The following is a 112,980-nucleotide window of genomic DNA, read 5'->3' on the forward strand; positions in this document are numbered from 1 at the left end:
CCGACCTCCCTTCGCCCGATCGGCGAGGCGATGTCCGCACCCGAATGACCGAGGTCGCCGACGACCTCTTCTTCGTGCGCGGAATGTCGTCCAACTGGGTGATCATCGGCGGCTCCGACACGGCGACGTTGATCGACACCGGCTACCCGGGCGACGCCGAACTGCTCGACGCATCGGTCGAGGCGGCCGGCTTCAAGACCTGCGACGTGAGCTCGATCCTGGTCACTCACGCGCACGCCGACCACATCGGCAGTGCGGAGAGGTACCGGCGGGAGTTCGGCACGCGCATCCTCGCCCTCGACACCGAGGTGGGTCACCTCAAGCGCGAATTCCTCGAGCAGGTCAGCCCCAAGACGGCGCTGCCGCACCTGATCAAGCCCCGCTTCGCCCGGTGGATGCACATGGCCGTCCGCAAGGGACACGGACTCGACGACGTCACGGTCGCGCAGGCCGCCGCGGTTCCCGCCGAGCAGCCGCTGCCCTTCCCGGGAGCGCCGATCGCGATCCCGACGCCGGGGCACACCCGGGGACACGCGGCCTACTGGTTCGCCGAGGCGCGCATCCTCGTCAGCGGTGACGCTCTGATCACCGGGCACGAGACGTCCAAGCGCACGGGGCCGCAGATGCTGCACACGGTTTTCCACCACGACGAGCCCGGAGCCCTCCGGTCGCTCGCGCGGTTCGCCGGGCTCGACGCCCGCCTCGTCCTCCCCGGACACGGCGACGTCTGGTCGGGCGATCTGACGGTCGCGGTGAACAGGATGTCGGAAGGGGTGGCGGCGTGAACACGACGAAGTGGACACGTCTCACGGCCGAAGAGGCGGCTCAACGAAGGGGAACCGCTTCCGACCGGGCGATCCTCGCCCCGGGGAGGTCGACCGCGGGGGGCGGTCGGCCGGTCACCCGGGGCGAGGAGGAGTCTGTTCTCTAGGCACGCGGCGCCCGGCCCGTGGGATGCACGGGGCTAGTTGATCCCGCCGGCCACCGGCACGGTCGCGCCCGTCATGAACGTCGACTGCGACACCCAGTAGACGACCTCGGCGATCTCGTGCGGCTCGCCGGCCCGGCCCATGGGCACGCCGGCGACCATCGTGGCCTTGGCCTCGTCGGGCGTCTCGTCGAACATGTCCGTGGCGACGGGACCGGGAGCGACGATGTTCATGCGGATGCCGCGCGACGCCCACTCGCGGGCGAACGACCGGGCGAACCCGCCGAGGCCCGCCTTGGAGGCGACGTAGTTGGTCTGGCCGGGGACGCCGATGCCGGCGCTGACCGACGAGATCAGCACGATCGAGCCGGACTTCTGCTTCAGCATCGGCTTGAGGGCGGCCTTCGAAGCGAGCATCGGGCCGATCAGATTCGTGTCGACGACGGCGCGGATGTCGTCCTCGCTCATACGGAGGAACAGGTTGTCGCGCGTGATGCCGGACGACACGACGAGGACGTCGAGGCGTCCGTTCGCCTCGACGGCCTGCTTCACGACGGCCTCGAGCTGCTCGAGGCTGGTGACGTCGGCGACGGCGCCGGTCACGCCCTCGGGCACGCCGGAACCGCGGTGGGTCCCGATCACGTGGTGGCCCTTCTGGGCGTATTCGGTGGCGACGGCGGCGCCGATGCCCCGGGAGGCACCGACGACGACGACGGACAGGGGATCGGTGGAGGGTACGGAACTCATCCGATCACCGTACCGGGGCGCACCTAAGATCGGCCTCATGGCCCCTGCACCCGCGAAGCGCACCCCTGTCTGGCTCTGGTTCCTGTTCGGCGGCGGACTGGTCCTCGCTCTGATCGGCGGACTGCTCCGGTCGTCCGACACCGCGCTGGCCGGGCCGGTCGGGCTCCCGCTGTTCGTCGTCGGCATCCTCGCGGTCGTCGCGTTCTCCGTGCTGCGCGGGCGGGGCGGGCGCTAGCGCTCGCCCCTTTACCCCACAGCCGGGGGATGCACGGCCGCCGTCAGGCCAACGAGCCGTTCCACAGATGCGCCTGCACGCCCTGCGCCAGGCTGCGGAGCACGGCGGCGTCCTCGAGTGTGAACTGGCGCGGCTCCGGATCCATGATGCAGAGGGCCCCGACCCGCTGCCCGTCGGGGGACTCGATCGGATAGCCGGCGTAGAAGCGGACGGCCGGCTCGTCGCGCACCATCGAGTAGTCGGCGAACCGGGAGTCGAGCCGTGCATCCTCGATCACGAAGTGCGAAGCCTTCCGGATCGTCATGTCGCAGAACGCCTCGCTGCGGGGCAGGACGATCGGCTCGATGCCACTGGTCGACTTCATGATCTGCACGTCGCTGCGGACGAGCGTCACGGCGGCGATCATGGTGCCGAACGCCTGCCGAGCGGTCTCGGTGAGGCGGTCGAGGACGTGGTCGCGGTCCTGCTGCAGGTCGAGACGGTCGAGCGAGGACTGCCGGCCGAGCTCGTCGCGCGTGTCCGTCCCTCCGGCCGACGGTCGCCCGGGATCGAGGGTGCTGCTGATCCGATCGGCGATCGCCTCGGCCCAGACCTGGTAGATGTGCGGCCCTCGGGGTTCGTAGACCTCCTCGAGTGCCATCGGGATCAGATCGGCCCGGGGCCGGAGTGCGAGGACACCGCGCGTGACGGCGTTCATCTCGTCCACCTCCCGGTCGATCACCCGCGCGAGGAACCGCGGGAAATGCGGGTTGATCCCGAACCGTGGGATGGGCAGCAGGAAGATCTCGGTCGCGCGCGGAGCCTTTGCCTCGAGGTCGGCGAGGACTTCGTCGAGCGCGAGACGCCATTCGCGGAGGCCTGCCAGGGCCAGCGCCTCGTTCGCGCCGAGGGCGAGGAGCACGATGTCGAAGCGTCCGAGGTCCAGCCGCCCGAGCCCGTCGAGGCAGGAGACGGCCGTCATGTCGGGCGCGACCATGATGTCGACGTCGGTCGCACGGCCGGTGCGCGCCGACAGGCTCCGCGCGAGGTGACCGGAGAGCCCCAGGTCGTGGGTCACGACTCCGCGCCCGGTCGCGGCGCCGTCGCCTGCGATCAGCACCCGGTCCGGATTGGTGCCGGCGGCGTGGACGTGCGGGGAGTCCTTCGCCCGGACGCGTCTCCGCCACGAGTGCCGGCTCGTCTCCAGCCACAGCTCCACCAGGAGTCGGACGACGGAACGCTTGACTGCCTCGAGCATCTTCGGCCTCGCTCTTCGCGCGGTGCTCGGCTGCTCGGCGACCAGGCCGGTCGAACAGCTCGCCGCGACATCGTGACGAAAGCCCGGCGTGGTCGGCGTCGGGCGTTTTCGTCAGCGAGGTCTGGGCGGACGACCGGAGCGTCGAGGCCTGCTCGACGTGTTCCGGCCCGTTCACTGTAGCCCGGCATCCCCCGATCCGACCGCCTTTCAGCGCCGCCCTGCTGCGGTAGCCGAAAGGCGGCGCGCCAGGAACTCCTCGAGCACCTCGGCGAACTCCGAGGGCCGCTCGATCTGGGGCATGTGCCCGGTCTTCGTGAACACATGCGTCTCGGCCTCCGGCAGCGCCGCTCGAGCCGCCTCCAGGTGCGAGAACGGCAGCACGTGGTCGTCGTCGCCCCACACGACCAGCATCGGGATCCGGAGCTTCGTCACCCGAGCGAGGAGTGCCTGCCGCCAGGCCTCGCTCACCCCGCGGATCGTACCCAGGTCGCGCGCCAGGTCGAGGGTGGTCTGCTGGTGGGTCGGCCGCTGCGACAACGCGAACGAGTGATCGACTCGCGCCCCGGTCGCGAGACGCCGATCGTGGAAGACCGACAGGACCGTGCGAACGGAGTTGGCGCGGGCGGGCCGCATCAGGAGGCTTCCGAGAGGCTTGATGGCGAGCATCCGCAGCACCACGGCCACCTCGGATCCGAAGCCGGCGCTGTCGGCCAGGACGAGGGCCGAGACCCGCTCCGGGTGGGCGGCGGCGAAGGTCATCGCGACCGCCCCGCCGAGGGAGTTGCCGACGACGGGCAGGGGGTCGCTCACGCCGACGGCGTCGAGGAAGGACGGCAGGATGCTCGCCAGCTTCTCGAGGGTCGCGGCGCCCTGGAGCCGCTCCGAGTACGCGAACCCCGGAAGGTCCAGGCTGTAGACCGTGTGGCGTTCCGCCAGGAGCTCGTGCTGCTCGGTCCAGTCGTCGAGGCTCTGGCCGATGCCGTGCAGCAGGAGGATCGGCGCGCCCGAGCCGGTGACCCGGTAGCGGAGTCGGACGCCGTCGACGACCACGTTCGCGGTGCCGGGAAGGGCGAGCGGGTCTTCGGCCTCCCCGTTCGGCACCGGGATGCCGGCCTTCGCGAACACGACGTCGTCGGTGATCCGCCCGGTTCGCAGCAGCCCGAAGTCGCGGAGGTAGTTCTGGTGCAGCCGCCACGGCGAGCTCTCGCCCTGCTTCGGCAGCTTGCCGACGTCGCGCAGTACGTACCCGGCTTCGAGGTCGATCAACGGGCCGAGCTCGCCGCCGCGCGCCTCGTTCGTCGCGAGCGGAGTCACCGACGCCAGCCCGTGCCGATCGAGGTGCTTGAGCAGCCGCGTGACGTACGTCGCCACCAGGTCGGCCTTGAGTGTCCACGAGGCGTTGGTGTACCCGATGGTCAACGAGAAGTTGGGGACGCCGGCGAGCATCATGCCCTTGTAGGTCAGCGTCTGCGAGACGTCGATCGGCCGCCCGTCGACCGTGAGGGTCATCCCGCCCATGACCAGCAGGTTGAGGCCGGTGGCCGTCACGACGATGTCGGCGTCGAGGTGGCGACCGGAGACGAGGTCGACGCCAGTCGGGGTGATGCGATCGATCACGTCGGTGACGATGTCGGCATTGCCCTTGCCGATCGCGCGGTACAGGTCGCCGTTCGGGATTGCGCACAGCCGCTGATCCCAGGGCTCGTATCGCGGCGTGAGGTGCTTCTCGACGTCGAATCCGGCCGGCAGCTTCTCGGTTGCCGAATTCTTCAGCATGGCCTTCATCGTCTCGGGACGCCGACGACTGAGCTGGTACGTGAACATCGAGAAGCCGATGTTCTTGACCCGCACCACGTCGTAGGCGAGCTTCGCCGGGAGCTTGCCGCGCAGTCGGTCGGCCAGGTGGTCTCGGGCCGGGACCGGAGCGATGTAGGTCGGCGAGCGCTGCAGCATCGTCACCTGCGCGGCCGTCTTCGCCATCGACGGCACGAGCGTGACCGCCGTCGCCCCGCTGCCGATGATCACGACGCGCTTGTCTTGCCAGTCGAGGTCGGAGGGCCAGGCCTGAGGATGCACGAGGCGGCCTTCGAAACTCTCGGCCCCCGCGATCGTCGGCGTGAACCCCTCGTCGTACCGGTAGTAGCCGGAGCACACGGAGAGGAAGCGGCAGGTGAAGGTGAGGGTCTCGGCATCCCCGCTCGCGGTGTCGGTGTCGGTGTCGCTGTCGTTGTCGGTCTCGGGCTGCGGTTGGGCCTGCGAGTACTCGTGGTCGGTCGTGCGGACGGCGGTGACCGTCCACAGGGCGGTCTCGCTCGACCACTCGGCCGAGAGCACGCGCGTGTTCAGACGGATGTGCGACTCGAGGCCCTCGTCGCGGATGGTGCTGCGGATGTAGTCGCGGATCGAGTCGCCGTCGGCGATGGCCTTGGCGTCGGTCCAGGGGCGGAACGAGTACCCGAGCGTGTACATGTCGCTGTCGGAGCGGACGCCGGGGTAGCGGAAGAGGTCCCAGGTGCCACCGGTCGCGCTGCGGGATTCGAGGATCGCGAAGGTCTTCGTCGGCAGCTCGCGCTTGAGGCGGCTGGCGGCGCCGACCCCGCTGAGTCCGGCGCCGACGATCAACACGTCGATGTGTTCAGTCATGGCGGCAGGCTACTCCTCCAGTCGACACCGTGTCGATCCACTCGACACGGTGTCGACGAATGTGATTGGGTGGGACGCATGGCCCAGCGCGGACGCAGGACGACCCGGATCTCGGGCGACGAACGCCAAGAGGCGATCCTCGTCACCGCCGAGACTCTGCTCGGCGAGAAATCCTTCGACGACATCTCCATCGACGACCTAGCCCGCGGCGCCGGCATCTCGCGCCCCACGTTCTACTTCTACTTCGGCTCGAAAGACGACGTGCTGCTCGCCCTCCTCGACCGGGTCATCGGCGAGGTCGAGCGCCGGGTCGGTGCGCTCCCCCGCGACTTCGAGGCAGCCCCCGCCTCGACCTGGCGACAATCGATCGGTGCCTTCGTCGAGGTCTTCGCGGCCCACCGGGCCGTGTCGGCCGCCGCGATCGCCGGCCGCGCCCGCAACCCCGAGGTGCACGCCCTCTGGTCGAGGTCGATGGAGTCGTGGGTCGCCTACACGACCGAGGTCGTCGTCGCGGAGCGCGCCCGCGGGGCCGCACCGGGCGGCCTCGACGCCCGCGAACTGGCCGTGGCCCTCAACCTCATGAACGAACGGGTGCTCACCGCCGTCTTCAGCGGCGAGAGCCCCTCACTGCCCGAGACGGACACACTCGACGTCCTGGCCGGCATCTGGATCCGCAGCATCTACGGGCGCGACCTCGCGCCCTGACCCTCGGGGGTGCCTCGGCGCCCCGACCGCGGCGCACCGTCGCGCCGCCTTACGAAAGGAACACCGCCATGTCTCCCATCAGCACCATCGCCGTCCTCGGAGCCGGGGTCCTCGGATCCCAGATCGCCTACCAGGCGGCGTGGAACGGCTTCACCGTCGTCTCGTACGACGTCGACGACGCGGCCCTGGCGGCTGCGCGCACGCGGTTCGACCGCCTCGGGCACACCTACGAGGGGGCTCACGTCGCGAGCCGCGCCTCGGACTCGCCCGACGCGGCGGCCGCGTCCTCCCGCCTGACCCTGACCTCCGATCTGGCTGCCGCCGTCGCGGACGCCGACCTCGTCATCGAGGCCGTGCCGGAGAACCTCGAGGTGAAGCGGGAGTTGTACGGGCGTCTCGCGGCAGTGGCGGGTGCATCCACCATTTTCGCGACGAATTCGTCGACGCTGCTGCCGAGCGACTTGAAAGACGCGACCGGCCGGCCCGACCGTTTTCTCGCCCTGCACTACGCCAACAACGTCTGGGCGCAGAACACCGCCGAGGTCATGGGCACGGTCGACACCTCGCCCGAGTCCTTCGAGGCCGTCGTCGACTTCGCGACACGCAGCGGACTGGTGCCGATCGAACTCAAGAAGGAGAAGGCCGGCTACGTGCTGAACTCGCTGCTCGTGCCGTTCTTGAACGCGGCCTCGGAGCTTTTGATGCTCGGCATCGCCGACCCGGAGACCGTCGACAAGACCTGGCGTCTCGCGACCGGTGCGCCCGCCGGCCCGTTCCAGATCTACGACGTCATCGGCCTGATCACGCCCTACAACATCGCGTCGTCTCGCCCGGATGCGGGCTCGCAGGCCTTCGCGGCGTACCTCAAGGAGAACTTCATCGACAAGGGCAAGCTCGGCGTCGCGACCGGCGAGGGGTTCTACACGTACTGAGTCGCGCAGACCGAGCGGGGCTGCCGGGACCGAGCCCGGCGACGTCACCGCTCCTTGAAATACCGGAAGAAGTGACGCTCGCGAACGGTTGCCACTCCCGCGGCCGTTCCGAGCTGCGCCCCGATCATGGCGATGAGGAGCACGACGAGGGCATTCCACACGGTGGGATCACGATTCTGCTCAGACACCCTTGTCACGCAGATGACCGCGACAAACGAGAGAGCACTCCCCGAGAGGGACCAGATGCCTGCTTGGACGCCGAGCGAGAGGATTTGAGCGCGGCGGCCCATGCCGGCATGCCTGTCCGCCGACACGACGAGCCGACGAAACCAGACGAAGCCGAATCCACTGAGGGTGGCCGCCGCCCAAGCCAAGCCTCCGACGAGCGGACGTGATGTCGTCCGGTGATCGACGAATCGATCACCCTTCGTGGAATTGAGCTGTCGGAGGGTCGGCCGCTCAGCCGATGCCTCGTCGGCGGAAATCACTGTCCTACTGAGGGCCGCGACGGCGGTCTCGTCCTCTGGCCAGACAGTCATCCAGCAGGCGTCATAGCGCTCCTCGATCGATGACGCGGCCTCGACGGCTGCGTACGCGAGCCCGGCCTCCCGCCCGTCGTCGGGATAGTCATAGACACCGGCGACCGTCGTCGGGCCGTTCATCGTCGCGACCGTCGCCCCCGGTGTGGCCCCGAGAATGGAGGCGACTTCAGTCGATACGACGACACCGAGACTGAGTGGTGCGGAGAATCCGATCACGTCGGAGAAACCCTGCGTCGCGGTGAAGAGGGGGATGCGCGTTCGAGGGAGCGCTTCCGCGACGAGCCCGTCGGGGGACTCGCGCACCGCACCGGCCGCCCTCACCGATGCCAGGTCGACGAGGGAGTCGCAGGCCCGGCCGTCGATTCGTCCTGGACTCGTTTCGACGAACGTGGCTGCGCCTGCCTCGACGTAAGCATCGGCGGCCAGGACTGCCGAGGTCGTGTCGACCGCACCCCACGTGGCCGCCCCGCCCGCAGTCACAGCGAAGAGGATTGCGAACAGGAGGGGACGCGATGCACCGCTCGCTATGTCGCGGAGTCCCTCGCCGATGGCGGCCCGCCACGACATGCGCTTGCGACTCATTGCGGCTGCCCGAGGTCGAGAATTCGGGAACAACACCTCCGCGTGGTTTCGTCATGCGTGGCGACGATGACGGCGGTGCCTCTCCCGGCCAATCTGCCCAGAACACCATTGACTTCGCTTGAGGTCGCTCGATCGAGTTGAGCCGTGGGCTCGTCGATCAGAAGGACCGTGGGATGCGAGGCGATCCCCCTGGCCAACATGAGACGCTGAGCCTCTCCGCCCGAGAGCTCTCCGAATTCGGCGCGGCGGCGCCCGGCCAGTCCGAACGCCTCCAGCAGCTCGTCGGCCTCCCGCTCGGCCTCGCGACGTGTCCAGCCTCGAGCGAGCAACGGTAGAGCTACATGGTCGATGGCAGAGCGACGGGCGACTCCGATGGGGTTCTGGAAAACCCATGCGATCGTCGACGCGGACGGGCGGACGACTCGACCGCTAGTGGGAGCGAGCATCCCCGCAACGATCGCCAGAAGAGTGGATTTGCCGCAGCCCGAGGGACCGACGACGCCGTGAATACGGCCTTCTTCGAAGACCCAGGAGACATCTCGAAAGAGTTGTCGACCTCCGCGAAAGGTGTGACTCACCGACTCCAGCCTCAGGGGCATGTACGGACTCTCGGGCTGGCGACCACCTTCTCGAGCCGGACATCATCGAGCACGTCGACGAACGTCTGACCGAGATCGGAACCGACTACGCGGACGGCGACGGCCGTTGACAGAGTCGAATCGGAAAAGACACAAGCAAGCCCGTCCTCCACCCCGACGAGTGCCGTCGGCGGTATGACGGAGACCTCCACCGGTTCAGCAAGCCGCCACCGCGCGGATGCTCGTGGATCGGATCCAGCGTCCGACAATGCCGTCGAGAATTCGGTCGTGGCCGCGATGGACACGAGGTCTTCTCCATTCTGAACGACTCCATCCGGGCTGATGGGGACAGTCGCCGTGCCGATGTCCAGGACACGCTGACCGGCTGCCGCTGCAGTCGGCAATTCACTCAACCGAGCCCCCTTCAACTCCACGGGAAGAGTCAGCAACGGGGTACCCGAATCGACCTCGGCTCCGATACTCGCCTCGCACGATCGGATGACGATCTCCCGGGCCGGTATCCAGGCGAATGAATCGCGCGACACGACCATCGGTCGATCGGGCTGGAATCCGGCTGCTCGGAGTATTCGAGCAGCAGCATCGAGCGTGCTTCGGCCGGCGATTCCGTCCGCCCGCACCATCTGGCCCAGGTTCGCCAACTCGGATTGGAGCGCACGGACATCTTTGCCCCGGTCGCCGAATGCGATGTCCCGCCAGAGCGGCTGCGCTGTGGCGAGGGCAGTGATCGGCACCCCGTCGATGGATGCCAGCGCTCGACCGCTCCGAAGCACCCCGCCTGTGGAACAGGCAAGCTCCGTCAGAACCCCGGCTCTTGTTGCGGCCACCGGACGAGGCCCGCCTGTTTCGAAGTCGATCTGGACCTCCCGTTCGTCGTCATCCGTCCTCTGACTCACGGGGACGAGCGATGACTCAACGGCTTTCCGCAAGGCCTCTGGTTCGTTCTCCGGCGTGCGCAGGAGCGATAGGGCGGCTGCAGAACCGGCGAGGAGGAGGCAAGCCAGACAGAGCGCTTGGAGAGGGAGACGCCTCCTAGTCACTGCAATCCCTGGAGCCCGAGAGGGTCGAGCTGACACGACTCTGCTTCTCTGGACCGCTCGTCGTAGGGCAGCCTGCCGGCTTCGTTGTCTCGAGCCCACGACTTGGAGTCGTATGTCTTGGTCACGAGCCCCGCCTTTTGCAGACATGCCACCACGATGGAGGCTTCGTCTTGACGATCTGGATTGCGTCTCACCTGTTCGTAAAGAAAGCGGATTGATCCTTCCCACCGCTTCTCACATCGACGCAGTACGGCGTCGGACTTCTCGAAGAAATCGTCGGGGTACCGATCCGACTTGGAACCGAGCTCGAAGCCCCCCGCGTCGTCCCAGGTGATGACGTATCCGGAGTCTCCAACACACTGCTGCAATCGCTCCTTGGTCTGTTCGTATTCAGCCAGGGTCACTTCACCATCTCGAAGAACCTGACGTTCGTAATCGCTGTCGGCCTCGGCATAGGCCCCCTCGAATTGCTGAGCCCAAGGCCCGGCGAGCCCGAGAAGAGGTGTTGCGATCCTCTCCTCGGCAGGGGATTGACAGGCCGTAAGCATCAGGGCCATCCCCGTTGTCAGGATGACCCTGATGCCCTGCTGCAGAAGCGGCATTTTCAGCTCTGGAGCGTGTACCCGTAGGACACGACATTCGCCCAGCAGACGCCCTGTTTCGACCATTGGCCAGCGCTGGCCCAGTTTCCGTACTTGGAGGCCGAGTTCCGAATCGCGTCCCAGTGGTGGGCTGGACGGGCCGCGCACTTGTTGAACGCCTGCCACGTCGAAACGTTCTGAACGCAAGGCAATGCAGAAGCCTCAGGCGCCGTGGCGGTGTCGACGGCGATGCCGCCAACGGCCGCGACCGATGCCAAGGTGACGCCGAGGACGGCATGACGAATGGACATTGTTTCTCCGATCTGTGAAGTCGTTCTCCTCTTCGACCGAAGTTATACAATATGAATGCGATATGCGAGTTGACTATTGCGCGTTTTTCTTCGGCCTGGGAGATCGAACGAGAGAATGTGCTCTCTCTTTCGGCGTGACGGGAAGACCGATGTTGTTGACACTTACAGCGTTTAACTGTCATTGTCTGGGGAGGTAATGACGTAGAGGAGGTCCCGTGTCGGCCTGGCCATCGCACACTTCCCGAACCGTGCCGTGGGTGAGCGTCGGGCGGCGCGGCACCAAGGACGATCGGATGCTCACAGAAATCACGGTGTCCTTGCCGCCGAAGATCGCCGCACTGACCCCATCGAGCGAGTCAGGACGCGACCTCTCTCGGGCGCGCCGCGAGGCGGGCGACCTGGAGAAGGTGGCGGCAGGCGTGCTGAGCCCGCTGGCCGGTTTCCTCATTCGGATGGAATCGGTGGCATCCAGCCGAATCGAGCACGTCGAGGCGACCCCACTCGCGTTCGCGCGTGCGATCGGCGGCTTGAAGGAGAACAGCTCGGCGATGTCGATGGTGGCGGCTGGGGCGGCGATCACGGGGCTCATCGACGCCTCCCACGACACGATCCGCATCGATGAGATCCTGACCGCGCACCAGTCGCTGATGCGGAACGACCCCGATCCAGAAGAACGGCGCTACGCCGGCCGGATGCGCGACGTGCAGAATTGGATCGGCGGCTCCAAGCATTCTCCGCGGAACGCGCTGTACGTGCCGCCACCGCCGGAAACCGTGACCGACTCCCTGAAAGACCTGATCGCATTCGCGAACCGGGACGACGTCGAGCCCATCACGCAGGCGGCGATCGCACACGCGCAGTTCGAGAGCATCCACCCGTTCACCGACGGCAACGGCCGCATCGGTCGAGCACTCATCGGCGCGATCCTCCGTCGCCGTGGCGTCACTCCGCACACGGTGCTCCCCGTGGCCAGCGCCCTCGCCGCAGACACTCCCCACTACTTCTCCCTGCTCACGGCGTACCGCTCAGGTGATGTGCTGCCGATCGTGACCGACCTCGCGCTCAGCATCGAGGCCGCCGCCCGTGAGTCACAAGGCACCGCTCGGTCCTTCCGGGCGTTCGAGGGCGCATGGCGCGAACAGCTCCAACCCCGCGCGAGGAGTGCAGCCGATCGGATCCTTCCGGCGCTGCTCGCAGTGCCCGTCTTCACTGTCGAGCAGCTCGCTACGACGACGGGCCTTCCGGAGCGGAGCGTCTACCGTGGCATCGAGACGCTCGAGGAGCACCACATCCTCGAGGCCGTTACCGAGCGGGTCCGAGGCCGCACCTACGCGGCGATGGACGTCCTGGACGAATTCGAGGACCTCGATGCCCGGATCCGCGAACGCATCTCGTTGCTCCGCGCCGGCTGAGCCACGCCGGCCCGGTCCACTCCGCACTCCGCTCGGGCTCGGGCCGGGCATCCCCCGGCAACCCCTACCTGCACGGCATCATCGGGCCGAAGCAGCCGGCTACGACGGTGCGGATCCTGCGGCGCTGAGAAGCCCCCGGGGCTGCGGCGCGGAGGGAACCCGAGCCGGATACGAACTGATCCGCACGCCCGTCATGCTCTCGAGGACACGGACGACCTGCCGACTGTAGCCGTACTCGTTGTCGTACCAGACGTAGACGACGACCGACGGGGTGCCGTCGGCGATCGTCGCTCGACCGTCGACCACCCCGGCCTTCCGCGCCCCGAGCTGATCGCTCGACACGATCTCGGGCGAATCGACGTAGTCGACCTGCCGGTGCAGCCCCGACCGCAGCGAGACGCCACGGAGGAACGAGTTGAGCTCGTCGCGGGTCACCGGGCGCTCGAGGCGGAGGGTCAGGACCGCGATCGACACGTCGGGGGTCGGAACCCGGATCGCATTGCCCGTCAGCTTGCCGGCGAGCGCGGGGTACGCCTTCGCCACGGCCTTCGCCGCGCCCGTCTCGGCGAGAACGAGGTTGAGCACCGCCGAGCGCCCTCGTCTCCCCTCCGGATGGAAGTTGTCGGTGAGGTTCTGGTCGTTCGTGAACGAGTGGACCGTCTCGATGTGGCCGTGCTCGACGCCGAACTCCTCGTCGATGGCAGCCAGCACGGGCGTGACGGCGTTCGTCGTGCAGGAGGCAGCCGCGACGATGGCCTCGTCGCCGATGTCGTTCGTGTTGACCCCGTGGACCACGTTGGGGATGTCGCCTTTGCCGGGCGCGGTCAACAGCACCCGCCGGATCCCCCGGTTCAGCAAATGGCGTTCGAGACCCACCCGATCGCGCCACTTGCCGGTGTTGTCGACGAGGATCGCGTCGGAGATGCCCAAGGAGGCGTAGTCGACCTGGCCGGGATCGTCGGCGTGGACGAGCGCGATGACGGTTCCGTTGGCCGTGATCGTCTGGGCCGCCTCGTCGACGACGATGGTGCCGTCGAACGGCCCGTGGACGCTGTCCCTGCGCAGCAGACTGGCCCGCTTCACGATGTCGTCGGAGCCCGAGCCCCGCACGACGATCGCGCGGAGCCGGAGCCCACTCGCGCCGCCGGCCCGCGACACGAGGATGCGCGCGAGCAGGCGCCCGATCCGGCCGAAGCCGAAGAGGACGACGTCGGTGGGCGGTACGGCGAACGCGCCGACGCCCACGACCTCGGCGAGCTCGCGCCGCAGGAAGTCGTCCAGACCCTGCTCCTCCTGAGCACGAAACCTCTCGTTGAGGTCCGCCAGGTCGATGACCGCAGGACCGAGATCCAGCCGCGTGAGCCCCTCGAGGACGGGCGCGATCTCGCTCGGATCGAGTTCGACGCCGTCGAGATGGCGAGCGAACCGATGCAGCTTCAGCAGGTCGTTCGCGCTCCGCCCCGGCAAGCGCCGTCCGTGGATCGTCGTGACCACGTTGCGTCGCCGGTAGAGCGCCCCGACGAGCGGGATCATCTGCTCGGCGAGCGACTCGCGATCGGTCCACGCCGTGAAAGGGCCCACGATGTCGACGGGTTCGCTCACGCGGTCCGCGGGTTCGCTCACGCGGCATCCACCTCTTCGACTCGAGCGTCCCGTGGCGGTGCGGTCACGACGCGCCTCCTCGCCGATACCGTCAACCGCTCGGTCAGCTCCGACAGCTCGTCCCAGAGCGCTTGCGGTGTCGCAGCCCCGAACCGACCGAAGAACTCCTCGGTCTGGGCGCACTCGTCGAGCCACGGCTCCTCGTGCACGGTCAGCAGTTCCTCGAGCGCCCCGTCGGCGAGGCCGAGCGCTCGAGCTCCCAGGGCCGCCGGCTCGGGTACGAAGCCGATCGGAGTGCGGACGGTCGTCTCGTTGCCGGCGGTGCGACGGGCGATCCAGGCGAGAACGCGGCTGTTCTCCCCGAAGCCGGGCCACAGGAACGACCCGTCGGCCCCCTTGCGGAACCAGTTCACCTGGAAGATCTTCGGCGCCTTGTCGCCGAGGGTCTCGCCGATGTCCAGCCAGTGCTGCCAGTAGTCGCCCATGTTGTAGCCGACGAACGGGAGCATGCCGAACGGGTCGCGGCGGAGCTCGCCGACGGTTCCCTCCTGGGCCGCCGTCTTCTCGCTGGAGATCGTGGACCCGACGAACACCCCGTGCTGCCAGCTGAACGCCTCCGACACGAGAGGCACGTTGGTGGCACGGCGTCCGCCGAAGACGATCGCGTCGAGGGGCACCCCGTCCGAGGCGAACCAGTCGTCCGACAGGGTCGGGCACTGTTCCACGGGCACGGTGAAACGGGCGTTGGGATGCGCGGCGGGGGTCGTGCTCGACGGCGTCCAGTCGTTCCCGCGCCAGTCGACGAGGTGCGCCGGGGCGACGCTCGTCTTCCCCTCCCACCAGACGTCTCCGTCGTCGGTCAGAGCGACGTTCGTGAAGATCGTGTGCTCGCGGATCGTCGCCATCGCCACCGGGTTGGTCGCCTCGGACGTTCCCGGGGCGACGCCGAAGAATCCCGCCTCGGGGTTGATCGCATAGAGCCGGCCGTCCGGGCCGGGACGCAGCCACGCGATGTCGTCGCCGATCGTCTCCACCCGCCATCTGGGCAGTGTGGGCTCGAGCATCGCCAGGTTGGTCTTGCCGCACGCGCTCGGGAACGCGGCGGCGACGTGGCGTGCTTCGCCGGAGGGGCCGGTGAGCTTGATCAGCAGCATGTGCTCGGCCAGCCAGCCCTGGTCGCGGGCCATGGTCGAGGCGATGCGCAGCGCGAAGCACTTCTTCGACAGCAGGGCGTTCCCGCCGTAGCCCGAGCCGAACGACCAGATGGAGTTCTCGTCGGGGAAGTGGGTCACGAACTTGACCGGGTTGCACGGCCAGGCGACGTCGTCGCGGCGCGTGCCGTCCGCGTTCCGCAGGGGGAAGCCGACGCTGTGGACGCCGGCGACCCAGGGCGTGTCCGGCCCGATCAACGCCAGGGCCTCGTCTCCGGCGCGGGTCATGATCGACAGGGAGACGACCGCGTAGGGAGAGTCGGTGATCTGGACTCCCAGCTGTGAAATCGGGCCGCCGATCGGGCCCATCGAATACGGAACGACGTAGAGGGTCCGGCCACGCATGCATCCTGCGAACAATCCGTCGAGTTCCGCATGCATCTCGAGGGGGTCGCGCCAGTTGTTGGTCGGGCCGGCGTCTTCTTCGCGAGAGGAGCAGACGAAGGTGCGATCCTCGACGCGGGCGACGTCGTCGGGGTCGGATCGGGCCAGGAAGCTCGACGGGCGGAGGGTGGGATCGAGACGGACGAGCGTTCCGTCGTCGACCATGCGGGCCGTCATCCTCGCCCACTCCTCCTCCGACCCATCACACCAGACGACCTCATCGGGCCTGGTCAGCAGCGCGATTCGGGCCACCCACCCCGCGAGGTCGCGATTGGCGACGTCGTGGCGCCAGGCTCCGGACGGCACCTCCGGCAGCGGCGGGACGGGCAGCGGGGCAAAGGTGTGGTTGTGAGTCGTGGTCGAGCTCGGCACGGGATCTCCTCGTCGAGATGGGGGATGCGGAGTTCCAGGTTGCGGTGTCGGATCAACCGGCGGGATACTCATGCCGTGCAAACTCTGCGAGAACTTCACACATGGTGAAAGATCCCGATTCGGCGACGACACCCGTCGCGCGAGCCCCGTTCGACGCGGCTCTCCTCGGCCGACGGATCCGGCATCACCGCCTGGAGAAGGGGCTGACCCTCCGACGACTGGGTGAGATCGTCGGCGTACCGACGAGTCAGCTCTCGATGATGGAGAACGCGAAACGCCCGATCCGGGTCACGACGCTCGCCCGGATCGCCGAGGCCCTGGCCGTCGAGGTCGAGACCCTGACCCGGCCCGAGCCGCCGTCGGAACGCGCACGACTGGAACTCGAGCTCGGCCGCCTGCAGGCGGCTCCCCTGGCGCGCTCGCTGAGCATCCCACCGGTCGAAGTCCGTCGGGGTCTCTCGGACGAGACCCTGCGCACCCTCATCGCCCTGCACGCCAGCCTCGCGCAGCGCGACGCCGAGTCGAAGGTGACCCCCGAAGCCGCCCGGAGGGCCATGATCGCGCTGCGCCAGGAGGGGCAGAAGGTCGACAACTACTACGAACGGATCGAAGACCAGGCGGCCGACCTCATGGAGACGGTGCCGCACGGCGCCGGCCCGATCACGCACCACACCGTGGCCCGGCTGGCCGAACACCTGGGCTTCCGTCTCGTCCACGCCGACGACCTGCCGTCGTCCACACGCAGCATCACCGACGTCGAGCACGGGGTGATCTTCCTGCCGCCCGCGACGACACCGGGTGGCCACGGACTGCGGAGCCTGGCCCTGCAAGCACTCGCACACCAGGTGCTGGAGCACGACGAACCGCGCGACTACGCCGACTTTCTGCGCCAGCGCATCGAGATCACGGCGTTCGCCGCGGCCTGCCTCGTGCCGCGGGATGCCGCCGTCCCCTTCCTCCGGGCCGCCAAAGCCGACCGCGACATCGCCCTGGAGGACTTCCGCGACACGTTCGGCGTCACGCACGAGACGGCTGCGCACCGCTTCACCGCTCTCGCCACACGGTTCCTCGACCTGCCCGTCCACTTCCTCCGCGTGCGGCGCTCGGGTGCGATCGTCAAGGGCTACGAGAACGATGGGATCCACTTCCCGACCGACGCCGACGGGGGCATCATCGGTCAGGTGGTCTGCGCCAACTGGGCGGCCCGAACGGCCTTCAACAACTCCGCCCGGGCCCGCGAGCACTTCCAGTACACCGACACGCCGACCGGCACGTACTGGTGCAGCGTGCAGACCGGCACGGCCGACGCCGAGTTCTCGATCACGCTCGGGGTGCCCTTCGCGCATTCGCAGTGGTTCCGCGGCCGCGAGACGACCGAGCGGCAGTCGTCGTCCTGCCCGGATCCCTCGTGCTGCCGTAGACCCACCCCCGATGTCGAGCAGCGGTGGCGGGACTCGGCCCGTCCCAGCGCGAAGCTCGGCGAGCACGTCCTCGCTCCGCTGCCGACCGGCCGCTACCCGGGCGTCGACGACGGGCAGGTGTACGCGTTCCTGGAGAGGCATCTCGAGCGGACGTGATGGCGTGGATGGGTGGCCGGGGGCCGGGGGCTCGGTCGGGTCCTCGGGGGATGCGCGCCCCGACGACAAGAGCCCTGCCGTTCCGTAGGGAATCAGGCAGGGCTCGAGCGATGGTGCTGGCGGTACCGGTGGGATTTGAACCCACGGTGGAGTTAACCCCCACACATGTTTTCGAGACATGATCCTTCGGCCGCTCGGACACGGTACCGGGAAAGAGTTTAGTACATCTCGGAGGCTCTCAGGGCACTCTCCCCCATCGGGGTCTCGATTTCCCGGCGTATCGTCGATCGGATGAGCACCACGACGACCAGCGACCGGACGACGACATGAGCGGCAAGACGACCATCGGCATCCTCGCCGGCCTCGGGGGCGCCGCAGCAGCGGCCGCAGGCGGCCTCAACTTCTACAAGCGCTTCATGGCCCGCCGCGACGCAGCCGCCGACGTCCTCACCAGCCTTCTCCCGGTGCACTCCAAGTGGTGGCGCGACCGCTTCAGCGAAGACGGCACCCTCACCTATGTGGCGCTGGGCGATTCCGCCGCTCAGGGGATCGGCGCGTCGAGCCCGTCCCGCGGCTACGTCGGGCGCATCGCCTCCGAGATCCGTAAGGCGACCCACGGCTCGCTCGGCGTCGTCAACCTGAGCATCAGCGGCGCGACGACGCACCTCTGCCGCATCGACCAGGTGCCCCGCCTGGCCGACTACCCGGGCGACATCGTGACCTGCGCGATCGGCGCGAACGACATCGGCGGCTTCACGCCGAAGAAGTTCGAGAAGAACCTCCGCGTCATCTACGGCGCCCTCCCGAAGCACGCGATCGTCGCCGATCTGCCGTTCATGGTCCTGCCCGAGAACGAGCGCAAGGTCGCGGTCGCCAACGAGATCGTCCGCCGGGTCGCCGGCGAGCTCGGCCTGACCGTGGCACCCCTGTACGCGGCCACGCGCCGCCGCGGCTACCTCGGCACCTACCGCAACACCGCCAAAGACCTCTTCCACCCGAACGACTCGGGCTACGAGGTCTGGGCCTCCGCCTTCCGCGCCCCGATCGAGGCCCGTCTCGCACGGATCGCCGCCGACCGCGCTGCCGCCGACGTGCGCGCCACTCAGCGGGTCACCTCGGTCGCGCAGTCCGTGGCGGATCGAGCGCAGGATGCAGCCGTCCGCGCCTCGAACCAAGACACCGAGTCGATCCCGCTCCCGTCCTAGCGGCTCCTCTCCTCCCCAGGTCGGTCGCCGCGAACCGTTCTCCCGTTCCGGGGCCGACCTGCGGAGCGTTGTCGGTGGCCCGGCCTAGTCTCTTCCCATGGCTCGCGTCTCCACCCCTTTCCGCTGCACCGAGTGCGGCTGGACCTCCCTCAAGTGGGTCGGTCGCTGCGCCGAGTGCCAGCAGTGGGGCACGGTCGTCGATGCATCGGCAGCCGTCGCCAGTTCTCGCGGGGTCGCTCCCATCGCCGTGAGCGCCGACCGGGCGGCCCGTCCGATCACCGAGGTCGAGACCGACAGCGTCTCGCACTGGCCGAGCGGCATCGCCGAGTTCGACCGGGTTCTCGGCGGCGGCATCGTGCCCGGGGCAGCGATCCTCCTCTCGGGCGAACCGGGCGTCGGCAAGTCCACCCTGCTGCTCGAGGTGGCCTCCCGTGCCGCCGCGCAAGGGGCTCGCGTGCTCTACGTCACCGCCGAAGAGTCCGCCTCCCAGGTCCGCCTTCGCGCGCAACGGACGGGCGCCATGCATCCCAACCTCTATCTCGCGGCCGAGGTCGATCTCGCCGTCATCCTCGGGCAGATCGAGCAGACGAACCCGCAGCTCGTCATCGTCGACTCGGTGCAGACCGTCTCCTCCTCCCTCAGCGATGGCATGGCCGGCGGCCCGTCGCAGGTGCGCGAGGTGGCCTCGACCCTGGTGCGCGTCTCCAAAGACCGCAACCTGCCGATCCTGCTGGTCGGGCACGTCACGAAAGACGGCAGCATCGCGGGCCCGCGCCTGCTCGAGCACCTCGTCGACGTCGTCTGCCAGTTCGAGGGCGACCGCCAGACCGCCCTTCGCTTCGTCCGGGCGCAGAAGAACCGCTTCGGCCCGACCGACGAGGTCGGCTGCTTCGAGATGACCGGGGACGGCATCGCCGAGGTCGCCGACCCGTCCGGCCTGTTCATGTCGCGCACCGGAGCTCCCGTCAGCGGCACCTGCATCACCGTCGCCATGGAGGGCCGGCGGGCCCTGCCGGTCGAGATCCAGGCGCTCATCGTGGCGAGCACGGCGCCGCAGCCCCGACGCGTGGTCAACGGCGTCGACGCCTCACGGGTCGCGATGCTGCTCGCCGTCCTCGAGCGGCGGGCGGGCATCCGCCTCGGCGACGCCGACGTGTACGTCTCCACGGTGGGCGGCATCAAGATCACCGAGCCCGGCGCCGACCTCGCCATCGCTCTGGCCCTGGCGTCCGCGTCGCGCGAGAAGTCGTTCCCGCACACCCTGGCGGCCGTCGGCGAGATCAGCCTCGCGGGCGAGATCCGTCCCGTGGCCTCCGCCAAGCAGCGCGTCTCCGAGGCACGACGCCTCGGCTTCACCCAGTTGGTCGACGCCGAGGCCGGGCACCTGCGCGAGGCCCTGCGCCTGGCGTTCGCCGCCTCGTCGAGCGACCGCGACCGCGAGCTCGACCGCGCGTTCTAGGCGGGGCGCCGAGGGGCGGGGCGCCGAAGGGCGGGGCGCCGAGGGGCGTCGCTCGCCGCCGTGCCCCCGCCGTCGTGCCCGCCGCCGCCGCACCCCCGCCGCCACCGCCGCTGGCACCGCCGCCGCTACGGCATCGCGTTTGACGTAAGGCATCGCGGCACGGCGCGCTACCTCGCGTAAAACGCGATGCCTTCCGGTTGACCGCGCGGACCGGTGGTCGGCGGGCGGGGGCCGGCGGGCGCGGGCGACCTCTGACAGCGGTCCGTGCATCCCCCGGCCTCGTGTCGGATGCGGCGAGGCCCCTTCGTTTCGGCGCAGGCCCCGGTTATCGGCCAGTTCCGCCCGTCGTTCCGGCACGAACCCGCCTGCGTGTCGGCGGGGGCTCGCCGAATCGAAGGGGGACGGCGCTCGTCCCAGGTGTGGGCAGCGCCAGCCGCACCCGCACCCGCACGCGCACCCCCGAGCGCAACAGCACCCGCACCTCCACGTGCAGCACCCGCACGCGCGCCCGAAACAGCACACGCTCACGCACCCGCAAGCGCAGCAGCACCCGCACCGGCAACCGCACCCCCACGTGCAGCACCAGCACCCGCACGCACACCCGAAGCAGCACCCGAAGCCGCAGCCGCTACCGCAGCACCTGAAGCAGCACCCGCCACCGAAGCAGCACCGTCTACCGCACCAGCACCGCCTACCGCAGCGCCTTGAGCAGGTCCTCGGGGTTGGCCGCCATCGTGTGCGGGCCGGCGATGTCGAAGAAGACCTGCTCGAGCACGTCGAGGTGCGCCTCGATGAACTCGCGCAGCTTCGGGGCGTCGTACAGCATCACGAGCCGGGTCTTCTCGTCCGGCACCATCGCGGCGTAGGCGTCGGCCGAGGAGAACAGCAGCAGGATCCGCTTGTCGGTGTTCTCGCGACCGAAGACGCGCACCTGCTCTTGCTCTTTGCGGCCGGTGGCGAGGCGCGGCACCACGACGACGTCGTGTCGGAGCGCGAACGCGACGGCGGCCACGTCCTGGGCGGCGAGGGCGTCCTCGAGCTGAGGGGACCGGAAGACCGGCGGAGTGCCGGCCATCAGTTGAGCACCAACGTGGCCGAGGTCGTCGATTGGATCGAGCCGACGGCGACGGAGAGGTGGTACGTCGCACCGTCGGCGGGCACCGAGCTGCGAGTGGAGGAGCAGGTCGACTTGGAGGAACGGGTGCGGTCCCAGGCGATGGCGGGGGTGGTCAGGGTCTGACCGGCGGCGAGTTTCACGATCTGGTTGGATCCGTTCACCTGGCAGTCCTTCGACGACCAGTAGGTGTCCGACCCGCTCGTGATCGTCAGCACCTGCTGACTCGAGCCGAGGTCGATGCTGCAGGCCGACGTCGACGAGTTGGTGATCGTCATGTTGATCTGCGGCTGTTGGAGGGAGGTGTACGAGGACTTGTCGGTGAGCGGCTTCAACGTGATGTCGGAAGCGGTGCAGGTACCCGCGGCGGCGGAACCGGACGCGGAGGCACCCGCCGTCGCCGATGCGGTGGGCGAAGCCGAGGCCGTCGCAGCAGCCGTGGGTGCGGCCGAGGCCGCCGACGAGGGGGCGGCCACGGTGGGCACGGCGGCCGGAGCTGCTGCGGCCGTCGAGGTGCTCGGACTGGGCGTCGCGGTCGCGCCGGCACCTGCTCCGGGCCGGGTGGCGATGAGCGTGATGACGACGATGACGAGCAGGAGCACGGCCACGACCCCGGCGCGTCGACGCCAGTACACCTTGGGCGACTGCGGCCCGATGGGGTTGCGGAACGACGACATGCGCGTAGGTTAACCGCCGCCGGAAGCGAACCGGCTGACGCGCCCCGGCGAGTCAGCGGACGCGCAGCCGATTGACGGCCGACGCCCGAGAACGGTCGGTCAGACGACGGGGAGCACCTTGAGCATCCTCGTGTTGCCCAGGGTGTTGGGTTTGACCCGGGCGAGTTCGAGAAACTCCGCCACGCCCTCGTCGCTGGATCGCACCAGCTCGGCGTAGACGTCGGGAGAGACGACGGATTCGCCGATCTCGAGGTAGCCGTGCTTGGTGAAGAACCCGACCTCGAAGGTGAGGCAGAAGATGCGCCCGATGCCGAGGTCGCGGGCCGCCCCCTCGAGCCCGTCGAGCAGGGCGTGGCCGACACCGTGGTGGATCCAGTCGGCGTCGAGGGCGAGCGTGCGGACCTCGGCGATGTCGTCCCAGAAGACGTTGAGCGCGCCGCAGCCGATCGGCACCCCGTCGGGGCCGACGGCGATCTGGAACTGCTGGATGCTGCCGTAGAGCGTGACGTTGTCTTTGCCCAGCAGGATCCGCTGCGCCACGTACGGCGAGATCAGGCGTTGGATGTGCGGCACATCGCTTGCGAGCGCCCGGCGAACCGAGATGGGCCCGCGCGCGGTCGTGCCCTTCGATTCGGATGCCATGCGTTCAGCCTATCGAGCCACGGCCCGCCCGCCGTCCGGCAACGCCGACCAGGCCGCTGCCCGGCAACGCCGAAGGGCGGCCCTCCCGAGTGGGAGAACCGCCCTTGCGGGGGATGCTCGGGCCTACGCCTCGACTTCACCCTTGTCGAGCACCAGGACCTCTTCGCGGCCCGGCTGGCGACCGGTCTCGAAGGTGAACTTGCCGTCGACGAAGTCGACCTTCACGTGGTCGCCCGCGTTGAGCTCACCCTGGAGGATGTGCTCGGACAGGCTGTCCTCCACCTCGTGCTGGATCGCACGACGGAGCGGACGAGCACCCAGTGTCGGGTCGAACCCGATCTGGATGAGGCGCTCCTTGGCCGCGAGCGAGAGCTCGGCGGTCATGTCGCGGTCGAGCAGACGGTCGCTCAGGCGCTTGATGAACAGGTCGACGATCTGCAGCAGCTCTTCCTGCGTGAGCTGCGGGAACACGATCGTCTCGTCGACGCGGTTCAGGAACTCGGGCTTGAAGTGCTTCTTCAGCTCCTCGCTGACCTTGGCGCGCATCCGCTCGTACGAGGTGGCCGTGTCGCCCTCGATCTGGAAGCCGACGGGGCCGCCGGTGATGTCCTTCGTGCCGAGGTTGGTCGTCATGATGATGACCGTGTTCTTGAAGTCGACGACGCGACCCTGACCGTCGGTCAACCGACCCTCTTCGAGCACCTGGAGGAGCGAGTTGAAGATGTCGGGGTGGGCCTTCTCGATCTCGTCGAACAGCACCACGGAGAACGGCTTGCGACGGACCTTCTCGGTCAGCTGGCCGCCCTCTTCGAAGCCGACGAACCCGGGAGGGGCACCGAACAGACGCGAGACGGTGTGCTTCTCGCCGTACTCCGACATGTCGAGGCTGATCAGAGCATCTTCGTCGTCGAACAGGAACTCGGCGAGCGCCTTGGCGAGCTCCGTCTTGCCGACACCCGTGGGGCCGGCGAAGATGAACGAGCCCGAAGGGCGCTTGGGGTCCTTCAGACCGGCGCGGGTGCGGCGGATCGTCTTGGAGAGGGCCGCGATGGCCTGCTCCTGTCCGATGACGCGCTCGTGCAGGGCCTTCTCCATGAAGACGAGACGCGAGGTCTCCTCTTCGGTGAGCTTGAAGACGGGGATGCCCGTGGCCTGAGCCAGGACCTCGGCGATGACGCCCTCGTCGACGGTGCCGGAGGCTCCGACGTCGCCCGAGCGCCACTGCTTCTCGAGGCGGAGACGCTCGCCGAGGAGCTTCTTCTCCTCGTCGCGGAGCGAAGCGGCCTTCTCGAAGTCCTGATCTTCGATCGCGGCCTCCTTCTGGCCGCGGACCACGGCGATCTGCTCGTCGAACTCGCGCAGCTCCGGCGGGGCCGACAGGATCGAGAGGCGCAGGCGGGCGCCGGCCTCGTCGATCAGGTCGATGGCCTTGTCGGGGAGGAAGCGGTCGGCCACGTAACGGTCGGCCAGGTTCGCCGCCGCCACGATGGCGCCGTCGGTGATGGACACCTTGTGGAAGGCCTCGTACTTGTCGCGGAGACCCTTGAGGATGTTGATCGCGTGAGGCAGCGAGGGCTCGTGCACCTGGACGGGCTGGAAGCGACGCTCGAGAGCGGCATCCTTCTCGAAGTGCTTGCGGTACTCGTCGAGCGTGGTCGCGCCGATGGTCTGGAGCTCGCCACGGGCGAGGAGGGGCTTGAGGATGCTCGCGGCATCGATCGCGCCCTCGGCCGCACCGGCACCGACGAGGGTGTGGATCTCGTCGATGAAGACGATGATGTCGCCGCGGGTGCGGATCTCCTTGGTGACCTTCTTCAGGCGCTCTTCGAAGTCACCGCGGTAGCGGCTTCCGGCGATGAGCGAGCCGAGGTCGAGCGAGTAGAGCTGCTTGTCTTTCAAGGTCTCGGGCACGTCGCCCTTGACGATCGCCTGGGCGAGGCCCTCGACGACGGCGGTCTTGCCGACGCCCGGCTCACCGATCAGGACGGGGTTGTTCTTGGAGCGACGGGAGAGGATCTGCATGACGCGCTCCATCTCCTTCTCGCGCCCGATGACCGGGTCGAGCTTGTTGTCGCGCGCAGCCTGGGTGAGGTTGCGACCGAACTGGTCGAGCACCTGCGACCCACCCTGCGGGCCGGCCTGCGTTTCTCCGCCCACTGCCACCGCCTCCTTGCCCTGGTAACCGGACAGCAGCTGGATGACCTGCTGACGAACCCGGTTGAGGTCTGCGCCGAGCTTGACGAGGACCTGGGCGGCCACACCTTCGCCTTCGCGAATGAGGCCGAGCAGGATGTGCTCGGTACCGATGTAGTTGTGCCCGAGCTGGAGCGCTTCGCGCAGGGACAGCTCGAGGACCTTCTTCGCCCGCGGAGTGAAGGGGATGTGACCGGTGGGCTGCTGCTGGCCCTGACCGATGATGTCCTGGACCTGCTCGCGGACGGCGTCGAGCGAGATACCCAACGATTCGAGCGCCTTGGCGGCGACGCCTTCGCCCTCGTGGATGAGACCGAGCAGGATGTGCTCGGTACCGATGTAGTTGTGGTTGAGCATCTTCGCCTCTTCTTGGGCGAGGACGACAACGCGACGGGCACGGTCGGTGAATCTCTCGAACATCTCTAACTCCCTAGGCGGCGGGCTGGGGACGCCACCGGTATGACAACGGCGCCCGAGGGGGGAGCGCCGGATACAGAGAGACTAACCACGGGTGACTGCGATATCAGCCCCTGTTCGCCGTGGGCGTGACAGCGGGCGCGCACGTGCTTCGGGTGCCTCCGGCGACCGTTCCTCCGAGGCGCCTTCGGTAGCCTCGCCCCATGGCGAACTTCACGGTCGGTCTTGTCCCGCATCCCACCAAATCGGTGCAGCCGTCGATCGACGTGCTCAGGGCGTGGCAGAAGACGCCGGCGCACGACTCGCAGACCGTGCTGGTAGCGCTCGTCGACGACGGCCCCCGGGTGGGCGAGGGCATCGAGCTCGTCGAGGAGGAGGAGTTCGTCTCCCGGGTCGACGCCGTGATCTCCCTGGGCGGCGACGGCACGATGCTTGGCGCGATGCGGCTCATGGCGCCGCGACCGGTGCCGGTGCTGGGCGTCAACTACGGCAACGTCGGCTTCCTGGTCGAGATCGAGCCGTCGGAATTGAAGGATGCCCTGCTCGGCCTGGCGACGGGCGACTACTCGCTCGAGCCCCACCACGCCATCGAGGTCTCGGTGTCGTCGACCGGTTTCGAGAGCTCGTTCCTGGCCTTCAACGACCTCTCGATCACGCGGCGCCCGGGCTCGGGCGTCGTGACGGCCGACCTGGCCGTCGACGGCACGCCCTACGGCTTCTTCAAGGCCGACGCGGTGGTTGCCTCGACCCCCGCCGGGTCGACGGCCTACAACTACGCCGCGGGCGGGCCCATCCTCAGCCCCGCCGTGGCCGCCGTCGTGGTGACGCCGGTCGCCCCGATGAACGGCATCGACCGCTCGGTCGTGCTCGGCCCCGACGAGCGCCTGAAGTTCACGATCGGCGCGGGCACCCGCTCGGCCGCTCTCGAGCTCGACGGCCGGGTCGTGTTCGACGTGAGCGAGGGCACGGTCGTGAAGGTCAAGCTGCGGCGCGACGCCGGCGTGGTCGTGCGACTCGACGCCGGCCGCCACGGTCGCAAGGGGCGCCTCAAACTGAGCCTCATGGACCTGCCCCTGCGCGAGGACCAACTGCTCGAGCTGGTGCCGCCGGAGGTCCGCGCCCGTTTCGTGCGCGGGCACTGACGGGGTTCGCCCCGGCATCGTGCCGGCGGGGGGCGCGCCGGCGGGGCACTGACGAGGTTCGCCCGCGTCGTTGTGCCGGCGTAGGCGCGGCGGTCAGTCGAGCCCGAGCTCTTTCCGCTCGGCGGGTGTGAGCTCGTCGATACTCTTCGCCTTGGTACTGTCCCGCCCCTCGAACTGCTTCTCGAACTCCTCCTGGGTGGCCTGGTCGTTGCGGATCGGTGCTCCGCCGGACTCGGATGCGGAGCCCGAGCCCGAGCCGGAGCCGGAGCCGGAGCCCGAGTCCGAGCGCGAGCCGGAACCGGGCGTCTCCTCGGCGAGCCGTGAGTCGCCGAGCCGGCTCGAGCCGCCCGCGCCGCTGCCACCCGCTGCGCCCTCGCTCGGGCTGCCTTCGCTCAGGCCGTCGCCGCTCGGGCTGCTCCCGCTCGGGCTGCCCTGAGCCACGCCGATGATCGCACCCGCCCCGAAGCCGATGCCTCCGACCGCCGCCACCCCCAGCGCGGCGACGGCGAGGTTCTTGCGGAGGAGGGTCGTGAGCGACAGCATGTCGGTTCCTTTCGTCGGGTGGCTCATGCCACCTGACAAGGGGACCATTCCGGCTGTTGCGACGCCGTAAGCCCGCCTCCTTACGTCGACCTGCCCCCGGGCGCCCGCGACCTCAGCAGAGCCTCGAGGCGAGACAGGAGGATGCACGGCTCGGCCAGGTCGTCGTCCGTCACCCTGATCACACGCCAGCCCGCGTCCGCGAACCGCTCGTACTTCGCCAGGTCGCGTCTCCACTGCCGCCGGTCGGTGCGGTGCCCGTCGCCTTCGTACTCGATCGCGACGAGAGCCTCGGGGTAGGCGAGGTCGGGTGTGCCCAAGAGGGTGCCCCGGGCATCCCCCGCCTGTCGATTCAGCCAGGGCGGTTCGGGCAGGCCGCCCCGCACGATGACGAGCCGGAGCTCGGTCTCTTTCGGCGACCACACGTTCGCGCGCACGAGGCCGAGTGCTTCGCGCAGTCGCCCCGCCCCGCGTCGACTGCCCCAGCCCTGCACGACGTGAGCCAGCTCGTCGACCGGCTGCTCGCGGGCGGCGGGCCAGGGCGACCAGCGCCCGGCGAGGGCGTCGCCCACGGCCACGAGCTCGTCGAGCCCGAGGAGCGCACCGCACTGCACCCATGCCGCGAGCGGCCCGACGACCGGCAGCCCGTGCACGAACGCAACGTCCGCGACAGCAGCACGGTGGCCGATCACGCCCGGCCGCCGTGGGCGACCGCTGCCCGAACCGTTCACGTGAAGGGGCGAAGTGGCGTGCCCTGGAGGCAGGGGCAGGCCCCACAGTGCGGCGGCCGTCGTGTGGCTGAACACCTGCTGGTCGCGGAGCAGGGGAGCGTACGCTTCGCACCGCTCGATGAGTGACGACGGAGGTGCAGGCGCCCGAAGCCCATGGTGGACGGGATCGAGATCGCGAGCTCGGATACGCCGCTGGGTAACACCCATGGTCAGTGCGTCGCAAACGAGGAAAGGGCCGAGGCAGAGGGGTTCAGGAAGAGGACGAGGACTCATGCCACGAGCCTCGCCGAGATGCGGTGCGTGCGCATGCGATCAATGGCATCCGTGGACGATTCCCCTGGTCTCGCGTCCTGTGGAGAACTCATCGCGCGCGGCACTGCGCAGCCGAAAGGGCGAATTCGGCCGGCTGAACTGCCACGCGCGGCCGATTCCGCCCACTCGGTGCTCAGACACCGGCCGGAGGAGCCGGGCTCGCGGAGAAGAGGCCGGGGCATGAGAAAGACACGCGAGGCGCCCGAGCAAAGGGGAAGGCCCCGCCGCATGAAGTGCGACGGGGCCCGAGGGAGAGGACGTGCACGTCCGCGCAGAGCGCGACGTGCGGCAAGCAGAGAAGGACCTACTGCAGGTACAGCTGCAGGTCCTGCGAGACGGCCTTGGCGAACATGCGCAGACGCGCACGCGACTCGACGCGCGAGACGGCCTGGCGCGAGGAGTGGACGCGCTTGGAGATCTCGTCGAGGGTCATCGGCTGGTCGTCGTCGAGGCCGAAGCGCATGCGGATCACGCGGGCCTCGTCTTCGGGCAGCGCCTCGACGAGCGAGTGGATGTCGCGGTTGAGCATCGAGCTCTCGGTGGCCTCGGTCGGCGACGGGGTCTCCTCGTCTTCGATGAAGTCGCCCAGCTCGCTGTCCTCCGCGTCGCCGACGACGGTGTGGATCGACACCGGCTCGTGGGAGCGCGACTTGAGGTCGACCAGGTCGGCGACCTCCATCGCGACCTCGGCGGCCACCTCGTCGACGGTCGGGGCGCGGCCCAGGTCGACCGTGAGGTCGCGCTCGGCGCGGGAGATGCGGTTGATGCGCTCGACGGTGTGCACCGGGATGCGGATGGCGCGCGCCTTGTCGGCGAGGCCGCGGGCGATGGCCTGGCGGATCCACCAGGTGGCGTAGGTCGAGAACTTGTAGCCCTGCGTGTAGTCGAACTTCTCGACCGCGCGGACGAGGCCCAGGTTGCCCTCCTGGATGACGTCCATGAAGGGGAGCCCGCGCTGGGTGTAGCGCTTGGCGATCGACACGACGAGGCGGAGGTTCGCGGTGATCATGCGGTCCTTCGCGCGCTCGCCGTCGTGGATGAGCCACTTGTAGTCGCGGGTGTCGGCGGCCGAGACCTTGCCGGCCTGCTGCATGAGGCGCAGCTTCTCGTCGGCGAACAGTCCGACCTCGATGCGGCGGGCGATCTCGGTCTCCTCGGCGGCGTCGAGGAGGGGCATGCGGCCGATGTGACGCAGGTAGTCGCCGACCTGGTCGGTGGAGGCCCCGCGGACCTGTCCGAGAACCTCGACCTCGACCTCGTCGTCGGCGGTGTTCGTGGTGACGGGGGCGCTCGTGGCGCTCGTGCTCGTCTTGCTGACCTTCGCGGCTTCGGCCTTGGCGGTCGGGGCCTTCTTGTCCAGTGCGATCGACATGCTCTTCTTCTCCCTATCCCGTTACGAGACGTTGTGGCGACGTCTGCTGCCGGTTGTGACCGGTCGGGCTTTCGTCGCATTACGAGTCAAGCGGTGTCCGACCCCCTCCCCAAAACCATTCAGGGTCTTCTCAAGGTATCTCAGGGTCCGTTCTCAGATCCGACCAGTGAATGGGGTACGCGGGGTACGGAACTTTGACACCGAGTCTCGATCGGGTGTATGCGCTCGTATGGGCTCTTCGGGGTACGCACTCCCAGCCCGTTGCCTGTGTTCTAAGCGAAGTCGGCGGGGTACGGCACACACAGGGGGACGCCCAGGGTTACGGGCGCGTGAACGGAAGCCATCCGCCAGCCGTGCTCGGGGCACAAAACGGGGTACACGAGGCTGACATCACGAGGGCACGAAAAACAGAACACCCCGTGGGATGCACGGGGCGTTCTCTTCACAGGGCGCGGGTCGAACCCGCCGCCGTCACGACGCGCGAAGTCGCTCTTCCGCTTCGGCTTTGGCGCGCTCTTCGATCTCGATCTCGTTGTAGACCTTGCGCTCGGTGCGGTCGGATCGGATGATCGCCCGCATGGCGTACCAGAAGAGCAGGCCGACGAGGATGGTCGGGGTGACGGCGAAGACGATGCCGCCGAGGACGGAATGAGGCACGAGCCCAATCGTAAGTCAGAAAGCTGGGTGGAGCGAAGTCACTTCACCAGCGGGAAGAGGATCGTCTCGCGGATGCCGAGCCCCGTGATGACCATGAGCAGGCGATCGACGCCCATTCCCATGCCGCCGGTCGGCGGCATGCCGAACTCGAGGGCCCGGAGGAAGTCCTCGTCGAGACGCATGGCCTCGACGTCGCCGCGCGCGCCGAGGAGCGCCTGCTCGACGAACCGTTCGCGCTGCACGACCGGGTCGACGAGCTCGGAGTAGCCGGTGGCCGTCTCGAAGCCGCGGATGTAGAGGTCCCACTTCTCGACGAGGCCGGGCTTCGACCGGTGGGCGCGGACCAGCGGACTCGTGTCGACCGGGAAGTCCATGACGAACGTCGGCTGGACGAGCGTGTGCTGTACGTAGTGCTCCCAGAGCTCTTCGACCAGTTTGCCGTGTGTGTCTTGAGGCACGACGAGGTCGACGGCCTCGGCCATCGCCCGCAGGTCGTCGATCGACGTCTCGGGCGTGACGACGGTGCCGGAGGCCTCGGAGAGCGACTCGTACATCGTGATGCGGTTCCAGTCGCCACCGAGGTCGAACTCGGTGCCGTCGGCCCAGGTGACCGTGTGCGATCCGGCGACGGCCAGGGCGGCGTTCTGGATCATCTCCTGCGTCAGAGCGGCGATCTGGTTGTAGTCGCCGTACGCCTGGTACGCCTCGACCATGGCGAACTCCGGCGAGTGCGTCGAGTCGGCGCCCTCGTTGCGGAAGTTGCGGTTGATCTCGAAGACGCGCTCGATGCCGCCGACCGCTGCGCGCTTGAGGTACAGCTCGGGGGCGATGCGGAGGAACAGCTCGGTGTCGAACGCGTTCGAGTGCGTGACGAATGGACGGGCGGAAGCGCCGCCGTGGATCGTCTGCAGCATCGGCGTCTCGACCTCGAGGAAGTCGTGCGAGTCGAAGGTCGAGCGGAGCGACTTCATGACGGTCGCGCGGGCCTTGACCGTCTGACGGGCCTGCTCGCGCACGATCAGGTCGAGGTAGCGGTTGCGGACCCGGGTCTCTTCGCTGAGCTCGGTGTGGAGGTTCGGCAGCGGGAGGATCGCCTTGGACGCGATGGTCCACTCCTTGACCAGCACGGAGAGCTCGCCACGGCGCGACGAGATGACCTCGCCGGAGACGAAGACGTGGTCGCCGAGGTCGACCAGCTCCTTCCAGAGGGCGAGGGACTCGTCGCCGACCTCGGCCAGCGACACCATGGCCTGAATCCGCTCGCCGTCGCCGGCCTGGAGGGAGGCGAAGCAGAGCTTGCCCGTGTTGCGAGCGTGCACCACGCGACCGGCGAGACCGACCACGTCGCCGGAGGCGGTGTCGATCTCGAGACCCTCGTACTTCGCGCGGACGGCCGGGATCGTCGTGGTGATCGGAACCGCGACCGGGTAGGCGCCGGCGCCCGACTCGATCAGCCGCTCGCGCTTGGCCAGCCGGACCGCCTTCTGCTCGCTGACCTCGTCGGCGGTCGGTTCGCCGCCGGCGGGCTCGTGCTGAGGGGCGGTGGTGTCGGTCACGGGGTCTCCAGACGGGAGGGTGGATCGGAAGGGGGCGCGGGTCGTCGACAGGAGACGATCAGAGCGGGGGGACGTCGTCGTCGAACGAGGCCACCTCGATGGTACCGGGGCCGACGGACGTGTCGGCGACGCCCAACGCCCGGTCCATCGCGCTCCGCACGAGCGGGGCGATGACGCGTCCTGGGTCGGGGACGCCCAGTTCACGCAGGATCCCGACCGACTGGCTCACGATGGCGGACGAGAAGGTGGTGGCCGTCTCGACGGCCTCGGCGTAGCGCACCCGGTCGGCGTCGTCGACGACGATCGGCTCGGCCCCCATCTCGACGACGAGCGCCTGGCCGATCGGCAGCACCGGGCCGGGCGCGGTGACTGCGCAGTACGAGTCGCGGAGTCGCACGAGGTCGATGGTCGTCCCGGTGAACGTGAGCGCCGGGTGGATGGCCAGGGGGATGCCGCCCGCGGCCCGCGCCGGGTCGAGTACCCCGAGGCCGTGCACGGGCGAGGTGTGCACCACGAGCTGCCCGGGCTGCCACGCCTTCGTCGCCGCCAGACCCGCGACGAGGTCTTCGAGCTGGTCGTCGGGCACGGCCAGGAGCACGAGCTCGCTGCGTTCGACGATCTCCTGGACGGTCAGGATCGGCGCACCCGGCAGGATCGCGTCGGCGCGGTCGCGGGAGCGGTCGGAGACGGCGGAGATGCCGACGATGGCGTGGCCGGCGGCAGCGAGGGCCGCACCGAGGATCGGACCGACGTGGCCGGCGCCGACGATGCCGACGCCGAGACGGCCGCTGGGTCGGGAGCCGGTGGGCCGAGAACCGGTGGTCATGGGTGCTCCTCTCGGGAGGGGTCGGGGAGGCGCTGATCGGACGTCGGGGGCGCCCACGGAAGGCCGGCCGCCTGCTGGTCGAACCACCGGTGCGTGCGATCCGCTCGAGCCGCCACGACGGCGTCGTGGGAGGCGGACTCGAAGAAGACCCGGGCATCCCCCGCGTCGAGGGCCCCGATCTGGGCCGTGATCGGCCCCTGCACCGTGTGGAGGTCGATCGCGGCGAGGCGCAGACGACGAAGCAGAGGGCCCTGGCGGATGCTCACGCTCTGAACCCGCGGCAGGGGCACGACGACCAGCTGCCGCCAGATGGCGCCCTTGCGCAGGAGGATCGAGCCGGGGGCGGTGCGAAAGCCGTTGCGCCGCCACGAGAACCAGCGGATCCACTGCGCACGCCGGGGTGACGTGGTGAAGCCGCCGTCGCCTCCACTCGAGGTCATCCCCGCCTCGATCAGCGAGAGCGCGGTGCGGGACTCGGCAACGGCCCGTTCGGGTTTCTCGGCGGCGAGGGCCCGGGCATCCCCCGTCTCGCCCTTCTCGAGAGAGACCGGAACGGGGGATGCACGCCGCGGCGAGGTCGCGAGTGCGGCGTCGACCGCCGGCAGCCCCACGAGTTCGGGCAGGATCAGCCCGAGGACCCGGCTCACGTCGAGGGCGCTGCCGACCGGGAGGATCGTCGTGTTCGCCTGGCCGTCGGCGCCCTTGGTGGAGGAGTGCGAGGCGCGGTTGATCTTGACCTCCCACCAGCCGAATGGACGCCAGAGCAGCGGCTGGCTGAGGCGGATCGAGTGGATGCGGCCCGGGGGCAGCGTCTCGTTGCTGGTGGCGAGGAGGCCCCAGCCGACGCGGATGCCGTCGGGAGTGGCGGCGATGCTGTAGCGGAGCGATTTGACGACGCGGCGCGAGTAGAAGCTGAACGAGCCGAGCAGCGTGGGGAAGAAGACGATGAGCAGGAAGTACTGCCCGGTCGTCGCGATGCTGATGACGACGGCGGCCACGACCGCGGCGAGGAAGAGGGTGAAGCCGGAGAGCAGCGCCGACCCGATCAGACGCCCGAGCCGCATGGTCACGACCGAGTGCGGCGCGACCTGCCCCTCCCCCAACGGCGCGGCGAGGAACTCGTGCAGGCGCTGCTCGACGAGGCCGACGCCGCCCGCTCCTCCGGGCCGCTCGGGGGCCGACTCGCGCGCCCCGCTCGCCCGGCGCAGGATCTCGCGGCGCACGTCTTCGGCGGCGGCGGAGCCCAGGTAGGCCAGCGGCACGTTGGCATCGTGACCGGCCTGGTTGATCTCGAGCTTGGCGGCGCCGAAGACCCGGGCGAAGAGGGAGCGCTGGATGTTGATGCCCTGGATCCGGTCGAGCCGAGCCCGGCGGTTGCTGCGGAACACGATGCCGCTGCGCACCTCGACCGTCTCGTCGGTGACGCGGAAGGTGTTCATGCGCCAGGACGCGTAGAAGATCGCGAGCAGGATCAGGATCAGGAGCGCGATGCCGGCCAGGGCGAGACCGATGAAGCCGTGGCCGACGACGTAGGCGACGGGATCCCCCGCGTCGGAGTCGCCTCGTCCGCCGCCGTCGCCTCGCCCGCCGCCGGGTGCCGGCAGGAAGAGCTGCAGCAGGTTGTCCTTCTCCGTGTTGAGCACGAAGAAGAGGATCGCGACGAGCACGATGCCGCCGCGGAGCAGGGGGGTGGCGGGGTGGAGGCGGTGCCACTCGCCGTCGGTCAGGACGACCGCCGGACCCCGGGCGAGCGAGGGGTGGCTCACAGCCCCGCCCGCCTCGACTCGGCCAGCTCGACCAGGCGGTCGCGGAGGCGCTCGGCGTCGTCGACGGGGACCCCGGGGATCGTGACCGCCGAGCTCGCGGCCGCCGTGACGAACTTGAGGTCGCTCAAGCCGAGCGCCCGGACGATCGGCCCCCGGTTGACGTCGATGAGCTGCATGCGGCCGTACGGCACGGCCACGAAGCGGAGGAAGAGGATGCCGCGCCGGACGAGCAGGTCGTCCTCGCGCAGTTGGTAGCCGATCGCGCGGACGCGGCGCGGCGTGAAGCCGACCACGAATCCGGTGATCACGAGGATCGCCGCGGTGATCGCGAAGCCCCACCACTGGCCGCTGAACCAGGTGAAGGCCGAGAGTGCGGCGACGACGAGGCCGCTCAGCAGGTACGAGCCCATCTCGGGCCACTTGTACTTCGGCGACACGCGGGTCCACGAGGCGTCCGGCAGGTCGAGTCGGTCGGTCACGGGGAACTCCAGTCGGATGCGCAGTGGTCGTGGGCGCGGTGGTCGGCTGCGGCCCGGTGGTTCAGATGCGCTGCGTGTCACCGTTGCGACGGTCGTCGTCGCTCGGAGGAACTGTACACATGTACTCCGCGACGAGACCCGCCGCGAGCAGCACCGCCCCGCCGATCGTCCCGACGAGGGTCGGCACGAGCGAGGTGACGGGGACGCCCACCCCTCGGCTCGCCATGTAGGCGATGAGGCCGCCGAAGACTCCGCCGAAGAGCACCCCGGCGATGCTGCAGGCCTTGGCCATCAGGACCACTCGGGTGGCGTAGTAGGCGTCGATCGGCTCGTGGGTGCGCCCGTGTGCGACGCGGTAGACCGGCACCGCCAGCGAGAGCACGATGGCCGCGATGGCGAAGAGCACGAGGCCCAGGGCGAGCGGGGGGATGGCCGTGGGGCGTTGGTGCGACGCCAGCACCGCGTCGAAGGCGAAGCCGGCCACGAGCGCGACGACGGCGATGCTGACGATGGTCGACGGGCGGGTCCGCTTCATCGCCGCGCCTCGGAGGACCGGAGCGCCGCCAGCAGATCGGCCACGCGGGCGCCGGCGAGGGTCGCCTCCGGGTCGACTTCGAGCCAGGGCTCCAGCACGAACGTGCGCTCGGCAGCCCGGGGGTGCGGCAGGATCAGGCGCTCGGTGTCGCTCACGGTGTCGCCGTGCACGATCAGGTCGAGGTCGAGGGTGCGGTCGCCCCAGCGCTCCTCGCGGACGCGGCCGTGGGCGTCCTCGATGCGGTTCAACTCGTCGAGCAGCGCTTCGGCGCCCAGGGTCGTCTCGAGCAGCGCCACGCCGTTCAGGTATTCGGGCTTGGACTCGTCGAGGCCGTCGAGGGTGACGGCGACCGACGCGATCGGAACCGAGGCGGCGAGGATGCTGACCCCGGCGACCCCGGCGAGGTCGCCGATCGCCGCGCGCAGGGTCGCCTCGCGGTCGCCGAGGTTGGCGCCGAGGGCGACGACGGCGCGCACGGGTGCGCCGTCCTCGTCGCGCACTGGTCCGCTCACGAACGGTCTCGCTCGATGGTGATCGACACGTCGCCGAACGGCACGGCGATCGGCGCCTCGGGCTTGTGCACGGTGACACTGGTGCGGATGGCGGCGGGATGCGAGAGGACGGAGGCCGCGATGCGCTCGGCCAGGGTCTCGATCAGGTCGACCGGATCGTGCTCGATGTCGTGCACGATCTCCTCGGCCAGCACCCCGTAGTGGACGGTCGCGTCGAGATCGCTCGAGGCCGCCGAGGCCCGGGCGTCGATCTCGACCACGACGTCGACGACGAAGAGCTGCCCCTGGGCGCGCTCGTAGTCGAAGACGCCGTGGTAGCCCTTCGCCCTCACACCGGTGAGACGGAGACGATCGACCACTAGCGGGATCCCTTCTGCCAGGCCTGTTGCACGTCGAGCGCGGCACGTGTGCCGGCGACGTCGTGGACTCGGACGCCCCAGGCGCCGGCCTGGGCGCTCAGAGCACTGATGACGGCGGTGGCCGGGTCGCGTTCGAGGACTCCGGCGTCGTCGGGGAGCAGCGCGCCGAGGAAGCGTTTGCGCGAGGCGGCCACGAGGATCGGCAGGCCCAGCTCGGCGAAGGCGTCGAGATGCCCGAGCAGCTCCCAGTTGTGCTCGGCCCTCTTCGCGAAGCCGAGACCCGGGTCGATCACCAGACGGTCGGGGTTGACGCCGTGCACGACGAGTTCGGCGACGCGCTGGAACAGCTCGGACCGCACTTCGCCCACGACGTCGGCGTAGTTCGCATTGCGCTCCATCACCGTCGAGTGCCCGCGCCAGTGCATGGCGATGAACGTCTTGTCGGTGTCGCGGGCGACGATCTTCATGTTCTCGTCGGCCAGACCGCCGGAGACGTCGTTGATGATGTCCGCCCCGGCCTCGACGGCGGCGTAGGCGGTGGCGGCGTTCATCGTGTCGATGCTGACGCGGATGCCCATCGAGACCAGCTCGCGGATCACCGGGACCACCCGACGCTGCTCCTCGTGCACCTCGACTCGAGGGGCGCCGGGGCGCGTGGACTCGCCGCCGATGTCGATGATGTCGGCGCCGTCGGCCACCATCGAGCGGGCGTGGGCCAGCGCGTCGTCGAAGCGCGAGTAGCGACCGCCGTCGCTGAACGAGTCGAGCGTGACGTTGAGGATGCCCATGACGAGCGTGCGCTCGGGGCGGTACGGGTGCGCCTGGGGGTTCTCGATCTCGGCCGCGGTCGGACCGGGGCCCGCTTCGCGCACCACCTGGATCGCGCGCGTCGCGAGTTCGTCGGGTGCCTGGCCCGGAGGGTCCGTGGGATGCCCGGGCTCGGCGCCCGACGGCCCCGCCTCGGTCAGCGGCCGCTCGTAAACCCCGCCCGCGATGAGCCGACGCCGCGAGGGGAGCCCGTCGGTCGGGGCTCCTTCCGGCGCCGCAGGCGGCGTGACGTGCTGCGTGGGCCCCGACAGTGCGGCCCGCGGACGGACCGCCTCGGACTCGCGGCGGTGCTCTGCGGCGCGGCGAATCGCCTCGCCCTGCGCGGCGACGGCCGCTCGGTCGGCGGCCAGGCGCTCGGCGGCCAGGCGCTCGGCAGCCAGGCGCTCGGCAGCCCGCCGCTCGGCCGCCTCCGCCTCGGGATCGACGACCGGGCTGGCCCGGCGCCCGGTGAGGCGCGGTGCTCCCGAATCGCCGGCGTGCGAGACCGCGGTCGAGGCGGCGCGGGGCGCTGTCATCGCCTCGCCCCACACGGCGGTGTCCGTCGAGTCGGCGTCGTCGTGTTCGACGGAGGACGCGTCGTCGGACTCCGCCACGGTAGCCGCCGGCGACGGCTCACGGCGCGGCACGGGCGCGTATTCGACCGGCGTCACGTCGGGCTGCCGACGGCGCCCCGCGCGCGGGCGAACCCACGTCTGCTCGACCTCGGGTTCGAGGTCGTGCGACGTGGGTTCGGCGGCGGCGCGGTGCGCGCTCCGGGAAGGGGCTCCCAGGGACTCGTCGGTCACGGCCTAGGCGGGAGCGATGCCGGGGGTGGTGCGCGGCGGGCGCTTCCGGATCGGCAGCTTGGCGCTGGGCTCGGAGTCGACGCCTCCGTCGACGGACCCGGCGTCGACCGGGATGCGGCTCGGGATCTTCACGGCCGGGAGGTCGGACGACGGACGCTTCGAGCTCGAGAGCCACTCGGGGCGCTCGGGGAGCTTCTTGACGTCCTTGAAGATCTCGGCGAGCTCGTCGTGGTCGAGCGTCTCCTTCTCGAGGAGGAGCGTCGCGAGGTGGTCGAGGATGTCGCGGTTGTCGTTGATGACCTGCCACGCCTCGTCGTGAGCCTGCTCGAGCAGCAGACGCGTCTCGGCGTCGACGGTCTCGGCGATCGTCTCCGAGTAGTCGCGCTGGCCGGAGTCGCGGCCCATGAAGGCCTCGCCCGACTGGCCGAGCTTGACCGAGCCGACCTTGGTGCTCATGCCGTACTCGGTGACCATCTTGCGGGCCGTGGAGGTGGCCTTCTCGATGTCGTTCGAGGCACCGGTGGTCGGATCGTGGAAGACGATCTCCTCCGCGACGCGGCCGCCCATGGCATAGGTCAGCTGGTCGAGCAGCTCGTTGCGGGTGACGGAGTACTTGTCTTCGAGCGGGAGCACCATCGTGTAACCGAGGGCGCGACCGCGGGGAAGGATCGTGATCTTCGTGACCGGGTCGGTGTGACGCATCGCCGCCGCGGCCAGAGCGTGACCGCCCTCGTGGTACGCGGTGATGAGCTTCTCGCTGTCCTTCATCACGCGGCTGCGGCGCTGCGGGCCGGCCATGACGCGGTCGACCGCCTCGTCGAGGGCGCGGTTGTCGATCAGCTGCGCGTTGGAGCGAGCGGTCAGCAGCGCGGCCTCGTTGAGGACGTTGGCCAGGTCGGCACCGGTGAAGCCGGGCGTCTTGCGGGCCAGGACCTCGAGGTTGACGCTGGCGGAGAGCGGTTTGCCCTTGCCGTGGACCTCGAGGATCTGCTTGCGACCCTGGAGGCCGGGAGCGTCGACGCCGATCTGGCGGTCGAAGCGACCCGGGCGGAGAAGAGCGGGGTCGAGGACGTCGGGACGGTTCGTCGCGGCGATGAGGATGACGTTGGTCTTGACGTCGAAGCCGTCCATCTCGACCAGGAGCTGGTTGAGGGTCTGCTCGCGCTCGTCGTTACCGCCGCCGATGCCGGCACCGCGGTGGCGGCCGACGGCGTCGATCTCGTCGATGAAGATGATGGCCGGGGAGTTCTGCTTGGCCTGCTCGAACAGGTCGCGGACGCGGCTCGCACCGACGCCGACGAACATCTCGACGAAATCCGAACCGGAGATCGAGAAGAACGGGACTCCGGCCTCGCCGGCGACAGCGCGGGCGAGAAGGGTCTTACCGGTGCCGGGAGGGCCGTAGAGCAGGACGCCCTTCGGGATCCGGGCGCCGACGGCCTGGAACTTCGCGGGCTCTTTCAGGAAGTCCTTGATCTCTTCGAGCTCTTCGATCGCCTCGTCGGCGCCGGCCACGTCGGTGAACGAGACCTGCGGGGTCTCCTTGTTGTTCAGCTTCGCGCGGGACTTGCCGAACTGCATGACCTTGCTGCCGCCGCCCTGCATGCTCGACAGCAGGAACCAGAACAGGGCGCCGATGATGATGAAGGGCACGAGGACGCCGAGGAGCGACAAGAACCAGTTCGACTGGGTGACCTTGTCGTCGTAGCCCTTGGTGAGGTTCGCGTCGCTGACGGCCTTGACGATGTCGGGGCCGCGGTCGGTCGCGTAGGAGAACTGCTCGGTCGTGCCCGACTTGAGCACGAGGTCGACCCGCTGCTCGTTCGAGTAGATGGTGGCCGAGGCGACCTTGTCGCTGGAGAGCGCCTTGAGGCCGTTCTCGGTGGTGACGGTCTGGGTGCCACCGGACGAGATGAGGCTCCAGCCCACGGCGATGGCGATGAGCGCGATGATCACGTAGAGGATCGGGCCGCGGAGGATGCGCTTGAAGTCCATAGAGATCCGGGAGTAGCCCGATACCTTTCTGCAGGAAGAACGTGATGGGTAGGTTACCTCGCCCTGCCTAGCAGTCCGGTGGGTGTTCGCCGTGGGCCGAACCGACGCGACCTATGAGCCGCCCCGGCCCGTCTCCGCCGCCCCTCCGGGCCTCGGCCTACGCGTAGACGTGCGGAGCGAGGATGCCGATCGCGCGGAGGTTCCGGTACCGCTCGTCGAAGTCGAGACCGTAGCCGACGACGAACTCGTTGGGGATCTCGAAACCGGCGTACTTGACGTCGACGTGGACCGTCGCGGCCTCGGGTTTACGCAGCAGGGCGAAGATCTCGACGGAGGAGGCCCCGCGGCCCTTCAAGTTGTCGAGCAGCCAGGAGAGCGTGAGACCGGAGTCGATGATGTCCTCGACGATGATGACGTCGCGACCGTGGAGGTCGGCGTCCAGGTCTTTGAGGATGCGCACCACGCCCGAGGTCTTCGTGCCCGACCCGTACGACGAGACCGCCATCCAGTCCATCGTCGCGGGGATCCGCAGCTCGCGGGCGAAGTCGGCCATCACCATGACGGCGCCCTTCAGCACTCCGACCAGCAGGGGATCCTTCCCGGCGTAGTCGATCTCGACCTGGCGGGCCACGGACGCGATCTTCGCGAGGATCTCGTCTTCCGTGTAGAGAACGGAACTGAGGTCGCCCTCGATGTCGCTGGTTTCCATGACTGGTGGCTCCTCGGGGGTGGCGGGATCAGTGAGTGGGGGTGGCTTCGAAGTGGATGACCCCGGCGCGCCTGACCACTGTAATGCCCGGCAGCGACACGGCCCCCTGCCCGTGCCAGTCGGTCACGAGCCGCGCGACCTCGAGCGTCTGCGAGCGCGTGAGGGTGACGGCGAACTCGCTCTCGACCGCCAAGCGGATGAGGCGCTGACGCAGTGCCGCAGGGTTCGCCGCGAGCCCTCCGACGTCGAGCGAGATGCCGGCTTCGGCGTGGTCGGCGAGCTCCTCGGCCTGCTCGTCGGCAAAAAGATCGAGCGCCGCGTCGTCCTCCCGGAGTTGGTCGGCGGTCCGGACCAGGGCCTCGACGATCCCGGGCCCGAGCTCCCGCTCGAGCATCGGCAGCACGGTCTCGCGGACCCGCACCCGGGCGAACGCGGGGTCGGAGTTCTGCGGGTCGGCCCACGGGGTCAGCCCGGCGTCGGCGCAGAAGGCGTGGGTCGTGGAGCGGCGGATGCCCAGCAGGGGCCTTCGGTAGACCCCGCTCCGGGCATCCATCCCCTTGAGGCTCGTCGGTCCGCTCCCTCGGGCGAGCCCCAGCAGCACGGTCTCCGCCTGGTCGTCGGCGGTGTGGCCGAGAAGCACCGCTCGCGCTCCCGTCTCGTCGGCCGCCGCACCCAGGGCCGCGTACCGGGCCTCGCGGGCCGCCGCCTCCGGGCCGCCGTCCGTGCCGACCTCCACGCGTCGCACCAGCACGGGCGCCAGCCCGAGCTCGGTCGCGACCGCGGCGGTGCGGGCCGCGACCTCGTCCGAGCCGGGCTGGAGGGCGTGGTCGACGATCACGGCGCCCGCGCGGAGACCGCCGCCGGCGCGGGGAGCCTCGAACGCCAGCGCCGCGGCGAGGGCGAGCGAGTCGGGGCCGCCGCTGAGAGCGACCAGGACGTCCGCGGTCGAGCCGGGACGGGCATCCCCCGCTTCGAGGTCGTCGAGGGCGGTGCGGACCGCGCGCCGGATGTCGGCGATGGACGGAGGGAGTCGGGGGCGGTGCGGCATCTTGCTAACGTTAATCGAGCTGTGCGCCAGACGAGCGCACCCATCCGCGCCACACACCAAGGAGCACACCTATGACTGCGTACGACGTCGTCGTCGAGATCCCCAAGGGGAGCCGCAACAAGTACGAGGTCGACCACGAGACGGGGCGCGTCTACCTCGACCGCGTGCTCTTCACCTCGTTCGTCTACCCCACCGACTACGGCTACTTCGAGAACACGCTCGGCCTCGACGGCGACCCCGTCGATGCGCTCGTGCTGCTCGAGTACCCGGTGTTCCCGGGCGTCGGCGTCTCGGTCCGCCCCGTCGGCGTCTTCAAGATGGAAGACGAGGCCGGCTCCGACGCCAAGGTGCTCGTCGTCCCCGCGAAAGACCCTCGTTGGGCCCACATCCAAGACATCGGCGACGTCTCGGAGCAGACCAAGTCCGAGATCGCGCACTTCTTCGAGCGCTACAAAGACCTCGAGCCCAACAAGTGGGTCAAGGCCGAGGGCTGGGGTGACGCGGCCGAGGCCGAGGCCATCGTCCAGGCCGGCTTCACCAAGCTGGAGGAGGAGGGCCACTAGGCCTCTCCGTCACCTCGTCACGCAGGCGGGCACCTTCGGGTGCCCGCCTTCGTGCGTCCGGGGCCGTGCGTCGGGCCTCGCGGGTCCGGAGCCGCGAGAGCGCGGGATGCACGACCTCGCGTTCAGCCGATCAGCCGACCGGTCGCCCCGCCGCGTAGAGCTGCGTGTAGCGGATCGCCGTGATTCGGACGTTCACGCCCGGCTTCGGCGCCTCGACCATCAGGCCGCCGCCGAGGTACATGGCGTCGTGGTACATGCTGTTGGCCGCGGAATCGTAGTAGAAGAGGATGTCGCCGGCCTTGATCGAGGACAGCGAGACGATCTTGCCGCGAGCGTTCAGGTAGTTGTACTGAGCCCGGACGTCGTGCGAGCCGATGGCCACGCCGGCCGCCGAGTACGACGCCATCATCAGCCCGGAGCAGTCGTAGGCGGACGGCCCCGCCGCCCCGAGCGAGTAGGGCTTGCCGACCTGGGCCTTGGCGTACGCGATCGCGGTGTTCACCGCAGCCGACGACGCGGGCGGCGTGACGACCGGCGGGGTCGTGACGGGCGGCGTCGTGACCGGAGGCTTCGTGACGGGCGGGGCGACCACCGGCGGGGCGACCGGGGTGGTCGTCTTCGTGGGTGCCGGGGCCGGGGCGGACGACGTGGTGGGCGTCGCGGCGCCGCCGCTGCTCGCCGTGCCGCCCGTCGATCCCGCCCCCGCGACGGGAGTGGTGCGCCCGCCCGCCGTGCTGACGGTCGGAGCCTTCGCGGCGTCTTTCGCTGCAGCCACACCGGCGTAGTACTGGGCCTCGACGTCGGCCGAGGTGCCCTTCAGATAGGCGATCTGGGAGTAGAGCTGCGTGGCGTTCGCCTGCTGGGCGGCGACGGCGTTCTCGGAAGCGGAAGCGAGGGTGTTCGCCTGCTTGAGCGCTGCGGACGCCGCCTGCGTCTTCTGGGTGAGCGCGCCCTGCGCCGCGGCCGCCTGATCGTGCAGCGACGAGACCGCGTTCGCGTCCTGGCGCGCCTGGCGGAGGAGACTCGTGGTCCGGCCGGTGAGGTGGCTCATCGCGCCGAGCTGGTAGAGCAGGTCGTCGGCCTTCTTCGAGCCGGAGAGCATCGAGACGGTGAGGTCGCCGCCGCCCGTCCGCGACAGTTGGGCGACGAGCTGGCCGACCTCCTGCTGCGACTGCCTGGCCTTCAGGTTCGCGGCGGTCGTGGCGTCGGCCAGCTCGTCGACGGAGGCCTTCGCCGCCTGCTCGGCCGTGACCGCCTCGGAGTACTTCTCACCGGCGATCAGCGCGGCCGTGCCGGTCTTCGTCGCCTGGTCTTGAAGCCCGGTGATCGACGCGTTGAGCTGGTCGACCGTCTTCTGGGTCGCAGCCTCGGACGACTTGGCCGCCTGCACGTCGGCCCACGAGGGGAAGGAGGCCGCCTGCGCGGGAGCGGCGGTGGCCACCGTGCCGGTGGTCACGCCGGCGGCGACGGCGAGGACGAGGAGCACACCCAGGGTGCGACGCCGGGGCGTCACAGGAGGATCGTTTCGGGTGTGCGGTTCGTCACTACAGAGTCACTCCTCGGGCGGCCATGAAGGGGACGGCGTTCTGCGCGACGCCGCCGACGCGCGTCTCGAAGTGGAGGTGGCACCCGGTCGACCATCCGGTCGAGCCGACCTGAGCGATGACCTGGCCGGCCGAGACGGTCTGGCCGACGGAGACGTGGATTCCGCCGTTGACGATGTGGCCGTACCCGGTGTTGATGTTGTCGCCGTTGTCGAGCAGCACGAAGTTGCCGTAGCCGCCGTAGGGGCCCGCGTAGATGACGGTGCCGGAGTGCGCCGCGTAGATGTTCGAGCCGCAGGAGGCGCCGAGGTCGGTACCGGCGTGCAGCGCCGCGATGTGCGTGTACGGGTCGATGCGCTGACCGAACCCGCTGGTGATGGAGCCGCCCGCCGGACGGGTCCATCCCTGCGCGTTGGCCACGCCCGTGGCGCCGGTGGCGCGAGCCTGCGCGGCGGCGGCGGCCTGGGCGGCGGCGGCCGCTGCGGCAGCCGCGGCGGCTCGGGCCACGACGCCGTCGTTCCACTGCTGCTCGGTGAGCACCGTCTGCGTCTGCAGGGAGACCAGCTGCGCGTTGAGGCGATCGGCGTTGGCGCTCTGCGCGTCGACGGCGGCCTGGGCTGCCGTCGTGGCCTGCTCGGCTGCGACGAGGGCCGCCTGCGCCTTGGCGGCGAGATCGGCCAGAGCCCTGGCCGCGACCTTGGCCTGGTCGGTGAGCGACTGGGCGACCCCGCGCTTCTGAACGGCCTCGGCGTAGATGCCGTTCGCCTGCTGGGTCAGCTTCTGCGCCGCTCCGAGCTTGTAAAGGAGGTTGCTGGCCTTGCCCGGGTCGGCGAGGAGGTCGGTGCTGATCGTGGACGTGCCCGACCGGCTCAACTGCGCGGCGAGGAGGCCCGCCCGGTTCTCGCTGGCGTTCGCCACCTTGTCGGCGTCGTCGGCCTGAGCCTGGAGCTTCGCCATGACGGCCTGCTGCGTGTCGTAGGCGGTCTGCGCCTTCTGGAGGTCGTCGCCGCGGGCGTCCGCCTCCTGCTGCTTTGCAGTGACGTCGGCCTGCAGCTGCGTGATCAGGGTCTGGATGTTCGAGACCTCGGCAGCCTTCGCGTTCTCGTTCGCGACGGCGTTCTGCACGTCGGACCAGCTCGGGTACGTGGGATCGGCCTGGGCAGCGGGAGCCCCGACCAGGACGCTGCTTGCCGCGACGGCGCCTGCGACGAGGAGGGAGAGCCCGACCCGGCGACGTGCCGAGACCCGCGCCGGGCGCGGCGAACGCTCCGAGCGTCGCGAGACACCGGAGGCGATCGCCGTGGCGGGCGCAGTCCGGTCGGTGCGGAGGAAGAAGGTCATCGAATCCCGAATCGTCGTCACGGCATGACCGGATGGCTGGTCACACTGTTAACACGAGCAACAGTAGCAACGCACCTCGACCAGCCCAAGGGTCGTGGACACTGGGCTGAGGCGATGGTTCCGGTCGGAGACCCTCGGTTGAAAGTCTCAAGAACAGGTTGAAACTAACTTCTACCGGGGATTCCTCCGGTGCATGAGCTCGGAGTGGCGACCTTGTGAAGAACTCTCGTGTCACCCCAACTGGGGAGAACAGGACGCCCGGCCAGAGGCGCGAACGGCCCGATTTTGATTTTCACGTCCTGGGTCCGTATGCTTATCCCTCGGTTGCTGTGACGCCCTCAAAGCTCTCACGGCCCCATCGTTTAGTGGCCTAGGACACCGCCCTTTCACGGCGGCAGCACGGGTTCGAATCCCGTTGGGGTCACAAGCGTTTGTGGTGCAGATTCTGGGTCACGAAGGTTTTACAGCAACAAAGTTTGGCCCTGTAGCGCAGTTGGTTAGCGCGCCGCCCTGTCACGGCGGAGGTCGCCGGTTCAAGTCCGGTCAGGGTCGCCATGGCTGGGTAGCTCAGTTGGTAGAGCGTTCGACTGAAAATCGAAAGGTCCGCGGATCGATGCCGCGTCCAGCCACCCTTACACGCTTCCCCCGAAGGGCCCGCCGAGTCGGCGGGCCCTTCGTCGTTCGGGCGAGCGACACCCGGGCGCCCTGAGGAGCCGGCGGGATGCATCCCCCGCTCTCGCTCGTGCCCCCTGGTCGGACCGCTCTCGAATTCGACAAGCACGGCGGGATGCACGGGCCGCAGCGCGAACGCAGAAGCGGGTGGCCGACCGTACTCGACCACCCGCCGCCCGGCGAACCCTCACGCCAGGAGTGCACCCTGCGTGCACCTCCAATGCTACAGGCATGAGGCATATAACACCTAATACGCGAGGAGCTCAGACCTCGAGCGCCCCCGACGACAGCTCGACGAGAGACGCCCGCAATTGCTCGACCAGGGCGTCGAGTTCGGCCTCGGTGATCACGATCGGCGGTGCGAGCCGGATGGTGGAGCCGTGGGTGTCCTTCGCGAGCACCCCTCGGCGCATCAGCGCCTCGCAGACCTCGCGGCCGGTGCCGATGGCGGGGTCGATGTCGATCCCCATCCAGAGGCCGGCGCCTCGGACGGCCACGATGCCGGCGCCCGAAGCCTGCAGGTCGTCGAGAGCCAGGCGGAGGCGAGCCCCGAGCAGCGAGGCGCGTTTCTGGAAGTCGCCGGTCGCGAGCATCCTCACGACCTCGAGCCCGACTGCGGCGGCGAGCGGATTCCCCCCGAACGTGGAGCCGTGTTCACCCGGGCGCAGGACGCCCAGCACCGCACGGTCGCCGACGACCGCGCTGACCGGCACGATGCCGCCGCCGAGCGCCTTGCCGAGCAGGTAGAGGTCGGGCACGACGCCGACGAGGTCGCAACTGACCGTGGCGCCGGTGCGGCCGAGACCGGACTGGATCTCGTCCGCGATCATCAGGACGTTCCGGTCGAGGGTCAGCCGCCGCACGAACGGGAGGTAGGACGCGGGCGGCACGACGACGCCGGCCTCGCCCTGGATGGGCTCGAGCAGCACGGCGACGGTGTCGTCGTCGATGGCCGCAGCGAGTGCCTCCTCGTCGCCGTAGGGCACCGAGACGAAGCCGGGCGTGTACGGACCGAAGTCGGCTCGAGCCTCGGGGTCGTTCGAGAAGCTGATGATCGTCGTCGTACGACCGTGGAAGTTGCCGTCCATCACGACGATCTTGGCTCGGTCGCTCGGCACGCCCTTCACCCGGTAGCCCCAGGCGCGGGCGACCTTGATCGCCGACTCGACCGCCTCGGCCCCGGTGTTCATCGGCAGCACCATCTCTTTGCCGAGCAGGCCGGCGAGCTCGCGCGCGAACGGCCCCAGGACGTCGTTGTGGAACGCCCGGCTGGTGAGGGTGACGCGGTCGAGCTGGTCGCGAGCCGCCTGGACGAGACGGGGATGCCCGTGCCCGAAGTTGACGGCCGAGTACGCCGCCAGGCAGTCCAGGTAGCGGGTGCCCTCGACGTCGGTCACCCAGGCGCCGTCCGCGGTCGCCACGACGACGGGCAGCGGGTGGTAGTTGTGCGCGAGCGCCTCGTCTTCGACCGCGATGGCCGCGTCGGTGGCGTCGTGGGTCGAGAGCGCCATCGTCAGCGCCGCAGCTCGAGGGTGCAGCACTTGACGCCGCCGCCGCCGAGCAGCAGCTCGGAGAGGTCGACGCCGATGGGGTTGTAGCCGCGCTCGCGCAGCTGCGCCTCGAAGCCCTTCGCCTTGGCGGCTATGACGACGTTGTAGCCGTCCGAATAGGAGTTGAGGCCGAGGATGGCTGCGTCCTCTTCGCTGACGAGGATGGCATCCGGGTAGCGCTGACGCAGGATCGCCAGCGACGGCTCGTCGAAGGCGCTCTCGAGGTAGGCGATGTTGTTGCTGCCGTCGGTGGTCTCCGGGTCGAGCACGGCGATCGCGGTGTCGAGGTGGTAGAAGCTCGGGTTGATCAGGTTCAGCGTGATCACCTCGCGGCCGAAGATCGACGAAAGCTCGGCGTGCGACGTGGTGTCGGTGCGGAAGCCCGTGCCGGCGAGGATCACGTCGCCGACGAGGAGGAAGTCCCCCTCGCCCTCGTTGACCTCGACGGGCACGGACACGTCGTAGCCGTTGGCGGCGAACCAGTCCATGTACGCCGGGCCCTCGGGCTGGCGCTCGGGGTAGGTGAAGTTGGCGCCGTAGGCCTTGCCGTCGAGGACGAAGCCGCCGTTGGCGGAGTACACCATGTCGGGCAGTCCGGCGATGGGGTCGATCAGGTGCACGTCGAAGCCGAGACCCACATAGGTGTCGTAGAGGGTCTGCCACTGCTGGACGGCGACGGAGGTGTCGGTGGGATTCTCCGGATTCATCCACGGGTTGATGCGGTAGCTCACCGTGAAGAAGTCGGGCTTGCACATCAGGATCGTGCGGTGGGAGGCCTGACGAGTCGGCGCGGGCGTGGTCGAGGGGTCGGTTGCGATGCTCACACGACCAAGCCTGACACGGAATCCGCGCATCTCGACGGCTTGATGCGCACTTTTCCTGCACAGGAATTGCTTCAGCGCAAAGATATGTCAAAACGGTCTCGATGCCATAAAGTCGGCGAGTGGACAATCTGGACTTCAGCATCATCGACCTCCTCCGCCAGAACGCTCGGGCGGGCTACGGCGACATCGGCGCCGTGGTGGGGCTCAGCGCCTCGGCCGTCAAGCGGCGCGTCGACCGGATGGTCGGCGACGGAGTGATCCGCGGGTTCACGGTGCAGGTGGATCCCGCCGTCGACGGCCTGGCCACGGAGGCGTACGTCGAGCTGTTCTGCCGCGGCACCGTCTCGCCGGCCGAACTGCAGCGCATCCTGTCGACCGTGCCCGAGGTCGTCGACGCCGGCACCGTGACGGGCAGCGCCGACGCGATCGTGCACATGCGGTCGCGCGACATCCCGTCGCTCGAGGGTGCCCTGGAGCGGGTGCGCAACGCTCCGAACGTGGACCACACCCGCAGTGCGATCGTCCTGTCGAAGCTGATCAACCGGCAGCCGGCGTAGGGGTCGGGGCCGCGCATCCCCCGTCTCTCGGGTTTCTCGGGGGCGGGGTTTCGGGGGCGGGTTCTCGGGGCGGCGGCGGCGGCGTCGCGGCGACTCCAGAACACGCCGCTCATGTTCGGCGGAACGGGTCGCTTCTGGAGTCGACCGCGGGCCTCGGGGTGGGCGACTCCAGAACACGCCGCTCACGTTCAGAGCTGAGCGGCGTGTTCTGGAGTCGAGCGGAGCACCCGACCGCCAGCCGGCAGCCGGCGTAGGGGTCGGGGTCGCGCATCCCCCGTCTCTCGGGGTCGGAGCATGGCGGGCCATACGTCGCGCGGACTACGAGACGCGCCGCGGCGGGTTGCGGCGTCCGTCCTACGTTGCGCGGCGGCGCGCACAACCTCGACACCCGCACCCGCACCCGCACCCGCACCCGCAGCCACGGGAGCAGCAGCAGCTACACCCGCAGCGCGCTCAACTCCGCCACGCGGTTGCCGAAGCGGTGCGCCGTCATCGACACCGACTGCTCGTGGAGGAACGGCAGCAGTTCGAGGTACCCCGACTCGGTGACCTGGCCAGCGTGGATCGCGACGTCCGGGCTGCCCCCGACGGCCTCGGCCAGCGCGACGGCGGCCCGTGAACCGGTGCCGGCATCGCTGAGCAGGCGGATGCGCAGGCCCCGGTAGACGGACGGCCCGGGCCCGTCGAGCCGGGTCAGCGGGTCGGCGGCGAGCAGCGCCTGCCTGTCGAGAGCGACGGTGTTGTCGAGGCCGAGCTGGATCAGGCCGCTGTCGAGCGTGGCCCGTTCGATGAGCGCGAGGTCGTCGACCGGCGTCGGCGTGATCTCGCCCTGCAGCACTCCGGCTGCGGCACGGGCCAGCCAGAGCCCCTCGTTCTCGACGGTGATGTCGTCGACCCGCACGGGGCTGCCCGATGCCCGGACCAGTTCGAGGAGAGCGGCCGGCAGGGGAACGGCGGTGCTGATGGCGATCGGCGCTCCGGCTCGAGAGGCCGCGCAGACGACGCGCACGAGGTCGGCCATGCTGCCGCTCGTCGCCAGCCGGATGAACACGGGATGCGGCAGATAGCGGAACACGTTGCGCTCGACGCCGAGGTCGGAGACGTCGGTCGAGGAGGAGAAGAGCTGTTCCCAGGCGCGCTGGTCGCTCACGCCGGAGGCCCGGACGAAGTCGAACTCGGCGAAGGAGAGGACGGACCGCGTGGCCTCGATGATGCGGACGGTCGACTCGGCCACGCCGTCGAGCTTGAGCGACGCCACGGGCTCGCGCACCGGGCGCTTCCACTCGCCGAGCGACGCGACGTAGTTCGGGCCGCCGGCCTTGGTGCCGGTGCCGACCGTGGACCGCTTCCAGCCGCCGAAGGGCTGCCGACGGACGACGGCCCCTGTCGTGGTCCGGTTGACGTAGAGGTTGCCCGCCTGGACGGAGCCCAGCCACTGCGAGACCTCGCGGACGTCGAGCGCATGCAGCCCGGCGGTCAGACCGTAGTCGACTGCGTTCTGCCACTCGATCGCCTGCTCGAGCGTCTCGGCGTGCATGACGCCGAGCACCGGCCCGAAGTACTCGGTCAGGTGGAACTCGCTGCCCGGCCTCACGCCGTCGCGGATGCCCGGCGACCACAGCACATCGGTCTCGTCGAGCGGGGCCGGCTTGAGCCACCAGCTCTCGCCGTCACCCAGCGAGCGGAGGCCGCGCTCCAGTTTGCCGGTCGGTGGGTCGATCAGCGGGCCCATGCGGGTGGTCGCCACGTCGGGATACCCGACCCGGATGCTCGAGGTCGCGTCGATCAGTTGGCGCCGGAACCGCTCGCTGCGCCCGACCGAGCCGACGACGATCACGAGGCTCGCGGCCGAGCACTTCTGACCGGCGTGCCCGAACGCGCTGGCGACGATGTCGGCGACCGCGAGGTCGAGGTCGGCGGAGGGCGTGACGACGATCGCGTTCTTGCCGCTGGTCTCGGCGTTGAGCGGGAGATCGGTGCGCCAGGAGCGGAACAGGGCGGCGGTGTCGTAGGAGCCGGTGAGGACGACCCGGTCGACGGCGGGATGCGCGATGAGGTCGCGCCCGAGCGCCTCTTCGTCGAGGTCGACGAGGGCCAGCAGGGAGCGGGGAACCCCGGCCTTCCACAGGATCTCGGCGACGACGGCCGCGGATCGGTGGGCCTGCGGCGCCGGTTTGAGGATCACGCCGCTGCCCACGGCCAGCGCGCCGAGGATTCCGCCGACGGGGATCGAGACCGGGAAGTTCCACGGCGGGGCGACGACCGTCAGCCGGGGCGACTCGAGCACGGCCCCCTCGACGTGGTCGAGGGCCCGCGCCTGCTCGGCGTAGTAGTGGGCGAAGTCGATGGCCTCGCTGACCTCCGGGTCGCCTTCGGCCAGGGTCTTGCCGGTCTCGCTGGCCATGACCTCGATCAGGTCGGCGCGGTTCGCGGCGAGCGCCTGCCCGACGAGGTCGAGGAGCTCGGCCCGGGTGGCGCCGTCCTCGCGCCCCCACGTGACGCCGGCCGCGGTGACGCCTGCCACGATCTCCTCCAGGCGGCCGCGGTCGTCGACCCAGGCCTCGTCGATCGTGTCGACTCCGAGCCGCGAGGTGGCGGTGCGTCGGAGGACCTGCCGCGCCCAGGCCCGGTTCGCCTCGAGCGACGGGTCGGTGTCGGGGGCGTTCCGGAACTCGAACGAGGTGTCGAGGTCGAACCCTCGCGAGCGGTCCTGCGTGCGACGGGGCCGCGGGGTGTCCAGCCCGGACGCGTCGGCGGACTCGAGCGCTTCGAGACTGGCCAGGAAGCGGTCGCGCTCGCGCTCGAAGACGACCGGGTCGGTGCCGAGGTCGAAGGCGCCCGACAGGAAGTTCTCCGGGCTCGCATTCTCTTCGAGGCGCCGCACCAGATAGCTGATGGCCGAATCGAACTCCCGGGGATGCACGACCGGCGTGTAGAGGAGCAGCCCGCCGACCTCCTTGCTCACCGCTCGGGCCTGTGCCGTCGCCATTCCGAGCAGCATCTCGAAGTCGACCCGCGTCGTGATCTTGTACTTCTTGGCCAGGTTCCAGGCGTAGGCGATGTCGAAGAGGTTGTGCCCCGCGACGCCGATCTTGACGACGGCGATGTTGTCGGGCGTGAGCGCGAAGCGGACCATGCGCTTGTAGTTGGTGTCGGTCTCGACCTTCGACGACCAGGTCGCCAGCGGCCAGCCGTGGACCGTGGCATCCACCCGTTCCATCGCGAGGTTGGCGCCCTTGACGATGCGGATCTTGATCGGCGCGCCACCGCGGTTGACTCGCGCGCGCGACCACTCGCTGAGCAGCTGCAGTGCGCCGAAGGCGTCGGGCAGGTAGGCCTGCAGCACGATCCCGGCCTCGAGGGTCAGGAACTCGGGGCGATCGAGGATGCGCGTGAAGACGTCGATCGTCAGGTCGAGATCGTGGTACTCCTCCATGTCGAGGTTGATGAACTTCGTCGACGTGGCGGACTTCGCCAGGCGGTACAGCGGCAGCAGTCGCTCGACGAGGCGGTCGCTCGTCTCCTCGAACGCCCAGAGCGCGATCTGGCTGGCGACGGCGCTGGCCTTGACCGACACGTAGTCGACGTCGTCGCGAGCGAGCAGCTCGCGCGTCAGTTCGAGACGACGGTCGGACTCGGCCTCGCCCAGCACGGCCTCGCCGAGCAGGTTGATGTTGAGCCGGGCGCCGCCCTCGCGCAGCTTGGCCAGGCTCGCGCCGAGCTTCTTCGGGGTGGCGTCGACGATGAGGTGCTCGACCATGTGCCGGAGGGCGCGTCGGGCCAGCGGGACGATCGCGGCCGGGGCCCCCGAGGCGAGTCCGCCACCGGTCGTGACGGCGGCGCGGAGGTACCAGGGCAGGAACTTGGGAACGTCGTGGCTCAGCTCTTCGAGGCTGCGTGCGGCGACGTGCAGGTCTTCGGGGCGGACCACCCGGTCGACGAAGCCGAGGGTGAAGTCGAGCCCCTCGGGATCGCGCAGAACACCGGCCAGACGCTGGGCGGCGGGGTCGACGCGGGTGTCGGCGGAAGCCGCCAACCACCGCTTCACGGTCTCGACGGTCTCCTGGGCGAGATCAGCGGGGCGCACGTCGGACATGCATCGAGGATAAGCCGCGCGACCCTCCGTACACTGGGCGAATGGCCGAGCAGCTCACGGAAGACGACTGGGTCGTCTGGGATGCCTTCTACGCGATGCGCCGGCGCCTCGACCGGGCTCTCGAGGTCCGTCTGCAGAGCGACAGCGGCGTCTCCGCGCCCGAATACGAGATCCTCGCCGGCCTCGGGCGATCGAGCGACCGCCGTCTCCGGGTCCGCGACATCGCCGAGCAGATCGGCTGGGAGAAGAGCCGCGTCAGCCACCAGGTCACCCGCATGGAGAAGCGCGGTCTCGTCCGCCGCAGCGACTGCGACTCCGACGGCCGCGGCACCTGGGTCGAGCTGAGCGTCGAGGGTCGCCGAGCGATGCTCGAGGCGAGCCGAGGCCACAACGCCGCGATCAAGAGGTACTTCGTCGACGTGCTCGGCGAGGACGCCCCCGAGCTGCACGAGTTCGCCCTCCGCGTGGTGGCCGCGATCCGCGAGGACGCGTCGGCCGACTGAACGTCCGCTTCGCAGCGAGACGGTGGGATGCGCCTCCCGCCCTCTAATGGAAGCGGTGGTCTTGGATCGTCATCCGCGGCCCGAACCGGGGCTTCGAGAAGCCGCTGCCCGTGATGAGGCGCATGACCCTCTCGCGATTGCCGCGCCAGGGCTCGAGGAGTTCGAGCATGCCGTCGTCGTCGACCGGCTTGCCGATCAGAGCCCAGCCGACCAGCGCCGGGAGGTGGTAGTCGCCGACGCTCGGGGAGTCGGCGTCGCCGTGGGCTCGCTGGCTGGTCTCGGCGGCCGTCCAGACCCCGACGCCGACGATCGAGCGCAGGCGCCTCTGGATCTCGTCTCCGCCCCGGCCGAGTTCGAGCGTGCGCTCGAGGCCGGCTGCCACGGCGCACACCCGCATGATGGTCGCCGACCGCTGCGGGCCGACGCCCGCGCGGTGCCACTCCCAGCTCGGGATCCGCTTCCAGGTGGCGGCGTCGGGCGGCACGACGAGCCCCTCGGGCGCCGGCCCGGGAGCCGGCTCGCCGTGAGCACGCACGAGCTGACGCCAGGCCCGCCAGGCCTCCGTGCTCGTGACCTTCTGCTCGAGGATCGCGGGGACGAGCATCTGCACGACCTGGTTGGTGCGGGTCAGCCGCAGGCCGGGCAGACGCCGCAGGGCGTTGGCGAGGAACGCGTTGCGGGAGACGTCGAGGGTGGACCAGTCGTCGCCATGCCCGAGGAGCTCGGGGACGCCCGCGACGATCCACTCGGCGCCGGGGCCCCAGGCCGTGGCCTCGACGCGCGACCCGCCGGGGACGAGGCGGAGGGTCGCGGCACCGTGCGGGGTGCGGACCGCGCGCCAGACGGTCTCGCCGACGATGCGGTAGGTCGGGTCGCCGCTGCCCCGGCTCAGCACGCGGAGGGTCTGCCGAACGTTCACCGGCACGGCCGGGGCGTAGATGGTCGTGACGACCGGGACCGGCACCGAGGCGGCAGCAGCAGCGAGGCGATCGGTCACGGACATGCCACCAGGCTAAGCGGGACCCCCGACGACGACGATTCGACGCGTGAGGAACTCGGTGATCTCGCGGGCCGCCGATTCTCCGTCGCGGTCGCTCGCCGCGTCGAGCAGAGCCGTGGCGAAGGAGGCGACGGCCCCCGCCTCGACCGGGACCGGCAGCGCTCGGAGGAAGAAGACGAGACGCATCTCGACCTCGCGGAGCACGGAGACCAGGATCGGGTTGCCCGAGCGCTCCGCGAAGAATCCGACGACCGAGTCGATCGCCCGCAGGTCGTCGTCGCCCCACCAGCCGCCGGCGTTCGGCCCGCTGCTGTCGGCGTTCGGCCCGCTGCCGTGGGCCTGTGGGGAGGCGGTCGTCGACGCGGGACGGGTCAGACGGGCGACGCGACGGGAGAGTTCGAGGAGGTCGCTCTCGGTCCGCTCGGGAGCGCGCGTCCGAGCCGCCGTCGCCGTGAGTGTCGCGTAGACGGCCAGGGCGTCGGCGAGGCACGCGTGGGTCGGTAGGGCCACTCGGGTGAAGCGGTTCGGCTCCATCTCGACGAGGCCGACTTCGGACAGACGCTCGAGGGCCGTGCGGATCGGCGTTCGCGAGACCCCGAGCCAGACGATCAGCTCCTCGTCGTGGAGACGCTCGCCGGCCGCGAGAGTGCCGTCGAGGATCGCCGTCAGGATCCGTCGCCGGACACCGTCGCTCAGCAGTTCGCGCCCCGCCTTGGCGCGCCCGCTCTCCGGCACGGGGTTCACCGTGCACCCCGGCCTGCAGGGAGGAAGAAGGCGCCGTTCTCCATCCGCGAGAACACGGCTGCCGCCCGAGCCTCGTCGCGATCGGCGACGGCCGCCGCGAGGTCGTCGAAGACGCACGCCAGGAGGCCACCGTCGAGCAGGAGCCCCTGCTTGGAGGCCTGGAATCGGAGCGACACCCCGAGCTTGACCACCATCTCGGCGAGAAGTCGGTTGCCGGAGTGCTCGCTGAAGAAGAACAGGGCGTGCCGGATCTCTTCGACGAGCCCCGTCGCGTCGGCACCCTCGTGTGATCGACAGATGGCGGACGCCTTCGCCAGACGAGCCCTGCTGTCGGCGACCTGGTCGTCGGTGAGCCGGGTCACCGAGAGCTGGACGGCCAGGCGCCAGAGAGCGCACATGACGTCGGTGGCCTGGGGGATGCGCCTCGGAGTCACCTCCGCCACCCGGGTGTAGCGGTTGGGACGGCTCTCGACGAGGCGCAGCTCTTCGAGGCGGTCGATGGCGAGGCGGATCGGAGTGCGGGAGACCCCGAACCACTCTTGCAGGTCGACGTCGCGGATGCGTTCGCCGGGGAGGAGGGTGCCGTCGAGAATGGCGTCGAGGAGGCGGTCGAAGACCTCGTCTTTGCGCAGCCGACGACGGATGCCGCTCGGGGTGCTGATCGGTACGGGCATCGGTCCTCCGTGATCGGTGTATCCGATTTACAACGTTACATATGAAACACTAGACCACTCTGTCGACCTGTGGGGGATCCCGACACTCCGTCGTCGACCGAGGCGCCGACGACCTAGAATTCCGAAAATGGCCACCCCGAAGATCCTTCTGTTCTATGTCTTCACGCCCCTGGCCGATCCCGAGGCGATCCGGCTGTGGCAGCGCGACCTGTGCGAGTCCCTCGGGCTGCGGGGGCGCATCCTCCTGTCCCGTGACGGTCTCAACGGAACGGTCGGCGGCGACCTGCCGGACGTGAAGCGCTACCTGCGCAAGACGCGCGAGTACTCGCCGTTCCGGGGGATGGACGTGAAGTGGAGCGAGGGGCACGGCGACGACTTCCCCCGCCTCAGCGTCAAGGTGCGCGACGAGATCGTGAGCTTCGGCGCCCCCGGCGAGCTGCGCGTCGACGAGAGCGGCGTCGTGGGCGGCGGCACCCGCCTGACGCCCGACGAGCTGCACGCCCTGGTCGCGGAGAAGGAGGTCACGTTCTTCGACGGCCGCAACGAGTTCGAGTCGCGGATCGGACGCTTCGACGGGGCGGTCGTGCCCGCCGTGTCGAACACGCGCGAGTTCGTGGCCGAGCTCGACTCCGGCCGCTACGACCATCTGAAAGATCAGCCCGTCGTCACCTACTGCACCGGCGGGGTCCGCTGCGAGGTCCTGTCGTCCCTGATGGTCGATCGGGGGTTCCGCGAGGTGTACCAGCTCGACGGCGGGATCGTGCGCTACGGCGAGCGCTTCGGCGACGACGGACTCTGGAGCGGGTCGCTGGCGGTCTTCGACGGGCGCGAGCACGTCGAGTTCAGCGACCACGCGGCGGTGATCGGCACCTGCGTCGTCTGCCAGGGCCCGACCTCCGACCTGCAGAACTGCGCCGACGCCTCCTGCCGCGAGCGCCTGGTCGTCTGCCAGGACTGCGCCTCCGCGTCTCCCCTGTGCGACGCGCACGGGGCGGGCGTAGCGTCCCGGGCATGACTGCAACCACGGAAGAGATCAAGACCGTCGCCGACGTGCTCGACAAGGCGCGCATCGGCCTGCTGACCACCCTCGACGAGCAGGGCCACCTCGTGAGCCGCCCGCTCGCGCTGGTCGACCGAGACTTCGACGGGTCCGTGTGGTTCTTCGTCCGGAAGGACAGCCACAAGGTGCACGACATCGAGAACGAGCCGCAGGTGAACGTCGGCGTCGAGACCTCGAAGGGCTGGCTGTCGATCTCCGGCACGGCCTCGCTGACCACCGACTCGGCGAAGATCGACGAACTCTGGAACACCGGAGCCGAGGCCTGGTTCGACCAGGGTCGTGACGACCCGGCCGTCGCCCTCCTCGAGGTGGACGCCCACTCGGTGGAGTCGTGGACCAGCACGGAGCCGAAGGCGGTCACCCTGCTCAAGTACGCGAAGGCCGCTGCCACCGGCGGTCACCCGACCAACGTCGGCGACAACGCCACGATCTCCCTCTGACCACGGAGCGCACGCTCGCGAGTCGCCGCGCCTTGCGCCGCGCGAGCGTGCGGCTCAGCGGCAGGTGACCTGCGTGCCCGACTGGGTGAGATAGCTGCCGGGCCCGACGACCGAGCACTGGTTCGCCAGCGAGATCTCGTAGCGAGCGTAGGAGACGGAGACTCCGGCGACGACGGCCATGCTCGCGAGGGACACGACGATGGCCGCGATGCCCCAGCCGCCGACTCGGCCGTCCCGGCGCGACGAACGGACCGACAGGATGCCCACGACGAGCCCCACGACGCCGATGAAGATGCCGATCACGAAGCCCACGATCCCGCTCGTGCGACCGGGGTCGGGCTCGTCGGGGGCCCAGTCGTAGTCGGGTTCGTCGTACAGCGGTACACCCGAGGGCTGCCCCGCGCCCGAGCCGAGCACGTCGGCGAAGAGCGGCTGGATGCTCGGCGGAGCGGGCAGGACGACGGGCGGTGCAGGCGGGACGACGGGCGATGCCAGCGGGACGACGGGCGGTGGCGCAGACCGGTCGCCCTGCAGGGGAGGCGGCGGCCCGACCGGCCCGGCCGGGGTCGAGGCGCCCCGACGGAACCGCGCGAGGGCGGGATCGTTCTCGGAGGGCGTCGACATGTCCCTCGATCCTAAAGCGCCGGTGGGCCATGATGGACCCGTGCGGTGAGGCTCGGAGAAGCCGACCTCGACGACCGCGGACGTGCAACGGAGTACCTGCCATGCGAATCGGCCTTCTCACGAGTGGCGGGGACTGCCCCGGTCTGAACGCGGTCATCCGCGGAGCCGTCCTGAAGGGCTCCACCATCCACGGCCAGGACTTCGTCGGCTTCCGCGACGGGTGGCGCGGAGTGGTCGAGGACGACGTGGTCCCGCTCACGCGCAAGGAGATCCAGGGCATCGCCAAGCAGGGCGGCACGATCCTCGGCACGAGCCGCACCAACCCCTTCGAGGGCAACGGCGGGGTCGACCGCATCCGCTCGAACATGGAACGGCGCGGCATCGACGCCCTGATCGCCATCGGCGGCGAGGGCACGTTGGCCGCGGCGAAGCGACTGACCGACGCGGGCATCAAGATCGTCGGGGTTCCCAAGACCGTCGACAACGACCTCGGCGCGACCGACTACACCTTCGGCTTCGACACGGCCGTGCAGATCGCCACCGACGCCATGGACCGCCTGCGCACCACCGGCGACTCGCACAGCCGCTGCATGGTGGCCGAGGTCATGGGCCGCCACGTCGGCTGGATCGCCCTGCAGTCGGGCATGGCCGCCGGCGCCCACGCCATCCTCATCCCCGAGCAGGCCACGAGCCTCGAGCAGCTCGCCGCCTGGGTGCGCGGCGCCTACGACCGAGGCCGGGCCCCCCTCGTCGTCGTCGCCGAGGGCTTCGTTCTCGACCACGAGAACGACCCGCACTCCGAGCGCGGCCTCGACGCGTTCGGCCGCCCCCGCCTCGGCGGCATCGGCGAACGCCTCGCTCCCCTGATCGAAGAGCTCACCGGCATCGAGACCCGGGCCACCACCCTCGGCCACATCCAGCGCGGCGGCACGCCCACCTCGTACGACCGCGTCCTCGCCACCCGCTTCGGCATGGCGGCGAGCGACTCGGTCGTCGAGGGCAACTGGGGGCGCATGGTCGCCCTCCGCGGCACGGACATCGTGCACGTGTCGTTCGAGGAGGCTCTGTCGTCGCTCAAGACCGTGCCGCAGAACCGGTACGACGAGGCGGCGATCCTGTTCGGCTGAGCCGGGCGTCGGCTGGGGCATCCCCCGCTCTCGGCCTTTCGCCTTTCGCCTTTCGTGCGGGGCGACGGGCGTACGGTGTCGGCATGAGCCGTGCCGTCGTCGTGTCTGAGAATTCCCCCGCCGCCCTGCAGGAGGTCGACGACGACCTGCTGAGGATGCACGGCTCGCCCTCCGACGTCGCCGTCGACGTGGAGTGGTCGAGCGTCAACTACAAGGACGGCATGGCGCTGACCGGCAACCGGGGCGTCGCGCGGGTCAGCCCGCTGATCCCCGGGATCGACATCGTCGGCAGCCTCGAGTCGGGCGAATCGGTCGTGCTCAACGGCGCGGGTTCGGGCGAGACCCGTCAGGGCGGCTACTCGGATCGGGCGTTCGTCGATCCGCGCTCGCTGGTCACCCTGCCCGAGCAGATCTCGCCCCGGAGAGCCGCGGCCATCGGCACCGCGGGCTTCACGGCCATGCTCAGCGTGCTGCGCCTCGAACGCGACGTGCCGGTGGATGCGGGGCCCGTCCTGGTCACCGGCTCCGCCGGGGGTGTGGGCTCGGTCGCCATCGCCATCCTCTCCCGTCTCGGCTACGAGGTCACGGCCTCCACCGGCCGTCTCGAGCAGGAGGGCTACCTTCGCTCGCTCGGAGCCGCGCAGGTCATCGACCGCGCCGAGCTGAGCGAGCCCGGCAAGCCGATGCAGCGTCCGCGCTGGGCCGGCGCGATCGACTCGGTCGGCAGCGCCACGCTCGCGAACGTCCTCGCTCAGACGAACTGGGGCGGCACGGTGACGGCCTGCGGCCTCGCCCAGGGAGCCGATCTGCCCACGTCGGTCATGCCCTTCATCCTGCGCGGCGTGACCCTCGCCGGCGTGAATTCGGTGGATGCACCGCTCCCCCTCCGCGAAGAAGCCTGGGCCCGGCTGGCCACCGACCTCGACCTCGACCTGCTCGACTCCCTGACGGAAGAGGTGGCTCTCGCCGACGTGATCGACCTGGCGCAGCCGATCCTCGACGGGAAGGTGCGCGGACGCGTGGTCGTCGACGTGCGCGACTGAGGAGTGCCGCCGAGAGTGGCACGACACCCGTCGGCCAGGCCGTGGCCGAGCGTCTCTCGACACGGAACTCGCAGGACGACTCGACAACCAAGCGCAGCGTATTCTAAAGTCTGAGATACCCGATACATTCCTGTGCATAGAAGGTTAGGCATGCCCGTACCCACCGGCCCCGACAACCCGGCGCCCCGGCGCCTGCTTCGCGACGTCGTCTTCGAGAAGATGATCGCGGCCATCCAGGACGGCACCCTGCAGGCCGGCGAGCGCCTGAACGACGACGAGCTGGTGGCCTGGCTCGGGGTCTCGCGCACGCCCATCCGCGAGGCGATCGCCAAGCTCGTCGACTACGGCTTGGTCGAGATGGAGGCGAACCGCTACACGCGCATCGTGCAGCCCACCTTCGAGCGGTACCAGCACGCGGTCCAGATGCTCGGCGGGTTCCACGAGCTCAGCGCCCGCTGGGCCTTCCCCCGCTTCACCGACAAAGACGTCAAGGAGTACGGCAAGCTCGCCGACGCGGCGCTCAAGCTGCTCCGTGCCGAAGACCCCAAGGCCGTCGCCGCCATCAGCGCCATCACGACGTTCACGCTCGAGCGCACCGGCAACCCCCTGCTGCCGCAGCTCGAGGCCACGCTGAACGCGCGCGTCGTCTTCATGCTGCACGCGGCCCTCGGCCAGCTCCAGTGGGCCGACACGATCGAGTACGTCACCGGCCTCAAGGCCGCCGCCGAGAGCCGCGACCCGGCCGCCGTGATCCCCGCCTTCGAGGCGTTCCAGCGGGCGACCGAGCACCACCTCGCCCAGGTGCACGCGGCCGGCAGCATCCCCGACTGACCCTCTCCTCTCCGAATACCCGTACGGCCCGAAAGCAGGAAGCCATGCCCGTCCCCCGCATAGCGAAAGAAGACCAGACTCCGCGCCGTCTTCTCCGCGACGTCGTCTTCGACAAGATGCTCGCCGCCATCGGCGACGGGACTCTCGAACTCGGGGAGCGACTGAACGACGACGAACTCGTCACCTGGCTCGGCGTCTCCCGCACCCCGGTCCGAGAGGCCATGGCCAAGCTCGCCGACTACGGCCTGGTCGACATCGAAGCCAACCGGTACACGCGAGTCATCAAGCCGACTCTCGCCGAAGCGGCCGACACGCTCCTGACGGCAGCGGAATTCCTCGGCCTCGTCGCCGAGCGGGCCATCCAGGTGATGAGCGACGACCAGGCGGACGCCTTCGTCGCGCAGGCCGACGAGGTGCTGGCCGCATTCGACCGCCACGACGCCGACTTCGGGATCCGTCTCGGGGCCCTTCTCGACGCGTTGACCACGGCCACCGACAGCCCGGCGTTGCAGCGCATGTCCGAGACGCTCACCGCTCGAGCCGCCCTCATCACCCGCATCACGCAGGAGGCGAACGAGTGGGCAGAAGGGCGCCTCGTGCCCGAGAAGCTCCGCGACGCCGTCGCGTCCCGCGACCCCCAGGCCGCTTGGGCGGTCGTGCCCGGCCCCGAGTTCCTGACACGCTGGAGCGAGCGCGTCAGCGGGCTCGATCTGTTCTCGGCCTGATCAGACCCCGCCCCCCACCCCCGTCCTCGTTCTCGTTCTCGATCCGGAAGGCCCGCATCCCGCATGCCCGTTCCCGTTCCCGCCGCCACCCCCGCACCCCGTCGCCTCCTCCGCGACGTCGTCTTCGACAAGATGCTCGCCGCCATCGGCGACGGCACCCTCGAACTCGGCGAACGCCTCAACGACGACGAACTCGTCACCTGGCTCGGCGTCTCCCGCACCCCGGTCCGCGAAGCCATCGCGAAGCTGGCCGACTACGGCCTCGTCGACATCGAAGCCAACCGGTATACCCGCGTCATCAATCCGACGATCGACGAGTTCGCCGACACGACCCGGACCGCATTCGGCGTCTGGGGCCTGGTCGCCGCGCGCGGCATCCCCCTGCTCACGGATGCCCAGGCGAAGACCTTCGCGACGACGCTCGCCAAAGTCGGCCGGGCCGCCGATGGCACGCTGAAGCAGGGTTCGATCGCGGGATTCGCGGCCGCGCTCGACATCCTCGTCGAAGCCTCGGGCAGCACGAGCCTCGCCCGTCTGGTCCAGACCGTCAGCGACCGCGCCGTGCTCCTGTTCGGTCTCGCCAGCGAGAAGGTGACGTTCTCCGTGGCCGCAGCCCTCGTGCCCGCACTCACCGACGCGGGGGCGGCCCGGGACGGCGAAGCGGGCTTCCGCGCCTTCCGCGAGGCCATCGCCGGCATGGGCGACTACGTCGGCAAGGTCGGCGAGGCCGGGATCTTCCTCCCCTCCGCGCAGTGACCACGGAGTCGGGGGCGACGACGTCCCCGGTGCTCGAGCTCGACGACGTCCGCGTCACTCGGCAGGGCCGCGACCTCCTGGCGCACATCGACCTGACGGTGCGGGCCGGAGAGCACTGGGCGCTCATCGGGCCGAACGGCGCCGGCAAGACGACCATGCTGACGATGTGCGGCGCGCTCGGGCACCCGACCGCCGGCACGGTCACGGTGCTCGGCAAGCGGCTCGGGCGAGTGGATCTCCGGGACCTCCGCACCCACATCGGGCACGTGGATCCCCGTCACCGCATGCTCGGCGACAACACCGTGCTCGAGGTGGTGCTGACCGGCCTCACCGGGACGAGCGACACCGTGCCCCGCTGGGAAGCGACGTCCGACGAGGTGGCCGAGGCGACGACTCTGGCCGGCTCGGTCGGACTGGCGGCGCGGCTGGACGGACGCTGGAGCACCCTCAGCCAGGGCGAGCGCGGACGGGCCCTGATCGCGCGGGCGCTCATCGCCTCCCCCGCGCTGCTGCTACTCGACGAGCCGGCGACGGGGCTCGACGTGGCCGCGCGCGAGAACCTGCTCGAGACCGTCGACGCGCTGAGGATCGCGCATCCCACGATCGCCTCGGTGACGGTCACGCACCACCTCGAAGACCTGCCGGCCTCGACCACGCACGCCATGCTGCTGCGCGACGGCGGCATCGTGGCGGCGGGCCGTGCCGACGACGTGCTGACGAGCGAGCTGGTGTCGGGGGCATTCGACTTCCCTCTGGCGATCACACGCGACGACGGTCGCTGGCAGGCGCGGCGGGCGCACTGACGCGCTGACGCGCTGACGCGCTGACGCGCTCGGCACTGACCTCCGGGCGCTCGGGTAGGGGCTCGGTGCGCTCGACTCCAGAACACGCCGCTCACGTTCCGCCACGGCCGCACCTTCTGGACTCGCACCGCACCGCACTCAGCTCGACTCCAGAACACGCCGCTCACGTTCCGACACGGCCGCACCTTCTGGAGTCGCACCCGGCCCCGCCCGGCCTGCGACACGGCACCCCCGCCGTGACTCCAGAACACGCCGCTCACCTTCGAAAGTGAGCAGCGTGTTCTGGAGTCGGCGAGGAGGGCCGATGGCGAGCGGGGGATGCACGGCCCCGGGCCACCCGGACGCGGCGGGCCCGCCCCCGCTCGGGCACACCTCAGCGGCACCAACCCACTTCCTAGGCATGGTGTTCGTGCCGCTACGAGGTGTTCGAACGCGGCAGAGGCAGCTACACCGGCGCGACAGCCGCCGCCGCGGCGCGCGCAGCACCCGGCAGGGCCTCGAGGATGCGCCCCACGGCCCGATCGTCGTGCGCCGCGGTCAGGAACCACGCCTCGAACACCGACGGCGGAAGGTTCACCCCGGCGTCGAGCATCGCGTGGAAGAACGGCGGGTAGCGGAACGCCTCCTGGGCGCGCACGTCGTCGTAGTCGCGCGGGGCACCGTGCGTGAAGGAGAACGAGAACAGGCTGCCCGCGTTCTGAACCGAGTGCGCCACGCCCTCGCGCGACAGGGCAGCCGACGTCTCGCGAGCCACGAGAGCGGCGACCTCGTCGATGCGGGCGTAGACGGAGGCGTCGGCGAGCTGGAGGGTGGCGATGCCGGCGGCGACGGCGACCGGGTTCCCGCTCAGGGTGCCGGCCTGGTAGACGGGGCCGAGGGGGGCGAGGTAGTCCATGATCTCGGCACGACCGCCGAGTGCCGCGAGGGGCATCCCGCCGCCGATGACCTTGCCGAAGGTGACCAGGTCGGGCTTCCACCCGATGCCGCCCGGAACCGCGCCCGAGGCCTCGAGGCCCCACCAGCCGGCCGGGCCGACGCGGAAGCCGGTGAGCACCTCGTCGACGATGAGGAGCGCGCCCTGCTGCGTCGTGATCTCCGAGAGGGCCTTGTTGAAGCCGGGGTCGGGCGCGAGCACGCCCATGTTGGCGGCGGCGGCCTCGACGATGACGGCGGCGATCCGCTCGGAGTTCTCGTCGAAGGCCTTTCGGACGGCGTCGAGGTCGTTGTACGGCAGCACGATCGTCTGGGCCGCGGTCTCGGCGGTGATGCCGGCCGAACCGGGCAGCGCGAGCGTCGCCAGCCCCGAACCGGCTTCGGCCAGGAGCGAGTCGGAGTGGCCGTGATAGTGCCCGGCGAACTTCACCAGCAGGTCACGACCGGTGTAGCCGCGGGCCAACCGGATCGCGGTCATCGTCGCCTCGGTGCCGGTCGACACCATGCGGATCTTCTCGATCGGAGCCTGATCGCCGACGCTGACGCGCGAACGGACCAGCTCGGCCAGCTCGGTCTCGCCGGGCGTCGACGCTCCGAACGAGAGCCCCCGAGCGGCGGCCTCCTGAACGGCCGAGACGACGGTGGGATGCGCGTGGCCGAGAATCGCCGGACCCCACGAGGCCACCAGGTCGACGTACTCTCGCCCCTCGGCGTCGGTGACGTACGGGCCGTTGGCCGACACCAGGAAGCGCGGCGTGCCGCCGACCGACCCGTAGGCGCGGACCGGCGAGTTCACGCCGCCGGGGATCGACGCCTTGGCGCGGACGAAGTACTGGTCGTTGGTCGTCGACGCGTTCGTCGTCGACGTCTCGGACGTGGTCATCGGATGGCTCGTTTCGGGTCGCTCGTGCCGTTCAATCGCTGCGCGAGGTCGACGGCGAAGTAGGTGAGGATCGCGTCCGCCCCGGCGCGCTTGATGCCGAGCACGCTCTCGTAGGCGGCGGCGTCGAGGTCGATCCAGCCGTTGGCGGCGGCGGCCTGCATCATCGAGTACTCGCCGGAGATCTGGTACGCCCAGACCGGGACCGGACTGGTCGCCGCGGTGTCGGCGAGCACGTCGAGATAGCTCATGGCCGGCTTGACCATGACGATGTCGGCGCCCTCCTCGATGTCGAGACCGACCTCGCGGCCCCCTTCGCGGCGGTTGCCGTTGTCCATCTGGTAGGTGCGGCGGTCGCCCGTGAGTGACGACTGGACAGCCTCGCGGAAGGGTCCGTAGAAGGCGCTGGCGAACTTCGCGGCGTACGCCAGGATCGGGGTGTTGCCGAAGCCGTTCGTGTCGAGGGCGTCGCGGATGGCGGCGATCTGGCCGTCCATCATTCCGCTCGGCGCGACGAGCTGCGAGCCGGACTCGGCCTGGACGACGCCCATGTCGCGGTAGCGCTCGAGGGTGGCGTCGTTGTCGACGTAGCCGCTCACATCGAGCACTCCGCAGTGGCCGTGGTCGGTGAACTCGTCGAGGCAGAGGTCGGTCTGCACGACGAGCGCGTCGCCCACCTCGGCCTGGGCGATGCGGGTCGCGACGTTGAGGATGCCCTCGGGGTCGGTCGCGCCCGAGCCGACGGCGTCCTTCTTCTCGTCGAGGGGTACGCCGAAGAGCATCACGCCGCCGATACCCGCCTCGGCCGCCTCGTTCAGGGCCTGCTTGAAACCGTCGAGGGAGTGGTGTGAGACGCCAGGCATGGAGTCGATCGGCACCGACTCGGTGATGCCCTCGCGGATGAACATCGGGAGGACGAGGTCGGCCGGGTGCAGTCGGGTCTCGGCGACCAGGCGGCGGAAGGCGGGGGTGGAACGGAGCCGGCGCGGGCGCACGGCGGGGAACTGGGGGGACATCAGTGACTTTCGGGGGAGGCCGGGTCGGCGGGCTGGATCGTGATGGGCGCGGTGGCGGGCGTCTCGCCCCGGGCCACGGCCTGGGCGTGCTCGACGACGGCCTCGACCAACGCGGCAGCGGAGCGCGTCTCGGCGATGAGGTGGACCGGGAGGCCGGCGGCGCGGGCGTCGAATGCGGTGCGCGGCCCTATGCAGGCCACGAGGGTGCTCGCGGGGAGCGGGGCGAGCTGGCTCGCGATCTGCCGGGCGACGCTGCCGGAGGTGATGAGGACGACGGAGATGGAGCCGTCGGCGACCGCGGCGCGCACGGCCTCGTCGACGGGGACGCCGACGGTGCGGTAGGCCGCGACGAACTCGGCGTCGAGGCCCTTCTCCGCCAACCCGGCGACCAGGGTCGGCTCGGCGATGTCGGACTGCGGCACGAGCACGTGCCCGGTGATGTCCGCCGCGGGCCACTCTTTCAGCAGGCCGCGGGCGGAGTTGTCTTTCTCGGGGACGAAGTCGACCCGGATGCCGGCCAGGTTGAGTGCCTGCGCCGTCGTCTCGCCGACGGCGGCGACGCGGGTCGTCGGCGCCGGTCGGATGCTGTTGCCGATGAGCACGTCGACCGTGGTCGCACTCGTCACGACCAGCCAGTCGAAGTCGCCCGCCTCGAGCTTCAGCAGCGCGACCATGAGATCGTGCGGGTTCTCGGCCGGAGCGAAGTTGATGAGCGGCGCGATGACCGGCTGGGCCCCGAAGGCGCGGAGGGAGGCGGCGACGCTGTCGCCCCACTTGCCTCCGCGCGGCACGAGGACGCGGACGCCCTTCAGCGGCTTCTCCGGCGTGGCGGTCACGAGATGCTGCCCTTCGGCACCAGATCGGCTGCGCCGCCCGCGAGGAGTTCGTCGACGACCCGCGACGCCACGTCGTGTACCTCGGCGAGCTGGGCCGCCAGCGACCCGGGCTCGAGGGTGACGCCGTGCGAGGCGGTGAGCCGGGCCGTGCCGTCGGGGGCGTAGACCGTTGCGCTGAGCAGCAGGAGCCCGGCGTCGACGACGGCCGTGGCTCCGATCGGCGCCGCGCATCCCGCCTCGAGCCCGGCGAGCACCTCGCGCTCGGCGGTGACGATCAGACGCGTCTCGCGGTGGTCGAGCTTCGACAGCCCCCGGGTGAGATCGGGGCCGGAGTCGCCCTCGCGCACCTCGAGCGCCAGGGCGCCCTGACCGGGAGCGCTGGGCCAGAAGCCGAGCCCGAGCAGCTCGGTCGCCTCGGCCAGGCGACCGATGCGGTCGAGGCCGGCGGCCGACAGCAGCACGGCGTCGAGGTCGTCGCCGACCCGACCCAGTCGGCTGTCGATGTTGCCGCGGATGTCGACGATCTCGAGGTCGCCGCGACGGGAGCGCAGCTGGGCCACGCGTCGCGGCGAGCCCGTGCCGACCCGGGCGCCCTCCGGCAGCTGGTCGAGCGTCAGGCCGTCGCGGGCGCAGAGCGCGTCGCGGGCATCGGCCCGGGCCGGGATCGCGCCGAGGGTCAGGCCGGGGTGCTTGGCCGTGGGGAGGTCTTTGAGCGAGTGGACGAGCAGGTCGCACTCGTCGGCCAGGAGCGCCTCGCGCAGGGCGCTGGCGAAGACGCCGGTGCCGCCGAGCGAGGCGAGGGAGGCCCGGTTCGTGTCGCCCTCGCTGGTGACCGTGACGAGTTCGACATCGAGGCCGGTCGCCCGGGCGAGCCGGTCTTTCACCAGCGTCGACTGGGCGATGGCGAGGGTGGAGGCGCGCGTTCCGATTCGGAGAGTGGTCACGAGCGCCCTACGGGACCAGACCGGAGACGGCCGGCTTGAAGCCGAGACGCACGTTCTCGCAGCAGCCGGGACGGCACACGTCGTACCAGGGGCCGAGGTCGGTGAGGTGCGGGCGGTCTTCGGCCGGCACGCCGTCGCGGCGCTCGAGCACGAGGTCGACGAGGCCGGTCACGTAGGTGGGGTCGATGCCCGGGGTCGGGGTGCGGACGGCCCAGAAGCCCTCTTCGCCCGCGCTCTCGAGGGCCTCGTTGTCGAGGTCCCACATGACCTCCATGTGGTCGCTCACGAAGCCGAGGGGAACGATGACGACGGCCTTCGTCGGGCCGCCCTTCAGCGCGTGGATCGCGTCGTTGATGTCAGGTTCGAGCCACGGCATCGACGGCGGACCGGAGCGTGACTGGAAGACGAGCTGCCACGGCACCGAGACCGACGAGTCGAGCTCGAGGGCCGCCTCGGCCGCGGCCATGACGACCTCGGCCACCGCTCGATGCTGAGCGGCGTAGGCGCCGTCGCCGTCGAAGCCGCGCGACTTGGGGCCGGACTTGGCGGCGTCGGTCGAGGGGATCGAGTGCGTCGAGAACAGCACCTGGATCTCGGTCGCGAGGTCGAGACCGTCGATCTCGGCACGCGCCTTGAGAAGGGCGTCGCGCACGCCGTCGATGAACGGCTGCACGAAGCCCGGGTGGTCGAAGAACTGGCGCACCTTGTCGATCTGGATGCGGTCGGCCAGCTCGGTGTCGTCGAGGGCCATCGCGAAGTCCTCGCGGTACTGGCGGCACGACGAGTACGAGCTGTACGCGCTGGTGGCGATCGCGATGAGCTTCGTGAAGCCCTTCGCGTCGGCCTCGCGCACCGCGTCGGTCAAATACGGGTCCCAGTTGCGGTTGCCCCAGAGCACGGGCAGGTCGATCTCGCGGCGGGCGAGCTCGGCCTCGAGGGCCGCCTTGAGCTCGCGGTTGTGCTCGTTGATCGGGCTGACGCCGCCGAAGTGCCGGTAGTGGTGGGCGACCTCCTCGAGGCGCTCCTCGGGGATCCCGCGGCCGCGGGTGACGTTGCGCAGGAACGGGATCACGTCGTCCTGCCCCTCGGGCCCGCCGAAGCCGGCCAGCAGGATGGCGTCGTACGCGGTCGGCTCGGCGACCCATTCGGGGCCGGCGGCCGCGGCGGGGGTCGCGTTGCGGACCGGCTGGCCGTCGATACTCTGCCCGTTGTTGGTAATCGTCGTCATGAGAGGACCTCGCCGATCTCGGTTGTCTGGATACGACGCCCGGTGAAGAAGGGGACCTCCTCGCGGACGTGGCGTCGGGCCTCGGTGTAACGGAGGTCGCGCATGAGGTCGACGAGCTGCACGAGCTCGGGGGCCTCCAGTGCCAGGATCCATTCGTAGTCGCCCAGGCTGAAACTGGCCACCGTGTTCGTCAGGACGGAGCGGTGCGGCGCCCCCTTCATGCCGTGGTCGCGGAGCATCGTGCGCCGCTCGTCGTCGGGCAGGAGGTACCACTCGTAGCTGCGGACGAACGGGTACACCGTGAGCCAGGTCTCGGGCGCCTTGCCGCGCATGAAGGCCGGGCTGTGGTCTTTCGCGAACTCGGCCTCGCGGTGCATGCCCATCGCGTTCCACGTGGGCAGCAGCGTCGCGAGCAGCGAGGTGCGCAGCAGGGCGCGGTAGCCGGACTGCAGGTCTTCGGGGACCTCGCCGTGCAGCCAGATCATGATGTCGCTGTCGGCCTTCAAGGCGCTGACGTCGTAGAACCCGCGGACCGTGACGCCCGAGGCCGCGAGCTCGGCCACGACGGCGTCGAGCTCGGCCGCGTGCGACGGGTCGGGAGCGTAGGCGGTCGCCTGGTCGCGACGGAGGACGGCCCACAGCGTGTAGCCGAGGGTCTCGCGACCGGCTTCGGCCGCATCGGGTGCGGGGGTCGTTTCGGGTGAGTCGTTTCGGGGGGCGTGCGCGTGCGCGTCGGCGCTGGAATCCATGGGGTCTATCATCCCCCGACTTGCCGGGTACGGCGAACCGGGAGGCTCACTGCCGAGAGACCGAAACGCGAGAGCGCGGGATGCACGAAGCCCCGTCTACTCGAGCTGCCTCGTCAACTCCGCCAACGCCGGCGCGGCCGCGGCCAGAGCGGCCCGATCGTTCGCCGGCAGCGACTCGAGCGCCCGCTCCACGACCTGCGCACCGAGGACGTCGTAGCGGCGCATCCGGTCGAGCGCCACCGGGGACGCCGAGAGCGTGACGGATCGGAGGTCGCTCGGCTCGGCGGCCCGCTCGACCAGGCCGGCCGCCACGAGGGTCGTCACGAGGTTGCTCACCGTCGATCGGGCGAGGCGCAGGCGGGCGGCGAGGTCGCCGGGGCTCTGCGGCCCGGAGGCGGCCAGCTCGCGGATCACCTCGATCTGGGCGTCCGGCAGATCGGGGAGGTCGGCTGCGGCTCGAGCCGCTTTCGCCAGCGCCCGCCGCAGGGGGCCGACGTCGCGGACGAGCAGCGCTGCGGTCGCGGCGTCGTCGGGTGTCGGCATGCACCGATTCTGTCAGGCCGCCCCGACGTGGGGATGCAGGTCGGTCACGGAGGCCGACGGAGCGGAGGCGTCCTGCATCTCGACCCCGGGCATCCACGTGGTCGTCGACAGCGCCGCGCGCGACGCGATGTAGTACGAGTGGCTGAGTTCTCGGGCCTGGCCGGTGGCGTCCCAGAGCAGGCGCTCCTTCAGCAGCAGGGCACTCCCGGCGGGGACCTCGAGCAGGCGGGCGGTCCGCTCGTCGCTCGACACGGCCTGGATGCTGCAGTCCACTCGCGCGAGCGCCGACCCGTAGGCCGTCTCGAAGAGCTGCTCGAACGACTCGGTCGGCTCCTCGCCGGTGAAGACGCGGCGCGGGGCGTCGCCGGGGAGGTAGCGGATGTGGAGCATGAACGGTACGCCGTCGCGATAGTCGATGAGCTGGTTGACGCGCACGGTGGCGCACTCGGTCGCCAGCAGGTCGGCGATCATCGGCGGGGTCGGCACGATCGACGAGCCCAGGGAGGTCGAGACGTGGCGCCCGCCGTCGTCCATGTTCCAGCCCACGCCGTTCCCGATCGGGATGTCCTCGATCTGCTCGATGACCACGGTGCCCCGGCGAGGGCTGCGGCTGACGATGCCCTCGCTGGCGAGCAGGGCCAGGGCGGCCCGCACCGAGTTGCGGCTGATCGAGTACTTCTTCACCAGCTCGTCCTCGTCGAGGCGCTCGTTCGCCGCCACGGCTCCGGAGCGGATGCCGGTGCGGATCTGAGCGTGCAGGCGCAGCGGAGACCGCTCTCGGATGTTGTGCTCGAGTTGGGCTCGCTCGCGGCTCGCTCGTCGGAATTCCTGTTCACGGTCCATGATTCGCTCGCGCTCTTCTCGTCGACGGTGCGTGGTCGGTGCCGGGGAGGTGCACCTCCGATCCTGGTCGACCCCCGGTGCTCCCGTGCGACCACTGCGTTAAGAAGTTGTTTCCGATTGCGCACCGAACCCGACATTCGTCGTCCTTCTGGACGGAACGCAGGCCGAATCCGCTGATCAGCCGTCGAATCGGCCGAGAGGGGGATGCGCGATTTTCGGCGTAATGGTCTTGTCACCCCGAAGCGCCCGAAGTGGAAACACTGCCTCTCTAGCGTTGCCGAACGTCCCCCGAACCAATCGGAAGGTCCACCTGTGATCATCACCACACGCCTCGAGGCGGGGTCGTACCCCGACCTCGACGAATGGGCAGCGGCTGTCGCGCAACTCGACGCGGCCCCGATCGACGCCCTCGTCGTCACGTCGACCTCCACCGGCGCGCGCCCCGCCCGCTTCGAGCCCACCACCCTCGCCGCCTACCTCGGGCAGCGCGTCTCCTCCCTCGGCATCGTGGCCGAGGACACCGCGCTGCTCGGCCAGCCGTTCCACGTCGCCCGCCGCCTCGCCACCCTCGACCATCTCACCGGCGGCCGTGCCGGCTGGCTCCTGGGCACCACCTCGACCGCCGCCGAGAAGGACGGCTATGAGTTCAAGTCGCCCTCCGCCGAGGTCGACCGGGTCCGTGCCACCGAGTTCACCGAGATCGTCCTCGAGCTCTGGGACAGCTGGGAGTCGGGTGCCGAGCGCCCCGACAAGCGCGCCGGCGACTTCCACGACGACGCCCGGGTGCACGCCATCGACTACCGCTCGACGGCCTACCTCGTCCGCGGCCCCCTCGACGTGCCGCGCACCCCGCAGGGTCGACCGGTCCTCTTCGCCGACCTCGCGGCCTCCGCCGACGGCGCCGATGCCGCCGACCTCGAGTACGCCGCCCTCTTCGCCGACGTGGTCGTCGTCCGCGCCGGGACCCCCGACGCCGCGGTCTCCGCGATCGGCGCGCTCCGTGCATCCACCGTTCGACGAGGCCGAGAAGGCGAGGTGAGGATGCTCGTGGCCGTCTCCGATCTGGAACGCCCCGGTTGCGTGACGATCTCCGCCGAGACCGCCGAGGCCGTGTCCGCCGCCCGATCGCTGGTCGAGGAGAGCGGCGCCGATGGCATCGAGGTCGTGGCGGACGGCTCGCCGGAGGGTCTCGACTGGCTGGCCGAGGGGCTCGCCCCCGCTCTCGGCGAGGCCCGAGCATCCACCACTCTGATGGCCCGTCTCGGTCTCGACGACGTCGCCCGATTCGGCAGGAGAGCCGCCTGATGCCCATGCACCTCAGCCTCAACCTCAGCGAGTTCGGACGACACTCGGGCGCCTGGCGGCACGACGAGAGCGACGTGTCGCAGATGCCGAACATCCCCGCCTACGTCCACGCCTCGGTCACGGCCGAGCGCGGCGTCTTCGACCAGGTCTTCATCGCCGACACCCCGGTGCACAGCCGCGGCCGCACGAGTGTCACCGGCACCCGCCTCGACCCGTTCGAGATGGCGTCGGCCATCGCCGCGCACACCTCGTCGATCGGCATCATCGCCACCATCTCGACCAGCTACAACGAGCCCCTCGACGTCGCGCGTCGCGCGGCCTCGGCCGACAACGTGCTCGGCGGCCGACTCGGCGTCAACTACGTGGCGTCCACCGGCGACGACACCGCACGGAACTTCGGCCGCGAGCAGCAGCTCCCCCACGACCAGCGGTACGAGCGCTCGAACGAGTTCATCGACGTGGTCACGAAGCTCTGGGCCGCCTCGCCGCAAGGGGGGCTCGCCGGGCACGAAGTCGACCACCACGGGCGTTTCATCGACGTGACCGCGAGCCTCGAGATCGAGCAGCCCGTCAACGGGCGCCCCATCATCGTCCAGGCCGGTTCCAGCCCCGAGGGCCGCGACCTCGCCGCCCGGTGGGCCGACGCCATCTACGCGGGCGGCTCGACCCTCGATCGCGCCCAGGAGTACTACGCCGATATCAAGGCCCGGGCGGCCGCCTACGGTCGCGACCCCGACAGCGTGAAGGTGATCCTCGGCATCATGCCGTTCATCGGCCGCACCGACGCCGAGGCCTACGACCTGCACACGACGCTCGACCGGAACCACGTCGAGGGCGCCGACACGATCGGCCACCTGTCGAAGCTGTTGGAGTTCGACCTGACGCCGTTCGACCCCGAGGGGCCGCTGCCGTTCGACCTCCTGCCCGAGGTGAAGTCGGCCAGCGTCAGCCAGGCCACCCTGTTCACCCGCATGGCCCGCGAGGAGTCGCTGACCCTCGCCGAGACGGCCTACCGCTCGTACGTCGGCGGCCTCGCGAACATGCAGTTCGTCGTGACCGGCACCGCCTCCACCGTGGCCGACGTCATGCAGGAGTGGTACGAGGCCGGCACCTGCGACGGCTTCGCCATCGTCGCGCCGATCCTGCCCAAGACCATCGACGACTTCGTCGACCTCGTCGTGCCCGAGCTGCAGCGCCGAGGCCTGACCCGCGACCACTACGAGGGCTCGACCCTCTTCGACCACTTCGGCGCCCAGGCGGCGACCGAGATCACACCTGCAAGGAGCACCGCCGATGTCCGCTAGCCCCTTCCACCTCGGGTGGTTCTACTCGAAGGGCTTCGGCCCCAAGGCCTGGAAGCACCCGTGGGCGGGATCCGCCGTCCACCGCTTCGCGAAGCCCGACATGGCCGTCGACCTGGCCCGTGCCATGGAGCGCGCGAGCTTCGACTACCTCATGATCGAGGACTCCTCGAACGTGCCGTACACCTACCAGGGCTCGCACGACGCGTACCTGCGCCACTCGGTCGACACCCCCAAGCTCGACCCGACCGTGCTCGCGCCGTTCCTGACGATGGCGACCGACCACCTCGGCGTCGTCGTCACCTGCTCGGTCACCGAGTACCACCCGTTCATGCTGGCCCGGAAGTTCAACGCCCTCGACCACGTCTCGGACGGTCGCATCGGCTGGAACGTCGTCACCGGGTCGAACGACGGCGGCGCGCAGAACTACGGCCGCGACAAGCAGTTCCCGCACGACGAGCGCTACGTGATCGCCGACGAGTTCATGGAGGTGACGAAGAAGCTCTGGAACGGCTGGGACGAGGACGCCGTCGTGCTCGACCTGGAGAACGGCATCTTCGCCGACGGGTCGAAGGTGCATCCCGCCTTCCACGAGGGGCAGTACTTCCGCTCCCGCGGCCCTCTCTCCTCTCCCCGCAGCCCCCAGGGCTCGCCCGTCATCTGCCAGGCGGGCGGCTCGTCGAGCGGCAAGGCCTTCGCGTCGAAGTGGGCCGAGACGATCATCGCGAGCGCCGGCAGCGTCGAGAAGATGAAGCAGTTCCGCACCGAGATCCGCGCCGAGGCCATCGGCGCCGGGCGGAACCCCGACGACATCAAGATCCTGTTCCTCGTCACCCCGGTGATCGACGAGAGCCGCTCCATGGCTCGGGAGCGCGTCGCGGCCGCCAAGGTCTTCGACGACAACGAGGTTCAGTACCAGCTCGCTTCGCTCTCGCGTCTGAGCGGCATCGACTTCGCGCAGTTCGAGCTCGACGCCCCGCTGCCCGAGCTCGTGAGCAACGGCCACCAGTCGATGGTCGCCGGGCTCACCGGCAAGGTGCTCAACGACGTCATCCACACCTCGACCCTCTCGGGAGGCAACGACGCCTACGTCGGCACCCCCGACGAGGTGGCCGCGATCATGGACGAGCACATGCAGGAGGTCGGCGGCGACGGGTTCCTCATCGCCAACAGCTACTTCTCGAGGCGCTACGCGACCGAGATCTGCGACGGCCTCGTCCCCGCCCTGCAGAAGCGCGGCCTGACCCGCACGGCCTACGAGCACCAGAACTTCCGCGACAACCTGCTCGCCTTCTGACCCTCGATCCTCTGGAGTACCCCCTACATGTCAGCGAAACCCTTCCACCTCGCCTGGTTCGGCGCCGGCGGCTTCGGCGTCAAGTCGTGGAACAAGACCTGGTCCGGCAACGGCGGCGAGGACTGGACTGATCCGCAGCTCTGGATCGACACCGCCCGCGCCCTCGAACGCGCCTGCTTCGACTACATCATCATCGAGGACTCCTCCTACGTGCCCGACGCGTACGGCGGGAACTCGAAGGCCTACCTCGCGAGCGCGACGGCCACCCCGAAGCTCGACCCGACCGTGCTCGCCCCGGTCATGGCGCACCTCACCGACCGCATCGGCATCGTCCCGACCCTCTCGATCACCGAGTACCACCCCTACATGCTGGCCCGCAAGATCAACACCCTCGACCACATGTCGAAGGGCCGGACCGGCTGGAACGTCGTCACCTCGTCGAGCCACCGCGCCGCCCAGAACTACGGCAAGGACCTGCTCGAAGAGCACGACCTCCGCTACGACATGGCCGACGAGTTCTTCGACCTGGCCTGCCGGCTCTGGGATTCGTGGGATGCGGACGCCGTCGTCAACGACCGCGAGCTCGGCATGTGGGCCGACTTCGAGAAGGTCCACCTCGTGAACTTCGAGGGGAAGTTCTACAAGTCGCGCGGCCCGCTCAACGGCTCCCGCTCGCCGCAGGGCCACCCCGTCTTCACCCAGGCCGGCGGATCGCCCCGCGGCACGGCCTTCGCCTCGCGCACGGCCAACTCGATCATCTCCGGCGTCGAAGGCGGCGTGGAGGGCATGAAGAAGTTCCGTGACGACATTCGCGCGCAGGCGACCGGGTGGGGTCGGGACCCCGACGACTGCAAGGTGCTGTTCATGGCATCCCCCGTACTCGGCGAGACCGACGCCGAGGCCCAGGAGAAGCGCGCCCGCCAGAAGGCGTTCTCCGAGTCGCACCCCGAGCTCGGACTCCTGCACCTGTCGCGCCACTCCGGCATCGACTTCTCGCAGTTCCCGATCGACGAGCCCATCCCCGACACCGCGAAGACGAATGGCCACCAGCAGATGCTGGCCCAGGCCATCGGCAAGACGCCGCGCGAGTTCCTGCAGAAGACGCAGGGAGCCGTCGAGTTCGTCGGCACGCCCGACACCGTCGCGGCCCAGATGGACGAGGTCATGCAGGAGGTCGGCGGAGACGGGTTCCTCATCTCGAACTTCGACCTCAACCGCCGCTACATCAGCGAGGTCACGGACGGCCTCGTCCCGGCCCTGCAGCACCGGGGCCTCGTGCGCACCGAGTACGCCCACGAGACCTTCCGCGACAACCTGCTCGAGTTCTGAGCCCGGGGGCGGGGCCCGACGATCTCGGCCCGCCCGCGCATCCCCCGTTCCGCCCCTCTTGCACCCATCTCAAGGAGACCCGTGAGAACCATCGGTACCGAACTGCTGCGGGTGGACGGGCTGACCGTCGCCTACGGCGACGGCGAGTCCCGCTCCATCGCCGTCGCGTCCGCCTCGTTCGCCCTCAGCGAGGGCGAACGCATCGCCATCGTGGGCGAGTCCGGCTCCGGGAAGACCACCCTGGCGCTGGCCATCGCGGGCCTCCTCGTCACGCCCTCGGCCCGGATCCACTCGGAGGGTCTCCACTTCGACGGCCGCGAGCTGGTCCGCGGCCGCACGAAGACCCTCCCGATGCGGACCCCGGGCATGTCGATGGTGTTCCAGGACGCCATGACGTCGCTCGACCCGGTGGAGACCATCGGCACCCAGTTCGGCGCCGTGCTGCGCGGAGTGGGCAAGCTGAAGCGGCGCGAGACCCGCGAGCGGGCGGCCGAGTGGCTGCGGGCCGTCGGCCTCCACGACGTCGAGCGGATCCTCGGCCTGCGTCCGTACGAACTCTCCGGCGGGATGCGGCAGCGCGTCATGGTGGCCCTCGCCATCTGCAGCCGCCCGCGCCTGCTGATCGCCGACGAGCCGACCAGCGCCCTCGACGCCTCGGTCAGCCGCGACGTGATGGACCTGCTGGCCGACATGACCGAGCGGGAGAACGCCAGCCTGCTCGTGGTCAGCCACGACATCGAGCTGTGCCGGATGTACGCCGACCGCATCATCGTGATGTACCACGGCGAGATCGTCGACATCTGCCGCGCCTCGAGCATCGAGGAGGACGCCACCAGCGAGTACACGCAGGCACTCCTCGCCTGCGTCCCCACCCTCGAGTCCTCGTCGCTGCCGCTCCTGCCGACGCTCGATGACGACTTCGCCCTCGTCCGACAGGAGGCCAGCGCATGAGCGTCCCCGCCGTCGTCACCCTCGAGGTCTCCGGCGTCTCGAAGACGTTCGGTCGCGGCGACACCGCGCACACCGCCGTCCAGACCCTCGACCTCGTCGTCGACTCGCACTCGGCCATCGGCATCGTCGGCGAGTCCGGCTCCGGCAAGTCGACCCTGTCGCGGATGCTCGTCGCCCTCGAGCACCCCTCGGCCGGCACGATCACACTCGACGGCGTCGACATCGTCGAGATGGACAAGAAGGCCGAGTCCGGTCGCGAACTGCGTCGCGTCGTGCAGTACGTCGCCCAGGACACCTTCTCGTCGTTCGACCCGCGCCGCTCGCTCCGCGACGCCCTGGCCACGCCGCTGCGCGTCCTGCGCGGCATCACGGGGGCCGAGGCCGACGAGCGCATCGCCGAGATCGCCCGCCTGCTCCGCCTCAAGCCGGAGATGATCGACAAGTACCCGCACCAGGTCTCCGGCGGACAGCGCCAACGCTTCGCCCTCGCCCGCGCGCTCGTCGTCCGACCGCGCATCCTCCTCTGCGACGAGGTCGTCTCCGCCCTCGACGTCTCGGTGCAGGGGGCCGTGCTCAACACGATCAAGACGTACTGCGACGAGCACTCGGTCGGCCTGGTCTTCGTCTCGCACGGTCTTCCGGCCACGGCGTTCATCGCCGACGAGCTGATCGTCATGCAGAACGGCCACGTCGTCGAGCACCGTCCGACCCAGGACGTTCTCGCCCACCCCGAGCACCCCTACACGGCGACCCTCCTCGACGCCTACCGCCGGGCTCCCCGTCACATCGTCTCCCTCGTCGAACCGCTCCCGGAGGTCGAACTCGCATGAAGAAGTACCTAGGCCGCAACCGCTGGTGGCTCGTGCGCACCGGCTGGCTGCCCATCCACATCGCCTTCTTCGCCACCGTCGCGTTCTTCCTGGTGCGCCTCGTCCCCGGCGACCCCGTGCTCGCCCGCCTGGACACCTCGGGCGGCTACACGAAGGCCGAGTACAACGCCGCGGCCAAGTCGATCGGACTCGACGGCAGCATCTGGCACCAGCTCGGCCTGTTCTGGTCGAAGCTGATCCAGGGCAACCTCGGCGTCTCGCCCGTCACCGGCCGACCGGTCTGGACCGAGCTCATCTCGCGCCTGCCCTCCACGGTCGAACTCGTCACCCTGGGCCTCGTCGGCAGCATCGTCCTGTCGCTCGCCCTGGCGATGCTGCAGCTGCGCTCCTCCTCCCCCACGGTCCATAAGGTCCTCCGGGGCTACGGGCGAATCGCCGGCGCGGTCCCGGACTTCGCCGTCGCGATCCTCGGGCTCGTGGTGCTCTACACGGTGCTGCGCGTGATCCCGGCGCCGATCGGACGCGTCACCCCGGGCATCCCCACTCGGACCCTCACGGGGTTCCCGCTGCTCGACGACGTGCTCACCGCCTCGTGGCCCGCCCTCGGCTCGACCCTGGCGCACTACGCCCTGCCGGTGCTCGTGATCATCGTCGTGCACACGCCGAACGTCTGGAAGCAGCTCACGCTCGGGCTGCAGGAGCAGGCCCCGGCCCCGTCGACCCTGTTCAAGATCGCCTCGGGCGCCACCCGGCCCGCCATCTACCGCAGTGTGCTGCGCCGTGCCTCGGCCTCGGCGGTCGTCATGCTCGGCGCCCTGTTCGGCGGTCTCATCGGCGGCGTCGTGGTGCTCGAGCAGATCTTCGGCTTCGGCGGCCTCGGCCAGTTCGCCATCAACTCGGTCGACAACCTCGACTTCCTCGGACTCCAGGGCTTCCTCATCGTCATTGCCGGAATCGCCCTGATCGTCTACTTCCTCGTCGACATCGTCAACATGCTCCTCGACCCGCGTCGCCGCCCCGGCGTCCGCGTCGACGCCTGATCGGATCGGGACACCCCATGAAGAAGACCATCTACGCCGCGGCGATCCCCTTCGCGGTCCTCCTGCTGATCGCGATCTTCGCGCCGCTGATCGAGCCCTACAACCCCGAGAAGGTCGTCGGCCTCTCCACCCAGGCCCCCAGCGCCGCCCACCTCTTCGGCACCGACTCGACCGGGATGGACGTCTTCTCACGCGTCGTCGCCGGCTTCCGGATCGACCTCGTCATGGGCTTGATCGTCACCCTCCTCTCGACGGTCATCGGGCTCGTCATCGGTCTGATCATCGGCATGGGCGAGTCCTCCCCCAGCGTCGCCGGGGCGGCCGGGCGCGGCGCCAACCGTCTGATCGACCTCGCGGACGCCATCCCGCCGCTGATCGTCGGCATCGTCGTGGTCGGCCTCTTCGGCGCCAACATCGTGAGCTTGAGCATCGCCCTCGCGTTCATCCTCACCCCGACCCAGGTACGCCTGACCCGCGCCGAGGTCCTCCGGGTCCGCAGCGACGCCTACCTCGAGGCCGCCCGCATGGCCGGCCTCCGGCCCTGGCAGATCACCCTCCGCCACGTCCTGCCGAACGCCTGCCGCCCCGCGATCGAGAACTCCTCGCTCGTCTTCGGCGTCTCGGTGGTCGTGGCCGCCGCCCTCGGCTTCCTCGGCGTCGGCCTCGTGCCGCCCACTCCCGAGTGGGGCGCCATGATCTCGAAGGGCGTGTCCGACGCGATGCTCGGCACCTGGTGGACCGCCCTCTTCCCCGCCGTCGCGCTCTGCGTCGCCGTCGCCTGCGCCTCCGGCGTCTCCGGCGTCCTCACCCGGGTCACCCGCGGCCACTCGCTGGCCTGACCCCTCCCCCCACAGCCCCCACCGCACCACTCACCTTCCCTGATTCGGAGAACACACGTGTCCCCTCGATCCTCCCTCCCCGACGTCGGGAGGCGGCTGCCCCGCCCGACCCGTCGTCGCGTCGTCGGCATCATCGCCGTCGCCCTCGCCGGAGCCCTGGCCCTCAGCGCCTGCAGCTCCGCCGGCACCTCCACCTCGAGCGCCAGCTCGTCCAGCTCCTCGAGCTCCGGCTCGTCCAAGGCCGACATCACGGTCGCCGTCCCCGCTCTCGCCCCGTCGCTCGACGGCGTCGTCGGCGGTGGCTGCCTCACCCTCGAATGCTTCGAGATGAACGCCAACCTGCAGGCCGGCCTCGTGCGGAACCCCTACGTCGCCGGAACCACCAAGGGCACCGTGGTGCAGGACTTCAACAAGTACGTCCCCTACGTCGCCAAGTCGTGGGACGTCTCGTCGGACGGCCTCACCTACACGTTCCACCTCCGCCCCGGTCTCAAGAGCCAGGTCGGCAACGTGATCACCGCGGACGACGTCAAGTGGTCGTTCGAGCGCAAGTGGAACAGCCCCCTCTACGCCAAGTCCTCCTGGGCGAGCTTCGCCGGCCCCGACGCCATCACGGTGATCGACAAGGACACGGCGGCGTTCAAGCTCACCAGCGCCGGCTTCGGGCAGACCTTCCTCGGCCTCCTCGCCAACCTGCAGGGTCACATCTACGACTCGACGCTGCTCAAGCAGCACGCCACCGCCGACGACCCCTACGCCCTGAACTGGGCCAAGAGCAACTCGGGCTGGGGCCTCGGACCGTACGAGGTCTCCTCGCAGACGCCGGACCAGCAGATGGTCCTCACGGCCAACAAGAACTGGGCCCTCGGCACGCCGAAGACCAAGCAGATCACCCTTCGAGTCGTCGCCGACGCGGGCACCCGCGCCAGCCTCGTCAACACCGGCGCCGTCGACATGGCCGAGGGCATCACCCCGAACGACCAGGCCAAGCTCGCCAACTCGGCAGCGGTCACCGTGCCGAGCGTCGCCAACCCGATCGAGTACGCCGACCTGACGCTCGTGACCAACAAGGCGCCGTTCGACAACGAGAAGGTCCGTCAGGCCATGGCGTACGCCACCCCGTACGGCCAGATCATCAGCCAGATCTACCAGAAGCGCGCGGTCAAGATGGTCGGCAACATCAACCCCTCGACCAAGAACTACTCGACCAAGGGCCTGCCGACGTACTCGTACGACCCGAAGAAGGCCAAGGCGCTCCTCGCCGCCGCCGGATTCCCGAACGGCGTCTCGTTCACGCTGTCCGTCTCCACCGCGACCAGCGACCTCATCGACGCCGCCGTGCTCGTCAAGTCGTACGCGGCCGACGCCGGCTTCAACATCACGATCGACCAGGAGACCGCCACGGCGTTCAGCCAGACCCGGTCGGTCGCGAGCGGCCAGGCGATCATCTACCGCAACCGGGCCCAGGTGCAGACCCCGACCTACGCCACGACGACGTTCTTCAAGCCGAACAACGACCCGTCGAACCCCTCGCGCTGGCAGGACGCCGACAACACCACCTTCCAGTCGACGATCGCGGCGGCCCAGGCCCAGAAGGACCCCCTGAGCGTCGAGGCCGGCAAGGAGTGGGAGAAGGCGGAGAGCACGCTTCTGACCTCCACTCCCGAGATCTTCATCGCGAGCATCCAACCGTCTCAGGTCTATGCCAAGGACGTGACCGGGTACACCTACCGGTCGGAGAACGCGATCGACTTCTCGAACATCAGCGTCGGAGGCTGATCCACCCCGGGCCCCGGTTCCGCACCTCGCGGAGCCGGGGCCTTCCCCTCGCTCCCGTCCCGACCCGCAGCGTCACGACCCCAGCCCCGGAAGACCCCATGACCGCAGCTCCGTCCGTCACCCGCACCCCCGCATCCCTCACCGGCGCCGTCCCGAAGCCCGGGCGCGTGCTCGCCGTCACGACCCTCGGCCTGGCCCTGGTCCTGCTCAACCAGAGCTCGGTCAACGTCGCCCTGCCGTCGATGTCGGGGTACTTCCACGCCGGGGCCGGCACCGCGGACTGGTTCCTGCTCTCGTTCATGATCGCGACGACGGCCTCGATCCTCGTCTTCGGCCGCATCTCCGACCTGATCGGCCGCAAGCCCCTCTACCTGACCGGCCTCTCCGTGTTCGCGCTGGCCAGTGCGGCGTGCGTCTTCGCCCCGAACTCCCTCACCTTCATCGTGATCCGCGTGCTGCAGGGCATCGCCGGCGCCGTCGTCATCACGAACTCCACCGCCCTGATCGCCGACGCCTTCCCGGCCGACAAGCTCGCCGGAGCGCTCGGCATCAACCTGAGCGCGGCCGCGGTCGCCAACACGGTCGGCCCGGCCATCGGAGGCGTGCTGGTCACGGCCTTCGACTGGCAGGCGGTGTTCCTGGTCAACCTGCCGTTCGGCATCGCCGCCGTCGTGCTCGGGATCCGCATCCTGCCCAATCCCCGACGAGCGGTCTCCGACGGGCCCCGCGACCGGTTCGACTACTTCGGCGCGGCGCTGTCGGCCCTCGGTCTGACCGCCCTGCTCTTCGGCGTCGACCGTCTGTCGGTCGCCGACTCGAGCCCGGTGGTCGTCGTCGTGCCGCTGATCGCGGGAGTGCTGTTGCTCGCCGGCTTCGTCGTGGTCGAGACGCGGGTGCGGCATCCCCTGGTCGACGTGGCCCTGGTCAAGGACTGGGCCCGGGGATGCGCGTACGGCGCCGCGTTCTTCAACTCGTTCAGCCGCGCGGGGGTCACTCTGCTGGTCGTTCTCCACGCCCAGATCGTGGGCGGATCGTCGCCCGCCGAGGCCGGACTGGTCGTGATGGTGATGGCCTTCGCGATGAGCGTGGCCTCGCCGCTCGCCGGCCGGCTCGCCTCCCGGGTCCCCGCCCGCACGGTGTCGAGCGTCGGCGGCGTGCTCCTCGTGATCGGACTCGTCGGCCTCGCCCTGCTGCTCGACGGGCCGACCTGGGTGACGACCGTCCTGCTCGCCGTCGTCGGTGTCGGCATCGGTCTGTTCACCACGCCCAACACCACGTCGATCATGTCCGGGGTCGCCCCCGACCGCCGAGCCGTCGCGAACGCCGTCCGGTCGGTGCTCTACAACAGCGCGCAGGCCCTCGGCACCACGGTGTCGCTGCTCATCGTGACCGTGGCGGGGGTGGCGTCGTATGCGGAGAACACCGGGAGCGGGGCGGTCCAGACCGGCTTCGCCGTCGCGCTCGGGGCCACGGCGGTCTCCGCCGCTCTCGCCGTCGTGCTGTCGATCGCCCGCGGGGGTTCGTGGCGGACCCTCGACTGACTGCTTTGCTCGCCAAATCGCGAGCATCCTCCGGCCAACAGTTGCTTTTCCACCCTTTGGACGGCGTGTGGGGCAGAATCACTCGCCATTTGCGACACCAACCGGGGGCGGACGCACGAAAGCCCCCGCCGAGGCAGGGGCTTTCGAAAGAGCGTGAGGCTCAGCGGCGACGGATCGCCAGCAGCACGATGCCGCCGACGGCGAGCGCCCCGGTGCCGGCCGCCGCGAGCCACGGCTTGGGGTCGCGCGAGAACGACTGACGCGCCTCGTGCGCCTTGATCCCGAGCTGCTTGGGGATGTTGAGCTTGTCTTCGAGCTCGTTCAGCGTCGCGGCGAGGTCGGCGCGATTGCGGTCGACCCCGGCACGGATCTCTTCGATGCTTGCCATCAGAAACGTCCTCCTACGTCGGAGCGCGGGATCCGGCCCACGCCGCGAACTGCTTTGATGTCGGCCTTCACGCTGTCGATGGTGTTCTTCGGCAGCGGCGGCAGACCCTTCTTGATCTGCGTGTAACCGAGGAACCCGAGGGCCGCCGCGATCACCAGGAACAGGGCGCCCACCAGCAGCGCGGCGAGCCAGCCGGGCATGACGAGGGAGAGCGCGAAGATGCCGGCGCCGATGAAGCAGAGCAGCATCAGGAACAGGAACAGCAGCGCCCCGACGATCAGGCCCGCGCCGATGCCGAAGACCTTCGCCTTGGCGATGAGCTCCTTCTTCAGCAGCTCGATCTCGCCTTTGACGAGGTCGGTGACCAGGCCGGGCAGGTCGCTCAGCAGGCCGAACAGAGAACGCGACTTCTTCGCGTGATGGATGCTGTCGGCTCGTGTCGACTCGGTCATGGGCTCCCTTTCAGGGCGTACTTCGGGTGGGACCCGCGGAGAGGTTCCTTGCTCCGTCAATCTTGGCACGCGCTGGGCGCGCGAAGACCACGACGGTGGGATGCGCGGGTCAGCGATCGTAGGTGGCGGTCACCTGGCCGCGGGGCTTGGTCTGGATGCCGAGCAGCTTCTTGACGGCCCAGAGGACGGCGCGGAAGAGGACGCCGACCGCGGTCGGCAGGATCTCGGCTGCGGCGTCGCCCACCTTGTCGCGCTGCTTGACGGCGGCGCGGCTGTTCCAGACCTTGGAGGCTCCCGAGGCGATCTGCTCGTAGCGGTGGTGCCCGGCACGGGATCCGAGGACGTACCCGACGGCGGCACCTGCGACGAAGATCAGCTTGCCTCGCATGAGGCCTCCAGTTCTGCTCGAAGAGCGTTTCGTTGCGGTGCGACTCGCACCACCGTCAACGTTAGTCGCCCGACTCCTCGGTTTTCCGCCCGGGTTCGAGAGTGCCGGGGTCGAGGACTGCCGAGGCGGCCGCCCGGGCGTTCGCCACGACTCCTACGAGGCCGCGACCGGCGGCGGCGCCGCCGATCCGGATCACCCCGTCGGACGGTAGGGACGCCGGATCGACCCGGACCGGTGCATGCCATTCGACCCGTCCGACACCGTCGATGGTGGATGGGTCCAGATCGACTCCCAGAATGCTGGACGCGTCGGCCACGGCCACCCGCTGCACCTCCGCATCCGGCGTCGCGTGCTCGAGAGCGGGCGAGTTGTAGCTCAGCCGCAGCACGTGCCGCCCCTCGGCGCGCTCGGCCAGCCAGCCCCACTTCACGCTGGCGTGCGTGAGCGCCTTCGCCCGCACCCCCGGTGCTCCGGGCGCCACCAGCACGCCCGTCCCGCGGGGCGCGGCGTCGAGAGCGGGCTCGCGCACGACGAGCGTCACGAGCGTGATCAGAGGCGAGACGGGGGATGCCCCGGCCAACGCCTGCGCATCCCGCCCGCCGAGCGCCACGATCACCGTGTCGGCCGTCAGACGCGTTCCGCTGCCGAGAGTGACGGAGTGCTCGTCGAAACGCTCGACGCGGCTCTTCAAGCGGACGTCCACCCCGTAGGTCGCGAGGTCCGCGACCAGTTCGTCGACGATCCGGGCGACACCGCCCCGGATCCCGCCGACCGCCGACCCGGCCGGGGCCAGCGAGCGCAGCTCGCGGACGGCGCGCGCGAGCGAGTTCTGCGTCAGGAGCTGCGAGCGCAGGCCCGGCGCCACGCGATCCACGTCGAGGTCGTCGGGATGCGCAGAGTGGACTCCCATGACGACCGGTGTCACGAGGCGGTCCAGCACGGCCTGCCCCATCCGACGTCGCACGAGGGGGCCCAGCTTCTCTTCTTTCGACCCGACCGTTCCGGGGAGCAGGGAGTCCATCTCGGCCCGCAAGGCCGCCCTCGTGCCGATGACGTCGATGACGTCCTGGGCCATGGCCGTGCCGGGGATGCCCAGCAGCCCGGTGTTCGGCAGCGGGAAGGCCCCGCCGTCGGCTTCGAGCACCCATGCGCCGCGGGCGTCCGGCACCACGATCTCGTTGCCCAGTCCGAGCTGGATCGCGAGCGTCTCGATGGTGCCGCCGCGGGTCGCGAAGCTCTCGGCGCCGGCGTCGAGGTCGATGCCGGCCACGGTGTGCCGGGCGACCTCGCCCCCGAGGCGGCCGCTCGCCTCGAACAGCACCACGCGCTTGCCGGCCTTGGCCAGGTCACGGGCGACGACGAGACCCGCGACGCCACCGCCGATCACGGCGACGTTCGTGTCGCGGTGCTCGCCGAACCCGGCGGGCGCAGACGCTCCGGAGGGAGCCGGCTGATCGGTCACGCCCGCCTCACAGCCCGTGCGCGAGCTCGACGATTCGGCTCAGCACGTCGGGATCGGTGTCGGGGTTCACGCCGTGGCCGAGGTTCAGCACGTGGGCGGGGGCCGCCTTGCCCCGCTCGACGACGTCGCGAACGTGCGCCTCGAGCACCGGCCACGGCGCTTGCAGCAGCGCGGGGTCGATGTTGCCCTGCACGGGCGTGTTCCCTCCGAGACGCCTCGAGGCTTCGTCGAGCGGGATCCTCCAGTCGACGCCGACCGCGTCCGTGCCGACGTCGCGCATGGCCGCGAGCACCTCGCCGCTGCCGACGCCGAAGTGGATGCGCGGCACGCCGAGGTCGGCCACGGACGACAGCGCCCGGGCCGACCAGGGCGCCACGTGCGCGGTGTAGTCGGCGAGCGACAGCGACCCGACCCAGGAGTCGAAGAGCTGCGCCGCACTCGCCCCGGCAAGCACCTGGGCCCGCAGGAAGGCCCCGGTCGTGTCGGCGGCCCAGGTCATCAGCGCCTCCCACGTCTCGGGGTCGGAGTGCATCAACGTGCGGGCTCGGATGTGGTCCTTCGACGGGCCGCCCTCCACGAGGTAGGCCGCGAGCGTGAAGGGGGCACCGGCGAAACCGATCAGGGGGGTTTCTCCGAGCTCGGCGACGGTGCGGGCCACGCCCTCGGAGATCGGAGCGAGAGCGGCGGGATCCAAGGCCCCGAGTCGAGCCACGTCGGCTGCCGTGCGGATCGGCGACTCGAGGACGGGACCGCGCCCGGGGACGATGTCGACGCCGACCCCGGCCAGCTTGACCGGCACGACGATGTCGCTGAAGAAGATGCCGGCGTCGACGTGGTGGCGACGGACGGGCTGGAGGGTGATCTCGCTGGAGAGCTCGGGGTCGAGGCAGGCGTCGAGCATCTTGGTGCTGACCCGCAGGGCGCGGTACTCGGGCAGCGAGCGACCCGCCTGCCGCATGAACCAGACCGGCAGCCGCTCGGGGCGATCGCCTCGGAGGGCGCGGACGAGGGGCGACGACGAGGTCAGGCCGGAAGCGAGGGGATGCGCGGCGGGGAGCGCAGAGATGGCGGGGGTGGTCACGTGCTCGATTCTCGCATCCCATCCCGGGGAGCCGCCCGCCGTCCCAGTCGTCACCCAAGATGAAATATTACACTGGGTATTTCCTGGATTTCCACCTTCGCGTGAAGGACGACCGCGAGTGAGGGCAATCATCAGTGTGACTACAGACAGCGAGATCATCAGACGATCGAGAGACAGACCCGCCGACTTCGGCGAGCTGTTCGATCGCCATGCCACGGCGCTGCACCGCTACGCAGCCCGTCGAACGAACCCCTCGGTCGCCGACGACATCCTCAGCGAGACGTTCCTCGTCGCGTTCGAGCGTCGCACCGGGTTCGACCACGATCGCGACGACGCCCGACCCTGGCTCTTCGGCATCGCGACCAACCTCCTCCGCCACCACTACCGGGCCGAGGCCCGCATGCTGGCAGCCCTTCCCCGCGCGGTCGAGCACGACCGCCACGACGGCGACCTCGCGCGCTCGACCGAGAGGCTCGACGCCGAACGGGCGGTGAGCCACCTCGCCGCGACGCTCAAGGGCCTGTCGCCGCACGACCGTGACGCCCTCCTGCTCTATGCGTGGGCGAACCTCACCTACGACGAGATCGCGGAGGCCACGGGTGTCCCGCCGGGCACGGTGGCGTCCCGCCTCAACCGCACCAGGCGTCTGCTGCGGGAGACCGCCGCGACCGACCCTTCCTCCACCACGACATCGAACGGAACCAGCCATGGACGACCTGACCCTGCTCCGCACCCTGCGTGACGACGTCGCCTCCCCCGAGGCCGACGCTCTGACGCGCGCCCGCGTGCTCCTGACCACCCGCATCCACGAAGAGGAGGCCCTCATGGCCCGCACCCCCGCCACGTCCACGACCGCCACCCGCCGCTTGCGCCCGAAGGGCTCCGGCCTCGGTAGGCGGCGCCTCGGAGGGCGGCGCCTCGGCGGCCTCGCTTTCGGTGCGGCCGCCGTGGCGGCGGCCATCGTCGTCGGCGCCACGGTGCTGCCCGGCACAGGCGGTGCCGCCCAGGCGTCCGACGTCCTCGACGCCGCCGCCGCCGCGACGATTCGACAGGCCGATCCGGTGGTCGCACCGGGCCAGTACCTGAAGATCGAGACGACCGGCATCTCGGCGGCCACGCTCGGCCTCGAGGGCGACCGGTACCTGCAGTGGCTCGACGAGACCACGTCGACGTTGTACGTCCCGAAGGACGCAAACGACTTGTGGGTGTTGAAGAACGGTCTCGCGAAGCCGGTGACCTTCTTCTCCGGTGCTGCAAAGAAGTGGGCACTCGCCGACTTCGAGAAGAAGAGCGCGTCGGGCAGTGGCAGCGAGACCCTCCGCGGCCGCGGCGGCGACTTCGGCGGTGACACCCCGGCAGTTCAGTCCCCCTCTGAGACCGCTGCGATCGCCGAACTCCCCCGCGACCCCGAGGCCCTGCTGGCGCACTTCCGCGCCGAGGCCGGCACGACCGATGTCCACGGCGACGCCGAGACGTTCACCCTGATGGCCGATCTGCTGCGGAGCGGCCAGGCCCCGGCCGACCTCCGCGCCGGCCTCTACCGAGCTCTGGCGATGATCCCCGGCGTCACCGTGAGCGACGAGAAGGCGACGCTCGACGGCCGCTCCGGGGTCGCCCTCGGACTCGACGACGGCGACGTCCGCCGGGAGATCGTCGTCGACCGTGACTCGGGCCTGCTAATCGGCGAGCGCGCCGTGCTCACCAAGGCCCGCGGTGACATGCCTACGGGCACCGTGGTGGGGTCGACGTCCGTGAAGACGTCGGTGGTCAGCTCGGCTCCGTGACGCGGACGACCATCTTGCCGACGTTCTCGCCGCGCATCATCCGCGTGAAGGCGTCGAAGGCGTTGTCGACGCCGTCGAGGATCGTCTCGTCGAACACGACGTCGCCGTTCTCGAGCCACGGGCGCATCTCGGCCTGGAAGTCGGCGCCGAGGTCCCAGTGGTCGCCCATCGTGAAGCCCTCGATGCGCAGGCTGTTCCGCACCACGTTGGTCATGCCGGTGATGCCTTCCGGCTCCCCGGTCGAGTTGTAGGCGCTGATCGCCCCGCAGACGGCGATGCGTCCGAACCGCTTGAGCCGGTGCAGCGCCGCCGAGAGGTGCTCGCCCCCGACGTTGTCGAAGTAGACGTCGATGCCGTCGGGGGCGGCGGCCTTCAGCTGCCCCCGGATGTCGCCGTCGTGGTAGTCGAACGCGGCGTCGAAGCCGTAGCGGTCGGTCAGCAGGGCGATCTTCTCGGCGGATCCGGCGCTGCCGATCACTCGCGACGCCCCGCGCAGGCGCGCGATCTGGCCGACCATGCTGCCGACGGCCCCGGCTGCGCCGGAGACGAAGACCGCGTCGCCCTCCTTCATCTCCGCGATCCGGACCAGACCGGTGTACGCGGTCAGGCCGGTGAGGCCGAGGACCCCGAGATAGGCCGACAGGGAGACCCCATCCAGCTCCTCGACGGCGGTGAAGCGGGCGGCGGGCCCCTGGGCGACGTCGCGCCAGCCGTACTGGTGGGTGACCATGGTGCCGACCGGGAGGGCGTCCGAGGTCGACTCGACCACGTGCCCGACGGCGGCGCCGGTCATGGCCTCGTCGAGACGGAAGGGTGGCACGTAGGAGGGCTTGTCGTCCATCCGCCCGCGCATGTACGGGTCGACGGACAGGAAGGCGTTGGCGACCCGGACCTCGTCGGGGCCCAGCTCGTCGAGCGTCGCCTCGACGCGGGCGACGTCGTCGGGGGTGGGCTCCCCGACGGGACGACGGACGAGGTGCCATTGGGTGCTGGTTGCGGTACTCATGACTTGCACCCTACGCACGCCCGGGCTCGGGCATCCCACGCTCTCGGCCCCCGCCCTTCGCGAAGCGCCGCCGTGCAATGAGCCCCCGATCGCCGGGATTCCGGGTCTGGAAACGGCGTAACCACGGTTTCACCGGGAGGCACCGGCACGGAAACACGGCCTCAATAGCGTGGGCGCATGACCGCGGACCCCTTCCACCTCGCCTGGTTCACCTCGTTCAACTCGCCGGCCTGGCGGAGCGCCTGGGGCGGCGAGACGGGCACCGAGTGGATGACGGGCGAGTACTTCGTCGACATGGCCCGGTCGCTCGAACGGGCCGGCTTCGACTTCATGATGTTCGAGGACTCGACGATGGTCTCGGAGGCCCTCGGCGGCACGAGCGAGATGGACCTCAAGCACGGCCTGCACTCGCCGAAGATGGACCCGCTGCCGCTGCTGCCCCTGCTCGCCGCCGCCACCAAGCACATGGGCTTCATCGCCACGGCGTCGACCTCGTTCTATCCGCCGTTCATCCTCGCCCGCACCATGGCGACCCTCGACCACCTCACCCGCGGCCGGATCGGGTGGAACGTCGTGACGAGCTCGGAGGACATCGCCGGCAAGAACTACGGCATGGACTCGCTGCCCGAGCACGACGAGCGCTACGACCGCGCCGACGAGTTCGTCGACGTCGTCGAGCAGCTCTGGGACTCGTGGGAGCCGGGCGCCATCGTGATGAACCAGGAGACCGGCCACTACGCCGACCACACGAAGGTGCATCCGATCAACTTCGAGGGGAAGTACCACAAGGTCCGCGGCCCCCTCAACATGCCTGCCGGCCCGCAGGGTCACCCGGTGCTCTGCCAGGCGGGCGGGTCGCCTCGGGGACGCGAGTTCTCGTCGGCCCACGCCAACGCCATCGTCACGGCTCTCCCCACGGTCGACAAGATGAAGGCGTACCGGGCGGACATCCGCGAGCGCGCAGCCCGCCAGGGGCGCAACCCCGACGACATCAAGGTGATGTACCTCGTGCAGCCGATCATCGGCGAGACCGAGGCCGAGGCGAGGGCGAAGTTCCACCAGATCTACGGCATGGACGACCCGATGCAGATCGAGCAGACCCTCGGTGTCATCTCGGCCGTCACCGAGATCGACTTCTTCCAGTTCCCGCTCGACGAGGAGATGCCCGAGGGCGTCACGACCAACGGCCACCAGTCGATCCTCGACGACTTCATCCAGCGCAACCGCGGCAAGACCCTCCGCGAGTCGCTCAGCGAGCGTGCCCGCCTCGGGCCGGAGCTCGTCGGGACGGCCGAGTCGGTCGCCGATCAGATGGATTCGATGATGGAGGAGGTGGGCGGTGACGGCTTCCTGATCCGCGCCGAGACCGGCCTCTCGCACAACCGCCGCTACATCGACGAGATCTCGTCCGGCCTGGCGCCCGTGCTCCGTCGCCGAGGCCTGATCCGGTCCTCCTACGACCACGCCCTGTTCAAAGACAACCTGCTCGCGTTCTGACGCCCTCCCCTCTTCTCGAAAGGTTCCACCGTGTCCGCAGACCCCTTCCACCTCGGCTGGTTCTACTCGAAGGGCTTCGGGCCCAAGGCCTGGAAGCACCCCTGGGCCGGCTCCGACGTCGATCGCTTCACCAAGCCCGACGTACCCGTCGAGCTCGCCCGCGCCATGGAGCGCTCGGGGTTCGACTACCTGATGATCGAGGACTCGTCGAACGTGCCGTACACCTACCAGGGCTCGCACGACGCCTACCTGAAGCACTCGGTCGACACCCCGAAGCTCGACCCGTCGATCCTCGCGCCGTTCCTCACCGCCGCGACGAAGCACCTCGGCATCGTGGTCACCTGCTCGACCACGGAGTACCACCCGTTCATGCTGGCGCGCATGATGAACGCCCTCGACCACGTGTCGGACGGCCGCATCGGCTGGAACGTCGTCACCGGGTCGAACGACGGCGGCGCCCAGAACTACGGCCGCGACAAGCAGTTCCCGCACGACCAGCGCTACGACATGGCGGACGAGTTCATCGACGTCGCGAACAAGCTCTGGAAATCGTGGGACGAGGATGCTCTGGTCCTCGACCTCGAGGAGGGCGTCTTCGCCGACGGGTCCAAGGTCCGCCCCATCAACCACGAGGGCGACTTCTTCCGGTCGCGCGGGCCGTTGAGCGCTCCCCGGTCGCCCCAGGGATCCCCCGTCATCTGCCAGGCGGGCGGCTCGCCCCGCGGCCGCAAGTGGGCGTCAGAGCACGCCGAGACGATCATCGCGTCGGCATCCAGCCCCCAGAAGATGAAGGAGTACCGCGACGACGTGCGCGCCCGGGCCGCCGCCGCGGGCCGCGACCCCGACAGCATCAAGATGCTGTTCCTGGTGTCGCCGGTCGTCGACGAGGACCGCGAGACCGCCGTGATGCGGGCCAAGCGGCAGGGCGCCGAGATGAGCGCGAACGCCGACTTCCAGCTCGCCGCGCTCTCCCGATCGAGCGGCATCGACTTCTCGAAGTTCGACATGGACGAGGTGCTCGGCGAGCTCGTCAGCAACGGCCACCAGTCGTCGGTCGCGGGCTACACCGGCAAGACCGTGCGTCAGCTCGTCGAGTCGAACCCATTGACCGGCGACGGCGACCTCTTCGTCGGCACCGCCGACGACGTCGCGGGCGCCATGGACGAGACGATGCAGGAGGTCGGCGGCGACGGCTTCCTGATCGTGAACAGCTACTTCCCGCGCCGCTACGTCACCGAGATCTGCGACGGCCTGGTGCCCGAGCTGCAGAAGCGCGGCCTGACCCGCAAGAAGTACGAGTTCGACACGTTCCGCGAGAACTTGATGGCGTACTGACACTAGGGTGACGGCGTGCTCACGTTCCGCCCCGCCACCGCCGCCGACACGTCCGTCATCGTCGACCTCGTCACCTCCGCCTACCGCGGCGAGGCGTCGACGGCCGGCTGGACCACCGAGGCCCACCTCATCGACGGCGTCCGCATCACGCCCGAGCTGCTGCAGCACGACCTCGACAACCCCGCGGGCCTCGTCCTCCTCGGCGTCGAAGGCGACGGCACGGTCGTGACCTGCTGCAACCTCGTCGCGCGGGATGCCCGGGTCGGCTACTTCGGGATGTTCGCCGTCTCGCCCGCCCGCCAGGGCGAAGGCCTCGGCAAGGTGGTGCTCGCGGAGGCCGAACGACTCCTCCGCGACGAGTGGTCCTGCACGACGATGGAGATGACCGTGCTCGATCAGCGGCCCGAACTCGTCGCGTTCTACGAGCGCCGCGGCTTCGTGCGGACGGGGACGTTCGAGGAGTTCCCCTACGGCGACGAGCGGTTCGGCACCCCGCGGGTGGCGGGATTGCGTCTGGCCGTCCTGCGAAAGCCCTTGGAGCATCCCGCGCTCTGAGGCTCTTTTCGGCACCCCGTCCGCGCAGGCGGGCGGAAGCCCCGCCGAGTCGCGGGGGCCGGTGTCTCGGCGTCGAGCGACCGCGGCCACAGCCGATGCACAGGTGTGCGAGCGGAGTTACCATTGCTGTCGTGCTCATCTGCCTCACGGCGTCCCACCGGAACGCCAGCTTCGACCTCCTCGAGAAGTTGAGCATCGGCGCACCCTCCGCAGCGGGCACCCTGGTCGACGGCAGTGATTTCGTCTCGGGTGCGGTCGTGCTCGCGACCTGCAACCGCTTCGAGGCCTACCTCGACGTCGACGAGCCTCTCACCGCGGCCAGCACGCTCGCCGTCGAGACCACCATCGCCACGATGAGCGAGGCCAGCGGCGTCGAGGCCTCCGATCTGCGCGACAGCCTCGAGGTGATCACCGGCGACGGCGTCGTCGAGCACCTCTTCGCCGTCAGCTCCGGCCTCGAGTCGGTCGTCGTGGGCGAGGACGAGATCTCCGGGCAGGTCCGCCGATCGCTCGAGCGCGCCCGCACCGACGGCACCACGTCGCGCGACCTGGAGCGCCTCTTCCAGCAGGCCTCGCACACCTCCCGCGGCGTCAAGAACCGCACCAACGTCGGGGGCGCCGGTCGCTCCCTCGTCCGCCTCGCGCTCGAGCTCGCGCAGAGCCGGGTCACCGACTGGGCCGAGGCGCGCATCCTCCTCGTCGGCACCGGCATGTACGCCGCCACGACCGTCGTCGCCCTGCGCGACCGCGGCGCCACCGACATCGGCGTGTTCTCGGCGTCCGGCCGCCAGGAGAAGTTCGCGCTCAAGCACGAGCTCACCCCGTGGGCCGACCTGGCCGACGCGATCGCGGCCAGCGACGTGGTCATCACCTGCACGACCACCACCGAGCCCCTCGTCACCGTGGCCACGGTCGCCCCCAACCGTCGCCGCCTGATCATCGACCTGGGTCTGCCCCGCAACGTCGACCCCCTGGTGGCCACCGTCGAGGGCGTCGAGATGCTCGACCTCGAGACCATCAGCCTGCACGCCCCCCTGGCCCAGCTCACCGCCGCCGACGACGCCCGTGCCCTCGTGTCGACCGCCGCCGCCGAGTTCCAGGCCGTCGCCGCCGAGCAGTCGCTCTCGCCCGCCGTCGTGGCCCTCCGCAAGCACGTCTTCGACATCCTCGACGCCGAGATCGAACGGGCGCGAGGCCGGGGAGACTCGACCGAGCGCACCGAGCAGGCGCTGCGCCACCTCGCCGGCGTTCTGCTGCACACCCCGTCGGTTCGCGCGCGTGAGCTAGCCCGCGAGGGGCGCGGCGAAGACTTCCGCGACGGGCTCGAGGCGCTCTTCGGGCTGACCGACACGCGGGCTGCGGCACCGGCGACTCCGCTGCGTCCGGCCGGGTCCGGCGCCGGCCCCGTGGTCGACGGCAGCCTCGACGGCCCGGGTCACGCCGCAGCCGTCTGACGCGCGCCGCGATTCTGCCGGCCGTGCGGGCTGCCGTACCGGCCCTGCCGCACCCTCGCAAGCGGCGAGGGATCTAGTCCGCGGCGCGATCCTGTGCCGCACCCGAGGGTCTGGGCCGCACGCGCGCACCAGCGCCACCAAACCCCTGCTGTGCGGGGCGTGCCGCACCTCGCAAGCGGCGAGGGATCTAGTCCGCGGCACGGTCCTGTGCCGCACCCGAGGGTCTACGCCGCACGCGAGGGCGGCCGCCGCACGCACGCACCAACGCCACCGCACCTCTGCCGCACCTCGCAAGCGGCGACGGATCTAGTCCGCGGCGCGGTCCTGTGCCGCACCCGAGGGTCTGGGCCGCACGCGTCCGATCAGTGGATCCCGAGCGCCACCACATAGTCGGCGACGAGATCCACGAAGGCCTCGGGCTCGCGCTCGATGAGGCTGCGGACCATGTCGCGGACGATCTCCTCGCGGACCTCGAGCGGCGCGGCCGGCTCGAAGTCGTGCACCCGCTGGGCGGCCTCCGAGAAGAGCACCGCGATCGGGGCGGCGAGCTCGTCCAGGAGCTGCGGTGCGGCCCGGCCGAGGAGGGCGCGGGCGACGTCGAGGAAGAGCAGCAGATCCTCGGGCACGGACAGGCCGAACTGCTCCACGACGGTCAGGCGGCCCGGCTCGCCGTCGATGAGGTCGACGGGGCGGCCGATCCCCCGGGGTGCGTCGGGCCGCGTCGAACGGGCGACGACGACGAGGTGCCGGGCCAGACGGTGCAGGTGCAGCTGCGACGCCTCGGGGGTCCAGACGACGCGGGCGCTCGAGGCGGCTCCGTCCTTCGCGAGGAGGCCGAGCTCCCACCCGGTGTCGACGGCGGACTGGGCATCCCCCTCGGTCAGGCCGTGCTCGTGCACGAGCTGCTGGACGTGGAGGACGTCCCCGGGCAGGTGGCGGCCGGTCGCGAGATCGACGAGCAGGTGGTCGACGGGGTCGGGCTGAGCGGTGGGACGGGCGGTCAGGAGGTTCCCTGCGAGCATGGCGGTGCATCCTTCGTTATCGATGTCTGTGACGATGTCTGTCGTTCGGGTGAGGCGGATTCGGTTTCCGCACAACTGAAACTCAATATTTCATAGACGTATTCGCTTGTCAACGCCGGAGTCGAAACCGGAGCGTGGGATGCACGACCATGGACTCATGGACACCCTCGTCGTCAGCGCTCTCGCCCTCGTCCGCGACCGCCGTCTGCTCATGGTCACCGCTCGCGACCGCGACGTCCTCTACCTGCCGGGCGGCAAGGTCGACCCGGGCGAGACGGCCGTCGACGCGCTGATCCGGGAGTCGTTCGAGGAGGTCTCTGTTCGGCTCGATCCCTCGTCGATCGACGAGCTCTTCACCGTGACCGAGCAGGCCCACGGCGAGCCCGTCGGGCGTCTGGTCGCGATGACGATGTTCCGGGCCGACACGCCCGACGAGCCCCGACCCAGCAACGAGGTGGGCTCACTCACCTGGACCACCACCGCCGACGCCCACCGCTGCCCGCCTGCGGGTGTCGAGACCCTCCGTCGCATGGCTGATCTCGGGCTGATCGACTAGGCCTTTCGGCGCATTTTCCAAACAGGGCGGTGGCCGCGTGCCAAGGTGGAGCCATGAGCACTCCCAAGAAGATCACCCTCCTGGCAACCGCCCTCGTGGTCGCCGCGGGGCTCGCAGGATGCTCGTCCGGAGGGTCCACGACCCCGACCGAGACGACCACCGTGACCACGTCCCCCCAGCCCACCGTGACCACGACCGTCACACCATCGCCCTCCGACGCCGCCGGCACGGGAGCCGGAGACACCGGTACCGGGTCGACGACCGCACCGTCCGGGGCCTGCGCGACCAGTGTGCTGACGGGCGCCGTCGTCGAAGGTTCAGGCGGGGCCGCCGGCAGCACCTACGTCGACCTGAAACTCACCAACACGGGCTCCGCCTCGTGCACCCTGCAGGGCTGGCCCGGCGTCTCGTTCGTCGCCGGATCCGCGGGCACGCAGGTGGGAGCCGCGGCGAAGTTCGACCGCACGACGACGCATGCGACCGTCACCGTCCCCGCCGGCGGTTCCACCCGGGCCGTGCTGCAGATCGTCCAGGCCGGTAACTACTCGTCCGAGGACTGCTCGCCTGTTCAAGCCGCGGGCTTCCGCGTCTACCCGCCCGGTCAGAAGGCGTCGCTCTTCGTCGCCTACCCCGTGCCGGCCTGCAACTCTGCCTCGGTGTCGCTATTGACCGTGGGGGCCTTCCAGTAGTTCGCTCCTCTCCGCCGATTTGCTAGCATTGCTTGCATCGAAGGAGGAGTCATGGCTGTCATCACCGTCCGCAATCTCGACGACGAAGTACAGCGCCGAATCAAGGTTCGCGCTGCCGCTCATCACCACTCGATGGAGGCCGAAGCGCGTGCGATCCTGAGCGCGGCGGTGTCGGGCGGAGACTTCGGTCGAGCCTGGGTCCGGGAGTTCCGCGAGTCACCCGACGTCGACCTCGTCCTTCCCGAACGGTCCACTCCCCGGAGGCTCGACTTCGAATGATCGTCCTCGACACGAACGTGTTGTCCGAGCCCATGCGCCGCGATCCCGAGAAACGGGTCGTGGCGTGGCTGGACAGCCAAGTGGACGACCTCCGGGTGACCGCGGTCTCCGTGGGCGAGCTGCTCGTGGGGGTGCGCGCCCTGCCTCCCGGGAAGCGACGAGACCAGCTCATGGCTTCCGTCGAGCGGATACTCCTCGCCTACCGTGACCAGGTGCTCGACTACGACGCGGACGCAGCCCATGCCTATGCCGAATTCCAGGAGACGTCTCGATCGTCGGGTCGGGCGCTGAGTGTGGAGGACGGCATGATCGCGGCCATCTGCCACACGCGAAAGGCGCGCTTGGCCACCCGCAACACCAAGGACTTCGAGGGTCTCGGCATCGACGTCGTCAACCCGTGGGAGGGCTGACGATCAGCCGACGTACTCGAGCAGGTCGAAGCCGACGGTGCGAAGCGCCTCGAGCACGCGCAGCCGCGTGACGAGGTCGGTGTCGTCGAAGGCGACCGTCGCCGCATAGGAGACGCCGCGTGATGCGCCGCGGAGGGCGCCCGCCTCGCTGCGCACCCCGCGTGCCGAGCCGGTCACGTTGACGAGCTGGAGCCCGTGGTCCGCGGCCCGATGCGCCACCGGGTCGAGACCGAAAGCAGAGGCGACCACCGAGAGGTCGACGCCGCCCGAAAGCCAGCCGAGCACCCGGTTGCCGACCTCGATGCCGACACGGTCGCCGTGCACCAGGTCGCGGACGAGGTGCTCGAGCTCGACGGCCGAGGCCACCGAGAGCTGAGGGGCGTCGTCGGGCCCCCGCTCGGCTCGAATAAGGTCGAGCAGCGCCGTCCGGGAGAGGCCGAGCGCCTCGCCGCGCGCCCGCACCGACTCGAGGCCGACCCGGCGGATCAGCGCGTTGGTCGCCCCGGGATCGCGCACCGCGCCCACGAGAGCCGCCGCGTCGACCACCGTAAGGACGGGGGCGACCAACGACGACCAGAGGCCGCCGGCCGCTCGACGCCCCTCGACGGCACCGTCGCCGCGCTCCAGCAGTTCGAGGGCCGGCAGCGAGTCGTCCTCGATGCGGGCCGCCACGTCGACGAGGAGGAGCAGGACCCCGATCTCGCCGCCGGGGAGCGACACGGTCTCGTCGATGGCCAGGAGCACCTCGCCCGAGTCGAGGTCGCTCGCCGAGGCCGAGACGCGCGCCTCGGCGTAGGCGAGCCGACCGAGCGCCTCGAAGCTGCGCTCGAACGGCTCGAAGCTGCGCTCAGACGGCTCGCTCGAGTCGTCGCCGCGATGCCGCCCGGGGTCGCGGACGGGGCCGCCGCGGCGACGTCCGGACCCTGCGGCGGCCATGTGGGCGTCACCAGATGGTGACGCGCTCCTCTTCGGGAAGCCAGAGCGCGTCGGTCGACGCCACGTCGAAGGCGGCGTAGAACTCGTCGATGTTGCGCACGATCTGGTTGCAGCGGAACTCGTTCGGCGAGTGCGGGTCGATCGACAGGAGACGGATGGCCTCTTCGTCGCGAAGCTTCATCTGCCAGGCCTGCGCCCAGCTGAGGAAGAAGCGCTGAGCGCCGGTGAGCCCGTCGATCACGGGCGGCTCGGCTCCGTCGAGGGAGATGCGGTAGGCCTTCCAGGCGATCGAGAGCCCGCCCAGGTCGCCGATGTTCTCGCCGATCGTGAGCGCGCCGTTGACGTGGTGCCCGGGCGTCTGCGCCGGCTCGAGGGCGTCGTACTGCGCGATGAGCGACCCGGTCAGCTTCTCGAAGGCTTCGCGGTCGGCAGCGGTCCACCAATCGGTGAGCTTGCCGTCGCCGTCGTACTTCGAGCCCTGGTCGTCGAACCCGTGACCGATCTCGTGGCCGATGACCGCGCCGATCGCGCCGTAGTTGGCGGCGGCGTCGCGCCCCTCCACGAAGAACGGGTACTGCAGGATCGCGGCCGGGAACACGATCTCGTTGAATCCGGGGTTGTAGTACGCGTTGATGGTCTGAGGGGTCATGAACCACTCCTCGCGGTCGATCGGCTTGCCGATCTTGCCCAGCTCGCGGTCGAACCCGAAGACGGCGGTCGCCCGGATGTTGCCCACGAGATCGCCCGCGTCGATCGCAAGCGCCGAGTAGTCGCGCCACTTCGTCGGATAGCCGATCTTCGGCGTGAACTTGTCGAGCTTCTCGAACGCCTTCTGGCGAGTGACGTCGGTCATCCAGCCGAGGCTCGAGATGCTCTCGCGGTAGGCCTCCACGAGATTGGCGACGAGGACGTCCATGGTCTGTTTCGCGGCCGGAGCGAAGTGCCGCTCGACGTAGATGCGGCCGACCGCCTCGCCCATCGCGCCCTCGACCAGAGAGACGCCGCGCTTCCAGCGGGCACGCTGCACGGGAGTGCCGGTGAGGGTCTTGCCGTAGAACTCGAAGTTGGCCTCGACGAAGCCCTTCGACAGGTACGCCGCGAACGAGCGGACGATCTGCCAGCGCAGCCAGTCGCGCCACGCCTCGAGGTGGTCGGGGTCGAGGAGGCCCGCCAGGCCCGTGACGAACGACGGCTGCCGCACGACGACCTCGTCGAACACGTGCTCGGGGGCTCCGACGGCGTCGCGCCAGACGGACAGGTCGACGCCCGAAGCGCCGTCGGCGGTCGCGAGCGCGGCGGTGTCGGCCCACGACAACAGGTTGTAGGTCTTCTCGCTCTCGCGGGTGGCGACGTTGTCCCAGTGCTGGGCGGCGATCTCGCGCTCGAGCCAGGTGACGCGGCCGGCGCGGCCCTCGGCGTCGTCGAAGCCGGCCAGACCGAACATGGTCTCGACGAAGCCGGCGTAGGCGCTGCGGACGCTCTCGAACTTCTCCTCGCGGTAGTACGACTCGTCGGGGAGACCGAGGCCGGCCTGCTCGACGAACACGATGTAGCGCTCGGGGTCGCCCGGGTCGTTGTCGACGAAGAGCTGCACGAAGCCGGACACGCCCTGGAGTTCGAACCGGCCCACCGTGGCGAGGAGGGCGTCGATGCTCGTGACGTCGTCGACGGTGGCGAGCAGGGGCTGGATGGGTGTCGCGCCCAAGGCTTCGATCTTCTCCTCGTCGAGGAAGCTCGTGAACAGGTCGCCGACCTTGCGGGCCTCAGTGCCGGCCTCGGCCGCCTGCGACTCGTCGATGATCTCGCGCACGGCGGTCTCGGCCGCCTCGGCCAGGACGTAGAACGAGCCCCAGCGCGCCTTGTCGTCGGGGATCTCCGTGCGGGCGATCCACTTGCCGTTCACGTGACGGAACAGGTCGTCTTGCGGGCGGGTGGCAGGGTCGAGTTCGGCGCTCAGGATTCCGGAATCGGCGGCAACGTCAGTCATGGCCCAAGCCTAGGCTCGGCCGGCGACACTGCGGTGGGAGATGACTCCGCGCGGCCTCCGTGGCCGAGGCTCGCCCCGCCGCTACAGTCGCCCCATGGCCCTCCCTTGGAAGCTTCACGGCGACGGACGATCGGTCGATGCGAGCACCATCGTGGTGCCGGAGGAGCGCCTCTCCTGGCCGCGCACCATCGGCTTCGGCGCTCAGCACGTCGTGGCCATGTTCGGCGCGACGTTCCTCGTGCCGCTCATCACCGGCTTCCCGCCGTCCACCACGCTGCTCTTCTCGGGCATCGGCACGCTCTTGTTCCTCCTGATCACGAAGAACAGGCTGCCGAGCTACCTGGGATCGTCGTTCGCGTTCCTGGCGCCGATCGCCGGGGCGACCAAGATCGGCGGGATCCCCCTGGCTCTCAGCGGGATCATCGTGGTCGGCGCCCTGCTGGCCCTGATCGGCCTGCTCGTCACCGTCGTCGGCACCCGCTGGATCGACGTGCTCCTGCCCCCGGTGGTCAGCGGCTCGATCGTCGCGCTGATCGGCTTCAACCTGGCACCGACCGCCGAGGCGAACTTCACCAAGTCGCCGCTGATCGCCGTCATCACCCTGCTCTCGGTGATCCTCAGCGCGGTGCTGTTCCGCGGCATCCTGGGGCGACTCTCGATCGTCATCGGCGTCGTGGTCGGCTACGTCTGCGCCGTGATCGGCGGGCTCATCGACTTCAGCGCCGTCGGCAAAGCGGCCTGGGTGGGGCTGCCGACCTTCACGGCGCCCTCCTTCCAGGCCTCGCACCTCGCCGTGTACGTCGGCTTCCTGCCGGTCGTCCTCGCGCTCGTCGCCGAGAACGTCGGGCACGTGAAGGGCGTCGGCCAGCTCACGAACCGCAACCTCGACCACCTGACCGGCCGAGCCCTGTTCGCCGACGGCCTCAGCTCGGTGATCGCCGGCCTCGGCGGCGGATCGGCCACGACGACCTACGGCGAGAACATCGGCGTGATGAGCGCGACCCGCGTGTTCTCCACCGCCGCCTACTGGGTCGCCGGCATCATCGCCATCCTGCTCGGCCTCTCGCCCAAGATCGGCGCCGTCATCAACACCGTCCCGCCGGGGGTCCTCGGTGGCGTGACCACCGCGCTCTACGGCCTGATCGGCATCATCGGCATCCGCATCTGGGTGGAGAACAAGGTCGACTTCTCCCAGCCGAAGAACCAGCTCACGGCCGGGATCGCCCTCATCATGGGCATCGCGAACTTCACGTTCTCGTTCGGCGGAGCGAGCTTCGGCGGGATCATCGTCGGCACCGTCGCCGCGGTGGTCGTGTACCACCTGATGAGCCTGGTTGGGCGGGCCCGCGGCACCGACTAGGCCCGCGCATCCCGCGCTCTCGCTCTGGGTTCTGCGTCGTGCCCCTCGGGCGCAAATGGCGAGCGATCCGTCAGGCGAGCCCCGTCGATTCGGGCACGAGTCGCAGCAGTTCGGCGAATCGCTCGCGAAATGCGCGGACCGGGGGATGCACGGGCCGAGCACGCGGGCAGCGCTCAGCGGCGCGGCGGCGCAGTCGTCGACCCTCGGCGGAACTCGCTCGTGAACGACACCGACTCCGGCGCCCCACCCGCCAGCAGGTCGAGCACTCCCCGACCGGCGGCCCGCCCCTTCTCGAACGCGGGCTGCACCATGGTGGTCAGGTCGGAGGCGAGCGGATCGTCGACCCGCACCCCGTCGAACCCCACGACGCTGAGGTCGTCCGGCACCCGGAGGCCGAGTTCCGCCGCCGCTCGGACGACCCCGGCCGCCAGCAGGTCGCTCTGAGCGATGATCGCCGTCGGCCGCGTGGCCGGGTCGTCGAGCAGCGCGTGGCCGGCCCGGATCCCCTCGTCGATCGTGCTGCCCAGCGTGGCGTAACCTCCGATGCCCGGGTACACCTCCTGCACCCCGCGGACCCGCTCCACGGCCGTGAACGAGGTACCGGCGTCGATGCGTGACGGCGTCAAGGCGCCCGGCAGACGCCCCTGATCGAGTTCGAGCGTCACGAGGGCGACGTCGCGGTGACCGAGGTCGAAGAGGTGCTGAGCGAGGATGCGGCTGCCGACCCGGTTGTCGAGCCCCACGTCGAGCACTCCCGCCATCGGCCGCCCCTCGATCGCGACCACCGGGATCCCGCGGCGCCGCACGATCGCGACCGCCTCGTCGACGCGGGTCGAGCAGCCGAAGAGCACCACGGCGTCCACCGGAGCGTCGATCAGACTGGAGGGGGAGGCGGCGGCCGGGGCCCCTGTCGCGTGCGGGCCGGCCTTCTGCGGCCCAGGCACGTGCACCCCGGCCGCCGCCGTCTCGGTGAGCAGGAGCAGCGAGTTGCCGGCGGGCCCGGTGACGTCGGCGATCCCGTCGAGCATGAGGAGGTTCATCGGGTCGCGGAACGCGTTGCTCAGCGTCTCCTCCAGCACGGCGCCGATGATGCCCGAGCGACCGCGCCGGAGCGACCGCGCCCGCGGGTCGGGGCCGGCGTAGCCGAGCTCGGCCGCCGCAGCCAACACGCGTTCGCGCGTCGCAGCCGAGACGGGGCCGGAGTTGTTGAAGGCGAGCGAAGCGGTGGATGCCGAAACCCCCGCGTGCCGCGCCACGGCGGCGAGCGTGGGCCTCTCGCGCTGCTGATCGACCGTCATGGTGCCGATGCTAGTCGAATCGATTCGAGAAAGGACTTGTGAGGCGCTGTCGGCGGTTGCTAGCGTGGGCGTCGAAGCCGGGTCGAATCGATTCGACCGGGCCCGTGCATCCCGCCGGCTCGCCTCTTCGGCCGGCCGCGCAGACCGCGCTCCACCCCCGCTCACCCCGACCAGAAGTGAACCGATGGCGACCACCTCTCTCGACACCCGCACCTACGACGGCGGTCTGACCCGCCGCGACGTCGTCCGCTGGCGCAACGCGCTGTTCGTCGTCTTCGCCCTCTCGGGGCTGGCCATCGCGACCTGGCTCGGCCGGGTGCCGACTGTGCGCGACATCCTGCACGCGTCGACGCTCGAGATGGGCTTCCTGGCCGGTGGCATCAGCGTCGGGTCGATCGTCGGCGTCACCCTCTCCAGCCACGTCATCGCGGCGGTCGGGGCCAAGCGCGCGGTGCTGGGCACCCTGTTGCTCGTCGCGGCGGGCATGACGGCCGCGGGGGTCTGCGCGGCGACCGGCGGCGGGTTCTGGGCGATCCTCGTCTGCATGGCGTTCTTCGGCTACGGCCAAGGCACGATGGACGTCTCGATGAACGTCTCCGCGGCCGCCTGCGAGCGCGTGCTCGGCCGTACGGTCATGCCGCTGTTCCACGCGTCGTTCAGCCTCGGCACGATGTTCGGCGCGATCCTCGGCGCCGGTGCCGAAGCGATCTCGATGCCGATCTGGCTGCACATGCTGATCCTCGCGATCGTGCTCGCGGTCGCGGCGATCATCTTCGTGCCGCGGCTGCAGTCCGAAGACCTCGGGCACGCCGCCCGCGACGAGTCGGCACCCGCTGCCGTCGGAGGCTGGCGCGGGCGCCTGGCCGTCTGGGCGACACCCGGCACGATCTTCATCGGCCTGATCGTCCTCGGCATGGCCACGGCGGAGGGATCCGCCAACGACTGGCTGGCCCTGGCGATGGTCGACGGTCACGGGGTCGACAACGCGGCAGGCACCTCGATCTTCTTCGTCTTCGTCACCGCCATGACGATCGCACGCGTCGCGGGCACGCCGCTGATCGACCGCTTCGGCCGGGTGCTCATGCTGCGTCTGTCCGCGGTCTCCGCGATCCTCGGTCTGCTGCTGGTGATCCTCGCGCCGACCGTGCCCCTCGCCATCGTCGGTGTCGTGTTCTGGGGCTTCGGGGCCGCGCTCGGGTTCCCCGTGGGGCTCTCCGCAGCGGCGGACGACTCGCGCAACGCCGCCGCCCGGGTCAGCGCGGTGGCGACGATCGGCTACGTGGCGTTCCTCGCCGTCCCGCCGCTGATCGGGTTCCTCGGGCAGCACTTCGGGCTGCTGCACGCGCTCTTCATGGTGCTGGTGCTGATCGTGATCGCCGGCTTCGCGTCGGGGGCGGCGCGCGAGCCGGGGCGGCGGGTGCCGACGGAGTAGGGCTCCCGTTCCGGTATTTCTCGCGGGGCACCGGGGCGGGCGCCGGGGCGGGGTCGGGGCGGGCGTCGGGGCTGCCGCAGGGACGGGCGCCAGTGCGGGGTCGGGGAGAGCGTCGGGGAAGCGTCGGCGGGCTAGGCTTCCGGGGTGCGCCTCGTCATTGCCCGCTGTTCCGTCGACTACGCCGGACGCCTGTCCGCCCATCTTCCGCTCGCCACCCGCCTGCTCATGGTGAAGAACGACGGCAGCCTGCTGGTCCACTCCGACGGCGGTAGCTACAAGCCCCTCAACTGGATGAGCCCGCCCTGCACCCTCGCGCAGGTCGACCCCGACGACGATCAGCGGGATGCGGGCATCACCGAGATCTGGAAGGTCACCCAGACCAAGACCTCCGACGTCCTCGTCGTGTCGATCCACGAGATCCTGCATGATTCCGCCCACGAGCTCGGCGTCGACCCGGGCCTCGTGAAAGACGGAGTGGAGGCCGACCTCCAGAAGCTCATGGCCGAGCAGATCGACGTGCTCGGCGAGGGCCACACCCTGGTCCGCCGCGAGTACATGACCGCCATCGGCCCGGTCGACATCCTCGCCCGCGACTCGGCCGGCGGCGCCGTCGCCATCGAGATCAAGCGCAAGGCGAACATCGACGCGGTCGAGCAGCTGACCCGCTACCTCGAGCTGATGAATCGCGACCCCGGGCTCCGCCCTGTGGCAGGAGTCCTGGCCGCGCAGACGATCGTGCCGCAGGCTCGCACGCTCGCCGAAGATCGGGGGATGCGCGTCCTCCTCCTCGACTACGACGCGATGCGCGGGCTCGACGACAGTCACTCGCGCCTTTTCTGACGCCACGCCGAGTGGGCCGAAATATTTATTGACATCGTCATGAATCACTTTAGGATGTGAAATACCGCATTCGAAAGGATCAACCCATGTCGTCGTCCCTCTCCTCCGTCTCGCCCCTCGGCTCCGCCGTCTCATCGACCACGCCCGTGTCCGGCGTCTCGTCTGCCGCCTCGGTGTCGGGGAGCCCGCTCTTCGACGCGCTCGTCGCCGAGCAGTTCGGAACGCCGCGCCGCCGAACGCGCGTGCGCCCCCGCGCCCGGCGCCGCGCCCTCACCCCGCTCGAGCAGCAGATCGCCGCCGAGAAGGGCGGGCGGATCGCGCAGCTCATCCACGGCCTGGGCGACGAGGCACCTCGCGAGTCGAATCGGTGGCCTTTCCACCCGGTCTCCCGCTGACGGACCCGTTCTCCCCTGACCATCTCTCCACAGGCCTAGGAGCTCTCCACAGGTCGCGGGCTCTCCTCCGTCCGAGACTGACGGCACCCTAGGCTGGACCCGATGACTCCCGCCAGCCCCACATTCCCCTTCTCGGCCGTTCTGTTCGACCTCGACGGCACGATCGCCGACTCCGCGCCCGGCATCACCGCCACGCTCGCACACGCCCTCGCCGAGCTCGGGTACCCGGTGCCGTCTCCCGCCGAACTGCTGACCTGGGTCGGGCCCCCGCTGCCCGACAACTTCACCAAGCACTACGGCCTCACCGGCGACGCCCTCGTTCACGCCATGCACGTCTACCGCTCCCGCTACCTCGCGCAGGGCGCTCTCGACAGCCGCCCCTTCCCGGGCATGCCCGATCTGCTGAAGCGGGTGCACGAGGCAGGCATTCCGACATCGACCGCCACGTCGAAGCCCGAGGGCCCGGCCACCCTGATGCTCGACCACTACGGCCTCACGCAGTACCTCGACATCATCACCGGGGCGAGTGAAGACGAGGTGCGCAGCGCCAAGGCCGACGTCGTCGAAGAAGCGCTCCGTCGCCTTCGCGAACGCGGCGTCGACCTGTCGCGCGTCGTGCTGGTCGGCGATCGTCACCACGACGTCGAGGGCGCGGCCGTCCACGGCGTCCCCACCATCTTCGCCCAGTGGGGCTACGGCAGCGTCGACGAGCAGGCCGGGGCCATTGCGGTCGTCGCCTCCCCCGAAGAGCTCGCCGACGTCCTCGGCCTCCCTCCCGTGACGACACCGAGTCCGGCCACCGCCTCTTCCCCGTCGTGAGTCGCGCCGCCGTCCTCCGATCCCCGGTCGCGTGGCTGCTGACGATCGCCATCGTCCTGGTCGCTCTCAACCTGCGCGGGCCGATCGTGGCGACAGCACCCGTGCTCGGGTCCATCAAGAGCGACCTCGGGCTGGGTGCGGTCGTCGCCGGGCTGCTGACGAGCATCCCCGTCCTCTGTTTCGCCCTCGCCAGTCCGCTTGCATCGGGCATCATCGGGCGCCTCGGCCCCGAGCGCGCCGTGTCGATCAGCCTGCTCGGCGTGCTGCTGGGCACGCTGCTCCGAGCCGCCGGCGGGCAGGGCTCGCTCGTCGCCGGCACGATCCTGCTCGGTGTCGCCATCACGATCGGCAACGTGGTGCTGCCGGTGGTCATCCGACGCGACTTCTCCCCCGAGCGCGCCGGCATGATCACCGGCATCTACACGTCCGCTCTCAACGTCGGGTCGATGATCACCTCGCTCGGCACCGCGCCGCTCGCCGCGAGCGTCGGCTGGCCGCTGGCGCTCGTCATCTGGGGCGGGTTCGCGGTCGTCGCGGCCGTGGTGTGGAGCATCGCGGTCGGCCCCCGCGCAACCGTGTTCGGCACCGGGCATCCCCCGACCCCGCGCAGCGAGCTCGTCACGGGGCCCGTCGAGGTCATTACGGCGTCGGTGCCGGTGGTGCGCGGGGCGGCGGCGAGCGACGGGTCGGGGTCCGACGACAAGGTGCGCGGCCGTTCGCTGCTGCGCCGGGCATCCACCTGGGGTCTCACTCTGGCGTTCGCGGGGCAGGCGTTCGGCTATTACGGCATCACGGCATGGATGCCCACGCTCCTCCACGACGAAGTCGGCCTCTCCCGTGCCGGGGCCGGGGCGAGCTCGTCCGTCTTCCAGATCCTCGCCGTCGTCGGTGCGCTCGGGGTGCCGCTGCTCGCGCTGCGCGTCCGCCCGGTGTTCATCGTCGGGCTCGTGGGCCTGCTCTGGATCGTCATGCCCCTAGGCCTGCTCGTGGCGCCGCACCTGTGGCTCGTCTGGTCGATCTTCGGCGGGGCGGCGCAGGGCGGCGGCATCACGATCATCTTCATCATCATCGTGCGCATGGTCACGACCGACCTCGACGCGCGCCGCCTCTCGGCGCTCGTGCAAGGCGGCGGGTATGCGCTCGCGTCGCTCGGCCCCCTGGTGATCGGTGCCGTGCACGACGCCTCGGGCGGGTGGTCGGCGCCGATGGTGGTGGTCTTCGTCTCCGTGCTGACGCTCGGCGTGAGCGGCGTGCTGTCGGCGCGGCGCCTGGCCTGACGCGGCGGCCCCGTTCACGCACGTCGCCCCCGTTCGCGCACGTCGCCCCGTTCGTGCACGTCGCCCCGTTCGCGCAAGTCGCCCCGGTTCACGCAAGTCGCCCCGATTCACGTAAGTCGCCCTGCCGTGCCGGGGTGACCTACGTAAAGCGGGGCGACTCAGCGGAGCGATGCCCACGACCATGCCCCTCGGCAGGCGCACCTCGCACGCCCGCTCCGCAAGGCATCGCGTTTTCCGTAAGGCATCGCCCCACGGCGCGATGCCGTGCGTAAAACGCGATGCCTTGCAATGCTGCACCGCGGAGTACGCCCGCAAGCCCGGCACGCGGACGGCACCCGCAAGCCCGACACGCGAACGCCCGGCACGCGAACGCACCGCACCCGAGCTACACCCCGAGCAGCCCCTCGAGCGACTGCGGCGCGCGCCCCGTGATCGCCTCGACGTCGCCCGACACCAGCGCGAGCTCGCCCGCCGCGATCGCGGTGTACGTCGACACCCACGCGTCGGCCTGCCACGGTTCGGGCTGCCACTTCTGCCGCGATTCGTAGGCCTCCTCGAGCGTCTCGTCGTGGAACCGCACCGTCGAACCCGTCGACTTCGAGAGCACTTTCGCGGCCTCCTTCAAGCTGAACGCACGCGGACCGGTCAGGTCGTAGGTGCGCCCGGCGTGTGACGCGGGGTCGGCCAGCACGCGCGAGGCGACGGCAGCGACGTCCGCACGAGCGACGGCGGCCATGCGCCCGTCACCCGCCGGACCGCGGATGACCCCGTCCTCGCCGACGAGCGAGGGGATGAAATCGAGGTAGAAGCTGTCGCGCAGGATCGTCCACGCGCATCCCGTGCTCTTGATCCGCTCTTCGGTCAAGTAGTGGTCGCGAGCGAGCGTGAACGTCGAGTCGGGTCCTGCTCCGACGAACGACGTGTAGACGAGGTGCCGCACCCCCGCCTCGGCCGCTGCGTCGACGAAGTCGTAGTGCTGGTCGAGCCGGTTCGGGTCTTCGGCCGCCGAGACCATGAACAGCGTCTCGACTCCCGACAGCGCCTTCATCGAGGCCTCGCGATCGCCGTACGTCGCGACCGACACGGCGGAGTGCGGCAGGTCGGGAGCCTTGAGCGCATTCCGCACGATCAATCGCAGCGGGGTGCCCGACGCGGCCAGAGTCGCCGCGACAGCGCCCCCGATGTTGCCGGACGCTCCGGTGATCGCGATCTCGGTCGGGTCGCCCGGCTCGGACGGGTTCACATCGTTCATGCCCCGAGCCAACCACCCGCGGCCGGGAAGAGGCCCGCCGCCCGCTGCGAAAGGCCGAGAGCGGGGGATGCCCACGCCCACGAGCCGGGGATGCCCACGAGCGGGGGATGCCCACGAGCTTGGGATGCCCACGCCCACCGAGCGCCGAGTGTCGGAGGCCTGGAGCACAATGGCCGCATGTGCGGTCGCTTCGTCGTTGCTCGTGCCACGTCCGATCTCCTCCCGAGCCTTCTCGAGAACTTCCCGGCTCTGGCGGAGAACTACAACACCGCGCCCACGAACCCCGTCGCAACGGTTCGCGAGCGCCATGGCGAACGCGAACTCGCGACACCGCGCTGGGGCTTCGTCCCGTCGTGGTACCCCGACCTGAAGAAGCGTCCGCAGCCGATCAACGCGCGCATCGAGACCGTGCCGACGAGCGGCATGTTCCGCAAGGCATTCGCCGGCGCCCGATGCATCGTGCCGGCGCAGGGCTATTACGAGTGGCAGGAGACCGAGCACGGCAAGCAGCCCCACTACATCTTCGAAGAGGGGGCCGCTCTGGCGATGGCGGGTGTCATGACGGCCTGGCCCGACCCGACGAAGGCGGCGGATGCACCCGACCGCTGGGTCCTGAGCGTCGCGATCATCACGAGAGACGCCCACGTCGCGCCCGGAGAAGTGCACGACCGCATGCCCGCATGCCTCACCCCCGACGGCTACGACGGGTGGCTCGACCCCGCGCTCGAGCCCGAGTCCGCCCTGGCCCTCCTCGACGCCGAGAGCCTCGAGGTCGCGCACGCGCTGCAGCACTACGAGGTCTCGAAGGACGCCAACAGCGTTCGCAACAACGGGCCCCAGCTGATCGAGCCGCTGCGCTGACCCTCGTCGGCTCGCTCGGCTGCTGGGCTGGGCTCGACTTGGCATGGCATGGCATGGCACGGCACGGCACTTCGGGGCTCGGCTCGGCTCGGCTCCCCTGGGCGCGGCGCGGCACCGCGGTGAGCGTGTCACGGACGTGCTGAGTCATCGAATGGGCGCAAACGGCCCCGTCGAGCGAGCAACTCAGCCATTTGCGCCCTTTCGGTCCGGGCGAATCACCGGCGCCCGCCGGGCCCGCCGCTCGCCGTACCTCGAGACCCGTCCCGACACGACAAACGGCTCGAGACACCAGTAGTTACAGGTGTTGTGAGCCGTTTGTGGTGTCGGGAGGCGCATTCCGCGGGGTAACGTGAATGAGACGTAGGGCGGTCAACTCCACGTGCCGCGGCGCGTGGAGTTGACCGCCCTACGTTGCGCGGCGGGTCGAGACGCACGCGTCAGCGCGTCAGCGCGTCACGCAGCGCAGCGCCGCGCAGCGCCGCGTCACGCAGCGCCGCGTCACGCAGCGCCGCGCCGCGGCAGCGCGCTACAGCGAAGCCAGCGCCTCGTTCAGCGTCGCGGACGGACGCATCACGGCCTCGACCTTGGCCTCGTCGGGGCGGTAGTAGCCCCCGATGTCGACCGGGTGGCCCTGCACGGCGATGAGCTCGCCGGTGATGGTCTCTTCGGCAGCGGCCAGTTTGCCGGCGAGGTCGCTGAAGAGGGCCGCGAGGTCGGCGTCTTCGGTCTGGGCAGCCAGCTCTTGCGCCCAGTAGAGCCCGAGGTAGAAGTGGCTGCCGCGGTTGTCGATCGAGCCGACCGCGCGAGCCGGCGACTTGTTCTCGTCGAGGAACGTCGCCGTGGCCCGGTCGAGCGTGTCGGCGAGGATCTGAGCGCGGGCGTTGCCGGTCGACGTCGCGAGGTGCTCGAAGCTGGCCGCAAGCGCGAGGAACTCGCCGAGGCTGTCCCACCGGAGGTAGTCCTCCTGGACGAGCTGCTGCACGTGCTTCGGAGCGGAGCCGCCGGCGCCGGTCTCGAACAGGCCACCGCCGTTCAGCAGCGGAACGATCGAGAGCATCTTGGCGCTGGTGCCCAACTCCATGATCGGGAACAGGTCGGTCAGGTAGTCGCGCAGCACGTTGCCGGTGACGGAGATGGTGTCTTCGCCCCGACGGATGCGGTCGAGCGAGTAGACCATGGCGTCGACCGGCGACTTGATCTCGATCGTGAGACCCGACGTGTCGTGGTCTTTCAGGTACGTGTCGACGAGCCCGATCAGCACCGAGTCGTGGGCGCGCGTCGGGTCGAGCCAGAAGACCGCGGGGGTCGAGGATGCACGGGCCCGGGTGACCGCGAGGCCCACCCAGTCGCGGATCGCCTCGTCTTTGGTCTGGCACATGCGCCAGATGTCACCGGTCTCGACGTCGTGCTCGAGGAGCGTGGTGCCGGACTGGTCGACGACACGGACGATGCCCTCGCCGGAGATCTGGAAGGTCTTGTCGTGCGAGCCGTACTCTTCGGCAGCCTGCGCCATGAGCCCGACGTTGGGGACGGTGCCGAGCGTCTTCGGGTCGAAGGCGCCGTTGGCGCGGCAGTCGTCGAGGACCGTCTGGTAGATGCCGGCGTAGCTGGAGTCGGGAATGACGGCCAGGGTGTCGTGCTCGCCGCCGTCTTTGCCCCACATGTGACCGGAGGAGCGGATCATCGCCGGCATCGACGCGTCGACGATGACGTCGCTCGGCACGTGCAGGTTGGTGATGCCCTTGTCGGAGTCGACCATCGCGAGGTCGGTGCCCGTGGCGAGACCCTCGGCGAACGCCGACGCGATCTCGGCGCCGTTCGGCAGGTCGCCGAGGCCGGCGAGGATGGCGCCCAGACCGTCGTTCGGGTTGAGGCCGGCGGCGACGAGGTCGGGGCCGTACTTCTCGAACACCTCGGGGAAGTAGGCGCGGATGACGTGCCCGAAGATGATCGGGTCGGAGACCTTCATCATCGTGGCCTTGAGGTGGACGGAGAACAGCACCCCGGCCTCCTTCGCGGCGGCGATCTGCTCCACGAGGAAGGACCGCAGCGCGGCGACGTGCAGAACGGTGGCGTCGATGACCTCGTCGGCCTTGACCGGCACGGACTCGCGCAGCACGGTGGTGCTGCCGTCGGCGGCGACGAACTCGATCTTCACCGAACCGGCGGCGGCGATGACGACGGACTTCTCGCTCGAGCGGAAGTCGTCGTGGCCCATCGTCGCGACGTTCGTCTTGCTGTCGGACGACCAGGCGCCCATGCGGTGCGGGTGCTTGCGCGCGTACTGCTTGACCGAGGCGGGGGCGCGGCGGTCGGAGTTGCCCTCGCGGAGGACGGGGTTGACCGCCGAGCCCTTGACGCGGTCGTAGCGGGCGCGGACGTCTTTGTCTTCGTCGCTGGTCGGCTCGTCGGGGAAGTCGGGCAGGTCGTAGCCCTGCGACTGCAGCTCGGCGATGGCCGCCTTGAGCTGCGGCACCGAGGCCGAGATGTTGGGCAGCTTGATGATGTTGGCCTCGGGCGTCTTCGCCAGGTCGCCCAGCTCGGCCAGGGCGTCAGCCTGCTTCTGCTCGTCGGTGAGCCGGTCGGGGAACTGGGCGATGATGCGGCCGGCCAGGGAGATGTCGCGGGTCTCGACGTCGACGCCCGCCTTGGCCGCGTACGCGGCGACGATGGGGAGGAACGAGTAGGTGGCGAGCCGGGGCGCCTCGTCGGTCAAGGTGTAGATGATCTTGCTCATGCGAGTGGCGACTCCTTCAAATCAGAGGACAGAAATGTGTCTCGACATCAAGATACCTTGCCTGCTCTGGCAGGTGCCCCGAATCGACGTCCTCAGCGTAGCGAGCGCGCCCCGAAGCCCGGGGAAGTTGTCCACAGGCCGCACGGTCCCGTCCACAGGCCGCACGGTCCCGTCCACAGGCCGCACGGTCCCGACCGCGAGCCGCACCGCCCACAGGCCGCACGCCCGTCAGAAGTGCCTCGACGCCAGCGCCGCCGTGCTCCCCGACACC

The 112,980-nt window shown here is 70.0% G+C and carries 106 protein-coding genes and 4 tRNA genes (1 of these 110 running past the window's edge); 50 read left to right on the plus strand and 60 right to left on the minus strand.

All coding sequences use genetic code 11. From position 1 onward, the window contains the following. Positions 1–44: 44 nt before the first annotated feature. Entirely contained in the window at positions 45–785 is a 741-nt protein-coding gene (locus tag ABEA39_RS09760) for an MBL fold metallo-hydrolase (protein WP_345375661.1), read from the plus strand. 179 nt (positions 786–964) lie between these two features. Here the strand turns inward: ABEA39_RS09760 and ABEA39_RS09765 are convergent, their stop codons facing one another. Beyond that, a complete protein-coding gene (locus ABEA39_RS09765) occupies positions 965–1,675 on the minus strand; it encodes an SDR family oxidoreductase (protein ID WP_345375662.1) in 711 nt (236 codons plus the stop codon). 37 nt (positions 1,676–1,712) lie between these two features. Between ABEA39_RS09765 and ABEA39_RS09770 the strand changes: the two genes are divergently transcribed. After that, entirely contained in the window at positions 1,713–1,910 is a 198-nt protein-coding gene (locus tag ABEA39_RS09770) for a hypothetical protein (protein WP_345375663.1), read from the plus strand. 43 nt (positions 1,911–1,953) lie between these two features. Here ABEA39_RS09770 and ABEA39_RS09775 read toward each other — a convergent pair whose 3' ends face one another. Together ABEA39_RS09775 and ABEA39_RS09780 are read right to left on the minus strand one after the other, a co-directional pair. Further along, entirely contained in the window at positions 1,954–3,147 is a 1,194-nt protein-coding gene (locus ABEA39_RS09775) for a GAF domain-containing protein (protein WP_345375664.1), read from the minus strand. Positions 3,148–3,354: 207 nt separating this feature from the next. Further along, complete coding sequence (locus tag ABEA39_RS09780; RefSeq protein ID WP_345375665.1) at positions 3,355–5,790, minus strand: alpha/beta fold hydrolase; 2,436 nt, start codon at positions 5,788–5,790, stop codon at positions 3,355–3,357. Positions 5,791–5,868: 78 nt separating this feature from the next. Between ABEA39_RS09780 and ABEA39_RS09785 the strand changes: the two genes are divergently transcribed. Continuing rightward, positions 5,869–6,495 (plus strand): TetR/AcrR family transcriptional regulator, encoded by a 627-nt coding sequence (locus ABEA39_RS09785; RefSeq protein ID WP_345375666.1) that lies wholly within the window; start codon positions 5,869–5,871, stop codon positions 6,493–6,495. A 68-nt stretch (positions 6,496–6,563) separates the two neighbouring features. After that, the gene (locus ABEA39_RS09790; protein WP_345375667.1) at positions 6,564–7,427 is read left to right on the plus strand and encodes a 3-hydroxyacyl-CoA dehydrogenase; all 864 of its coding nucleotides are present in this window, start codon (positions 6,564–6,566) and stop codon (positions 7,425–7,427) included. Between the two features lie 44 nt (positions 7,428–7,471). On the opposite strand, the gene ABEA39_RS09795 is transcribed toward ABEA39_RS09790, so the two are convergent. The 5 genes from ABEA39_RS09795 to ABEA39_RS09815 all read right to left on the minus strand — a co-directional run bounded on the left by ABEA39_RS09795 (position 7,472) and on the right by ABEA39_RS09815 (position 11,079). Beyond that, on the minus strand, positions 7,472–8,536 hold the full coding sequence (locus tag ABEA39_RS09795) for a hypothetical protein (protein WP_345375668.1): 1,065 nt from the start codon (positions 8,534–8,536) through the stop codon (positions 7,472–7,474). Positions 8,537–8,547: 11 nt separating this feature from the next. Next, a complete protein-coding gene (locus ABEA39_RS09800; RefSeq protein ID WP_345375669.1) occupies positions 8,548–9,129 on the minus strand; it encodes an ABC transporter ATP-binding protein in 582 nt (193 codons plus the stop codon). Positions 9,130–9,140: 11 nt separating this feature from the next. Beyond that, entirely contained in the window at positions 9,141–10,076 is a 936-nt protein-coding gene (locus ABEA39_RS09805; RefSeq protein ID WP_345375671.1) for a peptidoglycan-binding domain-containing protein, read from the minus strand. Positions 10,077–10,183: 107 nt separating this feature from the next. Continuing rightward, positions 10,184–10,789: a hypothetical protein gene (locus ABEA39_RS09810; RefSeq protein ID WP_345375672.1), complete on the minus strand. Its 606-nt coding sequence runs from the start codon at positions 10,787–10,789 to the stop codon at positions 10,184–10,186. 2 nt (positions 10,790–10,791) lie between these two features. Continuing rightward, positions 10,792–11,079: a hypothetical protein gene (locus ABEA39_RS09815; RefSeq protein ID WP_345375673.1), complete on the minus strand. Its 288-nt coding sequence runs from the start codon at positions 11,077–11,079 to the stop codon at positions 10,792–10,794. 293 nt (positions 11,080–11,372) lie between these two features. On the opposite strand from ABEA39_RS09815, the gene ABEA39_RS09820 reads away from it, so the two are divergent. Continuing rightward, on the plus strand, positions 11,373–12,491 hold the full coding sequence (locus ABEA39_RS09820) for a Fic family protein (RefSeq protein ID WP_345375674.1): 1,119 nt from the start codon (positions 11,373–11,375) through the stop codon (positions 12,489–12,491). A 99-nt stretch (positions 12,492–12,590) separates the two neighbouring features. Here the strand turns inward: ABEA39_RS09820 and ABEA39_RS09825 are convergent, their stop codons facing one another. Together ABEA39_RS09825 and ABEA39_RS09830 are read right to left on the minus strand one after the other, a co-directional pair. Next, positions 12,591–14,072, minus strand: a complete 1,482-nt coding sequence (locus ABEA39_RS09825) for a glyceraldehyde-3-phosphate dehydrogenase (protein ID WP_345375912.1) — start codon at positions 14,070–14,072, stop codon at positions 12,591–12,593. Positions 14,073–14,110: 38 nt separating this feature from the next. Further along, a complete protein-coding gene (locus tag ABEA39_RS09830) occupies positions 14,111–16,132 on the minus strand; it encodes a phosphoenolpyruvate carboxykinase (GTP) (protein WP_425556952.1) in 2,022 nt (673 codons plus the stop codon). A gap of 29 nt (positions 16,133–16,161) precedes the next feature. Here ABEA39_RS09830 and ABEA39_RS09835 point away from each other — a divergent pair, with 29 nt between their 5' ends. Beyond that, a complete protein-coding gene (locus ABEA39_RS09835; RefSeq protein WP_345375675.1) occupies positions 16,162–17,637 on the plus strand; it encodes a helix-turn-helix domain-containing protein in 1,476 nt (491 codons plus the stop codon). Positions 17,638–17,754: 117 nt separating this feature from the next. Here the strand turns inward: ABEA39_RS09835 and ABEA39_RS09840 are convergent. Further along, positions 17,755–17,845: transfer RNA gene (locus tag ABEA39_RS09840), tRNA-Ser, on the minus strand. 118 nt (positions 17,846–17,963) lie between these two features. Between ABEA39_RS09840 and ABEA39_RS09845 the strand changes: the two genes are divergently transcribed. Further along, on the plus strand, positions 17,964–18,842 hold the full coding sequence (locus tag ABEA39_RS09845) for an SGNH/GDSL hydrolase family protein (protein ID WP_345375676.1): 879 nt from the start codon (positions 17,964–17,966) through the stop codon (positions 18,840–18,842). 97 nt (positions 18,843–18,939) lie between these two features. Next, a complete protein-coding gene (radA, locus tag ABEA39_RS09850; protein ID WP_345375677.1) occupies positions 18,940–20,301 on the plus strand; it encodes a DNA repair protein RadA in 1,362 nt (453 codons plus the stop codon). A 691-nt stretch (positions 20,302–20,992) separates the two neighbouring features. Here radA and ABEA39_RS09855 read toward each other — a convergent pair. The 4 genes from ABEA39_RS09855 to ABEA39_RS09870 all read right to left on the minus strand — a co-directional run bounded on the left by ABEA39_RS09855 (position 20,993) and on the right by ABEA39_RS09870 (position 25,347). Then, complete coding sequence (locus ABEA39_RS09855; protein WP_345375678.1) at positions 20,993–21,376, minus strand: dehydrogenase; 384 nt, start codon at positions 21,374–21,376, stop codon at positions 20,993–20,995. After that, positions 21,376–22,092, minus strand: a complete 717-nt coding sequence (locus ABEA39_RS09860; RefSeq protein ID WP_345375679.1) for a hypothetical protein — start codon at positions 22,090–22,092, stop codon at positions 21,376–21,378. Before ABEA39_RS09860 ends, ABEA39_RS09855 begins: the two co-directional genes overlap by 1 nt. Positions 22,093–22,191: 99 nt before the next feature. Further along, complete coding sequence (locus tag ABEA39_RS09865) at positions 22,192–22,734, minus strand: amino-acid N-acetyltransferase (RefSeq protein WP_345375680.1); 543 nt, start codon at positions 22,732–22,734, stop codon at positions 22,192–22,194. A gap of 123 nt (positions 22,735–22,857) precedes the next feature. Next, positions 22,858–25,347 carry an ATP-dependent Clp protease ATP-binding subunit gene (locus tag ABEA39_RS09870; RefSeq protein WP_345375681.1) on the minus strand — a complete coding sequence of 830 codons (2,490 nt, stop codon included), beginning with the start codon at positions 25,345–25,347 and terminating at the stop codon, positions 22,858–22,860. A 200-nt stretch (positions 25,348–25,547) separates the two neighbouring features. On the opposite strand from ABEA39_RS09870, the gene ABEA39_RS09875 reads away from it, so the two are divergent. Then, entirely contained in the window at positions 25,548–26,486 is a 939-nt protein-coding gene (locus tag ABEA39_RS09875; RefSeq protein WP_345375682.1) for an NAD(+)/NADH kinase, read from the plus strand. Positions 26,487–26,579: 93 nt separating this feature from the next. On the opposite strand, the gene ABEA39_RS09880 is transcribed toward ABEA39_RS09875, so the two are convergent. From ABEA39_RS09880 to tilS, 15 genes are all read right to left on the minus strand, one after another. After that, positions 26,580–27,029 (minus strand): hypothetical protein, encoded by a 450-nt coding sequence (locus tag ABEA39_RS09880; protein ID WP_345375683.1) that lies wholly within the window; start codon positions 27,027–27,029, stop codon positions 26,580–26,582. Between the two features lie 80 nt (positions 27,030–27,109). Continuing rightward, positions 27,110–27,718: a hypothetical protein gene (locus ABEA39_RS09885; protein WP_345375684.1), complete on the minus strand. Its 609-nt coding sequence runs from the start codon at positions 27,716–27,718 to the stop codon at positions 27,110–27,112. Between the two features lie 655 nt (positions 27,719–28,373). After that, complete coding sequence (locus tag ABEA39_RS09890) at positions 28,374–29,441, minus strand: sigma-70 family RNA polymerase sigma factor (RefSeq protein ID WP_345375685.1); 1,068 nt, start codon at positions 29,439–29,441, stop codon at positions 28,374–28,376. A 471-nt stretch (positions 29,442–29,912) separates the two neighbouring features. Beyond that, positions 29,913–30,098, minus strand: coding sequence for a hypothetical protein (locus ABEA39_RS09895; RefSeq protein WP_345375686.1), 186 nt, complete (start codon positions 30,096–30,098; stop codon positions 29,913–29,915). Between the two features lie 38 nt (positions 30,099–30,136). Further along, positions 30,137–31,654: a lysine--tRNA ligase gene (lysS, locus tag ABEA39_RS09900; protein ID WP_345375687.1), complete on the minus strand. Its 1,518-nt coding sequence runs from the start codon at positions 31,652–31,654 to the stop codon at positions 30,137–30,139. Between the two features lie 58 nt (positions 31,655–31,712). Continuing rightward, a complete protein-coding gene (locus ABEA39_RS09905) occupies positions 31,713–32,480 on the minus strand; it encodes a Rossmann-like and DUF2520 domain-containing protein (RefSeq protein WP_345375688.1) in 768 nt (255 codons plus the stop codon). After that, positions 32,477–34,246 carry a PH domain-containing protein gene (locus ABEA39_RS09910; protein WP_345375689.1) on the minus strand — a complete coding sequence of 590 codons (1,770 nt, stop codon included), beginning with the start codon at positions 34,244–34,246 and terminating at the stop codon, positions 32,477–32,479. The genes ABEA39_RS09905 and ABEA39_RS09910 overlap by 4 nt, the downstream gene beginning before the upstream one ends. Continuing rightward, positions 34,243–34,725: a PH domain-containing protein gene (locus ABEA39_RS09915; protein WP_345375690.1), complete on the minus strand. Its 483-nt coding sequence runs from the start codon at positions 34,723–34,725 to the stop codon at positions 34,243–34,245. Before ABEA39_RS09915 ends, ABEA39_RS09910 begins: the two co-directional genes overlap by 4 nt. A 61-nt stretch (positions 34,726–34,786) precedes the next feature. Beyond that, positions 34,787–35,260, minus strand: a complete 474-nt coding sequence (locus ABEA39_RS09920; protein ID WP_345375691.1) for a DUF3180 domain-containing protein — start codon at positions 35,258–35,260, stop codon at positions 34,787–34,789. Beyond that, positions 35,257–35,772, minus strand: coding sequence for a 2-amino-4-hydroxy-6-hydroxymethyldihydropteridine diphosphokinase (gene folK, locus ABEA39_RS09925; RefSeq protein ID WP_345375692.1), 516 nt, complete (start codon positions 35,770–35,772; stop codon positions 35,257–35,259). The genes ABEA39_RS09920 and folK overlap by 4 nt, the downstream gene beginning before the upstream one ends. Continuing rightward, complete coding sequence (gene folB, locus ABEA39_RS09930) at positions 35,769–36,131, minus strand: dihydroneopterin aldolase (RefSeq protein WP_345375693.1); 363 nt, start codon at positions 36,129–36,131, stop codon at positions 35,769–35,771. Before folB ends, folK begins: the two co-directional genes overlap by 4 nt. Further along, positions 36,131–37,744, minus strand: a complete 1,614-nt coding sequence (gene folP, locus ABEA39_RS09935; RefSeq protein WP_345375695.1) for a dihydropteroate synthase — start codon at positions 37,742–37,744, stop codon at positions 36,131–36,133. Before folP ends, folB begins: the two co-directional genes overlap by 1 nt. Before the next feature lie 3 nt (positions 37,745–37,747). After that, the gene (ftsH, locus tag ABEA39_RS09940) at positions 37,748–39,739 is read right to left on the minus strand and encodes an ATP-dependent zinc metalloprotease FtsH (RefSeq protein ID WP_345375696.1); all 1,992 of its coding nucleotides are present in this window, start codon (positions 39,737–39,739) and stop codon (positions 37,748–37,750) included. Between the two features lie 157 nt (positions 39,740–39,896). Next, positions 39,897–40,448, minus strand: coding sequence for a hypoxanthine phosphoribosyltransferase (hpt, locus tag ABEA39_RS09945; protein WP_345375698.1), 552 nt, complete (start codon positions 40,446–40,448; stop codon positions 39,897–39,899). Between the two features lie 28 nt (positions 40,449–40,476). Next, a complete protein-coding gene (gene tilS / locus ABEA39_RS09950) occupies positions 40,477–41,496 on the minus strand; it encodes a tRNA lysidine(34) synthetase TilS (protein WP_345375699.1) in 1,020 nt (339 codons plus the stop codon). Between the two features lie 71 nt (positions 41,497–41,567). Here tilS and ABEA39_RS09955 point away from each other — a divergent pair, with 71 nt between their 5' ends. After that, positions 41,568–42,059: an inorganic diphosphatase gene (locus ABEA39_RS09955; protein WP_345375700.1), complete on the plus strand. Its 492-nt coding sequence runs from the start codon at positions 41,568–41,570 to the stop codon at positions 42,057–42,059. A gap of 130 nt (positions 42,060–42,189) precedes the next feature. Here the strand turns inward: ABEA39_RS09955 and ABEA39_RS09960 are convergent, their stop codons facing one another. Both ABEA39_RS09960 and ABEA39_RS09965 read right to left on the minus strand, forming a co-directional pair. Further along, positions 42,190–43,572, minus strand: a complete 1,383-nt coding sequence (locus tag ABEA39_RS09960) for a C40 family peptidase (protein WP_345375701.1) — start codon at positions 43,570–43,572, stop codon at positions 42,190–42,192. Between the two features lie 31 nt (positions 43,573–43,603). Next, positions 43,604–44,965, minus strand: coding sequence for a peptidoglycan DD-metalloendopeptidase family protein (locus ABEA39_RS09965; RefSeq protein ID WP_345375702.1), 1,362 nt, complete (start codon positions 44,963–44,965; stop codon positions 43,604–43,606). Positions 44,966–45,295: 330 nt separating this feature from the next. Here ABEA39_RS09965 and ABEA39_RS09970 point away from each other — a divergent pair. The 3 genes from ABEA39_RS09970 (at position 45,296) to ABEA39_RS09980 (ending at position 45,573) form a co-directional block, all read left to right on the plus strand. Next, positions 45,296–45,368 (plus strand) — tRNA-Glu (locus ABEA39_RS09970). 54 nt (positions 45,369–45,422) lie between these two features. Further along, positions 45,423–45,499, plus strand: a tRNA-Asp gene (locus ABEA39_RS09975). A gap of 1 nt (position 45,500) precedes the next feature. Continuing rightward, positions 45,501–45,573: transfer RNA gene (locus ABEA39_RS09980), tRNA-Phe, on the plus strand. A 306-nt stretch (positions 45,574–45,879) separates the two neighbouring features. Here the strand turns inward: ABEA39_RS09980 and rocD are convergent. Next, a complete protein-coding gene (gene rocD / locus ABEA39_RS09985) occupies positions 45,880–47,127 on the minus strand; it encodes an ornithine--oxo-acid transaminase (protein WP_345375703.1) in 1,248 nt (415 codons plus the stop codon). 2 nt (positions 47,128–47,129) lie between these two features. Next, positions 47,130–47,984, minus strand: a complete 855-nt coding sequence (gene ddaH, locus ABEA39_RS09990; protein ID WP_345375916.1) for a dimethylargininase — start codon at positions 47,982–47,984, stop codon at positions 47,130–47,132. A gap of 125 nt (positions 47,985–48,109) precedes the next feature. On the opposite strand from ddaH, the gene ABEA39_RS09995 reads away from it, so the two are divergent. Further along, positions 48,110–48,547, plus strand: coding sequence for an Lrp/AsnC family transcriptional regulator (locus ABEA39_RS09995; RefSeq protein WP_055964454.1), 438 nt, complete (start codon positions 48,110–48,112; stop codon positions 48,545–48,547). 436 nt (positions 48,548–48,983) lie between these two features. Here ABEA39_RS09995 and ABEA39_RS10000 read toward each other — a convergent pair whose 3' ends face one another. Continuing rightward, on the minus strand, positions 48,984–52,643 hold the full coding sequence (locus ABEA39_RS10000; RefSeq protein ID WP_345375704.1) for a bifunctional proline dehydrogenase/L-glutamate gamma-semialdehyde dehydrogenase: 3,660 nt from the start codon (positions 52,641–52,643) through the stop codon (positions 48,984–48,986). Positions 52,644–52,684: 41 nt separating this feature from the next. Between ABEA39_RS10000 and ABEA39_RS10005 the strand changes: the two genes are divergently transcribed. Next, positions 52,685–53,146, plus strand: a complete 462-nt coding sequence (locus ABEA39_RS10005) for a MarR family winged helix-turn-helix transcriptional regulator (RefSeq protein ID WP_345375705.1) — start codon at positions 52,685–52,687, stop codon at positions 53,144–53,146. A 43-nt stretch (positions 53,147–53,189) separates the two neighbouring features. On the opposite strand, the gene ABEA39_RS10010 is transcribed toward ABEA39_RS10005, so the two are convergent. Genes ABEA39_RS10010 through ABEA39_RS10020 form a run of 3 tightly spaced genes read right to left on the minus strand, consistent with a single transcriptional unit; the run spans position 53,190 to position 55,564 of the window. Next, entirely contained in the window at positions 53,190–54,149 is a 960-nt protein-coding gene (locus ABEA39_RS10010; RefSeq protein WP_345375706.1) for a DNA-3-methyladenine glycosylase family protein, read from the minus strand. Between the two features lie 9 nt (positions 54,150–54,158). Then, positions 54,159–54,881, minus strand: a complete 723-nt coding sequence (locus ABEA39_RS10015; RefSeq protein WP_345375707.1) for a GntR family transcriptional regulator — start codon at positions 54,879–54,881, stop codon at positions 54,159–54,161. 5 nt (positions 54,882–54,886) lie between these two features. Further along, positions 54,887–55,564, minus strand: coding sequence for a GntR family transcriptional regulator (locus ABEA39_RS10020; protein WP_345375708.1), 678 nt, complete (start codon positions 55,562–55,564; stop codon positions 54,887–54,889). A gap of 127 nt (positions 55,565–55,691) precedes the next feature. On the opposite strand from ABEA39_RS10020, the gene trhO reads away from it, so the two are divergent. Then, positions 55,692–56,579, plus strand: coding sequence for an oxygen-dependent tRNA uridine(34) hydroxylase TrhO (gene trhO, locus ABEA39_RS10025; RefSeq protein ID WP_345375709.1), 888 nt, complete (start codon positions 55,692–55,694; stop codon positions 56,577–56,579). Next, entirely contained in the window at positions 56,576–57,064 is a 489-nt protein-coding gene (locus tag ABEA39_RS10030) for a pyridoxamine 5'-phosphate oxidase family protein (RefSeq protein WP_345375710.1), read from the plus strand. The genes trhO and ABEA39_RS10030 overlap by 4 nt, the downstream gene beginning before the upstream one ends. A 54-nt stretch (positions 57,065–57,118) precedes the next feature. Here the strand turns inward: ABEA39_RS10030 and ABEA39_RS10035 are convergent, their stop codons facing one another. Beyond that, positions 57,119–57,688, minus strand: coding sequence for a DUF4190 domain-containing protein (locus ABEA39_RS10035; protein ID WP_345375711.1), 570 nt, complete (start codon positions 57,686–57,688; stop codon positions 57,119–57,121). 101 nt (positions 57,689–57,789) lie between these two features. Here ABEA39_RS10035 and ABEA39_RS10040 point away from each other — a divergent pair, with 101 nt between their 5' ends. The 6 genes from ABEA39_RS10040 (at position 57,790) to ABEA39_RS10065 (ending at position 62,973) form a co-directional block, all read left to right on the plus strand. After that, complete coding sequence (locus ABEA39_RS10040; protein ID WP_345375712.1) at positions 57,790–58,815, plus strand: 6-phosphofructokinase; 1,026 nt, start codon at positions 57,790–57,792, stop codon at positions 58,813–58,815. A gap of 83 nt (positions 58,816–58,898) precedes the next feature. Further along, positions 58,899–59,858 (plus strand): MDR family oxidoreductase, encoded by a 960-nt coding sequence (locus tag ABEA39_RS10045; RefSeq protein WP_345375713.1) that lies wholly within the window; start codon positions 58,899–58,901, stop codon positions 59,856–59,858. Between the two features lie 150 nt (positions 59,859–60,008). Further along, positions 60,009–60,689 carry a GntR family transcriptional regulator gene (locus ABEA39_RS10050; protein WP_345375714.1) on the plus strand — a complete coding sequence of 227 codons (681 nt, stop codon included), beginning with the start codon at positions 60,009–60,011 and terminating at the stop codon, positions 60,687–60,689. Between the two features lie 44 nt (positions 60,690–60,733). Next, positions 60,734–61,414: a GntR family transcriptional regulator gene (locus tag ABEA39_RS10055; protein ID WP_345375715.1), complete on the plus strand. Its 681-nt coding sequence runs from the start codon at positions 60,734–60,736 to the stop codon at positions 61,412–61,414. 63 nt (positions 61,415–61,477) lie between these two features. Beyond that, positions 61,478–62,170, plus strand: a complete 693-nt coding sequence (locus ABEA39_RS10060) for a GntR family transcriptional regulator (protein WP_345375716.1) — start codon at positions 61,478–61,480, stop codon at positions 62,168–62,170. Beyond that, positions 62,167–62,973, plus strand: coding sequence for an ABC transporter ATP-binding protein (locus ABEA39_RS10065; RefSeq protein WP_345375717.1), 807 nt, complete (start codon positions 62,167–62,169; stop codon positions 62,971–62,973). The genes ABEA39_RS10060 and ABEA39_RS10065 overlap by 4 nt, the downstream gene beginning before the upstream one ends. 445 nt (positions 62,974–63,418) lie before the next feature. Here the strand turns inward: ABEA39_RS10065 and hemL are convergent, their stop codons facing one another. The 8 genes from hemL to ABEA39_RS10105 form a co-directional block, all read right to left on the minus strand. Continuing rightward, positions 63,419–64,789 (minus strand): glutamate-1-semialdehyde 2,1-aminomutase, encoded by a 1,371-nt coding sequence (gene hemL, locus ABEA39_RS10070; protein WP_345375718.1) that lies wholly within the window; start codon positions 64,787–64,789, stop codon positions 63,419–63,421. After that, a complete protein-coding gene (hemB, locus tag ABEA39_RS10075; protein WP_345375719.1) occupies positions 64,786–65,802 on the minus strand; it encodes a porphobilinogen synthase in 1,017 nt (338 codons plus the stop codon). Before hemB ends, hemL begins: the two co-directional genes overlap by 4 nt. Continuing rightward, positions 65,802–66,638 (minus strand): uroporphyrinogen-III synthase, encoded by an 837-nt coding sequence (locus tag ABEA39_RS10080; protein ID WP_345375720.1) that lies wholly within the window; start codon positions 66,636–66,638, stop codon positions 65,802–65,804. Before ABEA39_RS10080 ends, hemB begins: the two co-directional genes overlap by 1 nt. After that, entirely contained in the window at positions 66,635–67,582 is a 948-nt protein-coding gene (gene hemC, locus ABEA39_RS10085; protein ID WP_345375721.1) for a hydroxymethylbilane synthase, read from the minus strand. The genes ABEA39_RS10080 and hemC overlap by 4 nt, the downstream gene beginning before the upstream one ends. 7 nt (positions 67,583–67,589) lie before the next feature. After that, complete coding sequence (locus tag ABEA39_RS10090; RefSeq protein WP_345375722.1) at positions 67,590–68,810, minus strand: ferrochelatase; 1,221 nt, start codon at positions 68,808–68,810, stop codon at positions 67,590–67,592. Next, on the minus strand, positions 68,807–69,559 hold the full coding sequence (hemQ, locus tag ABEA39_RS10095) for a hydrogen peroxide-dependent heme synthase (RefSeq protein ID WP_345375723.1): 753 nt from the start codon (positions 69,557–69,559) through the stop codon (positions 68,807–68,809). The genes ABEA39_RS10090 and hemQ overlap by 4 nt, the downstream gene beginning before the upstream one ends. A 96-nt stretch (positions 69,560–69,655) precedes the next feature. Continuing rightward, a complete protein-coding gene (locus ABEA39_RS10100; RefSeq protein ID WP_345375724.1) occupies positions 69,656–70,102 on the minus strand; it encodes a MarR family winged helix-turn-helix transcriptional regulator in 447 nt (148 codons plus the stop codon). A 12-nt stretch (positions 70,103–70,114) separates the two neighbouring features. Then, positions 70,115–70,945 carry a GntR family transcriptional regulator gene (locus ABEA39_RS10105; RefSeq protein WP_345375726.1) on the minus strand — a complete coding sequence of 277 codons (831 nt, stop codon included), beginning with the start codon at positions 70,943–70,945 and terminating at the stop codon, positions 70,115–70,117. A gap of 312 nt (positions 70,946–71,257) precedes the next feature. On the opposite strand from ABEA39_RS10105, the gene ABEA39_RS10110 reads away from it, so the two are divergent. From ABEA39_RS10110 to ABEA39_RS10155, 10 genes are all read left to right on the plus strand, one after another. After that, positions 71,258–72,250: an LLM class flavin-dependent oxidoreductase gene (locus ABEA39_RS10110; RefSeq protein WP_345375727.1), complete on the plus strand. Its 993-nt coding sequence runs from the start codon at positions 71,258–71,260 to the stop codon at positions 72,248–72,250. After that, entirely contained in the window at positions 72,250–73,554 is a 1,305-nt protein-coding gene (locus tag ABEA39_RS10115) for an NtaA/DmoA family FMN-dependent monooxygenase (protein ID WP_345375728.1), read from the plus strand. The genes ABEA39_RS10110 and ABEA39_RS10115 overlap by 1 nt, the downstream gene beginning before the upstream one ends. After that, on the plus strand, positions 73,544–74,848 hold the full coding sequence (locus ABEA39_RS10120) for an NtaA/DmoA family FMN-dependent monooxygenase (RefSeq protein ID WP_345375729.1): 1,305 nt from the start codon (positions 73,544–73,546) through the stop codon (positions 74,846–74,848). The genes ABEA39_RS10115 and ABEA39_RS10120 overlap by 11 nt, the downstream gene beginning before the upstream one ends. Positions 74,849–74,875: 27 nt before the next feature. Further along, positions 74,876–76,177, plus strand: coding sequence for an NtaA/DmoA family FMN-dependent monooxygenase (locus ABEA39_RS10125; RefSeq protein ID WP_345375730.1), 1,302 nt, complete (start codon positions 74,876–74,878; stop codon positions 76,175–76,177). An 81-nt stretch (positions 76,178–76,258) separates the two neighbouring features. Further along, complete coding sequence (locus ABEA39_RS10130) at positions 76,259–77,128, plus strand: ABC transporter ATP-binding protein (RefSeq protein ID WP_345375731.1); 870 nt, start codon at positions 76,259–76,261, stop codon at positions 77,126–77,128. Next, the gene (locus ABEA39_RS10135) at positions 77,125–77,958 is read left to right on the plus strand and encodes an ABC transporter ATP-binding protein (RefSeq protein WP_345375732.1); all 834 of its coding nucleotides are present in this window, start codon (positions 77,125–77,127) and stop codon (positions 77,956–77,958) included. The genes ABEA39_RS10130 and ABEA39_RS10135 overlap by 4 nt, the downstream gene beginning before the upstream one ends. Then, positions 77,955–78,998: an ABC transporter permease gene (locus ABEA39_RS10140; RefSeq protein ID WP_345375733.1), complete on the plus strand. Its 1,044-nt coding sequence runs from the start codon at positions 77,955–77,957 to the stop codon at positions 78,996–78,998. Before ABEA39_RS10135 ends, ABEA39_RS10140 begins: the two co-directional genes overlap by 4 nt. A 17-nt stretch (positions 78,999–79,015) precedes the next feature. Beyond that, complete coding sequence (locus ABEA39_RS10145; protein WP_345375734.1) at positions 79,016–79,837, plus strand: ABC transporter permease; 822 nt, start codon at positions 79,016–79,018, stop codon at positions 79,835–79,837. Between the two features lie 57 nt (positions 79,838–79,894). Further along, positions 79,895–81,616 carry an ABC transporter substrate-binding protein gene (locus ABEA39_RS10150; RefSeq protein WP_345375735.1) on the plus strand — a complete coding sequence of 574 codons (1,722 nt, stop codon included), beginning with the start codon at positions 79,895–79,897 and terminating at the stop codon, positions 81,614–81,616. Between the two features lie 98 nt (positions 81,617–81,714). Then, positions 81,715–83,157: an MFS transporter gene (locus ABEA39_RS10155; RefSeq protein ID WP_345375736.1), complete on the plus strand. Its 1,443-nt coding sequence runs from the start codon at positions 81,715–81,717 to the stop codon at positions 83,155–83,157. A 160-nt stretch (positions 83,158–83,317) separates the two neighbouring features. Here ABEA39_RS10155 and ABEA39_RS10160 read toward each other — a convergent pair whose 3' ends face one another. The 5 genes from ABEA39_RS10160 to hemE all read right to left on the minus strand — a co-directional run bounded on the left by ABEA39_RS10160 (position 83,318) and on the right by hemE (position 86,928). Beyond that, the gene (locus ABEA39_RS10160) at positions 83,318–83,545 is read right to left on the minus strand and encodes a DUF3618 domain-containing protein (protein ID WP_345375737.1); all 228 of its coding nucleotides are present in this window, start codon (positions 83,543–83,545) and stop codon (positions 83,318–83,320) included. After that, positions 83,545–83,997: a phage holin family protein gene (locus ABEA39_RS10165; RefSeq protein ID WP_345375738.1), complete on the minus strand. Its 453-nt coding sequence runs from the start codon at positions 83,995–83,997 to the stop codon at positions 83,545–83,547. The genes ABEA39_RS10160 and ABEA39_RS10165 overlap by 1 nt, the downstream gene beginning before the upstream one ends. Positions 83,998–84,106: 109 nt before the next feature. After that, the gene (locus ABEA39_RS10170; protein ID WP_345375739.1) at positions 84,107–84,385 is read right to left on the minus strand and encodes a hypothetical protein; all 279 of its coding nucleotides are present in this window, start codon (positions 84,383–84,385) and stop codon (positions 84,107–84,109) included. Positions 84,386–84,446: 61 nt separating this feature from the next. Next, positions 84,447–85,847 carry a protoporphyrinogen/coproporphyrinogen oxidase gene (locus ABEA39_RS10175; protein WP_345375741.1) on the minus strand — a complete coding sequence of 467 codons (1,401 nt, stop codon included), beginning with the start codon at positions 85,845–85,847 and terminating at the stop codon, positions 84,447–84,449. A 7-nt stretch (positions 85,848–85,854) separates the two neighbouring features. Then, a complete protein-coding gene (hemE, locus tag ABEA39_RS10180) occupies positions 85,855–86,928 on the minus strand; it encodes a uroporphyrinogen decarboxylase (protein ID WP_425556953.1) in 1,074 nt (357 codons plus the stop codon). 136 nt (positions 86,929–87,064) lie between these two features. Here hemE and ABEA39_RS10185 point away from each other — a divergent pair, with 136 nt between their 5' ends. Together ABEA39_RS10185 and ABEA39_RS10190 are read left to right on the plus strand one after the other, a co-directional pair. Beyond that, positions 87,065–87,670 (plus strand): RNA polymerase sigma factor, encoded by a 606-nt coding sequence (locus ABEA39_RS10185; protein ID WP_345375742.1) that lies wholly within the window; start codon positions 87,065–87,067, stop codon positions 87,668–87,670. Continuing rightward, on the plus strand, positions 87,636–88,712 hold the full coding sequence (locus ABEA39_RS10190; RefSeq protein WP_345375743.1) for a CU044_5270 family protein: 1,077 nt from the start codon (positions 87,636–87,638) through the stop codon (positions 88,710–88,712). Before ABEA39_RS10185 ends, ABEA39_RS10190 begins: the two co-directional genes overlap by 35 nt. Here the strand turns inward: ABEA39_RS10190 and ABEA39_RS10195 are convergent. Beyond that, entirely contained in the window at positions 88,696–89,718 is a 1,023-nt protein-coding gene (locus ABEA39_RS10195; protein ID WP_345375744.1) for an NADP-dependent oxidoreductase, read from the minus strand. The two genes, ABEA39_RS10190 and ABEA39_RS10195, sit on opposite strands and share 17 nt — an antisense overlap. Positions 89,719–89,895: 177 nt before the next feature. Between ABEA39_RS10195 and ABEA39_RS10200 the strand changes: the two genes are divergently transcribed. The 4 genes from ABEA39_RS10200 (at position 89,896) to ABEA39_RS10215 (ending at position 94,559) form a co-directional block, all read left to right on the plus strand. Then, the gene (locus tag ABEA39_RS10200; RefSeq protein ID WP_345375745.1) at positions 89,896–91,215 is read left to right on the plus strand and encodes an NtaA/DmoA family FMN-dependent monooxygenase; all 1,320 of its coding nucleotides are present in this window, start codon (positions 89,896–89,898) and stop codon (positions 91,213–91,215) included. Positions 91,216–91,245: 30 nt separating this feature from the next. After that, entirely contained in the window at positions 91,246–92,550 is a 1,305-nt protein-coding gene (locus tag ABEA39_RS10205) for an NtaA/DmoA family FMN-dependent monooxygenase (protein WP_345375746.1), read from the plus strand. A 15-nt stretch (positions 92,551–92,565) separates the two neighbouring features. After that, positions 92,566–93,105: a GNAT family N-acetyltransferase gene (locus ABEA39_RS10210; RefSeq protein WP_345375748.1), complete on the plus strand. Its 540-nt coding sequence runs from the start codon at positions 92,566–92,568 to the stop codon at positions 93,103–93,105. 131 nt (positions 93,106–93,236) lie between these two features. Next, complete coding sequence (locus ABEA39_RS10215; RefSeq protein ID WP_345375749.1) at positions 93,237–94,559, plus strand: glutamyl-tRNA reductase; 1,323 nt, start codon at positions 93,237–93,239, stop codon at positions 94,557–94,559. Positions 94,560–94,921: 362 nt separating this feature from the next. Here the strand turns inward: ABEA39_RS10215 and ABEA39_RS10220 are convergent, their stop codons facing one another. Next, positions 94,922–95,581: a hypothetical protein gene (locus ABEA39_RS10220; RefSeq protein WP_345375751.1), complete on the minus strand. Its 660-nt coding sequence runs from the start codon at positions 95,579–95,581 to the stop codon at positions 94,922–94,924. A gap of 157 nt (positions 95,582–95,738) precedes the next feature. On the opposite strand from ABEA39_RS10220, the gene ABEA39_RS10225 reads away from it, so the two are divergent. From ABEA39_RS10225 to ABEA39_RS10240, 4 genes are read left to right on the plus strand one after another with little or no spacing between them, the layout of a single operon-like run. Next, a complete protein-coding gene (locus ABEA39_RS10225; RefSeq protein ID WP_345375752.1) occupies positions 95,739–96,137 on the plus strand; it encodes an NUDIX hydrolase in 399 nt (132 codons plus the stop codon). 53 nt (positions 96,138–96,190) lie between these two features. Further along, a complete protein-coding gene (locus tag ABEA39_RS10230; RefSeq protein ID WP_345375753.1) occupies positions 96,191–96,826 on the plus strand; it encodes a DUF4232 domain-containing protein in 636 nt (211 codons plus the stop codon). 51 nt (positions 96,827–96,877) lie between these two features. Continuing rightward, the gene (locus tag ABEA39_RS10235) at positions 96,878–97,105 is read left to right on the plus strand and encodes a FitA-like ribbon-helix-helix domain-containing protein (protein WP_345375754.1); all 228 of its coding nucleotides are present in this window, start codon (positions 96,878–96,880) and stop codon (positions 97,103–97,105) included. Continuing rightward, positions 97,102–97,515, plus strand: a complete 414-nt coding sequence (locus ABEA39_RS10240; RefSeq protein WP_345375755.1) for a type II toxin-antitoxin system VapC family toxin — start codon at positions 97,102–97,104, stop codon at positions 97,513–97,515. Before ABEA39_RS10235 ends, ABEA39_RS10240 begins: the two co-directional genes overlap by 4 nt. A gap of 3 nt (positions 97,516–97,518) precedes the next feature. Here ABEA39_RS10240 and ABEA39_RS10245 read toward each other — a convergent pair whose 3' ends face one another. Continuing rightward, on the minus strand, positions 97,519–98,451 hold the full coding sequence (locus ABEA39_RS10245) for a serine hydrolase (protein ID WP_345375756.1): 933 nt from the start codon (positions 98,449–98,451) through the stop codon (positions 97,519–97,521). Between the two features lie 7 nt (positions 98,452–98,458). Continuing rightward, positions 98,459–100,438 carry a M13 family metallopeptidase gene (locus ABEA39_RS10250; protein WP_345375757.1) on the minus strand — a complete coding sequence of 660 codons (1,980 nt, stop codon included), beginning with the start codon at positions 100,436–100,438 and terminating at the stop codon, positions 98,459–98,461. 94 nt (positions 100,439–100,532) lie between these two features. Between ABEA39_RS10250 and ABEA39_RS10255 the strand changes: the two genes are divergently transcribed. Further along, on the plus strand, positions 100,533–101,798 hold the full coding sequence (locus tag ABEA39_RS10255) for a uracil-xanthine permease family protein (protein ID WP_345375758.1): 1,266 nt from the start codon (positions 100,533–100,535) through the stop codon (positions 101,796–101,798). 173 nt (positions 101,799–101,971) lie between these two features. Here the strand turns inward: ABEA39_RS10255 and ABEA39_RS10260 are convergent, their stop codons facing one another. Continuing rightward, positions 101,972–103,096, minus strand: coding sequence for a LacI family DNA-binding transcriptional regulator (locus ABEA39_RS10260; protein ID WP_345375759.1), 1,125 nt, complete (start codon positions 103,094–103,096; stop codon positions 101,972–101,974). Between the two features lie 184 nt (positions 103,097–103,280). Here ABEA39_RS10260 and ABEA39_RS10265 point away from each other — a divergent pair, with 184 nt between their 5' ends. The 5 genes from ABEA39_RS10265 (at position 103,281) to ABEA39_RS10285 (ending at position 107,859) form a co-directional block, all read left to right on the plus strand. Further along, entirely contained in the window at positions 103,281–104,528 is a 1,248-nt protein-coding gene (locus tag ABEA39_RS10265; protein ID WP_345375760.1) for an MFS transporter, read from the plus strand. A gap of 144 nt (positions 104,529–104,672) precedes the next feature. Continuing rightward, on the plus strand, positions 104,673–105,368 hold the full coding sequence (gene nucS / locus ABEA39_RS10270) for an endonuclease NucS (protein WP_345375761.1): 696 nt from the start codon (positions 104,673–104,675) through the stop codon (positions 105,366–105,368). Between the two features lie 86 nt (positions 105,369–105,454). Next, complete coding sequence (locus ABEA39_RS10275; protein WP_345375762.1) at positions 105,455–105,763, plus strand: hypothetical protein; 309 nt, start codon at positions 105,455–105,457, stop codon at positions 105,761–105,763. Between the two features lie 102 nt (positions 105,764–105,865). Next, positions 105,866–106,582: an HAD hydrolase-like protein gene (locus tag ABEA39_RS10280; protein ID WP_345375763.1), complete on the plus strand. Its 717-nt coding sequence runs from the start codon at positions 105,866–105,868 to the stop codon at positions 106,580–106,582. After that, positions 106,579–107,859 carry an MFS transporter gene (locus ABEA39_RS10285; RefSeq protein ID WP_345375764.1) on the plus strand — a complete coding sequence of 427 codons (1,281 nt, stop codon included), beginning with the start codon at positions 106,579–106,581 and terminating at the stop codon, positions 107,857–107,859. The genes ABEA39_RS10280 and ABEA39_RS10285 overlap by 4 nt, the downstream gene beginning before the upstream one ends. A 385-nt stretch (positions 107,860–108,244) precedes the next feature. Here the strand turns inward: ABEA39_RS10285 and ABEA39_RS10290 are convergent, their stop codons facing one another. Continuing rightward, complete coding sequence (locus ABEA39_RS10290) at positions 108,245–109,111, minus strand: SDR family oxidoreductase (RefSeq protein ID WP_345375765.1); 867 nt, start codon at positions 109,109–109,111, stop codon at positions 108,245–108,247. A gap of 177 nt (positions 109,112–109,288) precedes the next feature. On the opposite strand from ABEA39_RS10290, the gene ABEA39_RS10295 reads away from it, so the two are divergent. Then, positions 109,289–109,972 (plus strand): SOS response-associated peptidase, encoded by a 684-nt coding sequence (locus ABEA39_RS10295; protein WP_345375766.1) that lies wholly within the window; start codon positions 109,289–109,291, stop codon positions 109,970–109,972. A gap of 526 nt (positions 109,973–110,498) precedes the next feature. On the opposite strand, the gene ABEA39_RS10300 is transcribed toward ABEA39_RS10295, so the two are convergent. Together ABEA39_RS10300 and ABEA39_RS10305 are read right to left on the minus strand one after the other, a co-directional pair. Next, complete coding sequence (locus tag ABEA39_RS10300) at positions 110,499–112,709, minus strand: NADP-dependent isocitrate dehydrogenase (RefSeq protein ID WP_345375767.1); 2,211 nt, start codon at positions 112,707–112,709, stop codon at positions 110,499–110,501. A 228-nt stretch (positions 112,710–112,937) separates the two neighbouring features. Next, positions 112,938–112,980, minus strand: partial view of an anti-sigma factor family protein gene (locus ABEA39_RS10305; protein ID WP_345375768.1) — the 3' end only. The gene runs 758 nt beyond the window's last position; only the last 43 of its 801 coding nucleotides appear in the window; its start codon lies off the right edge, out of view; it ends in the stop codon at positions 112,938–112,940.

Source organism: Frondihabitans cladoniiphilus (assembly GCF_039544345.1).
Taxonomy (GTDB): domain Bacteria; phylum Actinomycetota; class Actinomycetes; order Actinomycetales; family Microbacteriaceae; genus Frondihabitans; species Frondihabitans cladoniiphilus.

Bases quoted from the DNA above. Each gene is read 5' to 3' on its own strand.
- ABEA39_RS09810 (WP_345375672.1), bottom strand. From the start codon at position 10,789: ATGCCGCTTCTGCAGCAGGGCATCAGGGTCATCCTGACAACGGGGATG.
- ABEA39_RS09955 (WP_345375700.1), top strand. From the start codon at position 41,568: ATGACTGCGTACGACGTCGTCGTCGAGATCCCCAAGGGGAGCCGCAAC.
- ABEA39_RS09775 (WP_345375664.1), bottom strand. From the start codon at position 3,147: ATGCTCGAGGCAGTCAAGCGTTCCGTCGTCCGACTCCTGGTGGAGCTG.
- hemQ (WP_345375723.1), bottom strand. From the start codon at position 69,559: ATGGATTCCAGCGCCGACGCGCACGCGCACGCCCCCCGAAACGACTCA.
- ABEA39_RS09870 (WP_345375681.1), bottom strand. From the start codon at position 25,347: ATGTTCGAGAGATTCACCGACCGTGCCCGTCGCGTTGTCGTCCTCGCC.
- ABEA39_RS09830 (WP_425556952.1), bottom strand. From the start codon at position 16,132: ATGAGTATCCCGCCGGTTGATCCGACACCGCAACCTGGAACTCCGCAT.
- ABEA39_RS10105 (WP_345375726.1), bottom strand. From the start codon at position 70,945: ATGGACCGTGAACAGGAATTCCGACGAGCGAGCCGCGAGCGAGCCCAA.
- ABEA39_RS10190 (WP_345375743.1), top strand. From the start codon at position 87,636: ATGGACGACCTGACCCTGCTCCGCACCCTGCGTGACGACGTCGCCTCC.
- ABEA39_RS10010 (WP_345375706.1), bottom strand. From the start codon at position 54,149: ATGTCCGTGACCGATCGCCTCGCTGCTGCTGCCGCCTCGGTGCCGGTC.
- ABEA39_RS10165 (WP_345375738.1), bottom strand. From the start codon at position 83,997: ATGACCGAGTCGACACGAGCCGACAGCATCCATCACGCGAAGAAGTCG.
- rocD (WP_345375703.1), bottom strand. From the start codon at position 47,127: ATGGCGCTCTCGACCCACGACGCCACCGACGCGGCCATCGCGGTCGAA.
- ABEA39_RS10170 (WP_345375739.1), bottom strand. From the start codon at position 84,385: ATGCGAGGCAAGCTGATCTTCGTCGCAGGTGCCGCCGTCGGGTACGTC.
- ABEA39_RS10055 (WP_345375715.1), top strand. From the start codon at position 60,734: ATGCCCGTCCCCCGCATAGCGAAAGAAGACCAGACTCCGCGCCGTCTT.
- ABEA39_RS10145 (WP_345375734.1), top strand. From the start codon at position 79,016: ATGAAGAAGACCATCTACGCCGCGGCGATCCCCTTCGCGGTCCTCCTG.
- ABEA39_RS10240 (WP_345375755.1), top strand. From the start codon at position 97,102: ATGATCGTCCTCGACACGAACGTGTTGTCCGAGCCCATGCGCCGCGAT.
- ABEA39_RS10050 (WP_345375714.1), top strand. From the start codon at position 60,009: ATGCCCGTACCCACCGGCCCCGACAACCCGGCGCCCCGGCGCCTGCTT.
- hemL (WP_345375718.1), bottom strand. From the start codon at position 64,789: ATGACCACGTCCGAGACGTCGACGACGAACGCGTCGACGACCAACGAC.
- ABEA39_RS10140 (WP_345375733.1), top strand. From the start codon at position 77,955: ATGAAGAAGTACCTAGGCCGCAACCGCTGGTGGCTCGTGCGCACCGGC.
- ABEA39_RS10260 (WP_345375759.1), bottom strand. From the start codon at position 103,096: ATGACGGTCGATCAGCAGCGCGAGAGGCCCACGCTCGCCGCCGTGGCG.
- ABEA39_RS09890 (WP_345375685.1), bottom strand. From the start codon at position 29,441: ATGTCGATCGCACTGGACAAGAAGGCCCCGACCGCCAAGGCCGAAGCC.
- ABEA39_RS09845 (WP_345375676.1), top strand. From the start codon at position 17,964: ATGAGCGGCAAGACGACCATCGGCATCCTCGCCGGCCTCGGGGGCGCC.
- ABEA39_RS10020 (WP_345375708.1), bottom strand. From the start codon at position 55,564: ATGCCCGTACCGATCAGCACCCCGAGCGGCATCCGTCGTCGGCTGCGC.
- ABEA39_RS09760 (WP_345375661.1), top strand. From the start codon at position 45: ATGACCGAGGTCGCCGACGACCTCTTCTTCGTGCGCGGAATGTCGTCC.
- ABEA39_RS09855 (WP_345375678.1), bottom strand. From the start codon at position 21,376: ATGGCCGGCACTCCGCCGGTCTTCCGGTCCCCTCAGCTCGAGGACGCC.
- ABEA39_RS10230 (WP_345375753.1), top strand. From the start codon at position 96,191: ATGAGCACTCCCAAGAAGATCACCCTCCTGGCAACCGCCCTCGTGGTC.
- ABEA39_RS10250 (WP_345375757.1), bottom strand. From the start codon at position 100,438: ATGACTGACGTTGCCGCCGATTCCGGAATCCTGAGCGCCGAACTCGAC.
- ABEA39_RS09920 (WP_345375691.1), bottom strand. From the start codon at position 35,260: ATGAAGCGGACCCGCCCGTCGACCATCGTCAGCATCGCCGTCGTCGCG.
- ABEA39_RS09880 (WP_345375683.1), bottom strand. From the start codon at position 27,029: ATGCTGTCGCTCACGACCCTCCTCCGCAAGAACCTCGCCGTCGCCGCG.
- ABEA39_RS10235 (WP_345375754.1), top strand. From the start codon at position 96,878: ATGGCTGTCATCACCGTCCGCAATCTCGACGACGAAGTACAGCGCCGA.
- ABEA39_RS10120 (WP_345375729.1), top strand. From the start codon at position 73,544: ATGTCCGCTAGCCCCTTCCACCTCGGGTGGTTCTACTCGAAGGGCTTC.
- ABEA39_RS09865 (WP_345375680.1), bottom strand. From the start codon at position 22,734: ATGGCATCCGAATCGAAGGGCACGACCGCGCGCGGGCCCATCTCGGTT.
- hemB (WP_345375719.1), bottom strand. From the start codon at position 65,802: ATGTCCCCCCAGTTCCCCGCCGTGCGCCCGCGCCGGCTCCGTTCCACC.
- tilS (WP_345375699.1), bottom strand. From the start codon at position 41,496: ATGCCGCACCGCCCCCGACTCCCTCCGTCCATCGCCGACATCCGGCGC.
- hpt (WP_345375698.1), bottom strand. From the start codon at position 40,448: ATGGAAACCAGCGACATCGAGGGCGACCTCAGTTCCGTTCTCTACACG.
- ABEA39_RS10220 (WP_345375751.1), bottom strand. From the start codon at position 95,581: ATGCTCGCAGGGAACCTCCTGACCGCCCGTCCCACCGCTCAGCCCGAC.
- ABEA39_RS10135 (WP_345375732.1), top strand. From the start codon at position 77,125: ATGAGCGTCCCCGCCGTCGTCACCCTCGAGGTCTCCGGCGTCTCGAAG.
- ABEA39_RS10275 (WP_345375762.1), top strand. From the start codon at position 105,455: ATGTCGTCGTCCCTCTCCTCCGTCTCGCCCCTCGGCTCCGCCGTCTCA.
- ftsH (WP_345375696.1), bottom strand. From the start codon at position 39,739: ATGGACTTCAAGCGCATCCTCCGCGGCCCGATCCTCTACGTGATCATC.
- radA (WP_345375677.1), top strand. From the start codon at position 18,940: ATGGCTCGCGTCTCCACCCCTTTCCGCTGCACCGAGTGCGGCTGGACC.
- ABEA39_RS10090 (WP_345375722.1), bottom strand. From the start codon at position 68,810: ATGACGACGATTACCAACAACGGGCAGAGTATCGACGGCCAGCCGGTC.
- trhO (WP_345375709.1), top strand. From the start codon at position 55,692: ATGGCCACCCCGAAGATCCTTCTGTTCTATGTCTTCACGCCCCTGGCC.
- ABEA39_RS10290 (WP_345375765.1), bottom strand. From the start codon at position 109,111: ATGAACGATGTGAACCCGTCCGAGCCGGGCGACCCGACCGAGATCGCG.
- ABEA39_RS09820 (WP_345375674.1), top strand. From the start codon at position 11,373: ATGCTCACAGAAATCACGGTGTCCTTGCCGCCGAAGATCGCCGCACTG.
- ABEA39_RS10045 (WP_345375713.1), top strand. From the start codon at position 58,899: ATGAGCCGTGCCGTCGTCGTGTCTGAGAATTCCCCCGCCGCCCTGCAG.
- ABEA39_RS09785 (WP_345375666.1), top strand. From the start codon at position 5,869: ATGGCCCAGCGCGGACGCAGGACGACCCGGATCTCGGGCGACGAACGC.
- ABEA39_RS10255 (WP_345375758.1), top strand. From the start codon at position 100,533: ATGGCCCTCCCTTGGAAGCTTCACGGCGACGGACGATCGGTCGATGCG.
- ABEA39_RS10300 (WP_345375767.1), bottom strand. From the start codon at position 112,709: ATGAGCAAGATCATCTACACCTTGACCGACGAGGCGCCCCGGCTCGCC.
- ABEA39_RS09835 (WP_345375675.1), top strand. From the start codon at position 16,162: ATGGTGAAAGATCCCGATTCGGCGACGACACCCGTCGCGCGAGCCCCG.
- ABEA39_RS09765 (WP_345375662.1), bottom strand. From the start codon at position 1,675: ATGAGTTCCGTACCCTCCACCGATCCCCTGTCCGTCGTCGTCGTCGGT.
- ABEA39_RS10225 (WP_345375752.1), top strand. From the start codon at position 95,739: ATGGACACCCTCGTCGTCAGCGCTCTCGCCCTCGTCCGCGACCGCCGT.
- ABEA39_RS10155 (WP_345375736.1), top strand. From the start codon at position 81,715: ATGACCGCAGCTCCGTCCGTCACCCGCACCCCCGCATCCCTCACCGGC.
- ABEA39_RS10195 (WP_345375744.1), bottom strand. From the start codon at position 89,718: ATGAGTACCGCAACCAGCACCCAATGGCACCTCGTCCGTCGTCCCGTC.
- ABEA39_RS10200 (WP_345375745.1), top strand. From the start codon at position 89,896: ATGACCGCGGACCCCTTCCACCTCGCCTGGTTCACCTCGTTCAACTCG.
- ABEA39_RS10125 (WP_345375730.1), top strand. From the start codon at position 74,876: ATGTCAGCGAAACCCTTCCACCTCGCCTGGTTCGGCGCCGGCGGCTTC.
- ABEA39_RS10115 (WP_345375728.1), top strand. From the start codon at position 72,250: ATGCCCATGCACCTCAGCCTCAACCTCAGCGAGTTCGGACGACACTCG.
- ABEA39_RS10280 (WP_345375763.1), top strand. From the start codon at position 105,866: ATGACTCCCGCCAGCCCCACATTCCCCTTCTCGGCCGTTCTGTTCGAC.
- ABEA39_RS10295 (WP_345375766.1), top strand. From the start codon at position 109,289: ATGTGCGGTCGCTTCGTCGTTGCTCGTGCCACGTCCGATCTCCTCCCG.
- ABEA39_RS10000 (WP_345375704.1), bottom strand. From the start codon at position 52,643: ATGTCCGACGTGCGCCCCGCTGATCTCGCCCAGGAGACCGTCGAGACC.
- ABEA39_RS10100 (WP_345375724.1), bottom strand. From the start codon at position 70,102: ATGCCGACACCCGACGACGCCGCGACCGCAGCGCTGCTCGTCCGCGAC.
- ABEA39_RS09770 (WP_345375663.1), top strand. From the start codon at position 1,713: ATGGCCCCTGCACCCGCGAAGCGCACCCCTGTCTGGCTCTGGTTCCTG.
- ABEA39_RS09780 (WP_345375665.1), bottom strand. From the start codon at position 5,790: ATGACTGAACACATCGACGTGTTGATCGTCGGCGCCGGACTCAGCGGG.
- ABEA39_RS09875 (WP_345375682.1), top strand. From the start codon at position 25,548: ATGGCGAACTTCACGGTCGGTCTTGTCCCGCATCCCACCAAATCGGTG.
- ABEA39_RS10030 (WP_345375710.1), top strand. From the start codon at position 56,576: ATGACTGCAACCACGGAAGAGATCAAGACCGTCGCCGACGTGCTCGAC.
- ABEA39_RS09815 (WP_345375673.1), bottom strand. From the start codon at position 11,079: ATGTCCATTCGTCATGCCGTCCTCGGCGTCACCTTGGCATCGGTCGCG.
- ABEA39_RS10160 (WP_345375737.1), bottom strand. From the start codon at position 83,545: ATGGCAAGCATCGAAGAGATCCGTGCCGGGGTCGACCGCAATCGCGCC.
- ABEA39_RS10060 (WP_345375716.1), top strand. From the start codon at position 61,478: ATGCCCGTTCCCGTTCCCGCCGCCACCCCCGCACCCCGTCGCCTCCTC.
- ABEA39_RS10040 (WP_345375712.1), top strand. From the start codon at position 57,790: ATGCGAATCGGCCTTCTCACGAGTGGCGGGGACTGCCCCGGTCTGAAC.
- ABEA39_RS09905 (WP_345375688.1), bottom strand. From the start codon at position 32,480: ATGACCACCGGTTCTCGGCCCACCGGCTCCCGACCCAGCGGCCGTCTC.
- ABEA39_RS09790 (WP_345375667.1), top strand. From the start codon at position 6,564: ATGTCTCCCATCAGCACCATCGCCGTCCTCGGAGCCGGGGTCCTCGGA.
- ABEA39_RS09795 (WP_345375668.1), bottom strand. From the start codon at position 8,536: ATGTCGTGGCGGGCCGCCATCGGCGAGGGACTCCGCGACATAGCGAGC.
- ABEA39_RS09860 (WP_345375679.1), bottom strand. From the start codon at position 22,092: ATGTCGTCGTTCCGCAACCCCATCGGGCCGCAGTCGCCCAAGGTGTAC.
- ABEA39_RS10035 (WP_345375711.1), bottom strand. From the start codon at position 57,688: ATGTCGACGCCCTCCGAGAACGATCCCGCCCTCGCGCGGTTCCGTCGG.
- ABEA39_RS10245 (WP_345375756.1), bottom strand. From the start codon at position 98,451: ATGGCCGCCGCAGGGTCCGGACGTCGCCGCGGCGGCCCCGTCCGCGAC.
- ABEA39_RS10005 (WP_345375705.1), top strand. From the start codon at position 52,685: ATGGCCGAGCAGCTCACGGAAGACGACTGGGTCGTCTGGGATGCCTTC.
- ABEA39_RS10265 (WP_345375760.1), top strand. From the start codon at position 103,281: ATGGCGACCACCTCTCTCGACACCCGCACCTACGACGGCGGTCTGACC.